The organism is Cupriavidus sp. 09_S30 (assembly GCF_056930435.1).
In genome coordinates this window covers 2778710-2890054 of sequence record NZ_JBXOWI010000002.1, presented here as the reverse complement: position 1 = coordinate 2890054, position 111345 = coordinate 2778710, and the positions used below count along the sequence as shown (strand labels likewise).

The 111345-nt window shown below is 62.3% G+C and carries 107 protein-coding genes and 5 pseudogenes; 64 read left to right on the top strand and 48 right to left on the bottom strand.

Annotated elements, in window-relative coordinates; translation table 11 throughout:
* Window positions 1-13: 13 nt before the first annotated feature.
* Window positions 14-1654: an AMP-binding protein gene (locus AC1Z3O_RS33185; RefSeq protein WP_483522122.1), complete on the bottom strand. Its 1641-nt coding sequence runs from the start codon at window positions 1652-1654 to the stop codon at window positions 14-16.
* 280 nt (window positions 1655-1934) lie between these two features.
* Between AC1Z3O_RS33185 and AC1Z3O_RS33180 the strand changes: the two genes are divergently transcribed.
* The 8 genes and pseudogenes from AC1Z3O_RS33180 (at window position 1935) to AC1Z3O_RS33145 (ending at window position 8921) form a co-directional block, all read left to right on the top strand.
* Window positions 1935-3095, top strand: a complete 1161-nt coding sequence (locus AC1Z3O_RS33180; protein WP_483521291.1) for an AraC family transcriptional regulator — start codon at window positions 1935-1937, stop codon at window positions 3093-3095.
* Window positions 3096-3126: 31 nt separating this feature from the next.
* Window positions 3127-3369 carry a hypothetical protein gene (locus AC1Z3O_RS33175; protein WP_483521290.1) on the top strand — a complete coding sequence of 81 codons (243 nt, stop codon included), beginning with the start codon at window positions 3127-3129 and terminating at the stop codon, window positions 3367-3369.
* Window positions 3347-4658: pseudogene (locus AC1Z3O_RS33170) on the top strand (MFS transporter). The gene AC1Z3O_RS33175 and the pseudogene AC1Z3O_RS33170 overlap by 23 nt, the downstream one beginning before the upstream one ends.
* Before the next feature lie 203 nt (window positions 4659-4861).
* Window positions 4862-5932, top strand: coding sequence for a mechanosensitive ion channel family protein (locus tag AC1Z3O_RS33165; RefSeq protein WP_483521288.1), 1071 nt, complete (start codon window positions 4862-4864; stop codon window positions 5930-5932).
* A gap of 124 nt (window positions 5933-6056) precedes the next feature.
* Window positions 6057-6977: a lysozyme inhibitor LprI family protein gene (locus tag AC1Z3O_RS33160; protein WP_483521287.1), complete on the top strand. Its 921-nt coding sequence runs from the start codon at window positions 6057-6059 to the stop codon at window positions 6975-6977.
* Between the two features lie 168 nt (window positions 6978-7145).
* Window positions 7146-7514 (top strand): antibiotic biosynthesis monooxygenase family protein, encoded by a 369-nt coding sequence (locus tag AC1Z3O_RS33155; RefSeq protein ID WP_483521285.1) that lies wholly within the window; start codon window positions 7146-7148, stop codon window positions 7512-7514.
* A 169-nt stretch (window positions 7515-7683) separates the two neighbouring features.
* Entirely contained in the window at window positions 7684-8544 is an 861-nt protein-coding gene (locus AC1Z3O_RS33150; RefSeq protein WP_483521283.1) for an alpha/beta hydrolase, read from the top strand.
* Window positions 8544-8921: a RidA family protein gene (locus AC1Z3O_RS33145; RefSeq protein ID WP_483521282.1), complete on the top strand. Its 378-nt coding sequence runs from the start codon at window positions 8544-8546 to the stop codon at window positions 8919-8921. The genes AC1Z3O_RS33150 and AC1Z3O_RS33145 overlap by 1 nt, the downstream gene beginning before the upstream one ends.
* Before the next feature lie 33 nt (window positions 8922-8954).
* Here the strand turns inward: AC1Z3O_RS33145 and AC1Z3O_RS33140 are convergent, their stop codons facing one another.
* On the bottom strand, window positions 8955-9647 hold the full coding sequence (locus tag AC1Z3O_RS33140) for an FCD domain-containing protein (protein WP_483521281.1): 693 nt from the start codon (window positions 9645-9647) through the stop codon (window positions 8955-8957).
* 266 nt (window positions 9648-9913) lie between these two features.
* Between AC1Z3O_RS33140 and AC1Z3O_RS33135 the strand changes: the two genes are divergently transcribed.
* The 9 genes and pseudogenes from AC1Z3O_RS33135 (at window position 9914) to AC1Z3O_RS33095 (ending at window position 18222) form a co-directional block, all read left to right on the top strand.
* A complete protein-coding gene (locus tag AC1Z3O_RS33135; protein WP_483521279.1) occupies window positions 9914-10894 on the top strand; it encodes a Bug family tripartite tricarboxylate transporter substrate binding protein in 981 nt (326 codons plus the stop codon).
* A gap of 144 nt (window positions 10895-11038) precedes the next feature.
* Window positions 11039-12091, top strand: a complete 1053-nt coding sequence (locus tag AC1Z3O_RS33130) for a porin (RefSeq protein WP_483521277.1) — start codon at window positions 11039-11041, stop codon at window positions 12089-12091.
* A 75-nt stretch (window positions 12092-12166) separates the two neighbouring features.
* Window positions 12167-12919, top strand: a complete 753-nt coding sequence (locus AC1Z3O_RS33125; RefSeq protein WP_483521275.1) for an SDR family NAD(P)-dependent oxidoreductase — start codon at window positions 12167-12169, stop codon at window positions 12917-12919.
* A 33-nt stretch (window positions 12920-12952) separates the two neighbouring features.
* Complete coding sequence (locus AC1Z3O_RS33120) at window positions 12953-13933, top strand: Bug family tripartite tricarboxylate transporter substrate binding protein (protein ID WP_483521273.1); 981 nt, start codon at window positions 12953-12955, stop codon at window positions 13931-13933.
* A gap of 80 nt (window positions 13934-14013) precedes the next feature.
* Complete coding sequence (locus tag AC1Z3O_RS33115; RefSeq protein ID WP_483521272.1) at window positions 14014-15420, top strand: FAD-binding oxidoreductase; 1407 nt, start codon at window positions 14014-14016, stop codon at window positions 15418-15420.
* Window positions 15421-15733: 313 nt separating this feature from the next.
* Window positions 15734-16714, top strand: coding sequence for an alginate lyase family protein (locus AC1Z3O_RS33110; RefSeq protein WP_483521270.1), 981 nt, complete (start codon window positions 15734-15736; stop codon window positions 16712-16714).
* Between the two features lie 83 nt (window positions 16715-16797).
* Window positions 16798-17235 (top strand): annotated as a pseudogene (locus tag AC1Z3O_RS33105) (MarR family winged helix-turn-helix transcriptional regulator).
* 39 nt (window positions 17236-17274) lie between these two features.
* Window positions 17275-17493, top strand: coding sequence for a hypothetical protein (locus tag AC1Z3O_RS33100; protein ID WP_483521269.1), 219 nt, complete (start codon window positions 17275-17277; stop codon window positions 17491-17493).
* Window positions 17494-17763: 270 nt separating this feature from the next.
* Entirely contained in the window at window positions 17764-18222 is a 459-nt protein-coding gene (locus AC1Z3O_RS33095) for a CHRD domain-containing protein (protein WP_483521267.1), read from the top strand.
* Between the two features lie 12 nt (window positions 18223-18234).
* Here AC1Z3O_RS33095 and AC1Z3O_RS33090 read toward each other — a convergent pair whose 3' ends face one another.
* On the bottom strand, window positions 18235-18927 hold the full coding sequence (locus tag AC1Z3O_RS33090; protein ID WP_483521265.1) for a cytochrome b/b6 domain-containing protein: 693 nt from the start codon (window positions 18925-18927) through the stop codon (window positions 18235-18237).
* A gap of 221 nt (window positions 18928-19148) precedes the next feature.
* Window positions 19149-19613: an ester cyclase gene (locus AC1Z3O_RS33085; protein WP_483521264.1), complete on the bottom strand. Its 465-nt coding sequence runs from the start codon at window positions 19611-19613 to the stop codon at window positions 19149-19151.
* 317 nt (window positions 19614-19930) lie between these two features.
* Here AC1Z3O_RS33085 and AC1Z3O_RS33080 point away from each other — a divergent pair, with 317 nt between their 5' ends.
* On the top strand, window positions 19931-21061 hold the full coding sequence (locus tag AC1Z3O_RS33080) for an asparaginase (RefSeq protein WP_483521262.1): 1131 nt from the start codon (window positions 19931-19933) through the stop codon (window positions 21059-21061).
* A gap of 135 nt (window positions 21062-21196) precedes the next feature.
* Here AC1Z3O_RS33080 and AC1Z3O_RS33075 read toward each other — a convergent pair whose 3' ends face one another.
* From AC1Z3O_RS33075 to AC1Z3O_RS33060, 4 genes are read right to left on the bottom strand one after another with little or no spacing between them, the layout of a single operon-like run.
* The gene (locus tag AC1Z3O_RS33075) at window positions 21197-22189 is read right to left on the bottom strand and encodes a Bug family tripartite tricarboxylate transporter substrate binding protein (RefSeq protein WP_483521260.1); all 993 of its coding nucleotides are present in this window, start codon (window positions 22187-22189) and stop codon (window positions 21197-21199) included.
* Window positions 22190-22228: 39 nt separating this feature from the next.
* On the bottom strand, window positions 22229-24691 hold the full coding sequence (locus AC1Z3O_RS33070) for a CaiB/BaiF CoA transferase family protein (RefSeq protein ID WP_483521258.1): 2463 nt from the start codon (window positions 24689-24691) through the stop codon (window positions 22229-22231).
* A gap of 21 nt (window positions 24692-24712) precedes the next feature.
* A complete protein-coding gene (locus AC1Z3O_RS33065; RefSeq protein ID WP_483521256.1) occupies window positions 24713-28030 on the bottom strand; it encodes an acetyl-CoA carboxylase family protein in 3318 nt (1105 codons plus the stop codon).
* 56 nt (window positions 28031-28086) lie between these two features.
* Window positions 28087-29625 (bottom strand): acyl-CoA carboxylase subunit beta, encoded by a 1539-nt coding sequence (locus AC1Z3O_RS33060; RefSeq protein ID WP_483521254.1) that lies wholly within the window; start codon window positions 29623-29625, stop codon window positions 28087-28089.
* 175 nt (window positions 29626-29800) lie between these two features.
* On the opposite strand from AC1Z3O_RS33060, the gene AC1Z3O_RS33055 reads away from it, so the two are divergent.
* Both AC1Z3O_RS33055 and AC1Z3O_RS33050 read left to right on the top strand, forming a co-directional pair.
* Window positions 29801-31525: a sigma-54 interaction domain-containing protein gene (locus tag AC1Z3O_RS33055; protein ID WP_483521252.1), complete on the top strand. Its 1725-nt coding sequence runs from the start codon at window positions 29801-29803 to the stop codon at window positions 31523-31525.
* 447 nt (window positions 31526-31972) lie between these two features.
* Complete coding sequence (locus AC1Z3O_RS33050; protein ID WP_483521250.1) at window positions 31973-32401, top strand: hypothetical protein; 429 nt, start codon at window positions 31973-31975, stop codon at window positions 32399-32401.
* Between the two features lie 781 nt (window positions 32402-33182).
* Here the strand turns inward: AC1Z3O_RS33050 and AC1Z3O_RS33045 are convergent.
* Both AC1Z3O_RS33045 and AC1Z3O_RS33040 read right to left on the bottom strand, forming a co-directional pair.
* Window positions 33183-33410 carry a hypothetical protein gene (locus tag AC1Z3O_RS33045; protein ID WP_483521248.1) on the bottom strand — a complete coding sequence of 76 codons (228 nt, stop codon included), beginning with the start codon at window positions 33408-33410 and terminating at the stop codon, window positions 33183-33185.
* On the bottom strand, window positions 33407-33877 hold the full coding sequence (locus AC1Z3O_RS33040; protein WP_483521247.1) for an HAD family hydrolase: 471 nt from the start codon (window positions 33875-33877) through the stop codon (window positions 33407-33409). The genes AC1Z3O_RS33045 and AC1Z3O_RS33040 overlap by 4 nt, the downstream gene beginning before the upstream one ends.
* A 208-nt stretch (window positions 33878-34085) precedes the next feature.
* Here AC1Z3O_RS33040 and AC1Z3O_RS33035 point away from each other — a divergent pair, with 208 nt between their 5' ends.
* Entirely contained in the window at window positions 34086-35531 is a 1446-nt protein-coding gene (locus AC1Z3O_RS33035) for an IS1182 family transposase (RefSeq protein WP_483514932.1), read from the top strand.
* 493 nt (window positions 35532-36024) lie between these two features.
* Here the strand turns inward: AC1Z3O_RS33035 and AC1Z3O_RS33030 are convergent, their stop codons facing one another.
* The gene (locus tag AC1Z3O_RS33030) at window positions 36025-36927 is read right to left on the bottom strand and encodes a LysR family transcriptional regulator (protein ID WP_483521245.1); all 903 of its coding nucleotides are present in this window, start codon (window positions 36925-36927) and stop codon (window positions 36025-36027) included.
* A gap of 136 nt (window positions 36928-37063) precedes the next feature.
* On the opposite strand from AC1Z3O_RS33030, the gene AC1Z3O_RS33025 reads away from it, so the two are divergent.
* The 12 genes from AC1Z3O_RS33025 to cysS all read left to right on the top strand — a co-directional run bounded on the left by AC1Z3O_RS33025 (window position 37064) and on the right by cysS (window position 50090).
* Window positions 37064-37507: a DoxX family protein gene (locus tag AC1Z3O_RS33025; protein WP_483521244.1), complete on the top strand. Its 444-nt coding sequence runs from the start codon at window positions 37064-37066 to the stop codon at window positions 37505-37507.
* 47 nt (window positions 37508-37554) lie between these two features.
* On the top strand, window positions 37555-38925 hold the full coding sequence (locus AC1Z3O_RS33020; protein ID WP_483521242.1) for an MFS transporter: 1371 nt from the start codon (window positions 37555-37557) through the stop codon (window positions 38923-38925).
* Window positions 38926-39563: 638 nt separating this feature from the next.
* Window positions 39564-40823, top strand: a complete 1260-nt coding sequence (locus tag AC1Z3O_RS33015; RefSeq protein WP_483521241.1) for an ABC transporter substrate-binding protein — start codon at window positions 39564-39566, stop codon at window positions 40821-40823.
* Between the two features lie 51 nt (window positions 40824-40874).
* Entirely contained in the window at window positions 40875-41744 is an 870-nt protein-coding gene (locus AC1Z3O_RS33010; RefSeq protein WP_483521239.1) for a branched-chain amino acid ABC transporter permease, read from the top strand.
* On the top strand, window positions 41741-42700 hold the full coding sequence (locus AC1Z3O_RS33005; RefSeq protein ID WP_483521238.1) for a branched-chain amino acid ABC transporter permease: 960 nt from the start codon (window positions 41741-41743) through the stop codon (window positions 42698-42700). Before AC1Z3O_RS33010 ends, AC1Z3O_RS33005 begins: the two co-directional genes overlap by 4 nt.
* On the top strand, window positions 42697-43446 hold the full coding sequence (locus tag AC1Z3O_RS33000) for an ABC transporter ATP-binding protein (protein WP_483521237.1): 750 nt from the start codon (window positions 42697-42699) through the stop codon (window positions 43444-43446). The genes AC1Z3O_RS33005 and AC1Z3O_RS33000 overlap by 4 nt, the downstream gene beginning before the upstream one ends.
* Window positions 43443-44153 (top strand): ABC transporter ATP-binding protein, encoded by a 711-nt coding sequence (locus AC1Z3O_RS32995; RefSeq protein ID WP_483521235.1) that lies wholly within the window; start codon window positions 43443-43445, stop codon window positions 44151-44153. Before AC1Z3O_RS33000 ends, AC1Z3O_RS32995 begins: the two co-directional genes overlap by 4 nt.
* 726 nt (window positions 44154-44879) lie before the next feature.
* Window positions 44880-45308: a hypothetical protein gene (locus AC1Z3O_RS32990; protein WP_483521234.1), complete on the top strand. Its 429-nt coding sequence runs from the start codon at window positions 44880-44882 to the stop codon at window positions 45306-45308.
* Window positions 45309-45811: 503 nt separating this feature from the next.
* A complete protein-coding gene (locus AC1Z3O_RS32985) occupies window positions 45812-46246 on the top strand; it encodes a hypothetical protein (RefSeq protein ID WP_483521232.1) in 435 nt (144 codons plus the stop codon).
* Between the two features lie 301 nt (window positions 46247-46547).
* Window positions 46548-47735 (top strand): radical SAM protein, encoded by a 1188-nt coding sequence (locus AC1Z3O_RS32980; RefSeq protein WP_483521230.1) that lies wholly within the window; start codon window positions 46548-46550, stop codon window positions 47733-47735.
* Between the two features lie 144 nt (window positions 47736-47879).
* Window positions 47880-48344: a YaiI/YqxD family protein gene (locus AC1Z3O_RS32975; protein ID WP_483521228.1), complete on the top strand. Its 465-nt coding sequence runs from the start codon at window positions 47880-47882 to the stop codon at window positions 48342-48344.
* Window positions 48345-48683: 339 nt separating this feature from the next.
* Window positions 48684-50090, top strand: a complete 1407-nt coding sequence (gene cysS / locus AC1Z3O_RS32970; RefSeq protein WP_483521226.1) for a cysteine--tRNA ligase — start codon at window positions 48684-48686, stop codon at window positions 50088-50090.
* Between the two features lie 147 nt (window positions 50091-50237).
* On the opposite strand, the gene AC1Z3O_RS32965 is transcribed toward cysS, so the two are convergent.
* Window positions 50238-51080: an SDR family NAD(P)-dependent oxidoreductase gene (locus AC1Z3O_RS32965; RefSeq protein WP_483521224.1), complete on the bottom strand. Its 843-nt coding sequence runs from the start codon at window positions 51078-51080 to the stop codon at window positions 50238-50240.
* A 99-nt stretch (window positions 51081-51179) separates the two neighbouring features.
* Here AC1Z3O_RS32965 and AC1Z3O_RS32960 point away from each other — a divergent pair, with 99 nt between their 5' ends.
* The 4 genes from AC1Z3O_RS32960 to AC1Z3O_RS32945 all read left to right on the top strand — a co-directional run bounded on the left by AC1Z3O_RS32960 (window position 51180) and on the right by AC1Z3O_RS32945 (window position 53094).
* Window positions 51180-51554, top strand: a complete 375-nt coding sequence (locus AC1Z3O_RS32960; protein WP_483521222.1) for a heavy metal-responsive transcriptional regulator — start codon at window positions 51180-51182, stop codon at window positions 51552-51554.
* Window positions 51555-51748: 194 nt separating this feature from the next.
* The gene (locus AC1Z3O_RS32955) at window positions 51749-52321 is read left to right on the top strand and encodes a type 1 glutamine amidotransferase family protein (RefSeq protein WP_483521220.1); all 573 of its coding nucleotides are present in this window, start codon (window positions 51749-51751) and stop codon (window positions 52319-52321) included.
* 187 nt (window positions 52322-52508) lie between these two features.
* Window positions 52509-52685, top strand: coding sequence for a hypothetical protein (locus AC1Z3O_RS32950; RefSeq protein ID WP_483521218.1), 177 nt, complete (start codon window positions 52509-52511; stop codon window positions 52683-52685).
* Between the two features lie 34 nt (window positions 52686-52719).
* Window positions 52720-53094, top strand: coding sequence for a DUF1484 family protein (locus AC1Z3O_RS32945; protein WP_483521216.1), 375 nt, complete (start codon window positions 52720-52722; stop codon window positions 53092-53094).
* A 76-nt stretch (window positions 53095-53170) separates the two neighbouring features.
* Here AC1Z3O_RS32945 and AC1Z3O_RS32940 read toward each other — a convergent pair whose 3' ends face one another.
* The 4 genes from AC1Z3O_RS32940 to AC1Z3O_RS32925 form a co-directional block, all read right to left on the bottom strand.
* Window positions 53171-53572, bottom strand: a complete 402-nt coding sequence (locus tag AC1Z3O_RS32940) for a cupin domain-containing protein (protein WP_483521214.1) — start codon at window positions 53570-53572, stop codon at window positions 53171-53173.
* Between the two features lie 273 nt (window positions 53573-53845).
* Entirely contained in the window at window positions 53846-54277 is a 432-nt protein-coding gene (locus tag AC1Z3O_RS32935) for an NUDIX hydrolase (protein ID WP_483521212.1), read from the bottom strand.
* A gap of 29 nt (window positions 54278-54306) precedes the next feature.
* On the bottom strand, window positions 54307-54717 hold the full coding sequence (locus AC1Z3O_RS32930; protein WP_483521210.1) for a RidA family protein: 411 nt from the start codon (window positions 54715-54717) through the stop codon (window positions 54307-54309).
* Complete coding sequence (locus AC1Z3O_RS32925; RefSeq protein ID WP_483521208.1) at window positions 54714-54977, bottom strand: hypothetical protein; 264 nt, start codon at window positions 54975-54977, stop codon at window positions 54714-54716. Before AC1Z3O_RS32925 ends, AC1Z3O_RS32930 begins: the two co-directional genes overlap by 4 nt.
* A 118-nt stretch (window positions 54978-55095) precedes the next feature.
* Between AC1Z3O_RS32925 and AC1Z3O_RS32920 the strand changes: the two genes are divergently transcribed.
* A complete protein-coding gene (locus AC1Z3O_RS32920; protein WP_483521207.1) occupies window positions 55096-55626 on the top strand; it encodes an NADPH-dependent FMN reductase in 531 nt (176 codons plus the stop codon).
* Between the two features lie 89 nt (window positions 55627-55715).
* Here the strand turns inward: AC1Z3O_RS32920 and AC1Z3O_RS32915 are convergent, their stop codons facing one another.
* From AC1Z3O_RS32915 to AC1Z3O_RS32905, 3 genes are all read right to left on the bottom strand, one after another.
* Window positions 55716-57128, bottom strand: coding sequence for an amino acid permease (locus AC1Z3O_RS32915; protein ID WP_483521205.1), 1413 nt, complete (start codon window positions 57126-57128; stop codon window positions 55716-55718).
* Window positions 57129-57148: 20 nt separating this feature from the next.
* Window positions 57149-57478 carry a hypothetical protein gene (locus tag AC1Z3O_RS32910; RefSeq protein ID WP_483521203.1) on the bottom strand — a complete coding sequence of 110 codons (330 nt, stop codon included), beginning with the start codon at window positions 57476-57478 and terminating at the stop codon, window positions 57149-57151.
* A gap of 62 nt (window positions 57479-57540) precedes the next feature.
* Entirely contained in the window at window positions 57541-58866 is a 1326-nt protein-coding gene (locus AC1Z3O_RS32905; protein WP_483521201.1) for an NAD(P)/FAD-dependent oxidoreductase, read from the bottom strand.
* A gap of 285 nt (window positions 58867-59151) precedes the next feature.
* Here AC1Z3O_RS32905 and AC1Z3O_RS32900 point away from each other — a divergent pair, with 285 nt between their 5' ends.
* Window positions 59152-59853 carry a TetR/AcrR family transcriptional regulator gene (locus AC1Z3O_RS32900; RefSeq protein ID WP_483521199.1) on the top strand — a complete coding sequence of 234 codons (702 nt, stop codon included), beginning with the start codon at window positions 59152-59154 and terminating at the stop codon, window positions 59851-59853.
* Window positions 59854-59915: 62 nt separating this feature from the next.
* Here the strand turns inward: AC1Z3O_RS32900 and AC1Z3O_RS32895 are convergent, their stop codons facing one another.
* A complete protein-coding gene (locus AC1Z3O_RS32895; protein ID WP_483521197.1) occupies window positions 59916-60398 on the bottom strand; it encodes a DUF4440 domain-containing protein in 483 nt (160 codons plus the stop codon).
* 312 nt (window positions 60399-60710) lie between these two features.
* Window positions 60711-61343: a helix-turn-helix transcriptional regulator gene (locus tag AC1Z3O_RS32890; RefSeq protein ID WP_483521196.1), complete on the bottom strand. Its 633-nt coding sequence runs from the start codon at window positions 61341-61343 to the stop codon at window positions 60711-60713.
* Window positions 61344-61410: 67 nt separating this feature from the next.
* Between AC1Z3O_RS32890 and AC1Z3O_RS32885 the strand changes: the two are divergent.
* The 5 genes and pseudogenes from AC1Z3O_RS32885 to AC1Z3O_RS32865 all read left to right on the top strand — a co-directional run.
* Window positions 61411-61545, top strand: a pseudogene (locus AC1Z3O_RS32885) (cation:dicarboxylate symporter family transporter); the annotation flags it as partial.
* 127 nt (window positions 61546-61672) lie between these two features.
* The gene (locus tag AC1Z3O_RS32880; protein ID WP_483522120.1) at window positions 61673-62644 is read left to right on the top strand and encodes an ornithine cyclodeaminase family protein; all 972 of its coding nucleotides are present in this window, start codon (window positions 61673-61675) and stop codon (window positions 62642-62644) included.
* 26 nt (window positions 62645-62670) lie between these two features.
* Window positions 62671-63639 (top strand): threo-3-hydroxy-L-aspartate ammonia-lyase, encoded by a 969-nt coding sequence (locus AC1Z3O_RS32875; RefSeq protein ID WP_483521194.1) that lies wholly within the window; start codon window positions 62671-62673, stop codon window positions 63637-63639.
* Window positions 63640-63719: 80 nt separating this feature from the next.
* Window positions 63720-64196, top strand: coding sequence for a YbaK/prolyl-tRNA synthetase associated domain-containing protein (locus tag AC1Z3O_RS32870; protein ID WP_483521192.1), 477 nt, complete (start codon window positions 63720-63722; stop codon window positions 64194-64196).
* Entirely contained in the window at window positions 64187-64891 is a 705-nt protein-coding gene (locus AC1Z3O_RS32865) for an HAD family hydrolase (protein ID WP_483521190.1), read from the top strand. Before AC1Z3O_RS32870 ends, AC1Z3O_RS32865 begins: the two co-directional genes overlap by 10 nt.
* A gap of 549 nt (window positions 64892-65440) precedes the next feature.
* Here AC1Z3O_RS32865 and AC1Z3O_RS32860 read toward each other — a convergent pair.
* Window positions 65441-66670: a hypothetical protein gene (locus tag AC1Z3O_RS32860; RefSeq protein ID WP_483521188.1), complete on the bottom strand. Its 1230-nt coding sequence runs from the start codon at window positions 66668-66670 to the stop codon at window positions 65441-65443.
* Between the two features lie 363 nt (window positions 66671-67033).
* Window positions 67034-67588 (bottom strand): annotated as a pseudogene (locus tag AC1Z3O_RS32855) (tyrosine-type recombinase/integrase); the annotation flags it as partial.
* Between AC1Z3O_RS32855 and AC1Z3O_RS32850 the strand changes: the two are divergent.
* Window positions 67585-67920, top strand: a complete 336-nt coding sequence (locus AC1Z3O_RS32850; RefSeq protein ID WP_483521186.1) for a winged helix-turn-helix transcriptional regulator — start codon at window positions 67585-67587, stop codon at window positions 67918-67920. The pseudogene AC1Z3O_RS32855 and the gene AC1Z3O_RS32850 overlap by 4 nt on opposite strands.
* A 101-nt stretch (window positions 67921-68021) precedes the next feature.
* Here AC1Z3O_RS32850 and AC1Z3O_RS32845 read toward each other — a convergent pair whose 3' ends face one another.
* Complete coding sequence (locus AC1Z3O_RS32845) at window positions 68022-68399, bottom strand: winged helix-turn-helix transcriptional regulator (RefSeq protein WP_483521184.1); 378 nt, start codon at window positions 68397-68399, stop codon at window positions 68022-68024.
* Between the two features lie 70 nt (window positions 68400-68469).
* Here AC1Z3O_RS32845 and AC1Z3O_RS32840 point away from each other — a divergent pair, with 70 nt between their 5' ends.
* Window positions 68470-69321 carry an NmrA/HSCARG family protein gene (locus AC1Z3O_RS32840; protein WP_483521183.1) on the top strand — a complete coding sequence of 284 codons (852 nt, stop codon included), beginning with the start codon at window positions 68470-68472 and terminating at the stop codon, window positions 69319-69321.
* Between the two features lie 455 nt (window positions 69322-69776).
* On the opposite strand, the gene AC1Z3O_RS32835 is transcribed toward AC1Z3O_RS32840, so the two are convergent.
* Both AC1Z3O_RS32835 and AC1Z3O_RS32830 read right to left on the bottom strand, forming a co-directional pair.
* A complete protein-coding gene (locus AC1Z3O_RS32835; protein ID WP_483521181.1) occupies window positions 69777-70247 on the bottom strand; it encodes a hypothetical protein in 471 nt (156 codons plus the stop codon).
* Window positions 70248-70961: 714 nt separating this feature from the next.
* Window positions 70962-71104 (bottom strand): annotated as a pseudogene (locus AC1Z3O_RS32830) (transposase); the annotation flags it as partial.
* On the opposite strand from AC1Z3O_RS32830, the gene AC1Z3O_RS32825 reads away from it, so the two are divergent.
* Together AC1Z3O_RS32825 and AC1Z3O_RS32820 are read left to right on the top strand one after the other, a co-directional pair.
* Entirely contained in the window at window positions 71088-71249 is a 162-nt protein-coding gene (locus AC1Z3O_RS32825) for a hypothetical protein (RefSeq protein ID WP_483522160.1), read from the top strand. The pseudogene AC1Z3O_RS32830 and the gene AC1Z3O_RS32825 overlap by 17 nt on opposite strands.
* Window positions 71246-71914, top strand: coding sequence for an MlaC/ttg2D family ABC transporter substrate-binding protein (locus AC1Z3O_RS32820; RefSeq protein ID WP_483521179.1), 669 nt, complete (start codon window positions 71246-71248; stop codon window positions 71912-71914). Before AC1Z3O_RS32825 ends, AC1Z3O_RS32820 begins: the two co-directional genes overlap by 4 nt.
* 472 nt (window positions 71915-72386) lie before the next feature.
* On the opposite strand, the gene AC1Z3O_RS32815 is transcribed toward AC1Z3O_RS32820, so the two are convergent.
* A complete protein-coding gene (locus AC1Z3O_RS32815; protein WP_483521178.1) occupies window positions 72387-74663 on the bottom strand; it encodes a nitric-oxide reductase large subunit in 2277 nt (758 codons plus the stop codon).
* Window positions 74664-74741: 78 nt separating this feature from the next.
* The gene (gene ytfE / locus AC1Z3O_RS32810; protein ID WP_483521176.1) at window positions 74742-75407 is read right to left on the bottom strand and encodes an iron-sulfur cluster repair protein YtfE; all 666 of its coding nucleotides are present in this window, start codon (window positions 75405-75407) and stop codon (window positions 74742-74744) included.
* 149 nt (window positions 75408-75556) lie between these two features.
* Between ytfE and norR the strand changes: the two genes are divergently transcribed.
* Window positions 75557-77104 carry a nitric oxide reductase transcriptional regulator NorR gene (gene norR / locus AC1Z3O_RS32805; RefSeq protein ID WP_483521175.1) on the top strand — a complete coding sequence of 516 codons (1548 nt, stop codon included), beginning with the start codon at window positions 75557-75559 and terminating at the stop codon, window positions 77102-77104.
* Between the two features lie 26 nt (window positions 77105-77130).
* Here norR and AC1Z3O_RS32800 read toward each other — a convergent pair whose 3' ends face one another.
* Both AC1Z3O_RS32800 and AC1Z3O_RS32795 read right to left on the bottom strand, forming a co-directional pair.
* Window positions 77131-77556, bottom strand: a complete 426-nt coding sequence (locus AC1Z3O_RS32800; protein ID WP_483521173.1) for a glycine zipper family protein — start codon at window positions 77554-77556, stop codon at window positions 77131-77133.
* A 37-nt stretch (window positions 77557-77593) separates the two neighbouring features.
* On the bottom strand, window positions 77594-78094 hold the full coding sequence (locus AC1Z3O_RS32795) for a hypothetical protein (RefSeq protein ID WP_483521171.1): 501 nt from the start codon (window positions 78092-78094) through the stop codon (window positions 77594-77596).
* Between the two features lie 529 nt (window positions 78095-78623).
* On the opposite strand from AC1Z3O_RS32795, the gene AC1Z3O_RS32790 reads away from it, so the two are divergent.
* Complete coding sequence (locus AC1Z3O_RS32790) at window positions 78624-79109, top strand: 2,4'-dihydroxyacetophenone dioxygenase family protein (RefSeq protein WP_483521169.1); 486 nt, start codon at window positions 78624-78626, stop codon at window positions 79107-79109.
* Between the two features lie 62 nt (window positions 79110-79171).
* Here AC1Z3O_RS32790 and AC1Z3O_RS32785 read toward each other — a convergent pair whose 3' ends face one another.
* Window positions 79172-79909: a glucose 1-dehydrogenase gene (locus AC1Z3O_RS32785; RefSeq protein WP_483521167.1), complete on the bottom strand. Its 738-nt coding sequence runs from the start codon at window positions 79907-79909 to the stop codon at window positions 79172-79174.
* 137 nt (window positions 79910-80046) lie between these two features.
* A complete protein-coding gene (locus AC1Z3O_RS32780; RefSeq protein WP_483521165.1) occupies window positions 80047-80541 on the bottom strand; it encodes a 2,4'-dihydroxyacetophenone dioxygenase family protein in 495 nt (164 codons plus the stop codon).
* A 255-nt stretch (window positions 80542-80796) separates the two neighbouring features.
* On the opposite strand from AC1Z3O_RS32780, the gene AC1Z3O_RS32775 reads away from it, so the two are divergent.
* Together AC1Z3O_RS32775 and AC1Z3O_RS32770 are read left to right on the top strand one after the other, a co-directional pair.
* Complete coding sequence (locus AC1Z3O_RS32775; RefSeq protein WP_483521163.1) at window positions 80797-81741, top strand: helix-turn-helix transcriptional regulator; 945 nt, start codon at window positions 80797-80799, stop codon at window positions 81739-81741.
* Window positions 81742-81810: 69 nt separating this feature from the next.
* Entirely contained in the window at window positions 81811-82314 is a 504-nt protein-coding gene (locus AC1Z3O_RS32770) for a MarR family winged helix-turn-helix transcriptional regulator (RefSeq protein ID WP_483521161.1), read from the top strand.
* A 63-nt stretch (window positions 82315-82377) separates the two neighbouring features.
* Here the strand turns inward: AC1Z3O_RS32770 and AC1Z3O_RS32765 are convergent, their stop codons facing one another.
* Window positions 82378-84621 (bottom strand): xanthine dehydrogenase family protein molybdopterin-binding subunit, encoded by a 2244-nt coding sequence (locus AC1Z3O_RS32765; RefSeq protein WP_483521159.1) that lies wholly within the window; start codon window positions 84619-84621, stop codon window positions 82378-82380.
* 122 nt (window positions 84622-84743) lie between these two features.
* Between AC1Z3O_RS32765 and AC1Z3O_RS32760 the strand changes: the two genes are divergently transcribed.
* The gene (locus AC1Z3O_RS32760; RefSeq protein ID WP_483521157.1) at window positions 84744-85460 is read left to right on the top strand and encodes a TetR family transcriptional regulator; all 717 of its coding nucleotides are present in this window, start codon (window positions 84744-84746) and stop codon (window positions 85458-85460) included.
* A gap of 18 nt (window positions 85461-85478) precedes the next feature.
* Here the strand turns inward: AC1Z3O_RS32760 and AC1Z3O_RS32755 are convergent, their stop codons facing one another.
* From AC1Z3O_RS32755 to AC1Z3O_RS32740, 4 genes are read right to left on the bottom strand one after another with little or no spacing between them, the layout of a single operon-like run.
* Complete coding sequence (locus AC1Z3O_RS32755) at window positions 85479-86117, bottom strand: N-carbamoylsarcosine amidohydrolase (protein ID WP_483521156.1); 639 nt, start codon at window positions 86115-86117, stop codon at window positions 85479-85481.
* On the bottom strand, window positions 86110-87177 hold the full coding sequence (locus tag AC1Z3O_RS32750) for a 2,5-dihydroxypyridine 5,6-dioxygenase NicX family protein (protein WP_483521154.1): 1068 nt from the start codon (window positions 87175-87177) through the stop codon (window positions 86110-86112). Before AC1Z3O_RS32750 ends, AC1Z3O_RS32755 begins: the two co-directional genes overlap by 8 nt.
* Before the next feature lie 23 nt (window positions 87178-87200).
* Complete coding sequence (locus tag AC1Z3O_RS32745) at window positions 87201-88028, bottom strand: alpha/beta fold hydrolase (protein ID WP_483521152.1); 828 nt, start codon at window positions 88026-88028, stop codon at window positions 87201-87203.
* An 11-nt stretch (window positions 88029-88039) separates the two neighbouring features.
* Window positions 88040-88792, bottom strand: a complete 753-nt coding sequence (locus AC1Z3O_RS32740) for a maleate cis-trans isomerase family protein (protein WP_483521150.1) — start codon at window positions 88790-88792, stop codon at window positions 88040-88042.
* A 331-nt stretch (window positions 88793-89123) separates the two neighbouring features.
* On the opposite strand from AC1Z3O_RS32740, the gene AC1Z3O_RS32735 reads away from it, so the two are divergent.
* The 5 genes from AC1Z3O_RS32735 (at window position 89124) to AC1Z3O_RS32715 (ending at window position 95523) form a co-directional block, all read left to right on the top strand.
* Window positions 89124-90284, top strand: a complete 1161-nt coding sequence (locus AC1Z3O_RS32735; protein ID WP_483521149.1) for an FAD-dependent monooxygenase — start codon at window positions 89124-89126, stop codon at window positions 90282-90284.
* A 106-nt stretch (window positions 90285-90390) separates the two neighbouring features.
* Complete coding sequence (locus AC1Z3O_RS32730) at window positions 90391-90918, top strand: (2Fe-2S)-binding protein (RefSeq protein ID WP_483521147.1); 528 nt, start codon at window positions 90391-90393, stop codon at window positions 90916-90918.
* A complete protein-coding gene (locus AC1Z3O_RS32725) occupies window positions 90915-93779 on the top strand; it encodes a c-type cytochrome (protein ID WP_483521146.1) in 2865 nt (954 codons plus the stop codon). Before AC1Z3O_RS32730 ends, AC1Z3O_RS32725 begins: the two co-directional genes overlap by 4 nt.
* 164 nt (window positions 93780-93943) lie before the next feature.
* Window positions 93944-94117 (top strand): hypothetical protein, encoded by a 174-nt coding sequence (locus tag AC1Z3O_RS32720; protein ID WP_483521144.1) that lies wholly within the window; start codon window positions 93944-93946, stop codon window positions 94115-94117.
* 11 nt (window positions 94118-94128) lie between these two features.
* Window positions 94129-95523, top strand: a complete 1395-nt coding sequence (locus AC1Z3O_RS32715) for an MFS transporter (protein WP_483521142.1) — start codon at window positions 94129-94131, stop codon at window positions 95521-95523.
* 102 nt (window positions 95524-95625) lie between these two features.
* Here AC1Z3O_RS32715 and AC1Z3O_RS32710 read toward each other — a convergent pair whose 3' ends face one another.
* Complete coding sequence (locus AC1Z3O_RS32710; protein WP_483521140.1) at window positions 95626-96654, bottom strand: hypothetical protein; 1029 nt, start codon at window positions 96652-96654, stop codon at window positions 95626-95628.
* A 473-nt stretch (window positions 96655-97127) separates the two neighbouring features.
* Between AC1Z3O_RS32710 and AC1Z3O_RS32705 the strand changes: the two genes are divergently transcribed.
* Window positions 97128-98012, top strand: coding sequence for an ADP-polyphosphate phosphotransferase (locus AC1Z3O_RS32705; RefSeq protein WP_483521138.1), 885 nt, complete (start codon window positions 97128-97130; stop codon window positions 98010-98012).
* 58 nt (window positions 98013-98070) lie between these two features.
* Here the strand turns inward: AC1Z3O_RS32705 and AC1Z3O_RS32700 are convergent, their stop codons facing one another.
* On the bottom strand, window positions 98071-98523 hold the full coding sequence (locus AC1Z3O_RS32700; RefSeq protein WP_483521136.1) for an Lrp/AsnC family transcriptional regulator: 453 nt from the start codon (window positions 98521-98523) through the stop codon (window positions 98071-98073).
* Between the two features lie 108 nt (window positions 98524-98631).
* Here AC1Z3O_RS32700 and AC1Z3O_RS32695 point away from each other — a divergent pair, with 108 nt between their 5' ends.
* Window positions 98632-99264 (top strand): LysE family translocator, encoded by a 633-nt coding sequence (locus tag AC1Z3O_RS32695; RefSeq protein WP_483522118.1) that lies wholly within the window; start codon window positions 98632-98634, stop codon window positions 99262-99264.
* Between the two features lie 186 nt (window positions 99265-99450).
* Here the strand turns inward: AC1Z3O_RS32695 and AC1Z3O_RS32690 are convergent, their stop codons facing one another.
* The gene (locus tag AC1Z3O_RS32690; RefSeq protein WP_483521134.1) at window positions 99451-99798 is read right to left on the bottom strand and encodes a cupredoxin domain-containing protein; all 348 of its coding nucleotides are present in this window, start codon (window positions 99796-99798) and stop codon (window positions 99451-99453) included.
* A 36-nt stretch (window positions 99799-99834) separates the two neighbouring features.
* Window positions 99835-100779, bottom strand: coding sequence for a metallophosphoesterase family protein (locus AC1Z3O_RS32685; RefSeq protein ID WP_483521132.1), 945 nt, complete (start codon window positions 100777-100779; stop codon window positions 99835-99837).
* 529 nt (window positions 100780-101308) lie between these two features.
* On the opposite strand from AC1Z3O_RS32685, the gene AC1Z3O_RS32680 reads away from it, so the two are divergent.
* On the top strand, window positions 101309-101536 hold the full coding sequence (locus AC1Z3O_RS32680; protein WP_483521130.1) for a hypothetical protein: 228 nt from the start codon (window positions 101309-101311) through the stop codon (window positions 101534-101536).
* A gap of 112 nt (window positions 101537-101648) precedes the next feature.
* On the top strand, window positions 101649-103346 hold the full coding sequence (locus tag AC1Z3O_RS32675; protein ID WP_483521128.1) for an adenylate/guanylate cyclase domain-containing protein: 1698 nt from the start codon (window positions 101649-101651) through the stop codon (window positions 103344-103346).
* 80 nt (window positions 103347-103426) lie between these two features.
* Here AC1Z3O_RS32675 and AC1Z3O_RS32670 read toward each other — a convergent pair whose 3' ends face one another.
* From AC1Z3O_RS32670 to AC1Z3O_RS32660, 3 genes are all read right to left on the bottom strand, one after another.
* Window positions 103427-104095: an HAD family hydrolase gene (locus AC1Z3O_RS32670; RefSeq protein WP_483521127.1), complete on the bottom strand. Its 669-nt coding sequence runs from the start codon at window positions 104093-104095 to the stop codon at window positions 103427-103429.
* 138 nt (window positions 104096-104233) lie between these two features.
* A complete protein-coding gene (locus tag AC1Z3O_RS32665) occupies window positions 104234-104749 on the bottom strand; it encodes a hypothetical protein (RefSeq protein WP_483521125.1) in 516 nt (171 codons plus the stop codon).
* Between the two features lie 361 nt (window positions 104750-105110).
* Window positions 105111-105491, bottom strand: coding sequence for a tautomerase family protein (locus AC1Z3O_RS32660; RefSeq protein WP_483521123.1), 381 nt, complete (start codon window positions 105489-105491; stop codon window positions 105111-105113).
* Window positions 105492-105574: 83 nt separating this feature from the next.
* On the opposite strand from AC1Z3O_RS32660, the gene AC1Z3O_RS32655 reads away from it, so the two are divergent.
* The gene (locus tag AC1Z3O_RS32655) at window positions 105575-106432 is read left to right on the top strand and encodes a LysR family transcriptional regulator (RefSeq protein WP_483521121.1); all 858 of its coding nucleotides are present in this window, start codon (window positions 105575-105577) and stop codon (window positions 106430-106432) included.
* Between the two features lie 68 nt (window positions 106433-106500).
* On the opposite strand, the gene AC1Z3O_RS32650 is transcribed toward AC1Z3O_RS32655, so the two are convergent.
* Together AC1Z3O_RS32650 and AC1Z3O_RS32645 are read right to left on the bottom strand one after the other, a co-directional pair.
* On the bottom strand, window positions 106501-106926 hold the full coding sequence (locus tag AC1Z3O_RS32650) for a phasin family protein (protein WP_483521119.1): 426 nt from the start codon (window positions 106924-106926) through the stop codon (window positions 106501-106503).
* Between the two features lie 371 nt (window positions 106927-107297).
* Complete coding sequence (locus AC1Z3O_RS32645) at window positions 107298-108209, bottom strand: LysR family transcriptional regulator (protein ID WP_483521118.1); 912 nt, start codon at window positions 108207-108209, stop codon at window positions 107298-107300.
* A 159-nt stretch (window positions 108210-108368) separates the two neighbouring features.
* Between AC1Z3O_RS32645 and AC1Z3O_RS32640 the strand changes: the two genes are divergently transcribed.
* Window positions 108369-109802 (top strand): aldehyde dehydrogenase family protein, encoded by a 1434-nt coding sequence (locus AC1Z3O_RS32640; protein WP_483521117.1) that lies wholly within the window; start codon window positions 108369-108371, stop codon window positions 109800-109802.
* Window positions 109803-109824: 22 nt separating this feature from the next.
* Here AC1Z3O_RS32640 and AC1Z3O_RS32635 read toward each other — a convergent pair whose 3' ends face one another.
* Together AC1Z3O_RS32635 and AC1Z3O_RS32630 are read right to left on the bottom strand one after the other, a co-directional pair.
* Complete coding sequence (locus tag AC1Z3O_RS32635) at window positions 109825-110466, bottom strand: HD domain-containing protein (RefSeq protein WP_483521116.1); 642 nt, start codon at window positions 110464-110466, stop codon at window positions 109825-109827.
* Window positions 110467-110666: 200 nt separating this feature from the next.
* Window positions 110667-111275 carry a GntR family transcriptional regulator gene (locus AC1Z3O_RS32630; protein WP_483522117.1) on the bottom strand — a complete coding sequence of 203 codons (609 nt, stop codon included), beginning with the start codon at window positions 111273-111275 and terminating at the stop codon, window positions 110667-110669.
* Between the last annotated feature and the right edge of the window lie 70 nt (window positions 111276-111345).

Sequence of the window (111345 nt, the reverse complement as noted above, 5' to 3'; positions counted from 1 at the left end):
CGCGTAGCCGGCATCAGCCGCCGTTGCCGAGTTCCCGCCGGAGGATCTTGCCCACGGCCGATTTCGGCAGCTTGTCGACGAAGTGGATCATTTTCGGCGCCTTGTAGGCCGCGAGGTTCGCGCGACAATGCGCGATCAGTGCCTCCTCGCTTACCTCGGCGCCGGCCGCCTTGACGGCAAACAGCCGCACCGCCTCGCCCGTCTTCTCGTCCGGCACGCCTGCGCACGCGCATTCCGCAATGCCCGGGAACGCGGCCGCCACCGCCTCCACCTCGTTCGGGTAGACATTGAAACCCGACACGATGATCATGTCCTTCTTGCGATCGACGATCTTCAGGAAGCCCTTGTCGTCGAAGACGCCGACGTCGCCGGTGCGGAAATAGCCGTCCGCCGTGAACGCCTTGGCGTTCGCTTCCGGCTGTTCCCAATAGCCGCGCATCACCTGCGGCCCTTTCACGCAGATCTCGCCGGGCTCGCCGATGCCGACCTCGCGGTCGTTCTCGTCAAGCAAGCTGACATCGGTAGACGGCACGGGCAGGCCGGCGCTACCCGTGAATTCATTGATGAACTGCGGGTTGAACGAAACCACGGGCGAGGTTTCCGAGAGGCCGTAGCCTTCCCGGATGAAGCTGCCCGTCACCGCCTTCCACCGTGCCGAGACCACGTCGAACACCGCCGCGCCGCCGCCGGCGGACAGCTTAAGGCGCGACCAGTCCACCTCTTTCAGGCGCGGGTGGCTGGCCAGTCCGGCATACAGTGTGTTGACGCCGACGAACACCGTCGGCCGCGCCGCCTTCAGCACGTCGATGAAGGCGTCGATCTCGCGCGGGTTGGGGACGAGCCAGTTTTCCGCGCCGATCGCGAAATACGAGAGGAAATTCACCGTCAGCGCGAAGATGTGATACAGCGGGATCGCCGTGACGACGACCTCCTCGCCCGGCCGCTGCACGTCCGGCATGAAGCTGCGGAACTGCTCGATGTTCGCGATGAGGTTGCGGTGCGACAGCGCGGCGCCCTTCGACAGTCCTGTCGTGCCGCCGGTATATTGCAGCAGCAGCAGATCGCTGCCGCACAGGGTGACCGGTTCAAGGGCGAGCCGCTGCCCTTCGGCAAGCGCGGCCGCCAGCGTGACCGCATCGAGCCGGGACACATGGTCCCTGACATCGGCGGGTGCCACAGCGGCGCCGCTGATGTCGCCGGGGCCAACGGAAATCACGCTGCGGATACGCGTTCGTCCAATGACGTCCACCAGCGTGTCCATGCACCCGCCATCGACCACGATCGCCTCGACGCCCGAGTCGTTGAGCTGATGATGGAGCTCCCGTGTGGTGTAGTGTGGATTGACGTTGACCTGGATGCCGCCGATTTTCGTGACGGCAAGGAAGACGACCGGGAAGGCCAGCACATTGGGCAACATCACGGCCACGCGATCCCCCTTCCGAATCCCCACCACCTGCTGCAGGTAGGCGGCCAATGCGGACGAGAGGCGGTCGATGTCCGCATAGCTCAGCGTCCGCCCGGCCTCCCGGAACGCAGGCTTGTCGGCGAACCGCTGCATCACCTCGTTCAGCAGTGCATTGATGGAAGGGTAGCGATCGGCGTCGATCTCGGCGGGAATGTCGCCATATGACGCGATCCAGTGTCTCTTGATCATGTAGGTATCCTTGGACTGCCGGCGCGAAGGCTCCGCTCGTATCGCCAGCACCGCTGCCGGATCGCGCCAGCGGCGACTATCGCGCGCCGGCCGCGCTTTGCCTATGATCGAAACGGACAGGCAAGCTGTCCGCGAAAGCCGCGGCGCCAGACAGTCCGGCCGGCGTGACGTGCTCGCTCTCAGGGCGAATCCGCTGGCAGGCAGGCACGTTCGGGTGCAGAATCGCGTGCCCGGAACGCCTATCGAACCGGATTCCGGACGCTGAACCCAGGACTCAGTCATGCCGCACCATGCGCTTTCGAAACCAATGGAGACGCGCCTCCCCCGTGACCGGCTGCCCGACGTCGCGCAACTCGCCACGCTTTGCGAGAAACGCTTCTCGCCGTCCAAGCTCGCAGTCCTGATCGCAGTTGCATCAGAACTGGGGCTGGACACCCGCGCGGTGCTGGCCGAGACGAGCCTCGATCCCGAATCCGTTGCCGACCCCTTCACGCTCACGTCGCCTCAGCAGTTTTTGACGGCGGCGCGCAACGCGCTCCGTCAATACGCTTCTTCAGACCTGGGGGTGCGGGTCGGTCGTCTGCTGCATGCTTCGAGTTACGCCATGTACGGCTACGCGATGCTCTGTTCAGAATCGATGGCCCGTGGCTTCGACTCTGCGGTCAAGTATCACCAGTTCGCGAACGGCATGCTGGAGATCCGCTGGGAAGAGCAAGGCGACACGGCATCCTGGCACTTTCCCGATCGGGAAGCGGTTCTGCTGCCCGAGCTCGACGCCCGGCTATATCACTTCCTGATCGACATGCAGTTTGCCTTGCACGCCACGATCATCAAGGACGTCATGGGCACCTGGTGCGTGCCGGCGCGCGCGCAGTTCACGCAGCCGGAACCGGCACATGCGGCACTGCTCTCCGAGGTCATCGAATGCCCGCTCGCCTTCGACCAGCCGCACAATGTACTCAGCTACCCCGGGGCATGGCTGCCGCGCGCGCCGCGGCTCGCCAACCCGATCACCGCGGCGCAGGTGTCGCAGCACTGCGCGCGCCTGCTCGACGATCTCCGCAGTCAGTCGGATATCACGCGGCGCGTCTACCAGGAACTCACGCGTACGCCGGGCCGGTTTCCGGAAATCGACGAGATCGCCGAGGGCCTGTGCATGACCGCGCGCACGTTGCGCCGCAAGCTCGAGGCCGCCGGAACGTCATACAGCGAGCTGCTGGCGAGCGTGCGCAAGGCGCTAGCGATCGACTATCTCAGCACGACCACGCTGAGCGTCGAGGACATCGCGCTGGCGCTGGATTTCAGCGATGCGGTGAGTTTCCGGCATGCGTTCAAGCGCTGGACGGGAACCACTCCAAGCGAGGTTCGGGGCACGCGAGGGGATGAGTCGGGGGTGCGGGGCGCGAAGCCCGCGAGGAAGAAGGCGGTACGCGCCGCATAGGCGCGGGCTGAGGAACCGATGGCGGGCGCTCATGACGTTGCAGGTCGCCCCGGACGGATCGCTGCCGGAGGAAACCCGCCATAGCAACACGACAAACATCGCACTTCACCTACACTTTCCCAGCACCGACGCAGTATTCTTTTATCGATGCCCGATGGAGCGCTTGAGGCCGGTAAATGTGGCTCTGCGAGCAGTTCTGGTCGGCAACCCGGATCAGATCGATATCCCAGATTTGCTGTTGAGCTACGAAAATGCCGGCCGCTTCTGGTCGTAATGGCTTCGAGGGCAGTGACCGAACCATGTTGTATTTCGGTTGCATGACCCTGTTCATCGCTCTGGCATCTCCGGGCGGCTTGCTGGTCGATATACAGACGTCGTACATACTCAAAAACCAGCTTCACGCGACGGCAACGCAGATCTCGATATTCCGCCTGGTGACGGGCATACCTGTTTACCTGGCGTTCGCGTTTGGCCTCGCGCGCGACCATTGGAATCCACTGGGGTTGCGGGATCGCGGCTTCTTCCTGATTTTCGCTCCGGTGACCGCGGTGGCATTCATCTGGATGGCATCTTCGGGTTTCTCATATGAGAGACTGATCGTCGGGGTGATGCTGGCGATGCTGTCGTCCCGCTTTGTCGCCGCAGCCTATCAGGGTTTGATCGCACTGGTGGGCCAGGAGAAGCTCATGTCCGGGCGCCTGAGCGCGCTGTTGAACGTGATCGGCTCCGTGCCGGTCGTAGCGGGAGCGTTCGCTTCGGGGTACATCTCCGATCATCTTGCAGCGAAAGCGGCCCTCTTCCTGGTGGCGATGTTCAATATATTGACTGCCGTGTTGGGGCTCTGGAAGCCCACTCCCGTCTTCGGTCATATCTACGAGAAGCCGCACGCCAGGCGCACCGATTTCGTTGGGAATGTCAGGCGGCTGATCAGGCATAAGGCCGTTTATCCAGCAGTTCTCATCTGCTTTCTGTGGAACTTTGCGCCGGGGGCGGCCACTCCACTGCAGTTCTATCTGGCCAACAGAGCTGCATGCATCGGATTCCGTTTACTCGTACTACAACGGGATCTTTGCTGCTGCGTTCGTCCCGACATTTTTGCTCTATGGCTTTCTGTGCAAGAAAGTACCGCTGAACAAGCTGCTGTGGTGGGGGACGATCGTCGCGGTGCCGCAGATGATTCCGCTGGCATTCATTCACTCAGCCAATCTCGCGCTTGTATTGGCGGCACCGATAGGGCTGATGGGCGGTGTCGCCACCGCAGCCTACTTCGATCTTGCGATGCGGTCCTGTCCGCCAGGCCTGCAAGGCACCTTGATGATGCTGGTGGATGGCGTGTTCGCGCTCTCGGCGCGTGCCGGCGATCTATTGGGCTCATGGATCTACAACAGCAGCGCAACGCTCGGATTCACCTACTGCGTGATAGCGACCACCGCGGTGTACGCGATGATCCTGCCCTTGATCTCGCTGGCGCCGAAAGAACTGATCGCCACCAAGGATGGCGAACGGAACCCGGAGGTCGAGGCCGAGGTGCTGAGCGAGATCCGGGAAACTGAGCCTACATAGACTCCCGCGACCAGGGCGGAATCAGCGCATACGCGGGAGCACGCTGGAGCACGCGTAGCTCGACGCCCGGCGCCAGCGGCGTCATGTGTCCACATACGCAGAACCAAATGGTTGCCCCGCCTGGCATCACAATGGCGAAACTTCTGTTCTTTTGTCCTGTCGTTACTCAGTAGTCACACCGCAAACCATGACGAAGGACGCCGATGAACCTAGCGCCTCTCCTCGCCCATCCCTGGTTCGGTACGTGGACGGCGGCCCTGATCGCTGTCGTCGTTGCACTGCTGGTGCACCGTGTCAGTGGTGTGCTGCTGTTGCGCATTACCCGCTCCGCCACCGTGCCGCACGCCATCCTCAAGAAGGCGCGCGCGCCCTCGAAGGCAGTCCTGCTGCTGCTGGCCTTGCAGACAGTCTGGCAGGCCGCGCCGGACGGACTGCGCTGGATAGACGAGGTACGGCATTTCAACGGTCTGCTGATGATTGGCGCCAGCACCTGGCTTGCGGCACGCATGATCGCCGGCTGTGCCCAAGGCGTGCTGGACCGGCACCCCGTGGATGTCGTGGACAACATGAATGCCCGGCGCATCCACACCCAGACACATGTGCTGGCGCGCATCGCCATGACGCTGGTGGTCGTGATCGGCGCGGCCATGCTGCTGCTGACCTTTCCCGGTGCCCGGCAAGTCGGTGCCAGCCTGCTGGCCTCGGCAGGCGTGGTCGGCCTGGTGGCCGGCATTGCCGCCAAGCCGGTATTCAGCAATATGATCGCCGGGCTGCAACTCGCGCTGACGCAGCCGATCCGGCTCGATGACGTACTGATCATCGAAGGCGAGTGGGGACGCGTGGAAGAAATCACGGGGACCTACGTCGTCCTGCGCATATGGGACGAGCGCCGTCTCATCATCCCCCTGCAGTACTTCATCGAGAAGCCGTTCCAGAACTGGACCCGCAACAACGCCAAACTGATGGGCTCGGTGTTCTTCCACGTCGACTACGGCATGCCACTGGCGCCGCTGCGCGCGGAGCTGGAACGCATCGTGCGTGCCGCGCCGCAGTGGGATCAGCGCTTCTTCAACCTGGTGGTGACCGATGCCACGGAGCGGACCATGCAGATACGCGTGCTGTGTACCGCGGCGTCTTCGGGGCTCGCGTGGGATCTGCGCTGTGCGGTGCGGGAAGGCCTGATCGAGTTCATGCAGCGGGAGTATCCGCAGTTCTTGCCGCGGGTGAGGGTGGAGGGAGATGCCGGGCGGAGCACGCCGGCGTCTGCGTCGTGAGCGCTTCTTTCCTTCTTCGAGTCAATTGAGCGGCGTGGCGAGGGCAGCTTCGGCGAGGGCATAGGCCACCCCACCGTTCCCAACATATTTGAGGCTATGCTCCACACATTGCGAGGAGAAGTGTATGCGCAGCACGAAGCACCCGAAAGCCGAGGACGCGAAGGCGCAAAGCTTGCTCCACCGCTTGCTGTGTGGGCTTTGTTTCACTGTGCTCATGTTTCCCGCTGTGGCGCCAGGGATGGACTTCAAGATCTACTACCAGCCACAACTCAAGCTGAAGATGGTTATCGGCGAGGGAAAGATCGAGGAAGGCGATGCAAAGAAGTTCCTGGCGCTTGCGAAAACGGCTGGCCGTGATGATGAAGGACTCGTTACCCTTGTCCTGAATAGTCCGGGAGGAAATGTCGAGGCCGCTTTCCGGCTTGTCGATGCGATGGATAAAGTACGCGTCTACACAACCGTGCCGGATAACGCCAGATGCGCGTCCGCTTGCGCATCAATCCTGTTCGCTTCAGGGGAACGCCGAAGTGTTGTTGGTACCGGTCAGCTCGGCTTTCACAGTTGCTACCGCCGCGACGGGAAAACCTACGCCGCAGACTCGCTGTGCAACGAGATAATCGCAGCAAACGCCTTGCAAAGAGGGGTCAGCCACGCAGGCATCAATCGTTTCGTCAAGCAATATGGTGCAAAAGACATGGCATGGGTCGGGCGCGACGTCGCTTGCACGTCATTGCAAGGGCTCTGCAAGCCGGGGCTGCTGGAGACTCAAAGCCAGACGAGGGATGCGTTGATGCGCAGCTTTGATTGCAGCAAGCTCATATCCGTTCAAGCGCAGCTTATTTGCGGGGATGCGGAACTTGCCCGTGTCGATAAGACATTGGCAGTCGTCTATGATCAAAAGCTAAAGACGGCGGCTAACAAGAAGCGGTTGCGAGAGGATCAACGCGCATGGCTGCGCAATTCTCGCAATGCTTGTGCCGAGAAGGCCTGTCTACTACGCAGCTATCAACTGCGCATCGATGAACTAAAGCGGATGTCGTCGTAATGGCTTGTCGATTGACGTCAGCGATGCTCAATCGTCAGAGCATGAGCGTCACCTGGCGCCGCAGCCTGCCCGGGGCGCGCCGCGCACCAACCAGTGACCAGCCTTCGATCACCGGCGATCAATCCGGCATGTCAGGCTGTCACGCCCATTCAAGCAACGGAGCTGACCATGCTGCAACTGAAGCCCCTTGACCCTTCCTTTCCCATCGAACGCCAACTGGCCGCTGATGCCGCCCCCGTCGTCCTGGTGAACGTCTTCACGCTGGATCCGGCCGATGAACTGGCTTTCCTCAAGGCCTGGCAGGACGATGCGGCATTCATGAAGCGGCAACCCGGTTTCATCTCGACGCAGCTTCATCGAGCGATCGGTGAGAATCCGACCTACTTGAACTACGCCGTCTGGGAGTCGAACGCGCACTTTCGCGCGGCCTTCGGCCAGCCGGAGTTCAGGGCAAGCCTCGCCGCCTACCCCTCATCGGCCGTCGCGTCGCCGCATCTTTTCCAGAAGGTCGCCGTACCCGGAATCTGCGTCGACTAGCGGCACGGATCCTCCCCTCCGGCGCTCATCAACGGGTTCCCGATGAGCCTCTCCTTGCGGTTGCGTGCGGGCTTTGCCTGAATTTATAAATAATTGTGTTGAGTGTAAGATGATGCGTTGTGTATATTTTCCTTCTAACCAGCAACCACCAACATAGGGAGACCCAGCGTTGAACGCTCCTTTTGACCCAGTTGAGCTTTCCCGGCAGCCTCCATTGCCGTTCGAGGCGGCCATTCGCTACGAAGAGACCGTGCTGGACTGGGCACGGACGGTGCCCGAAGACTATATTGCCGCGCGCAACCTCTCTTATGGCGCCGACCCTCACCAGCGCTATGACGTGTTTGCCAAGGCTGGCATGGCAGACGCGCCAGTCTTGGTGTTCTGGCACGGTGGTGGCTGGACGAATGGGTATAAGGAGTATGTTTCCTGCCTTGCGCCGGCGGTGGTGGAGCGGGGCTTCATGCTGATTGCCCCGGGATATCGGCTGGCACCTGCCGACCGGCTTCCGGCCGCCTATGACGACGCCCTTTCCTTGTTGACCCACCTGCGCGAGACGGTTTCACAGTGGGGGGGCAATCCGGATCGCCTTTACCTGAGCGGCCACTCAGCCGGAGGAGGCATTGCGGCCATGGCAGCCATGCGTGCGCCCGCCTGCCTGCAGCGTGCCATACGTGCATGCCTGCCGATCAGCGGCATCATGGACCTGCATCATCCGAATCCCATGCCGCAAAGCCTTGAGGAGAGGGTGTACACGCAACTCCTGCCGGCCCCCGAGTTGGATGCGGTCATGAGTCCATTGAGCTGGGCAGCAGCCAATACGGTTCCGATGGTGCTCAGCTATGGTGAGCTCGACAGCGAACGCGTTATCCGCTCGAATCGGCGCCTCTTCGAACTGCTCAAGGCCAAGGGTTTGACCGTGCGAAGCGATGAGAGAAAAGGCGAGGACCACTTTCTGACGCATACCGCGATGGTGGATGGGTCGCATCCCTGGTACGAGCTCTTGACCGATATCGCAAAGGAGACCATCTGATGATCCGCGTCGTGAATACCGGCTTGCCCAGTCTGGCGCAGCCGTTCTCATGGGCGACCAGTGCCGCTGGTCTCCTCTTTACGGCGCATGGTCCCGTCCGCTCTGACGGGACCATCGAGACTGGGGATATCGTCGATCAGGCGCGGCTCACCTTCGAGAACCTGGCGAACGCGGTGCGTGCGGCCGGAACGGATCTGGCGAGCGTCGCGCAGGTGCTGGTCACCTTGATCGACGTCGACGATGTGCCGCGCGTGGATGCCGTCTATCGCGAGTTCTTTTCGCCCCCCTATCCGAACCGCTCCACGGTTATCGCCAAGGCGCTGGTGGTTCCCGGCATGCGCATAGAGATCGTGGCATACGCCGCGCTCGCCGCTTGAACTCGGGCTGCCGGCCCTCCTGCTGGCGCTCGCTCAGTCGGTGAATCGCTGCGCGAGCGCGCGGCCAGTCTGCATCAGGTGCTCGCTGAGCAAGGCTGTCGCCGCTTCCGTATTGCGGTCCAGCACCGCATCCATCAGCGCCTTGTGCTCGGCCATGATGTCCCTCTCGAGCTGTTCGGCCGAGATCGGATAAGCAAGCCGGATACGACGGTAGCGTTCGGAATGATCGACCAGTTGTTCGTCAATGCGGAGAAGCCAGCGCGACGTCGCGCCGGCAGTCAACGCGAAATGAAAGCGGCGATGCGCAGATTCCCAGGTCTCGATGGCATCGGCATCCGCTGCCCCCGAAGGTAGTTTTGCCTTGGCGAGCCGATAGTAAGCCGCATGAATGTTGGCACCCCACTCGTCATCGCCGTTCGCGATCGCGTCAGCGAGCAGTGTCGACTCGATGGTGATGCGCGCGCTCATGAGATCGAGCAGGTCCTTCTTCGACAGCCGCGAGACGCTGAATCCTCGCTGTCCCTCGTTGCTGACCAGATCCTCCCCGCATAACAACATCAGCGCCTCGCGGATGGGGCTCAAGCCGAGTCCATACCGCTCCTGCAACGTCTGCAGGCGCAACTTGGCTCCAGGCGCCAAGGCACCGGAAATGATGTCGCCGCGAAGCAGGGTGTAGGCCTTCTCGGAAATCGTTTGCGCCGGCGCTCGCCGCACCGGTTCTTGCATTGTCGGGTTCATAGGATTCGGAATCGGGAGACACCCTGCCCGCAGCGTTCTTCGAAATTTGGGCGCTGGTTCGAAATTCTACAGGCAGTGCCCAGCATCACATCGTTGCGAGTCGCTGCTGCTCATCTCGTACTCATCTCCTAGGGTAAACCTCGTTCTTATTCCGACAGCATGAATTTATAATTTTTTCTGTTCTGATATGAGACGTTGATCCATATATAAAACAAGACGCGGCCATGACGAGACTGCGCACCACTGGAGACTGCATGACATCCCATCGTCGTAAATTTCTCGCCACCCTGGCATTGGCGGCCACGGCACCGGGCTGGGCGATTGGCGCGCCGGCCTATCCATCGAAGCCGATCACGCTGGTCGTGGCCTATCCTGCGGGCGGTGACACGGACGTGCTGGCACGGCTATTCGCTGAAAAGCTGACCGCGCGTGTCGGGCAGCCAGTAGTCGTTGAGAACCGCAGCGGAGCGGCAGGCAGCATCGGCAGCGCCTACGTCGCCAAATCCGCGCCGGACGGCTATACCCTGCTTGTTGCGCCCAATACGCTGGCCATCGCGCCGCTCGTCCTCAAGCCCGGGACCGGAGCCAGCTACGATCCCACCAAGGATTTCAGTCCTATCGTCGAACTGGGCAAGCAATCACTGTTCGTCATCGCGAACAAGCAATCCGGCCTGACCAAGATGTCCGATCTGGTCGCTCAGGCGAAGGCCGGCCGACTCGAAAGCTATGCCAGTCCGGGCAACGGTTCGCCTATGCACATCCTGGGTGAACTGTTCAACAGGGCTGCCGCTGTGAAGATCACCCAGGTCCCCTACCGGGGAAGTGCGCCCGCCATCGTCGATCTCCTGGGCGGGCAAGTCCCGATCATGTATTCGACCCTCGGTCCGGTATCGCAGTATTTCGCCTCCGGCAAACTTGCCCCGCTGGCAGTAGCGGATCGAACTCGCTCGCCATTCGCACCCAACGTACCGACGCTGCAAGAACTCGGCTACCGGGATGTGGAAGTCGGCGCATGGCAGGCAGTGCTGGGCCCCAAGGGCATGTCCGCCGAAATCGTAGGGATGCTGAACAAGCACCTCAACGAGATTCTGAAAATGCCTGAGGTGGTGGCGCGCATGGCGACGATCGCCACGACACCGGTCGGCGGCAATCCGGATTCGCTGCACAGGCTGATCGACGCGGACTACGCCAGGTATGGCGCGCTAGTCAAAGAGTTCCGCATTCAGGCGGACTGACTCCCTCCCTCAGTTTCTGACACCTGGCCGCCCGGATCCCACGGATTCCGGGAGGTACCGCCATGCCCGAAAACTGAATTTATTTTTTCTTTGTCTTCTTATTTATTAATCGTGGCGAGCCATCGCACGAGGTAAAGAACCAACATGAAACGCGCAGTTGCAGTTCTCCTTGCCAGCGGTAGCGCCGGCATGGCGTGGGGCCAAGCCTCGAACATCACCCTGTATGGGGTGGCCGACGTCGGTATTGTCCATGAAAGCGGTGCCGCGGCAGGGGCGGTCACCAAAGTGACCAGCGGCATGATGTCCGGATCGCGTTTCGGCATGCGCGGACGCGAGGAACTCGGCGGCGGCGCTGCGGCGTTTTTCACCCTCGAGGGCGGCGTGATGATGGACACCGGGGCGTCCGGACAAGGCGGCTTGCTGTTCGGTCGCCAGGCATACCTGGGCCTGGATAGCAGGATCGGGCGCCTCACACTGGGCCGCCAATACACCACGCTGGCGCTGGCCCAGGCGGAATACGATCCCTTCGTCACCGGCCTGGCCGGCACGTCGGCCAACCTGATTTCCGCGGGCGGGCGCGGCGGCTCGAACCGGATGGATAACGGAATCAAATACAACTTGCCGACCGCCCTGGGCGGGCTGGAGGGCGAGCTGTCCTACGCGCTGGGCGAAGTCGCGGGGCGTGCCGCAGCCAATGCCCAGTATGGCGCCGCGCTGGGGTATGCGAGCGAGCGCTTCTCGGGCCGGATTGCCTACGCTGACGCCCACGACGCCAACGGCCCGGGCAAGAATGCACGCGAAGTTTTCCTGGGCGCCAAGTACGACTTCGGTCCATTCGTGGGCTACGCCAACTTCGTGATCAACAGGGGGGCGATCGTACCCGGCACACCGAACTACAAGTCAGAAGACTACCTGCTCGGTGCGCAGATCCCCGTTGGCGCCGCCGGCCGCATCAGTGTTTCGTACATCTACAAGAACGACCGCACCGCCGACAACAACGACGCACAGCAATTCGGCATCGGATACGTGCACAGGCTGTCAAAGCGCACCAGCCTGTACACGTCCTACGCGCATATCTGGAATCGCGCACCGAACACAGCCGCTACCGGCTTCTACCGTGTCTGGAACGCCAACGATGTCGGCAATCCAGGGGCGGGCAATTCCGCGTTCAGCGTCGGCATGAATCACATCTTCTGAGTTGCGGCAGAACCTTCCCCATGACGAACCCACTGCGACGGCTGTCGCAGATGCCCTTTGAGAGAGGAGAAAACGATGAATTCATTCAATCTAAAAGACTCGTCCCACGAAGTCGCATTCGTAACCGGCGGTGCTTCTGGCATCGGACGGGCCACGGTTGAGCGCCTCGCGCGAGATGGTTTCCGCGTTGCCGTCATCGATCGCAACGCGAACGCCGTGAGTGACACCGTATCGACGCTGCAGGCTGCGCAACTGGATGTGGTGGGCTATCCCTCGGATGTCACCGATCGCCATGGAATCGCGCATGCGATGGACGCCGAGGGTCGCGTCGATGTCGTCGTTTGCGCTGCCGGCATCTACAAGCCGTGTACCTTCGATGAGGTAACGGACGAGGACTTCCGCCGTACGCTGGAGGTCAACCTGATCGGCGTGTTCATTCCCGCCCAGGAAGGCGCGAGAAGGATGCGAGAGGGTGGGCGGATCGTCACCGTATCCTCCCGTGGTGCGCTCGGCGGGCTCGGTTTTCCCGACTACGTCGCTTCGAAAGCCGGTGTCATCGGACTGACGCGCGCCATGGCCATGGAATTGCGCCAGAAAAAGATCGCAGTCAACTCGATCGCGCCGGGATTCACGGATACCCCGATGACCCGCTCGATGCCGCCCGAACAATACGCCGCAGCCGCCGCGCTGGAACCGAGCGGTGCCCCGGGTTCTCCGGCAGACATCGCAAACGCGATCGCCTTCTTTGCCTCGCCCGGCACCCGTTTCATCACCGGGCAGACCCTCTTTGTCGATGGCGGCAAATCCCTTGGTGGCCTCGGCATCTGATTGCAGCCTATTCCATTCCTGGTGAGTATTGCGATGAAGACGCACTTCTCTTTGGCAAGACGGATTGTCTGTGCATCCCTGGCGATGCTGGCGCTGCAGTCCGGCGCGGCGATTGCCCAGAGCGGCAAGCCCATTCGGCTCATTGTCGGGTTCTCGGCGGGCGGCGGCACCGACGTCGTCGCACGGGTCCTGGCGGACAAGTTGAAAGACGAGCTGGGCGCCCCGGTGATCGTGGAGAACCGGCCCGGCGCCGGTGGCCAGGTGGCAGCGCAGGCGCTGAAGTCGGCGCCTGCCGACGGCACCGCCTTTTTCTTTACCAACGACCATACCATCTCGATTCTCCCGCTGGTGATGGCGAACCCCGGCTTCGCCCCCTCCCGCGACTTCACGCCGGTGGCCGGTGTCGCAACCATCGTTTCCGCGCTCGCCCTCGGACCGGAATCCTCGGCGAAGTCGTTCGCGGAATACCTGACCTGGATTCGTGGCCAGGGTGGCAAGGGAAGCGTCGGCATCCCCGCCCCCGCATCCGTGCCGGAGTTCATGGTCAAAGCCATCGCCGATCACTACAAGCTCGATCTCGTGGGCGCGCCGTATCGCGGCGCAGCACCCATGCTGAGCGATGTCATGGGCAGGCAGATCGCCGCAGGAATTGCCTCGATCAACGACTTCGTCGAGGCGCAGAAGGCCGGCAAGATCCGCATGGTCGCCATCTCGGGCAAGACGCGGCACCCGATGTATCCCGCCGTGCCGACTTTCTCCGAGATCGGCGTCCCCGGCTTCGAGCACTCTCCCTTCTACGCGTTGTATGCGCCGATTGCCACGCCGAAGCCGGTCGTGGAACGAGTTTCCACCGCATTGAAAAAGGTGCTGTCTGATGCTGCCGTAAAGGAGCGCCTGACGTCGCTCGGCCTGTCCGTCGAATACGCGTCGCCGCGCGATATGGAAGCACGCGAACGCGAGTACTCGAAAGCGTGGGCCGCAGTGATCAAGGCCAGCGGCTACCAGCCCCAATAAGGGAACCTGGCGGGAGCCGGCCCAGCAGCCATGCTTCAGGCGACCTGGCCGGCTCGCGCAGCAATCGATCAGGAAACTTCATGTCGACACGAACCGTTTCGGAACTCAAAAGCGCGCTCACGTCCGTACTGGACGCTTCCGGCTTCCTGGCACCAGAGGAATGCGGTGAGCGCTACCTGACCAACTGGGCTGGCGCCGTTGCGGCCCCGGTGCCCGTGCTGCGGCCTGCCACCCCGGAAGCCGTGGCAGCCGTGGTTCGCGTACTGCACGGCCTCGGCCAGCCCGTCGCCATCCAGGGTGGAATGACGGGGCTGGTAAGTGGCGCTTTGCCGCGTCCAGGAGAGCTCGTACTAAGCCTGGAGCGGTTAAGCCAGATCGAGTCCATCGACAGGATCGGTTCGACCATGACTGTCCAGGCTGGTGTTGCACTCGAGACCGCGCAAACGGCGGCACTGGAAAATGACCTGTACTTTCCGGTCGACATCGGCAGCCGGGGTTCGTGTCAACTGGGCGGCCTGATTGCCACCAATGCGGGCGGCAATAACGTGCTCCGCTATGGAATGACGCGGAACTCTGTATTGGGACTCGAAGTGGTGTTGCCGGATGGGCGAGTGCTGTCACACCTTTCGCCGCTTCGCAAAGACAACACCGGCTACGATCTCAAGCAGCTCTTCATCGGCAGCGAGGGCACGCTCGGCATCGTCACCCGTGCCGTGATTTCGCTCGAACCCGCGCTGCCGAACCGCTACACGGCATTGGTGTCGGCGGCCGACTTCGCCCAGGTCATCGAACTGTTCCATGCCTGCCGCAAGCACCTCGGCGCGAACCTGACGAGCTTCGAAGTCATGTGGCGGGACTACTATGACATCGTGGTCGACAAGCTGCGCGTATCGCGGCCCATCTTTGATGCGCCCGGAAAGGTGATCGTCCTGGTCGAGATGATGACGGCCGATGCGACAGAGCATGCGGAAGTGCGCTTTACCGAGGTGCTTTGCAACTTCCTGGAGCAGCATGACGGCAGCAATGCCACGATTGCGCAGTCGCTGGCAGAAGCACAGGACTATTGGCGCTTGCGAGACGCCTCCGGCGAGGCGGCACGCGAGTTCACGCCCTATGCGGGCTTCGACGTCAGCCTGCCCATTGCTGCGATGGAGAGGTGGGTGGAGGAAACCTGGGCCGCCTTAAGGCGGCTTGGCGTGACCCGCACCCAGTTCTATGGCCATCTGGGAGACGGCAACCTGCATCTCGTGGTCCCGGTTACCGTGGGCGAGCGCGACCTTAGAGCGCAGATCGAGGCGCTGGTCTATCAATCCATCGGACGGATCGGCGGCTCCATCTCCGCGGAACACGGCATCGGCATGGAGAAGAAGAAGTCGCTGGGATACACCCGGTCTGACGTGGAAATCGACCTGATGCGGACCCTGAAGCAAGCGATAGACCCGCAAGGGCTGTTCAACCGTGACCGCATCTTTGACATGCCTGCCTGAGTTCTTGGCGTTCACGTTCGTCTTTGAAGGTTCGCCCCACATCTGTCAACCACGGGAACGATCGTTCGTTGCTGTGGAACGCAAAGAGAAAGCGTGAGCAGATTGAACGCGCCAGATGGATGTGATACGGGAGCAACTTTCGTCCTTCTGCGCTCAGTCGTCGTGTAACGCCGTGAATGGAAGGTTCAATCGTATGTTGAGATGCCGTGCCAACGCCTGCTTCGCATCGGTATTGCTTGTCGTTGCCCTGTCCGCTTGTTCGGCTGTGACGCAAAAGGCAGCCGTGCATGCTCCGATTCCCGGGCAGGCGGGGATGCAGAACACGCGCCAGACGTGGCCGTCGGATGAACGGGTCGCCCAGCTTCGTGCCGCTCCGGCGCTCTGGGCGGAACTGCGGACGTCATGCGAGAAGAACCAGAACCATCTTCCGCAACCGGTCGCTGATTTCGCGCCGCCGCCACACTATGTCGATCCAAAAGGAGAGGCCCGGATGGCCGGCCCGCTTGAAGCGGACGGCAAGATTGCCTATCAGGAGGCGCTTTGCTATGTCCTGAGCGGAGATCCCCGCTATGCACGGGCAGCCGAGGGGATTCTCGACGCCTGGGCGACGAGCGTGCGCCAGATCGCCCCGGGTCAAGGGGCGGCTGACTTCAATTTCTTCTTTCCGCGGTACGCCCTTGCGGCTGCGATGCTGCGTCGGGACAAGGGGTGGGACGATACCGCCTTCAAGGCATTCCTGCGCCAGCAGGTGCTGCCGCTTTCGGTAGCGGGCCGGTCCAACAATTTCGGCAACTGGGGTGTGTTCCTCGAAGCCAGCAGTGCCCTCTATCTGAATGACCACGCGCAGCTGCAACGCGCGGCGAACCGATGGAGCGCGCTCATGATGTCGCAGGTCGCGCCGGATGGATCGCTGCCGGAGGAAACGTGCCGCAGCGACACGACAAACTACTGCGGTGGCCCGGACAAGGGCATCAGAGGGATCGCCTATACGCACTACACCTTGCTTCCGACCACGCTCGCTGCGGAGATCCTCCGCAATGCGGGCATCGACGTCTATGCCGAAGCAAGCGGCCGCAAACTGGCCGCAGCCTATGCACGGGCAGCCGCATGGACCTTGCATCCCGAAACGTTCCCCTACTACGCGAGCAATGACGGCCGTTTGCAGGGCGTGCGGACAGCAGCGTATTTCCAGGTGTTGCAGCATAGGGTGCCATGCCAGGACGGCGCGGAAGTGCTCAGCCAAGGGCATCTCACGATGGATGGCTACGAACTTAGCCTGCTGTACGGGATGTGACCTGCCTGTGCCGGTGGCCGGATAGGCAGGCCGCACGCCTTCGCCGCCGGCACCTGGGCGACCGCTTCTGCTGTGTCATATCCATGAAACAACCCGATCTGTGGTTTGCGCTCATGCGATCGCATCGGGCGCTGATACGCGAGATTGATCGGCGTCTTTCGGACGCGGGTCTTCCGGCGTACGCGTGGTACGACGTGCTGTGAGGTATCGAAAGCGGAACGGACGGCAGCCACCGGATGCATGAGCTGGCCGACGTGCTTGCGATCGAGCGCTACAACCTTACGCGCCTGGTAGATCGACTCGAGCGAGAGGAGCTGGTAACGCGCACGCGTTCGACGGAGGACGGCCGTGCGGCGTTCGTGACGGTCACGCGACAGGGCAGGGCGCTGCGCAAGAAGATGTGGGCAGTCTATGAGACTGCCGTCAACGAGCTGTTTCTTGCTCAGTTCAGGCAGGAAGACATTGAGCGCTTCTCACGCGCATTGGACGCGGCAGCGGCGAAGGCGGGTCGGCCAAGATAGCCACCTCTTTTCCACGTTCTCTTATCGGGATCACGCATCATGCGGCTCATCCATGTTCGTGGGCGGAGTCAAGATACAGGTGCGGGTATCAGCAATCCCGGGTTCAAACACCAGGCTGATTACATCGAATTCTGGTTGAAGTTCATTGGTGTGGAGAACGTTAAGAGCCTTGTAGTGGAGCACACCTGGGATGCCAAGGCACAGGAAACCATCGAACGAGGGAAAGCTCGAGCGATTGCGATGGCCGTGGATTTCTAATCCTGGGGAGCGCCAGCGTAGGCGAGCGGAGCCTCCTGCATCGACACGAGTGGCAGGTTTCTCGGAGCGGCGACTGATCGCTCAGCAGCCAACTACTGCGCTGGATTTGATAGTTGGCACGGCCTATCCTTTTTGGGATTAGCGTTGGCAGCAGGGTAGCTGACGAATCTCCCAGGAGTTGGAATCGTCGGCAGCGGGCACTCTCGCCGCCATGAAACGACAGCAGATGGCCTCTGCTCAGCCCGTGCAATACCAGACAGGAGATATCAAATGCCTGCTTCGCTTTTGCGGAGAGCTCTCCTAGGGCTCTCCGGCCTCGCCTTGGCGGGGTCGATGACGTTGGCGCAAGCGGCGCCAGTCTCATTCACCGTGCCACTCACCGGGGCGCAGGAGGTGCCTCCTGTCGAGACCAAGGGAAGTGGCTCCGCCGACCTCACATTCGACCCCAGCACTCGGGTCGTCACCTGGACAATCACGCTCATCGGTCTGCCCAGTGAGCCGACCATGGCGCATATCCATGGGCCTGCCACAGCCGGGAAGAACGCTGGGGCGAAGGTCTGGCTTTCCGGGAAAGGCGCTGCGGTCACCAGCCCCCTGAAGGGCCAGGCCACGCTGTCCCCGGCCGACGCGCAGGAGTTCCTTTCCGGTGAGATGTACATCAACGTGCACACCAAAGACCATCCGGCTGGCGAGATCCGCGGCCAGGTACTGCCACCGAAGGGTCCTTGACCGTGTTTCGGCTCAGAGATACGCGGTGAGAAGCGCCGCTGCGGCGGCGCCAATGCCCAGTAGAAGCAGCGCCAGCATGGCTGGCGCCAGTCGCGGCGTGGCGATGTGCGTCGGCAATCTCTTGAGGCCAGTCAGCATGGGAAGCAGCAGGTTCTGACCCTTGGCCACCGCGTATAGCGCAATGGCCAGCACGTGCAACGCCACCGCTGCCAGCAGCACGTTCCACAGGATTGCGTGGAGCGCCGTGATTGCGTTGGCAATCGATGCGGGAACCCATTCGGTGAGCGGCCCTTTGTCCGCGATATCGTTGTTGATGTAGATGCCGCTCAGCGTCTCACCCAGCATCAAAGCAAGCAGTAGCAGCACCATCCAGCCTCCCGCCGGATTGTGGCCGACTTGCAGGTCGGCTTCGCGGCGGAACATGTGTCGCAGATGGCGACATGCGGCGGCGGGCGAAGCCAGAAAGCGCTGGAACCGTGCGGTTTCGCTGCCGAAGCAGCCCCAGAGCAAGCGGAAAAGCACCAGCGCGAACAGCGTCTCGCCGATCCGCGCATGCCAGTCCATCCAGTTCAGCCTCCAGGTCACATAGGCTGCCACTACTAGCAGCACCGCCAGCCAGTGGAACAGCCGTACTGGCAAGTCCCAAACTAGCACGGGGCGGGGATCTGGTTGCCCTGGTGGGTTGACCGGTCCTTCAGGTTTCATATGTCGGGCCTCCCGCAAGTGAGTCGGTCCGAGGTAATGGTCGCGTGCTGACTAAAAGTCACGGCCATGGCGGGCGATGTAATGTGCCGCTGGCGCCGTGCCACCTTCAGTTTCAAGAGTGGTTTCTGTCAAGTCAGCTTGCCTTGTGCCCGCTTCCGCAGCGCAAGGCTTGATCGTGAGGCGGCTCAGTCGTGCGCTGGGGCGTGCGGAGGACCACCTGCTCAGCCGTCACGGCGCCCAGCGGCCTTTGCGGCAGCGGCTAGAACGTCCCCAGTTCGAAGGCCAACTTGCCGGCAGAGTCCTGCGATATCGAATAGGAGTTTCTCGCCTTGCATTTTTCCCTCGACAAACGGCACGACGTTATGGAATGCGCAGGTGAAACTCCGGCCGGTTGGTGCAAGGCCGAGCCACGCGCCACTGAGCGTCCCATGAACGGTGCCCCAAGTCACGAACACGTTGTCCGCATAGGCGAACCCCTCCGAGGATGGAGAGAGATCGGGAAACGCTAGAAATAGCGCTTCGTACGATTTACGAACTGCTATTCGGCCTTCCGCGCGCACGCCAAGAGCTACGTTCTCCAGAAAGCAGTGGTCGGCAAACGTGGCGACGACTGCGTCCAGATCCCTGGCCTCTTCAACCCTCCGGTGCTCCTCGTACGCGCGCTTCATCTGGATTGGCGTCATCATTCAAGAACCCTCCGCGAGAACCCGTGTCGCTGTGGCGAGCACGAACGGCCAACGCTCGACATAGGGCTCCGTTAGGCCGCAAAGATACTCTGCATTCTAGAAAGAGATCGACGGCATAGCAGGTGAGTTTTCGGGTTGGCAGCGAAACCACCGACATAAACGCCCAGATGGGTCAATCGCCGCTCGCACCTTCGGCGCGAGGTTTCGCGGGGGTGACGCCGAAGTTACCAAGCTTCTGTCCGGTAGATCGCCAATAATGATTTCTGCAGGACGATCTATCTAGAAAGTCCACGATCACCCGCAGGAGGAATTTGACAATGCAAAGCACATCTCATGTTGAGGCGCGGCGCCAGAAGAGTGGATTGCATGGTCTTCTCGCCACTGTCGTCATGGTGGCCGCGACGGCGCTGTACGGCCCACAGGTTCGCGCAGCCGATGCTGACCAGAGTCGTTCCACCACTTTGCCGCGCGTGGCAGTGCTCGCGACCGGCGGTACGATCGCAGGCCAAGCCGCTACACGCGCGGCAAACGCCTATACCGCGGGTGCGGTCAGCGCCCAGCAACTGGTGCAAGCGGTTCCGGGTATTGAAAAGCTTGCGCGACTGTCAACCGAGCAGATCGCATCGATTGGTTCACAGGACATGAACGACAAAGTGTGGTTGACGCTCGCACGACGCATTCAGGAAATCTTCGATCGCAACGAGGCTGACGCCGTCGTGATCACTCACGGCACCGACACACTCGAAGAAACGGCGTTCTTCCTCGACAACGTGCTGCACACGGACAAGCCGGTTGTTCTGGTCGGCTCGATGCGTCCTTCCACCGCGACGAGCGCTGATGGTCCGAGCAACCTGTATGAAGCCGTCGAAGTCGCAGCCCATCCGCGCGCCCGCGGACGCGGCGTGATGGTCGTGCTCAACGACACGATCCAGGCGGCGCGCTGGACCACGAAGACCAATACGACGAGTGTGCAGACCTTCAAATCGCCGGATGCCGGTCCGATTGGCTACGTCGATCCGGCGAGCGTGCGCTTCATCACGCCCGCCTTCGCGCAGAGCGGCCGCAAGTATGCGCTGCCGCCGGGGGACCAACTGCCAAGGGTCGAGATTGTCTACTCACATAGCAATATGGACGCCGCGCAGATCGATCACGCGATCGCGGACAAGGCGAAGGGCATCGTGCTTGCGGGCGTTGGCGATGGCAATACATCGAAAGTCGCGCTCGACGCGCTGGAGCGCGCGGCGCGCCAGGGCATCGTGGTCGTGCGTTCTACACGCGTCGGTTCAGGCTTTGTCAATCGCAACGTCGAGGTGAACGACGACCGTTCCGGATTTGTCGTCTCGCTCGACCTGAATCCGCAGAAGGCACGTGTGCTCACCCAACTGCTGATCTCAAATGGCATTACCTCGCCTGCGCAGGTCCAGCAGGCGTTCGTGGCGACGTACTGATGATCTGGATTGCCTCAAACGTTGCCTCTCCGGTCATCTCCGCGACATCGGCTGGCGTGGCCACGCCATAGTGACAGTCAGCCACGCATGACTTCCTTTGCATCGTCAACCGGCTGTCGCGACTGATGGCCCCGATCAGTCCAGCGTAATGCCTTCGCGCTGGATTACCGCCGTCCAGTCTGCCTCTTCTTTCTCAATGCGTTTGGCAAAGTTCTCCGGGTCCACCATGACCACGTCGCCCTGCTGGCTCAGCGCACCCTTGGCCTTGGCGTCGTCAAGCGCGCCGCGCGTGATGGTGTGGAGCTTCTGAATGATCTGCGGCGGCGTGCCGGCCGGTGCCAGCATGCCGATCCAGAAGGTCGCGTTGAACGGGGCGAACCCGGCTTCCTCCACCGTAGGCACGTCGGGCAACTGCGTCATGCGCCTGGTGGAGCTGACGGCGAGCGGCTTCAGCTTGCCCGCCTTGATGTGCGGCAGCGCGGTCCACGGATCGAACGCGGTGTCGAGTTCGCCGCTGATCACGGCCAACTCGGCTTGCGCCGCCGATTTGTACGGCACATGGGTCGTATTGATCTTGGCGCGGTTGTTCAGCATGGCAAAGCTCAGATGCGCTATGTTGCCAGGGCCTGCGGAACCATAGCTGATCTTGCCGGGATGTTGCGATGCAAAGCGCACGAGATCGGTGACCGATCCGACCGAGTTCTTCTGCGACCATTCCGGGTTGGTCACCAGGATAAACGGCGCTTCGAGCACCAGTGTCACGGGAGCGAAGTCCCTCGGCTTGTAGTTGCCCTTCTTGTAGATATGTGGATTGATCGTGATGCTGCTGGAATTCGTGACCAGCAGCGTATAGCCATCAGGCGCCGACTTTGCCACCTCGCCCACGCCGATCAGTCCGTTAGCGCCAGCCTTGTTTTCCACCACCACGGGCTGGCCCAGCGCTTTCGTCAGTCTCTCCGACACCACGCGCGCCACGGTGTCGGTGAAGGAGCCCGCCGGGAACGGTACGATCATGCGGATCGGCTTGTTCGGCCAGTTGGCTGATTGCGCCGCGGCCGGAGCCGACATCGCGCCCGTAGCGAGTACCAGTGTGGCGATTGCCAATCCGAGTTTGCGTGCCTTGATCATCTTGTCTCCGTTGTCTGTCTTCAACAGTTTTGTTCGCGCTTAGACGTCTTTCGTACGCCTGGGCTTTGCAGTCCGACCAGTAATTCCCTGCCGCTCAAGGTTGGCCAAATGTTCCGGACCGAGTCCGAGCAGGCGCGCCAACACTTCGTCCGTGTGTTCGCCCAGGGTAGGCGCCGCGTTGCGGATGGGCATCGGATCCCTTCCCGTGCGGAACCATGCGGTACTGGCCGTGTACGTGCCAACGTGGTCACGCTCGACCACTCGCCAGAATCCGCGTGCATGCAGGTGCGCATCCTCCAGTACCTGCCACATGGGCCGCACCACGCCCGCGGCGATCCGCGCCATCTGAAGGTCATGCATCGCGGCTTCGGCATCGCGCTCCGCACACCATTGGCGGATGGCCTCGTCGATCCTGTCCTGCCGTGTACGACGCCCCGCTGCATGAGCGAGTTGCGGATCGTTCGCGAGATCCGAGCGCCCGATCGTTGCGCACAGCGCGGGCCACTGCGCGTCGGTAACCGTGAGCACAACCCATGCATCGTCGCCGGCGCAGCGGTAGCAGCCGTGCGGCGCGTGCATTGGATTGCGATTGCCCTGGCGGGGTGCCACACGGCCGCAGACCGACTGCTCGATGATGAACGGTGCAGCCATCGGCAGCATCGCTTCCACCTGCGACAGGTTGATATGCCTGCCCTTGCCCGTGGCCTGCTGCGCGAAGAGCGCCACCAGCATCGCGGCCCCGGCGTTCAGCCCACCGACCGGATCACCATAGGCGTATGACGTCATGGCCGGAGGACCATCGGGGTGTCCGGTGTAGAGCGGCAAGCCACTGGCCTGCTCGAGCGTTCCACCATAGGCGCGCGTATTGCTCCATGCATTGCCGAGCCCGAATGCCGGCATCGACAGCATGACCAGCCGCTCGTTCCTTGCGCGCAGCGCCTCGTAGTCGAGGCCCAGTTTCGGCAGGACCTCGGCGGAGTAGTTCTCGATCACCGCGTCCGCATGCTCCACCAGGTCGAGCAACAGCGCCTTGCCTTCTGGCCGCGTCAGGTCAAGCGTGATGCCGGACTTGTTGCGGTTCATCAGGAGGAAGTTCGAGTTCTTCTCGTAGAGTCGGTCGCGATAGAACTCTTCGGTGAAATGCGCGCCGCGCCACCAGTCCGGATAGCCGGTGCTTTCCACCTTGATGATCTCCGCGCCGAAATCCGCCAATGTTCTCGATGCAAGCGGCCCCGCCCATCCCATCGTCAGATCGATCACGCGTACGCCTTGCAGCGGCAACTGCTCGTTCGCGGCGCGCTTGAGCTGGCGACGGGGACGGTGGTTCAGACCGGCAGCCCGATACGCCGGATTGTGGGCGCCCAGTGCGGGTGCCACGCCTCCCGGCAATGGACCGGCCTCATCGAGCTGCAACGGTACGACGGGGCCTTCGAAACGCACGCCACCCGCTTCGACCGGCACGAACGCCCCGCGCTGCCGATGCACGTCCTGCCGCAGCAGCGCCTCCATGGTTGGCACGATGACGGCGGGATGCTTCTTCTCGCAAAGTAGCTCGAACCACTGCTGCGCCGTCCGCCTGCGAAACGCGGGGATCAGCATGTCGTCGATCTCGTCGGCACGAGCCATGCGTTCGGGGCCGTTCACATAGCGCGGGTCATTGCCTAGTTCGGGGCGCCCGATCGCTTCGCACAATGCCTGCCACTGGGGCAGGGTGTGCGTAAAGATGCCGATCCACCCTTCCGCCGTTTCGAAGATGCCTGCCGGATGCGTGCCGCAGAACCGGTTGACGCCAAGACGCCGACCCGGGTGCCGCTTGTCCGGCACCATGCCTGCTTCCATCTCGACGACACTCAACACGCATTCGTGCAGGCTCAGCACGTAGCGACGACTGCCCTGCTGACTGCCGATCAAGGCGGCAACCGCCGCGGAGAATGCCGTCAACCCTGCCGCAATCGCGGTTTGCACGTCGTGCGGCATATGCGGTGGACCGTCTACCGGTCCGCTGCCATGCACCGCCCCGGCAAGTCCACGCACCACGGCTTCAGCACCGGCGTAGTCGGCATACGGGCCGTGCTCGCCAAACCAGGTCAGCGCGACCTCGATCGGTGCATGGGCGCCACCGCTCCCCGCGAGCCACACCGGGCGCGCAAGCACGCCAGGGCCTTCGGTCAGCGGGCGCGCGTCGAGCACCACGTCGCAGGTTTGCGCAAGCCGGGTCAGCCACGCCTCATCGTCGGCATTGCCCGATGCCACCGTGACGCTGCGCTTGTTCGTATTCAGCCATGCAAACAGCGCACTCTCCGGCCGCACCGTGTTCCCTGCGGCAACCAGCGGCGGCATCTGTCGCCAGGCGTCGCCTGCCGCATCCTCGACCTTGATGACCTCGGCGCCGAAATCGGCAAACAGCTTTCCCGCGTAGGCCAGCGTGGGCCCGGTGCCGATCTCCAGTACACGCAATCCACCCAGCGCCAACTGCGCTGGATCAGGACGATTCTCGATCATGAAATCCTCCCGCTCAGGCGTTCACCAGGCATCGACAAAGCCGCGGCGCGCACGGCGGCCCCGTACTTCCGCAGATGCCATGCCCTGCGCAATCCATTTGCGTGTTTCGGCAGGATCGATCACGGCGTCGATCTCCACGGCCGCCGCCGTGTTGATCGCATGGCCACGCTCATAGGACTGCGCGACAAGCCTGTCGAACGCTGCCTTGCGTTCGGGGCCATCTGGCACGGCTTCGAGTTCCTTCTTGAAGCCGAGACGAACCGCGCCTTCGAGGCCCATCGGCCCGAACTCGCCGGTCGGCCAGGAGATCGTGAAGTTCGCCGAACGGAAGCCGCCGCCCGCCATGGCCATCGCGCCCAGGCCATAGCCCTTGCGCAGCGTGACGGCCAGCAGCGCCACGCGTAGCTTGGCTGCCGTCAGGAACATCCGCGAGACGTGGCGCACCTGCGCGCGCGCCTCGACATCCGGGCCGACCATGAACCCCGGGGTGTCGATCAGCGAGACGATCGGCAGGCCATGCGCATCGCAGAGCTGCATGAAGCGCGATGCCTTGTCGGCGGCGTCCGCATCGATCGCGCCACCAAGGTGATACGGGTTGTTGGCGATAATGCCCACCGGCTGCCCTTCCACGCGGGCCAGTGCCGTGTGAATGCCCGCGCCGAAGCCGCCGCGCAGCATCAGTACGCTGCCGATGTCGGCGATCCCCTCGATCGCCTTGCGCGTGTCGTACACGCGCAGCCGGTTCTCCGGCACCACGTGGCGCAGGTCGAGCGGGTCCGGTGCACTCCATTGCGCGACACGCCCCTGGAACATGGACAGATAGTGCCTGGCCGCGCGCGTGGCTTCGGCCTCGTTCTCGACCAGGATGTCGACCACGCCGTTGGCGTACTGCACCGATGCCGGCCCGACATCCTCGGGACGGAAGATGCCAAGCCCGCCGCCTTCGATCATCGCCGGCCCTGCCATGCCGATGTTCGCCGATTTGTCGGCGATGATGACGTCGCAGCAGCCAAGAAACGCGGCGTTACCGGCAAAGCAGCGTCCGGACACGACACCAACCACGGGGACCTCGCCACTCAACTCCGCAAATGCGGCGAATGATGGCTGGTAGAGGCCGGACACCGACGGAAAGTCGACATCTCCGGGGCGCCCGCCACCGCCTTCCGCGAACAGTACCAGCGGCAACTCGTCGCGCAGCGCCACCTCGACGATGCGGTCGGTCTTGATATGGTTGCGCTTGCCTTGCGTACCGGCCAGCACGGTAGCGTCGTAGGCCATTACGGCACTGCGCGCATGCTCCTTGCCAACCAGTTCGCCGTTGACATTGCCGATGCCCGTAATCAGGCCATCGGCCGGCGTGTTCGCGATCAGGTCTTCACGAGTGCGGCGCGATGCCTGCGCGGCCAGCGCCAGCCCGCCATATTCGACGAAGGTATCGGCATCGCACAGATCGGCGATATTCTCGCGGGCCGTGCGCTGGCCGCGCGAACGGCGCCGTGCCACGGCGTCGGGGCGGGCTTCGTCATGGAGGAAGGCATGGCGGTCCAGCACACGCTGTAGGTCCGCACGGATGGCATGCGGGTCATGGGCCTGCGCGGCATCCACTGACACGCCTTCGGCTTCCGCCTGCTCCAGCACGATCAGGATCTGGTGCTCGGATGCCTGGGCATTTTTTTCAATGCGCAGGTCGACCACGCGGCCCGCCGCTTCCGCAACGATCGCGTGCTCCATCTTCATCGCATCGAGCACGGCCACGGTCTGGCCCGGCTTGATGAGGTCATTCAGTTGTACCGAGATCTCAACGACACGTCCGGTCAGCGGCGCGCGAATTGCCACCAGGCCTTCATCGACCTGCTCTTCCGGTTCGAGCATGCGCGGTGCGTGCGCAGTGGACGGCCGTGCGGTGCCACCGAGCAGCGCTTGCTGGGCTCGCCCCGCCTCGGCGATGGCTTCCGCTGACGCGGCCAGCTCCGGCAGGATTGCTTCGAAATGCCGCGTATGCACATCCTGCGAGAGGAAGTCGTCGCGCTCCACGAGCGCGCGCAGCAGGTTCAAATTGGTCGGCACGCCGACAATGCGGAACTCTGCAAGGCTGCGTTGCAGCCGCCGCACTACGGCATCGAACTTTGGCGCTGCGCTGCTGACGATCAGCTTCGCTAGCAAGGTATCGAAGTTCGGCGACGGCGCATAGCCTGCGTAGGCGTGCGAATCGACGCGAACGTCTGGGCCCGAGGGCGAATCGAAGCGTTCCAGTGTTCCGTGCGCCGGGCGTGCGAGACCGGTGGCATCGGTCATTTCGGCGTTCACACGCACCTGGATCGAGAAGCCGCGCGGTTTGGGTGGCGCAGCGTGATCGATGCCGAGATCGCCGAGCGTGCGCCCAGTGGCCAGGCCGATCTGCAACGCGACAAGGTCGACACCGGTGACCTGCTCGGTGATCGTGTGCTCGACCTGCAAACGCGGATTGGCCTCGATAAAGACGAAACCGCTCTGTTTCCCGGCCTCGGCTTCCTCAACCAGGAACTCGAACGTACCAAGGCTGCGATAGCCAACACGCCGCGCCAGCCTGAGCGCGGCCTTGATGATTTCCTCGCGCATCTGGGGCTTGAGCACCGGGCTCGGCGCGATCTCCACCAGCTTCTGGAAGCGGCGCTGCAAGGTGCAATCGCGTTCGCCAAGCGCCACGACGTGCGACCCGTCCCCCGCGATCTGCACTTCGATATGGCGTGCCCGAACCACGAGGCGTTCGGCATACAGCGCATCGATGCCAAATGCGGAACTCGCCTCGGAGCGGCAGCGTGCGTAGGCTTCTGCAAGCTCTTCACGACGACGCACCACGCGCATGCCGCGGCCGCCGCCGCCACCGACGGCCTTGATGACCACGCCCGCACCGCCTTGCGCATCGAAGAACGCGGTGATGTCTTCCAGCGATGCGCCACCTCGCGTTGCCGGCATGACCGGCACATCGCTCTGCGCGGCAAGTTCCAGCGCGCGACCCTTGTCTCCGAACAGTGCAAGATGCTCGACGGACGGACCGACAAACAGGATGCCCGCATCGTGACACGCTTGCGCAAAATCGGCGCGCTCACTCAGGAATCCATAGCCCGGATGAATCGCATCGCTGCCGGATGCCTTGGCCGCCGCGATGATGCCTGCGATGTCGATATAGGCGGCTGGCCCTGTGCCGTCGAGGGCGACGGCTTCGTCCGCAAGAATCCGGTGCAACGCGCTGGCGTCATCCTGCGAGTAGACCGCAACGGTTTCGATCTCCAGATCGCGTGCGGCCCGCAGGACGCGCAACGCAATCTCCCCCCGATTGGCAATCAGCAACTTGTTCAAAGCTGTCTCCTTGTTCGATTTCTGGATGATTGAATTCGGTATGGCGGCCGGGCCGTTCAGGGCCGGATGCCGAACTTGCTGACACCGGTTTCGCGCAACGGCGCCGCAAGGTTGGCGAACTCGCATAGCAGCGTGCGGGTATCGCGCGGATCGATGATGTCTTCGATAACGAAGGCCTCGGCACTGCGGAACGGCGAAGTCAGACTGCGTACGCGCTGTTCGATCTCGGCACGCTTCTGCACGGGATCGTCGGCGCCCTCGATCTCCGCCTTGTAGGCGACATCGAGCCCGCCTTCTATCGGCAAGGCCCCCCAGTTAGCCGATGGCCAGGCATAACGGAAATTGAATCGGCCCATGTGCTGATGACCGGCCGCCGCGACGCCGTAGGCACGCCGCACGATGAGCGAGCACCATGGCACCGTGGCCTGATAGACGGCTGCCAGGGCGCGGACCCCGTAGCGCATGATGCCGGCCTGCTCGGCTTCAATGCCCACCTGAAAGCCGGTGGTATCCACAAGATTGACCACAGGCAGATGAAAGGTCTGGGCCAGATCGACGAAGCGCGTGAACTTCTCGGCCGCCGCGCCATCCCAGTTGCCGCCCTCGAAGGTCGGATCGCTGGCAATCACGGCCACGGGCCAGCCGTCCAGCCGTGCCAGACCGGTAACGATGGCGCGGCCCCATTGCATGCCGACTTCGAAGAAGGAATCGGTATCGACAAGCGCTTCGAGGATCGGGCGGATCTGATAGTCGGCACGACCATCGCGCGGTATTGCGGACAGCAGCCATTCGTCGCGGCGCGACGGATCGTCATTGCTTGTCACGCGCGGCGGCAGCTCATGGACGGAGCTCGGCAGATAGGACAGGAAGCGACGCGCGCGCGCGAAGGCGTCCTGCTCGGTGGCGACCTCGTCATCGACCACGCCATTGCGTGTGTGGATCTGGCTGCCGCCTAGCTGGTTCTTGCCGACGTTCTGGCTGTCACGCGGCAGGCCTTCGCTGAATAGCTGCGAGGTCTCCCTGACCATCAACGAATAGTGGCTCGCAACCACGCGCGCCGCGCCCATGCCCACGACCGAACCGAGCGCGAGCGAGACGACCGGCACCGTCGACATGTTCTCGACCACGTGTTGCCAGACCCTCATGGTCGGTATCAGCGTGTGACCCTTGATTTCGATATTGCGCACCGAGCCACCGCCGCCAGTGCCGTCCACGAGCCGCATCATCGGGAGGCGCAGTTCATGCGCCATCTTCTCGGCGTGAATCAGCTTCTCACCCGCGGCACCTTCGTTGGCACCGCCACGCACCGTGAAATCGTCACCCACCACTACCACTGGCCGCCCGCCGATTTGCGCGCGCCCCACAACGAGGTTCGACGGAACCAGGTCGACCAGCCGGCCGTTGCTGTCATAGCGACCGCTGCCGGTGAGGCCTCCGACCTCGCGAAACGAGCCGGGGTCGGCCAAGGCATCGACTCGCTCGCGCACCGTCAGCTTGCCGGCCGCCTTGTGGCGCTCGACCTTCTCCTCCCCACCCATCCTGGCCGCAAGCCGCCGACGCCAGGCCAGTTCATCGATTTCAGGCTGCCAGCTCACGGCTTGTCTCCGACCGATATTGTGTGTGCATGTCGAAAACACTTCGCACAACTCATGCCAGCGCCAAGCCGCGCGATCTGCCATTGATTTGATTGAGGAATCCTCAGTGCATGGCTATGATGTCCTCAGAAACGACACGAAACTGTCCGCAGCGCGGACATTTCAGGAGACACAAGTGTCCTCAGAGACAACACAGCCAGACGGCGACCGAACAGTGCTTGGCGTGCTGGTACGCACACGACATGGCGGCCGAGTGGCAGCGATAGGCGTTTGTGCAGACGCCGCCGTTGCGGACGCCGCCGAATCCGCGTGTGAACGCGCCACGATGGCTGGCAATGGCCGCAAGCTCTTTCCGGTGGAGGTGAAAAAGGGAGGGCAACGCTATATCGGATTGGCCCTGCAGGATGACGAACATCAGTTGATCCTCGTACACGGCGCCCGCGCGCAGGCCGTACTGTTCGATTTCCTCGGCACAGTGCCTTTCGCTGGCGCAATCCTCGACTACTTCCTGAACGACCCCTACCAGGCCATCACCGTGGTCGACCGGGATGGCCGCATGCGTTTCATCAGCCCGGTCCACGAGAAATTCCTCGGACTCGAACCTGGCGCGGGCACCGGCCTGCCCGCTGCGGACGTTATTCCGAACTCCCGGCTGCCGCAGGTGGTGGCGAGCGGCAAGGCAGAGATCGGACAGTTGCAGCAGCTCAATAACGGCGCCACACGCGTGGTCAATCGCATTCCGATCCGCCAGGACGGCGCAGTGGTGGGCGCCATCGGTCAGGTCATGGTCAAGGGACCGGAAGAGCTGGTCCGTATGCACAAGGAACTGTCGGCATTGCGTTCGGAGGTCGAACGGTATCAGCGCGAATTCGATGGCCTGCGTGAAAGCCAATCCACGCTCGGCCTGATCGGCGAAAGCGCACCGATGCAGCGGCTGCGCCGTGAAATCCAGACGGTGGCACGCCTCGATGTGCCGGTCCTGATCCTGGGTGAGAGCGGGACTGGCAAGGAACTGGTAGCGCGCGCGATTCATGTGGCAGGCCATGAGCCGATGAGTGAACGGCCCCTGGTGAGCCTCAACCTCGCCGCCCTGCCGTCGACGCTGATCGAATCGGAACTGTTTGGACACGCGCCGGGTGCCTTCACGGGAAGCCGACGCCAGGGGCAGGCTGGCAAGCTCGAACTGGCCACCGGCGGCACGGTGTTTCTCGACGAAGTGGCCGACATTCCGATGGAAATGCAGGTCAAGCTGCTGCGCGTGCTGGAAGACCATATGGTCGAACGGCTCGGCAGCGGACGAGCCAAGCGCGTGGATTTCCGCCTGGTATCGGCCACCAATCGCGAAATTTCCGAGCTGATCGATGCGGGACGCTTCCGTCTGGACCTGTATTACCGGCTCAGCGGCGTGGTGCTGCGCATCCCGGCACTGCGGCAGCGTCGCGAGGATATCCCGGCATTGCTGCAACACTTCGTCGATGCGTTCTGCTCACGCAACGGCATGCCTGCGCCGAAGATCGAGCATGACGTGGCGCGCCATCTTGCCGGGCAGCCTTGGCCCGGCAATGTGCGGCAGTTGCGTCAACGCGTTGAGGAAGCGCTGGTGTTCTGTGACGGACGAACATTGCGCGTGGCGGATTTTGCGCGCGGCGAAGCGGCGCGAGGGCTTGCAAGTTCGGCAATCGTCGGTGACGTGCGCGCGCCAGAGAGCGTTGGCTTGTCGCCGCCGGCACCTGCTGCGCTATCCCCGGAAGCCCGCGCTGCGAGCGGACTGAGCGACCTTGCCTATGCGGCAGTACTGGAAGCGATCGCTCGCCACGGCGGCAACAAGAAGCGCGCGGCAGAGCAATTGCGAATCTCGCGCTCGCATTTGTACAAGATTCTGGAACGTGGGGCGGGGTAGGGAGGATGCCGGCAGCCAGGCCCAGGCCAGTTCGAGGAAGAAAAATTACGCCGCCAAGAAGTGGCGCAATATACCTGTTGATGACCCGACATCTGTGTCGGCAGAAACCTGGCAGCTCCCGGCCATGAAGGGTCACTCGTTTTCTCCTTATTTCGGCCGATCAAGTGGCGGCTCCGCTTAGTAATCGGCCGATCTGTTCGCGTCGATGAGCATCAATTATCGGCCGGAGCAGACCATGCCAATAGGCCCCATGCTGTCTTCAGAAACTGACTGCATTCAAATGATCGCGTCGGCTGCCGGCCTTCAAGAAGCCAGTCACCTGTGCCTGAAGAGGCGCAGCAGCGCCACAGGGAATGGGCATTTGAGGTGTTCCTGGGGATGCGCAAGGATTTCCCACGAGTAATATGGCCAGGATATCGGAGCAAAAAGCCACGGAAGGAGGTCTGTATGTCCACGAGCAATACACCGTCGGTCAACAACGCCACGCGGCTCGTCGCGGCATTCACGTTTTGCATTGCCAGCACGCTTCTCACAGGCATCGCGCATGCACAGAGCTTGAAGGAGCAGGCTGACCGCCGTTTCAACCAAGCACGAAGGAGCGTAAAAATGGTCGAATCAAGAAACGGACTTTGGAGGCGGAAGGGTGCAATGCTGGCCGCAGCCGGACTCCTGGCGCTATCGGGCGCTGCCCTGGCCACCAACCAGTCGCAACAGCGCCAACAAGGCAGGAACGCAAACCAGGCTGCCAAACAGGAAGCGCGAGCGGGCAAGGTCGACTGCCGAGCTGCAAACCAGAAGAGCAACTCCCAATGCCGGCAAGAAAAGCGCGACACGAAGCAGGAAGGCCGCCAGCAAAAGCGGGACATCAAGTACTAGCGCTGGTTGCGTGAGTATCAAGCTACAGCGTGGTCGTGGGACCATGCAGAACGTGCCGACGGGTGCTTCGCGCGCCCCGGCAGCGCCGCGCCGCATGACCGATGCACCAGCCCCGCCAATAGACCGTGTGGCCGTTCTGCCCTTGAAAGCCGCCGCTGAGCCTGCGCTGCGTCGAAGGGCAGCTCAGGGTCGAGAAGAGACAACTGGGGGCTCATTTCACGATATCTCCACGGTCATACAGGGCCGGTCCACGTCGATTGGCCTTCGCGCACTGCCATTCTCGCCACGGCTAGCCCATGGGTCCGAGAAGGCATTTATGTAGAAGAGCTTCACGCACCTTTCCCGCGCTCGTGTGGCGGCAAGGCGCCGCAGGGTTTGACGGCGCCAGCGTAATCTTCATTCGGTCACTGGATTGTCCATGTCGCCCGGCTTGATCTCCCTCACCGTTCGACCGGTTGCGATGCTGGTTAGGAGCCAGTTTCCAGTGGAAAGGGGCGTCGCCCTTGTACCTGGGAACAAGCGCTCAATCTTGTTACGGCTACTTTCCATTCGCCTTCGCTCCGCCTCCTCGGCTACCTCCATAAGCCAAAGCAGCAGCATCCCTACCCGCGATAGGCAGACCACCAAGCAGACGAACATGGCGACACCGACCATCCACCAAGGCAAGTGCACCCCAAACCAGGTCGCGCCATCCGGTGCCCAAAACCACGAGTACCCAAGGAAGTTCCCGAAGACGAACAGCAAGCGGCTGCGCGTCAGGCAGGCTCTTCGGTCCGCGTACTCAGAGACGACCTTCCTTAAGCAGCATCTCTGCCTGCAGGATGATCTCCTCGACGAACCATCCATCCTCGGCCGCTTTGGCGAGCCGCTCAACTGATAAGGTGTCCTGCAGTGCGCGGTTGTCACTGCGCGTGACGCGCACGGTAGCGCCGGACTTGTGAACTGCAGTCCGGGAGATGGGCTCGATCGTCCAATTGGACAGCCACACGGGCGGCTCGTTGCCGGTCATTGCTCGATCAGTGGTGGGATTTCTGTGAGGCATCGGATGGACGCGACGCCTAGTTGCGGTGCACCATCGCGGACAAGATGCAGTGCCTGCATGCCAGCGAGTCTCGGGCCATCATAGTCGGCGGCGAACGTGTCGCCCACCATGAGGGTCTCGGACGGCGCGGTGCCAAGTGCGGCCGTGACCCACTGGTAAAAGGCAGGATCCGGTTTCAGGTGGCCAGCCTCAAACGACCAGCCATAAGCGTCCAGATCAAAAGGCAGCAAGCGCAAGAGCGGGCCGGCGTATCCGGTGGCGCAGGCAGCGGCCGCTAAGTCAACACGTGTGGCCATCGCGAGGCGGCGGCCGGCGCTGCGGTCCGAGTAGCTCGCCAGAATCTTGGCGATCGGGTGGCGCTTGTCGGTGATATCGCTGAGCATGCCAAAGTCGTCGAAGACGACGGCGCGGATGGGTCGGATGACCGGTGGCATGGTTGGGTGCAGGTTGAGCCGGGTTTCTCCCTAGCGAGAGAATAATCCCACTTGTAGTGGGCGAGCTACCACCTGGGCTACCGTCCAATGTAGCAGGAGTGTCATTGCGACGCTCGGACCCATCGATGGCGGCCGCTTCCGGCCGAGGTTGTGTGAAAACACTAGTGCATCGCCTAGACTGAAGCAACTTGTCAGCGCGGGACGGCCCATGAAGCGATTCATCGAAGGCGAAGATCGACAGCAGGTAACTCTGCTACCAGAGTGTCTTGATGACTATATCGGTGAAGACAATCCTGTTCGCGTCATCGATGCCTTTGTTGATGAGCTTGATCTGCATAGGCTTGGCTTTAAAGGCGCCGCTCCTGCGGCCACCGGTCGACCGGCGTATCACCCGTCGGTCTTGCTGAAGATTTATATCTATGGCTACCTCAATCGCATCCAGTCGAGCCGCCGCCTGGAGCGCGAGACTCAGCGCAACGTCGAATTGATGTGGTTGACCGGACGGCTTGCACCGGATTTCAAAACCATTGCGGACTTCCGTCACGACAACGGCGTGGGGATTCGGAACGTTTGCCGGCGCTTCGTCGCACTGTGCCGGGACTTGAAGCTGTTCTCTCAGGCAACCGTGGCGATCGATAGCAGCAAGTTCAAAGCAGTCAACAGTCGGGACCGCAATTTCACGTCGGGCAAGATCGACAAGCGCCAGCAGCAAATTGAGCAGAGCATCCAGCGCTATCTCGACGCCCTGGAGACCGCCGACCGAACCCAGCCGGCTGAAGTCGAAGCAAAGACGACGAGGCTGCAGGAAAAGATCAAGAAACTGCGCCAGCAGATGCGGGAGTTGGATCGCATCAAGGAAGAGTTGAAGAGTGAGCCCGATGAGCAGCTATCACTCACGGATCCTGACGCGCGCTCGATGATCTCACAAGCCAAGGGAACGGGGGTTGTAGGGTACAACGTTCAGGCGGCCGTTGATGCCAAGCACCACCTGATTGTGGAGCATGAGGTCACAAACATCGGCAGCGACCGTGCGCAACTAAGCAAGATAGCCAACGCTGCGCGTGAAGCGATGGGCCGGAAGAGACTGCAGGCCTTTGCTGATCGTGGGTACTTCAATGGACCGGAGATCAAAGCATGTGAAGACGCCGGCGTCACGCCCTTCGTGCCGAAGCCGATGACGTCGAACGCGAAGGCTGACGGACGGTTTAGCAAAGCAGACTTTATCTACGTGGCAAGGGATGACGAATACCAATGCCCGGCAGGCGAGAGAGCGATCCATAGGTTCACCACGGTCGAGCACAACCTAAAGCTGCATGTGTACTGGAGCAGCGCCTGCCCCAGGTGCCCAATGCGCGATCAATGCACGATCACGGACTACCGGCGCATTCGCCGATGGGAGCATGAGGTGGTGCTTGAGCGGATGCAGCAGCGGCTCGACCGCAGGCCCGATGCCATGACACTGCGAAGACGCACCATTGAGCACGTGTTTGGCACGCTTAAACACTGGATGGGCTCGACGCACTTCCTGACGAAGAAGCTAGAGCATGTGAGCACTGAAATGAGCCTGCACGTGCTTGCATACAATCTCAAGCGGGTAATTAGGGTGCTCGGGATCGCCAGAATGATGAAGGTGGTGAAGCTAGCGGGGGCGTAAGCCTTTTTGGCGATGTTTTAACGCTCGCGTGGGGTGCCTCAAAGCCAATTAGGAAGGCATTGCCGCCATTCGGTGTCGCATCGGCACTGAATTGACCGAAGAAGTGGAAAGCCCAGCGCGACCTACATATATGGACGCGCGCACGGCGGCCCACTGAGCGTTTCCACACGGCCTCGGCCATTTACAGACGTCGACGCCGTATCTCACCACGAACTTTCGAAGGACGGCTGGGCTCCTATAAGGGACGTTCACGCACTGTCGGTCGATTGTCACCTGCCCCAGCCACTGAGCTAATGGTTGACCCTCGCATGGTGAAAAGTGGCACGACCTGTTAGTCCTTAACGACAAGTGTTGAAACGCCAAACGGGCCGAGTCTTCGAGACTGGGCCCACATTTTTTATGTAAGCGGTGATTTATTTGGACACGTGCCTGTAGTAGCGGAACCTACAGTCGCTCATATGCGGTTTGGATGAGGCTGGGAGCGGCCCGAAGATCAAAGTCTTTCCAGCAAGAAATCAATGAATGTACGTACTTTGGCCGGCACATACCTGTGGCTTGGGTAAACCGCCGAAACCATTTGAGTCCGGGGAGCGTATGTGCCCAGCAGCTCGACCAGACGCCCGCTAGCCAAATCCTCCTGTACCGTGAAGTCGAGCAGTTGCGCAATGCCCGCGCCGCTGGTAACTGCGGCCAAGGTGCCCAAGGGATGGTCAAGAGCAAGAGCCGGACGAATCGCGACCTCGCATAGTTGGTCACCCTCGGTCCGAAACACCCACGGCAAGCAGCGCCCGGTGTCCGGCAACAGCATGCCAATACATTGATGTCGGACCAGATCGCTTGGCTGTCGGGGATGCCCGTACTTGCTTAGATAGGACGGCGTTGCCACCACGACCCGTCCCGTCTGATCCAGCGGACGGGCGACCAAGCGGGAATCGGCCACTGTACCGATGCGCACCGCCATGTCGAAGTCTTGCCGGACGAAGTCGACCATCGCATTGCTAAGCGATACCTCCACGCTGACCCGCTCGCCATAGCGCGCCATGTATTCCGAAATCAATGGAATCACGCGCCTAATGCCATAGCTGTAGGGAAGGCTCACGCGCAACACGCCGCGCGGAATCTGTTCAAGCGTTAATGCCGTTTCAGTCTCGTTGATGCGGTCGAGCGCCTGTTGGCACGAATCGTAGTAGAGCTGGCCTTCGTCGGTCAGGCGCACGGCCCGCGTCGTGCGAGCGAATAGTCTGAGTCCCAGCCGGGTCTCCAGCCGTTGTACGGCCTTGCTGACAGCCGACGGCGTTGTCCCCAGTGAGACGGCCGCAGCAGTGAAGCTCTGGGTCCTGGCCGCCACACAGAACATTTCCACGGCATCCAGACGGCTATTGTTCGATCCCTTCATGCTTATGCCCCTAGCACACGAGGCACGGATTAGTGCCTGGATGGCACAAATAAAGTGCCGATCGATGATATCGGATCGTAAGCGAGTTGACTACTATCCGAGCCATGGCATTGCTTTGATGGAAATGAGGACTCAAATGCGCTTGGATTCGACTTCACCGGCTTTGGATCGCCTGACGAAAAGCCGTACAGGCATCCGTTTCGGATACGCCTTGGTGGGACTGCTGTTCCTAGTCTCTGGTGTCTTAAAAACCACCCACTTCGCCGGCCTGGTCGCCAAATTGGCGGCTATGGGACTGCCCATGGCACCGCTATTGAGCGTGCTGGTGACCTGTGTAGAGGTGGGCTGTGGCGGCGCACTGATCCTGGGCTGGAAGACCCGCTGGGCCGCGGCAGTGCTGGCCATGTTTGTCGTCCCCGCCACGTTCCTGTTCCACGCCTTCTGGGCTGCCGACGCCTCAAGCTACAGCAACCAACTCAACCACTTTCTCAAGAACGTCGGTTTGTTCGGTGCGCTGCTTGCCATGGCCTGGACGCCGTCATCGGGGGTAGCGGGTGCTGATGGCCGCGCCACCCAATAACCCAGGCTCGAGAAAGACTAGAAAGGACGCCAATAGGAGAAAGATCAATGAGCACTCCAGTCGCCCCCACCAACCCCATCAACGTCGACGTCGATGACCTGCTTGGAAAAGCCCATAACCCCGCGTTCCAGTTTCTTCTGCTCGCCTTGTGCGGGATGTGCCTGATCATTGACGGCTTCGATGCCCAGGCCATGGGATACGTTGCCCCGAGCCTGCTCGCCGAGTGGAGTGTTCCCAAGACGGCGCTCGGGCCCGTGTTCAGCGCGAGCCTGGTCGGGATGCTGGTTGGCGCCCTGTGCCTGTCCATCCTGGCCGACCGCATCGGTCGGCGCCCGGTGCTGATTGGCGCCACCCTGTTTTTTGCAATTGCCATGCTGGTCACGCCGCTAACCGGCAGCATTCTGTCGCTGATGGTTGCGCGCTTCGTCACCGGTCTTGGCTTGGGCTGCATCATGCCGAACGCGATGGCACTTGTCGGCGAGTATTCTGCTCCGGACCACCGGGTCAAGCGAATGATGCTTGTCTCGTGCGGCTTCACGGTCGGTGCCGCCATCGGTGGCTTCATCAGCGCGGCGCTGATTCCCGCCTTCGGCTGGCGCTCTGTTTTCTGGGTCGGCGGGGCGGCGCCGCTGCTGCTTGCGCTCTGGATGCTTGCGGCCTTGCCGGAATCCCTGCAGTTCCTGGCACTGAAAGACCGTCAACGACAGGCCCGGCGCTGGCTGGCGAAGTGTGCCCCCAGCCAGCAGATCCACCCCTCAGCGCGCCTCGTCGTGCAAGAGAAGCCTGCTTCCGGCGCTCCAGTGGTCGATCTGTTTCGCTCCGGGCGTGCGCCTGTCACGCTAATCCTGTGGGCCATCAGCTTCCTCAACCTGATTGACCTTTACTTCCTCTCGAACTGGCTACCCACCGTGATGCACGATGCGGGCTACACGCCCGCCACCGCAGTCATTGTCGGAACGATGCTTCAGACCGGCGGCGTTATCGGCACGCTCATGCTGGGCAGGTTCATCGAGCAGTTCGGCTTCATCCGGGTCCTGTCTGTTTGTTTTGCGGTGGCTGCCGTGTCCGTTGGCCTTATCGGTACGGTGGCGCACGCGTTGCCATGGTTGCTGCTGGCCGTGTTCGTGGGCGGATTCTGCCTCGTCGGGGGGCAACCTGCGGTCAACGCCCTAGCCGGCCACTACTACCCCACCGCCTTGCGCTCGACGGGCATCGGCTGGAGTCTCGGTGTCGGCCGCATCGGCTCGGTCCTCGGGCCGCTCATCGGCGGACAGTTGATCGCACTGCAGTGGAGCAACGGCGCGCTCTTTCAGGTCGCAGCCTTACCGGTCATCGGATCTGCCTTGCTTGTGATTCTGTTGGCAGGCCGTGGACGCAAGCGCTCGGTGACAGCGGTCGGTGTGCGGTCCGGTGGCTAGGCAGCACCGTTCGGGATCTCGTAGCCGCAACAAAACTATGTATACCTGGGGCTGGGCAAGCGACCCTGCCTCAGCGGATGACTGTTGGACTTTGAGAACTGCCGTTGACCGGGCGCCGCTTCAAACGACTGTAAGGGGTCGAGCAGCGACAGAGATGCCTCCGTGAGCCGATGTCCGAACTAGCTCGAGAGCCATCATCCACGGTCGGGTAGTCCGAATGGCGGCACAGGGTCGGGAAGAGACGACCGGACCGGGTAACGGTGGGCCGAGGTGGCTCGCCGAGCCAATTGTGCGGGTCTGCGCCATCGGCCGAACTTCGGTCATTTCTGCCATTGCGGCTTGCATGACCGGATGGCAGAAACTGGCCAAGGCCGAAACCGAGGTGAAGGACAACGACAGCTTTGCGCCCCCGAGAGCGCATCGTTGGCGCCCAATACATCACGTGAAAACAACCCGCCCACCTCAGTCGGCCATGGATCTGCCGCGGAAATCAGCGGCTGATCGTCGGCCGTTGCCTGCGCATGGCGGCTCCTTGTGCATCTCAGTTAACACACCTAAAGTTGTCTTCTAGGAGACATTCCCGCTTAGGCCCAGTTTCAGGCGATTCGTCGACTCGACAAGGCAGGTAGGGGGCTACCATGACGAAACCGAACGGCATTCACTTCGATCGTCGCACCGTACTCAAGGGGGCCGCAGCGGCGGCGGCCTTGCAGTTCGCGCCGCCCTTCCTCATCAAGGCGCGCGGCGAATCCCCGTTGCGAATCGGCATGGTCGACCCCTTGACCGGCGTCTATGCTGCAGTCGCACAGAATGAGGTCACTGGCGCCAGACTGGCCGTCCAGCAGATCAACGCCAAGGGGGGCATCCTCGGGCGCCCCATCGAGTTGCTGGTGGAGGACTCTGCAAACGACGTGGGCACCGGTGTGCAAAAGGCGCGCAAGCTGATCGAACGCGACCAGGTGAGCTTTCTCATTGGCGATGTGAACTCCGGCATCGCGCAGGCTATCGCGCAAGTCAGTAACGAGAAGAAGGTGCTGCACATCGTCTCCGGCGGCCACACCGACACGATCACGGGCAGCGATTGCAAGTGGAACGTCTATCGCGTCTGCAACACCACGAGCATGGAAGCCAATGCGGTAGCCAATCTCCTGTTCAGCAAGTACGGCAAGCGGTGGCACTTCATTACGCCCGACTATGCTTTCGGCCACACCCTGCAGAAGGCCGCGGCGGCCGACTTGCAGAAGCTCGGCGGCACCATGACCGGCAATGAACTGACACCGCTCGGCACCACCGATTTCTCCGCCTATCTGATCAAGGCGCGCGCCGCCAATCCGGACGTGCTGCTGGTGCTGCCGCAGGGCTCCGACATGGTCAACTGCCTGAAGCAGATTGCACAATTCGGCATCGGCAAGCAGATCCATATCGCCGGGCTGCAGCAAGAACTCGAATCGCTCGAGGCGATGCCACCCGAGGCGCGCGTCGGCATCTGGATGTTCGAGTGGTACTGGAAGCAACCCGGTGTACCCGGCGTTGAAAAGTTCGTCGCCGATATCCGCAAGGTGAACGGCGGCAAGGTTCCCACAGCGCGCCACTGGTTCGGCTACACGTCGGTCCATACCCTCGCCGCCGTTGCCAACCGGGAAAAGAGTCTCGACGCGAGAAGGCTCGCCGAGGCTCTCGGGGGATTCGAACTCGCGGACGACGTCAAGTTGCAGCCCAACAAGTGCTACTACCGCAAGGGAGATCACCAGCTCATGACGTCGTCCTTCGTGGGCGAGGCGCTGTCGAAGCCGGCTGGCGATCCCGAAGACCTGTTCCGCGTCGATCATGTCGTTGCGGGCGACAAGACCGCGCCTCCCGAAAGCGCGACCGGCTGCACGGTGAAGTGGCCGGCCTGAATTGGCGAACAGGGCCTGTGCCCGCCGTGCGTCAAGACGTGAGTCGTGGCGATGACCCAACTCCTCCTCTTCAACATCACAAACGGGCTGATCATTGGCGCGTTCTACGTGCTGATGGCGCTCGGGCTTTCGCTCATTCTTAATCTGAGCAACGTAATCAACTTCGCCCATGGCGGCTTCCTCGTCATCGGCGGCTACATTGCCTACTCGATCACGCCCTATGTCGGCTTCTGGGGGGCGTTGCTGATTGCGCCGCCACTCACCGCCGTCATCGGACTGGCCCTTGAGCGAACGCTCATTCGGCGTGTATACGGGCGCGATCCGCTCTACAGCCTGCTACTCACTTTCGGTCTGGCCTTCATCTTCGAGGACGGCACCCGTTTCATCTGGGGCGCCCAGGGCAAGCCGGTCACCATTCCGGTCGCGCTGGCGCAGCCGCTGAGCGATACGTTCTTCTTCATCACCGGCTACCGGCTTTTCATGGTGGGCACCGTGGCCGTCACGGTGGCACTGCTCTTTCTGCTGCTGCGTTTTACCCGCCTCGGCATCCGTATCCGCGCCGGTACGCTGGATCTCGAAACCGTCGCGGCACTCGGCATCAACGTGGGCGGGCTGCGGTCGCTGAATTTCGCCGTCGGCATCTTCCTGGCGGGCCTTAGCGGCGTGCTCGCTGCAGGCCAGCTCGGGCTGGAGCCCACCATGGGAACAGGGCTGCTGATGCCGAGCTTCATCGCCATCATTGTCGGCGGCGTCGGCAGCCTGCCCGGCACGCTGCTCGGCGGCTTGCTGATCGGCGTGGCTTCTGGCATCACCGCGGTGATTCTTCCGGCGGCCAGCGAAGCTGTCATTTACGCCCTGATGGCGGTGGTGCTGCTGCTGCGGCCGCGCGGCCTGCTTGGCGAGGAAGGGATGCTGACATGAGCGAACACATGTCGCCGGGCCGGCTGGCGGGGCCGGCGGCGATCTGGGTCGCACTGCTGCTCGCCCCATACTGGATGCCGCTGCTCGGCGGATATACCGCGCTCGGCACGCGTGTCCTGGTGCTCGGACTGGCTGCCATGTCGGTGAACTTCCTGCTCGGGTTCACGGGGGTGTTGTCCTTCGGGCATGCGGCCTATTTCGGACTTGGCGCCTACGGCGCCGGCCTTGCACTGAAATTTCTGGCGCCGAGCACGCCACTGGCGCTGGTGTGCGGCACGCTGTTGGGCGGAATCACCGGTGCGCTGCTCGGCGCCCTCAGCGTACGGCGGCGCGGGGTCTATTTCGCCATGGTCACCATCGCCTTCGGCCAAGTCTTCTATTACATCGCCTTTCAGTGGAGTTCGCTCACCGGCGGCGACGACGGGCTGCGCGGTTTTTCGCGCATGCCCCTCGATCTCGGCGTCGTCACGATCGATATTCTGTCGAACGCGAACGCGTTCTACTACTTCGTGCTGGCATGTCTCGCGCTGGCGACCGGCATCATGGCCTTGATCCTGCACGCCCCGTTCGGCCGCACGATGATTGCTATTCGCGAGAATGAACGGCGCGCCCGCTTTCTCGGCATTCCCGTCAACCGCCATATCTGGATTGCCTTCACGCTGTCGTGCTTCTTCATGGGGTTCGCCGGCGCGCTCTACGCCCTCCTGAACAATTTCGCCGATCCGCGCGGGTTGCACTATAGCCAGTCGGGGGATTTCGTGATGATGGCGGTCCTGGGCGGCATGCGCAGCTTCTGGGGGCCATTGCTTGGCGCCGTGGTGTTCGTCGTGCTGCAAGATTACCTGTCGAGCATCACCATCAACTGGATGTCGTTCGTCGGCATGATGTTCGTCGCGATCGTGATTTTTTTCCCTCGCGGCCTGCTTGGCTTCATCCGGCAAAGGAGGGGTTCGTGAGCGTGCTCGAGGTCAGGCATGTCAGCAAACACTTTGGCAGCCTGGCGGCGGTCCAGGATGTTTCCCTGGCCGTGGAGCCGGGCGAGTTGCGCGCCATCATTGGACCCAACGGTGCCGGCAAGACGACCTTCTTCAATCTCATTAGCGGCTTCTACCGGCCGACCTCCGGAAACATCATCTTTGAAGGACGTGACGTTACGTCACTCCCCGCGCACCAACGGGTGGTAGCCGGCATTGCCCGGACGTTCCAGATCACCGAGATATTTCCGGATCTGACGCTGTTCGAAAACGTGCGCGTCAGCGCGGAGGTGACGGAAGGCTTCCGCTTGCGTCCGTGGATCAACCGCGTGGAAAAGGTGAGGGTTCGCCAGTGCGTGGAAGAGGCGCTAGATCTTACGGGGCTGCGCGGCAAATCCGAGCGGCTGGTCGGCGAGCTATCCCATGGCGACCAGCGCGCCGCCGAGATTGCGATCGCGCTTGCACTGCGGCCGCGCATCCTGTTGCTCGACGAGCCCACTGCCGGCATGGGCGACCAGGAAACCGACGAGACCATGCAGCTCATCCGGCGCCTGCATCGTGAGAAGAACTTCACGATCGTGCTGATCGAGCATGACATGCGCGTGGTGTTCGACCTCGCCGATCGCATCACAGTGCTCGACCAGGGGCGCTTGCTCGCGGATGGCGCGCCCGACCAGATCGCCTCCAACGAGGCTGTGCAGGCTGCCTATCTGGGGAGCGCCGAATGAGCGCCGCGCTAATCGCCGAAGGACTTCACACCTACTATGGCAAGAGCCATATCCTGCAAGGTGTCAGCCTGGAGGCTGCGGAAGGCCGGATCACGGTCTTGCTCGGCCGCAATGGGGCCGGCAAAACCACCACGTTACGCACCCTGATGGGCTTGACGCCTGCACGTCAGGGGCGCGTGACAATTTTTGGCGCCGAGACCACGCGCTGGCCGACTTACCGGATCGCTGCCAGCGGCGTCGGCTATGTACCTGAAGGGCGGAGAATCTTTGCCAATCTGACGGTCGAGGAGAACCTGAAGGTCCCGCAGGAGCGCAGTGGGCCGTGGACGATCGCACGGGTCTACAACCTGTTTCCACGCCTCGCCGAGCGCAAGCTGAGTCGGGGGCGCCTGCTTTCCGGCGGCGAGCAGGAGATGCTATCGCTGGGCCGCGCGCTGCTGCTCAATCCGCGGCTGCTCATCCTCGATGAACCCTCGCAAGGGCTGGCCCCACGGGTCGTCCAGGAGGTGTTTCGTGTGGTGTCCCAGATGCGCGATGCGGGAATTACTGTCCTGCTGGTGGAGCAGAACGCGCGCATGAGCCTGGAAATTGCCGATCACGCCTACGTGCTGGACGACGGTGGCATCGTCTATTCCGGCAACGCGCGCGAGCTCGCTGCCGATCAGGGTCGTGTCCGGGCGCTGACCGGCGCCAGCGCGGCAGAGTGAACGTGCCGCCCGCGGGCCACGGACACATTGCTTAGCGCGGGCACCGCATTCACTGGCGTCAGCTACTCCGAGGAAGATGGCGACAAACACTGGAAGGTGGCATTGCCGGACGACTATGCAACGAAGCGAGAGCTTCTGCAACGAACGCAGCTATTGAAGGCCGGTGCCAGGCTCGCGCAGTTTCTGCGAGCAATCTGGCCGTGAATGGCGCATTTCAGTCGACTTCGAAGTGTGTGATGGGCTGATAGGCATCGTGGAAGCGGAGACTTCGGACGCCGGTAGCCGATTGGCGTGCTTGGCGCATGCAGCGACAGGCAAGCTTCGGCCATCGTGTTCATCACAATCTATTACGGCGGAATGGCCGGTTCCCGGGCCAATTCGGTCGTCCGTCCCCCAAGGCTCGAAGGGCTGAGAAGGGTTGCGGATTCAACCGGTCGGCTCCTCTCAACTTGGTCTTCATGACGTTTGGACTTGAGCAGCCGGTTGCTTCCCTACGGCTGGCCTTGCACAACGGCCTGAATCCGACACCTACAAGCTACCCAGCCTCAGCCGGAGCCAGGAGAGGTAGATCTTCTGCTGTCAGGGACTTTTGCCCTTTACTCCTTGCCGGTTAGCTGGCGAACACTGTATATTTATACAGTTGTCGTCGCATCCCGAAAAAGCTGGCTCCTGAAGTCAAGCCTGTGCGGCGCCTGCGCTTTCTCTCCCCCACCTCGAAAGGCAATCATGTTCGTGGACCGCACCGAAATCATCAACGCCGCCAAGGCACTGCGCGCCAGCCAGGAAGAGTCCAGGTACAGCAAGCTCGTCGCGCTCGCGAACAAGCAACTCAAGGCAATGCAAACGGCAATCCAGAGGGGCAAGGAAGAATTCGAGACCAGACTGGTACTCGACATCAACGAAGACAATCCGCAAGCAGCGCTGGAACCGCGCGCGCAACGGCTAGCCGACGACCTCAGAACGCAGGGCTACACCGCAACGGTGACCACGTTTGCCGAGGTCAGCACCGACCGCAAGAACTGGACGCCGAATATCACGGTAGTCATCGGTCTGGGCGACATGGTTTCCGGAGACGACAACGCGATAGCGGAAAGCACGGTGACCGACGAGACGGAAGTCGCGCTGGCTGGCGAAGCTGCCAGTGAAATGGCCTGACAGCAGGCGGGCAATCCGAGATAAGGACCGGCATCACGGGGCTTCGCACACGGTCGCGTGCGTGATGGCTTTGCCGACAAGGGAAATCCGCACGCGATCTACCAGTGGCACCCGATGAAGGAAACCGTGGCGTATAAGGACGCAATAGCCTGCGTCTTGATCGAACGAGGATTGTCACCACGCATGGCGGATCTCACTGGGAGGATCATGCTCGCGCCGTGAGCGTGTGCGGCTATCCCTGCTGGCTTCATCGAGGTCGGCGACCGGCCAACTTCTACCATTCGCCGGCGCGCGGCTGCAGATGCTCAGGCAGCCGTTCCTCAGTAGGTAGCGGACGTTCACCCGCCAATCACTCTCGTCGAGCCATTGGTCGTTGGCGCTTGTGTTCATCACCCCCGTGGCTAGACTGAAAAGTACGGAAGGAGGCTGCTTGTGCGGCAGTCGGCCCTCGCGCATCAGCAGATGGCCGACGGGCGCGCAAGTTGCACCGACCAGAAGGTGGCGTGAAACGCTTCATTGCGAGGCTCGGAAAGAGCATGACTTCAAAGCAGGCGCGAGGCATCGTGGCAGGCGCGGCTATGCTCGCGTCCTCCATTTTTTTTGCGTTGGCGTATGCCCAACCCGTTGTCACGGGGCCGCTCAGCATCAGCGGGTCGCTCCTCGTGCTCGGGCCGGTGACCGTCGATGGCTCGCTGACCGTGGCCGGTGACATCTACGCCCGCGGTCCGATCACGGCGGCCTGGATTGAACGGATTCCCCGCGGCGATCCCGCCGTACGTAGGCGCTGGGGAGGAAACACGATTCGTGGCCCGCTTACTGTGCACGGCGATCTGATCGTGCACGGCGATCTGGAAGCGCATGGCCCGATCACCGTCGACGGCCCCGCCGGTGCAGTTGGGCACGTGGACGCCGACGGCCCGATTACTGAGCGCCGTTGAATGCGCGTCGGGCGGGATGCGTCGGGCGAGACGTCTGAAGGTCTGTGGCATTCCGCAGGTTGCCGCTTGTGCAGCAACCTGCCGTCCTGGCGCCTGCGGTCGAAATTTGTTGTCTACCCCATGCAGCATTAATGGCGCGCGCATGGGTCCGGTGATCGCCAAAGCGCTCGAATCGGCGCCCACGGCTTACATGTTTGGACTATAAATCCTGATAGCGTGCTCCGAATTGGGGGGGCGGGAAAAGGTCGGCGCGGATTCGAGTCGTCTGCGCTGTCGTGTGGACTGTCGGCGGGAGCAAGGGATGCCGGAGAAGCAAGTCTTCTGGATGCAGGAAGCGACGACCGGGAAACGCAAAGGGCAAGCCAGCGCCACAAAAAAGCGGGAGTTGCCGCAGAACATGCTCCCGGCCATCTGTGATGTATCGGTAACCAATCTCTGCAACGCCGCCTGCGATTTCTGCGGATTCGCTCGCGACAAGAACCTGGCCGGCCCTCGTCGCTATCTTGATCCCGACGACTTTGCGCGTGCGATGCCGATCCTGCGCAGGCGCCGGATTCGCTACATGACGCTGCAGGGGGGCGAGCCTCTGGTTCACCCAGAGATCGCATCGCTCGTTGCCTCGGCCACGAAAGCCGGCATCCAGTGCGGCCTGATCACGAACGGCTGGTTCCTTCCTCGCCACATCAAGCAACTGGCGGCGGCCGGCCTCAAGCGTCTCATGATATCCATTGATAGCGCGGACATGAGCGAGCACGAGCACAATCGCGGCCTGCCCGGTCTGGAGGCTCGCATCCGCGAGGGCATCGCGCAGGCGCACGCCTTCGGTATCCCAGTCGGTGCGACGGTTACGGTCAGTCGTCTGGTCCGTTACTCGTCGCTTCCTGAAACGCTCAACCGGCTTGGCTTCGATGCCGTCACGTTTTCGTACCCAAGGCACGAGGCGTTCGGTTCCACATCGCTCGTTTACGACGAAAAATCAACGCTCGTCGACCTCAGCCCTGACGAAATACTCGAAGCGTTGAGCGCAATCGCGCGCCTCAAAAAGCGCTTTCGTGTGATGGACCCGAGCGCCGCGCTGGCAGAGGTCGAGCGGTTCGTGCGCGGCGAACAGCAACTGATTCCATGTATCGCGGGCAGCAAGTATTTCTATATCGACTGGAACCTCGATGTCTGGCGTTGCGAGGTGTGGTCTGAGCCGATGGGCTCCGTCTTCGACCTCGACCGCCTGCCCGATGAACGGGAGCCCTGCAATGACTGCATCGTGGGGTGCTACCGGCACGCCAGCGTGCTGATGCACGGGGCCCTCGCCGTGACCGACTCGGTGAACGCGCTCGGCAGGGGCGAACTTCGAGATGCTGTCGGTTTGTTGTTCCAGCGCAGCGTTGCGTATTCGCTGTGGGCGCTTGCAAGTGAAGAATTACCTCGAGCAGCGCTTACGTCGTTGGCAGGACGGATCGGCCGACGCCGTTCGTCACCGCAAACTGAATAAGTTCGATCTGCCGCAACTGAAGTACCTCGCGGAAGGATATCTGCCGGGACCGGGCCGGTAGGACGTGACGACTCATAGCAGCAAGGTCGAATTGCGTGCAGGCAGTAATATGAGCGTTTTCTCCCCTCCATTGGAAATATCGCGATGCAAGTACTGGTTGACGCAGACGCCTGCCCGGTTGTCGTCAAGGAAATGTTGTATCGGGCCGCGCAGCGTGTCGAAGTGTGCGTCACGCTGGTAGCGAACAAGTATTTGCGCACGCCGCCTTCCCGCTTTATCAAGGCACTGCAAGTGCCGGCGGGTTTCGACGCCGCCGATGACCGTATCGTCGAACTGGTCAGCAGCGGTGACCTCGTGATCACGGCGGACATACCCCTTGCCGCCGCTGCCCTCGGCAAAGGCGCTAACGTGCTCGACCCGCGAGGAATCTGGTTTAGCCATGAGAATATCCAGGAGCGCCTGACCATGCGTGAGGTGATGGACCAGCTCCGTGCCTCAGGCATCGATACCGGCGGTCCAGCACCTTACACCTCACAGGATGGCAAGGCCTTCGCTGGCCAATTGGACCGATTCCTGGCGCGTCACACGCCGCCGAGTACGCTCGGCTGAGGCGTGCTGGCCACAGCAACGCTAAGTGGACTGGCGCTGATGTGATGGCGTCGCTCGATCCAGTCGCTTGCCGGGCCATAAACAGACTTCCGGAAATGCCAACTGAAAGCGGCCATTCACCGGTATTGACCTGCGCAGCCGGCACAAGCTAGGATGTTCGTATGCTGACTCGCACCCAATTCCTCTCTTCGCTGGTCCGTGCATGTTGTCAAAACATGCCAGGGGGAAGCTGCGTCTAGCGATCTAGCTACACGTTGAATCAATCGCCTTCTGGCCGCCCGTTGCAAAACCGGCGGCCTTTTTGTTTTTGGCCCGACACTTTCGGGACGGAGAAACTCGATGCCGCTTGCGCTTTATGACACCTGGTCGCGTACCGTGCGCCCGTTCACGCCAATCCACGCCGGCCAGGTCGGCTTGTATTGCTGCGGTCCTACCGTCTACGACCACGCGCATATCGGTAATCTGAGAACCTACATATTCGAGGACGTCCTGCGCCGCGCACTGATGCGCAGCGGATATGAGGTCCGGCACGTCGTCAATATCACCGACGTCGGTCATCTGACTTCTGACGCGGACGACGGCGAAGACAAAATGGAAAAAGGCAGCCGGCGAACCGGAGAATCGGCGTGGGCCATCGCCCGGCGCTACACCGAGGCCTTCGTCTCGGACTGGCGTGCTCTCCACTTGCTCGAGCCGACAGTATGGTGCCGTGCGACCGATCATATCGCCGAACAGATCGCATTCATTGGCGAGTTGGAACGAGCCGGTTACGTGTATCGGACCGGTGACGGGCTGTACTTCGATACAAGCAGGCAGGACGACTATGGCTTCCTGGCCCGGCTCGACCGCGCCGGCCTGCAGGCGGGCAAGCGCATCGCAGTGGGCGACAAGAAGAACATCACGGACTTTGCGTTATGGAAGTTCAGCCCGGCTGGTGTCACGCGACAGATGGAATGGGATAGCCCATGGGGGCGTGGATTCCCTGGCTGGCATATCGAGTGCTCGGCCATGTCGGCGAAGTACCTCGGGATCTGGTTCGATATCCACTGTGGCGGCGAAGACCATGTCGCCGTGCATCACAGCAACGAGATTGCGCAGACCCAGGCGGCCCACGGCACCCGCCTTGCGAACTTCTGGATGCACGGACACTTTCTGACACTCGATGCCAACACGAAGATGTCAAAGTCGAGTGGCGATTTCGTTCGTCTGCAAACCTTGCAAAGCCGAAACATCGATCCGGTCGCGTACCGCTACCTGTGCCTGACCGCCCATTACCGGAGCAACCTGAATTTTAGCTGGGCGTCTCTCAATGCAGCGCAGATAGCCTTGAACCGGCTCCGGCATCTCTATTCCGGCTGGCCCGACGGAGGCCGCGTCGATCCGGATTTCGCGGCGCGATTCGATGCCCAAGTGAACGACGACCTGAATCTGCCAAGGGCCCTCGCCGTGCTTTGGGAACTGGTCAAGAGTAACCTGTCACCCGCGACCTTGAAGGCGACCGTGGACAGCTTTGATACTGTGCTGGGTCTTGGGTTGCGTGATTGGCAGCCAGTTGTGGCCGACATTCCGGAAAGCATCCGCGTGTTGCTCGGTGAGCGCGAGCAGGCCAGAGCGGAAAGGGACTGGGCAAAAGCCGATGACATACGGGAGAGGTTAAGCGCAAGAGGCTGGAGAGTCGAAGACAGAAAAGAAGGACAACGCCTGATCGGAATCACTACGGACCCGGCAGATATTCGAGAAGAGTGAGCAATGCATTGGTGTCAAACTGAGTGTCCCCTCTGCATAAGCTCGACTGACCGTTCAGGGTTGTTCGGCCAGAGGCGGTCGCTGGACCGATGGCCCCAGATTGCCGACAATCGATGCACGGAACCGTAGGATCAGGAGTTAGTCAACTCATTGAACGCAACCCTTCGCCTTGATATCTGTTGCCGCGATACCCTGGACTTCTCTCGGCCGAAGGATTTTTTCAACCAGCCGAGCCGACATCTGTCGGCTCAACAGTCTCTGCAAGTTCGCAAGCAGTCGATTTCGCGCCCCCACAACCCGATAGCTCCGATTGCGATCGAGCGCCCACAAGGCATCCTGCACCACGTTCGCGACTGGCATTGGCATGCCAACCGCAGCCTCCTTCGCGCCAACAACGTCGAAAAAAGCCGTTTGCGTCGCGCCAGGACACAGTGCGACGACGCGGACGCCGCGATGCCGGTTCTCGGCCCAAACCGCCTCTGAAAATGAAAGAAGAAACGCCTTCGTCGCGCCATAGACCGCCATATAGGGATCTGGCTGGAACGCCGCGGTTGATGCAACGTTGATGACCGCGCCATCGGATCGCGCCTGCATCCCCGGCAGCAGAAGGTGAGTCAGCTCCATCGCGGCCATGCAGTTCACCAGAACTTCATCGCGTTGGCGCGCCAACGGAATCGTTTCAAAGTGCCCGTATGCGGCAAAGCCTGCATTGTTGATCAGTACGTCGACGAAGGTGCCGGTCGCCTTCAGGTGACGATCGACGGTCTGTACGGCATCGCTTGAGCTCAGGTCGACCGTCAGGAAATCGGCGTCGCACGCATAGTCGCGTTGCAGTTCTGCTGCCAGATCGCGCAGCCTGTCGTGAGAGCGTGCGACCAGCACGAGATTCGCCCCCCGTTTGGCCAATGCATAGGCAAACGCGCGCCCGATACCCGACGATGCACCCGTGACGAGTGCTGTTTTTCCGTGAAAATCGAAAGGTTTGCTCATAGCCTGCTGATGGAGTGGAAGGTGAGTTGCACTCTAAACCGTTGACTATAGGCAACGGTCAAGCGTAAATGACGATCCACGACATTGATTGGAGGCAGCATGCTCATCGGCGAGCTGTGCAAGCGGGCGGGCGTGTCGCGCGACACCGTCCGTTACTACGAACGTATGGGTCTACTGGACAAAGCGCCGCAACCTCACGCGACGAACACTTACAAGCGCTATTCCCAACTTTCCTTGCAGCGGATACGGCTGATCGTCCATGCGAAGGCGTTGGGCTTCACGCTGGCGGAAATTGGCGACGTTATCCACGTGTGGGATAGTCCGACGTTCGGCATTGCGCAAAAGACCGCGTGCCTGCAAGCAAAGCTCGCCGAACTCGACGCAAAGAGTCTCGCGCTGACCACGCTGCGCGCAGGGTTGCTGAATGCGCTGGCCAAGGTCGGTGGCGATTGTGTCGACGGGGAAGTCGCGTGAGGGGTCGCGGCTGTGCAAGCGCTCCACGTCGCCAGAAAATCACTCTCAAAAAGCGGCGTGAAGTTAAGGATATCTTTCCGCAGTAGTTAAACACTCCTGACAGGAACTGTCAGTGGCGTCTAATATGCTATGGGTTCGTGCGGGGGAGGACAACTCCTCAGGCATTTATCTACGCCATCGAAAAGGACGCTCCAATGACACGTGCCATTACTATTCTCACCGAGAATTTTTCGGATTGGGAAACCGCCCTGATCAATTCGGCCGGTCGTTCCTATTTCGGTTTCGATACGCGCTTCGCCGCCCCCAATGGAACCCCGGTCACCTCCTCCGGAGGTATGATCGTCACCCCGCACTTGGCGATTGAAGCCATCCAGCTGGATGAGCTGGATCTGCTAATCGTATGTGGAGGTACCATCTGGCAGACTGATCAAGCCCCAAGTATCACGACGCTAGTTGCCTCTGCCCATGAAAGAAACATCATCGTAGCTGGCATTTGCGACGGTACCCGTGTGCTGGCGCAATCGGGCGTGCTCGATAACGTTCGCCATACGTCCAATTCGGCAGAAAACCTGTCGGGAATAAACTATGGTGGAGCCGCTTACTATCTGGACGTACCCTATGCAGTTGCCGATCAGCGCGTGATCACAGCTCCCGGAACTGCCCCAGTCAGCTTCATGGCCGAAATATTGTGTACCCTAGGCATAAACGACGCAAACCTCAACGCCTACGTGGTGATGCACGCCGCAGAGCACAGCAAGTCAGCCTAGACATCTTTTCATCATGTTCATTTGAATGTTTGAATAAGAGTGTCAAGCCGTCCTTATTGTGGCTCGGAGTTTGTTCCGGTAACCGATGATGACGCGGCAGCAATCGTCTGATCAGATTCGCCCGATTGACACCACACCATCCCTCCCAGAGACTCCCCCAAGTCACCGCAAACAACGGTGACCGGGCGTGGAAACCCGAGATATCCAGACAGACTGCTACACTCGTAGCGATTTTGTGTCCGACGCGTTCGCGCGCGCCAAGATTTTCTACGGCGGGCCGGACGGGGCAGCCTTCGGGCTGGCCGATATCCTGGATCTCGGTTTCCACCCCCGTCGCGGGCCCGCCACCCTCACGTGGAAATGAGCGGCGGGTCTTTGATCTGATCCAGGAGGCCGCTATGACCAACAGCACGGCTCACTTCGAGCCAGATTTTCGTTCACACCCGCCGGCGCACCAATTCGCCATCTCCCGCCAATCCCCCCTGATCGCCGACCTGATCGAGCTGACCTACCCCGCTAACGCCGATGACAGGGGCAGTCTCCGGGCACAGGAACTCGCCTACCAACTCGGCACGCTCAGCACCACCATCCGTGACGTCACCCAGCAAGGCTGTGTAGAGCTATGGCGAGTCAGCGCCGGGCTGGCCGCAGTGCTGCGCCTGCTGGAGGCCGACGAGGAAGCCGACATGGACACGGTCGGCATCCATTGCCTGCTGGCTCCACTGAAGGAGCAGCTTGATCAGGCAGTCAGCCGGGTACAGGAAATGATCTGATCCGCAAGGCGTGAGGGCCGCCGGGAGATGGCGGCCCTCACGGGATCGCGGCTGCACAGCGAGAAGGCCCAGGCAATCAAATCCAGACGTCATTCTCTGCCGTCCGCTCCCCGCGTACCTCTCCCGTATTCAACACGCCACGCGGCTCGATCAGCAGCAGCTTGACCTCCGCCGCCGCATACGGCTTGTGCTCCACGCCTTTCGGCACCACCGCCATGTCTCCCGCGCGCAGCAGCAGGTGGCAATCGCGCAGGTCGATCCGCAGTTCGCCCTCGAGCACGATGAAGGTCTCATCGGTGTCGGCATGCTGGTGCCAGATGAAGTCGCCTTCGATCTTCACTACCTTGAACTGGTAGTCGTTCATCTCGGCGATCACGCGAGGTTGCCAGTGCTCGTCGATGCGGCGGGCCTTATCCAGCAGGTTGATGGTGGTGCCTTGGCCGCGTGTGGCAGGGGCTTGGGTGGGTGCTTGGGACATGGGCTTCTCCTTCAATGTTGATGGATGAAGCAGAGGCTACGCTGGGGTGTGGTGCCTGGTCTTGAACGATTTTGCGTGGAGCATGGCGGCTACCTTGTCTACGCGGGCAGCCGTACAGTGCTGGCGGCTGCGATAGTCAATGGTAGCGCGCTGGCAGGCGTTGGGTGTTTGGGAAAGATTGGATGATGGCCTTATGCGGTTGTCTGGCGAGGTCGACCAAGATGGGCCGCTGCAAGAGACCATGAAGCCGCATGTGAACGGTTCTTCTCCGACCTACGTGGCGAGGTGCGGCGCAAACTCCATAAGCCGCATCCCAATAGCCGACAGCGCATCCCTGAACAGCCAATGCCACCGATCCGACGGCGCCTGGCCCAAGGGATGCCAGAAGAACTGGAAGTCATGGCCGCCATCGTCCATCGTGTGATGCACCCATGTATCCGGCAGCGAACGGCTTGCCTCGCAGATGTGCAGTGACCAGATCTGGCCTTGATAGCCGGATTGCCAGAGCCCCAAGTCGACCGTAGCCACGCCATCGACGCCGGACTCTTCCCGCAGTTCGCGGACGGCGGCATCCGCCGGCTGCTCTCCGGCCTCGATCGTGCCCTTGATGATCTGCAAGCCAGCCAGGGGATGCTCGAATGCCAGGATTTCGAGGCAGTTCTGCGCGGTTCTCAGTACGACGGGACAGGCTTTGGTCGGCTTCATGGTGGATCCTCTTTTGGCGGTAGGGGCGCTTACTTCGCGGCCGCGACAGCCTTGATCTCGATGAGCAGGTTCGGCCGCGCGAGCGAGGCGACGCCCAGGATGGTCCAGGCCGGGAAGTCGCGCGTGATGTAGCGTTCCTTGATCTCACGGAACGCGGTCAGTTGCTCGTCGATGCGCACGTGGTAGGACACCAGTTCGACCAGATCCTCGAAGCCAAGGCCCTCGTGCGCCAGAATCGCGCCAAGCCGCTTGAATGCCAGGTCGATCTGCTCCTCTGCGCTGTCCGGCACGGTCCCGTCCGGGCGGATGCCGACCTGGCCGGCGATAAAGACCAGTCCGCCAGCCTTGACGGCGGGTGAGTACTGGAACAGGTCGAAGACCTTGTTGCTGCCGAACGTCGGATCGTTCTCGGGGAGGCGCAGCCGTTGGATATTGCTCATGTGTGTTCCTCGCTGGAAGAAGGAGGGTCTGATTGCCCGATGATGAGTTTCAAAGGATAGACGATGGCGCGCACCGGTACGCCGCGCTTGTTCACCTGCATCAGCGACTTGGGCGCATTGCCTTCGGCGGCCGTGCCGTAGAGGAGGCGCGCTGGTAAATCGCAGCGCGTTGGCAGGCGGCCATGGCTGGGGCTGTAGTAGGTGGCTGGCCTCCAGCAGGCGTCTGGCGAGATCGCCCAAGCGTCGCTAAAACCGGCCATGCAAAGGCGCGTCGCGTTTCTCTCGACATCGCTGTTATGCCCGTAGAATTGCAGCTGGCCCCTCGAAGGGAAGACGGGCCCGGGATGCCTGGGCCGCTTGGTATAGGATCTATTTGGTATGAAGGTCGTGGCGATTTCTGGAAGTGCGCGCGGGGAGTCCACCAACACCGCCTTGTTGATGGCAATGAAGGACATGGCTCCAGACGGCGTTGAATTGTCAGTTTTTCATCGCCTCGACGTTTTGCCTGTTTTCTCGCCAGACTCGGAGGGGGAGAAGACACCGCTAGAAGTGGTCAAGTTCTTGGAACTCGTATCCGCGGCTGACGGCATCATCATCTCAAGCCCAGAGTATGTCCGCGCGATTCCAGGCGGCCTCAAGAACGCAATCGACTGGATGGTCTCCCGATTTGAGGTTGTCGGAAAGCCCATCGCCTTGGCGCACGCGTCTCACCGTGGCGACGATATGTTGGCCTCGCTGAGGCTTGTGCTCTCGACAGTTAGCGATCGATTCCTGGAGCATGTGTTTCTGCGAATTCCTCTTATCGGAAAATCGCAAAGAGAAATTGCGACGTTGCTGCGTCTACCCCAGTATGAGGTGCAGATCACGGATTTCTTATCTAATTTCGCGGCGGCGGTTCATTCGAGATAGGCATCACAGCGTCGAGCTTGATGATGTCTAACGCACCCGACTTAGCAGACATTGGCCTCATCGGATGCGAAGAGGGGCGCATCACCTGATCAATCAATCCGCCCGATAGCTCCCACCACCGGCCCGCCACTCACCAGCGGCACCAGCCGATACACCCCATACACCACTAACACCCAAACCGGTATCGCCAGCGCCGATCCTCGAATGGCCGGCGTCAGCAACATCACGCCCACCACCAACGCCATCGCGGCCAGGCATAGATAGTTGGACAACGGTGTGAGCGGCGCGCGAAAGCGCGGCTGCGTATTCCCGGCATCAGCCGCCCGGCGAAAACGCAAATGCGCCACGATGATAGTCACCCAGGTAATGACGAGCGCAGCCACGATCAGCGACATCAGCAGCTCGATCACACCAGTCGGTGCCACATAGTTCAGCACCACACACAGCGCCGTAAAAATGCCGGGATAGACGATGGCGCGCACTGGCACACCGCGCTTGTTCACCTGCATCAGTGACTTGGGCGCATTGCCTTCGGCGGCCATGCCGTAGAGCAGGCGGCTGGAGCTGTAGACCATGCTGTTGTAGACCGACAGCGTGGCGGTGAGGATGACGAAGTTCAGCACGTTGGCGGCCAGGTGTTCGCCCAGGCCGGCGAAGACGAGCACGAAGGGGCTGCTGCTGTAGGTGTCGCCGCTTGCGCGTAGTTGGGCGACGAGGTGGTTCCAGCGTGTGAGCGAGAGCAGCACGGCCATGGAGCCGATGTAGAAGACCAGCACGCGATAGATGAGCTGGTTGATGGCCTTGGGGATGACTCTGCGCGGCTGGTCGGTCTCGGCGGCGGCGAAGCCGAGCATTTCCACGCCGCCGAAGGCGAACATGATGAAGGCGAAGGACATCACCAGGCCCGAGATGCCGTGGGGGAAGAAGCCGCCGTGCGTCCAGAGGTTGCTCACGGTCTGGCCGGGGTGGTCGGTGCCAGCCAGCAGCCAGGCGCCGGCGGCGATCATGGCGAGCACGGCGGCGATCTTGATCAGGGCGAACCAGAACTCGAACTCGCCGTAGGCCTTGACGTTGATGAAGTTGACGGCGTTGATCAGCACGAAGCAGACGGCGGCGGTGACCCAGGTGGGGATGTCCGGCCACCAGAACTGGACGAACTTGCCGACGGCCGTCAGCTCCAGCATGCCGACCAGTACGTAGAGCGCGACGCAGTTCCAGCCGGACAGGAAGCCGGCGAAGCGGCCGATGTAGCGGTTGGCGAAGTAGCTGAAGGAGCCGGCGTTGGGTTCTTCGACCAGCATTTCGCCCAGGAAGCGCATGATCAGGAAGATGATCAGGCCGCCGATGGCGTAGCCCAGCAGGACGGCGGGGCCGGCCAGTTCGATGATGCCGGCGGAGCCGAGGAACAATCCGGTGCCGATGGTGCCGCCCAGGGCGATGAGCTGGATATGGCGGTTCTTGAGCTTGCGCTCGAGCTGCGGGGAGAGGGAGGCGCTTTGCATGATCTGGTGCTTTACATGGCTCAGTTGGTGACGAAGAAGAGCTTGGCCTTGCTGCCGAAGTACTTCACCGTGGCGCCCTTGCGCAGTTCGATCACGTCGCCGGGCCTGCCTTCGACGCGCGTGCCGTCGCTGGCTTCGACGCCGAAGCTGCCTTCCAGCACCAGGATCACTTCGTCGTAGGTCAGCGTCTTGGGCTCGCACAGCGCCTCGTCCCAGTGGCCGAAGCCGCAGGGCAGGGCGGCGCCTTGGTCGTCGCGGATGGCCCAGGCGATCTCGGCCACGCCGTTGGCGGCGCCGCCGCGGTCCTTGGTTTCGATGGCGCTGCCGGGAATCAGTCGGATGGATGGCATTGCGATGTCTCCTCGCGTGTGTGGTGGATAAAGGAATGGGTTTGTCGAATGGCGGGCCGGCCTTATCGCTCCGCCCGTCCCCGCCAGATGTCCCAGCCGAGCGTGAGCGCGATGCCTAGGTCGCGCAGCGGGCGCGGCGGGATATAGCTGGCCTTGCCCTGGACCAGGAAGTCGTCGATCAAGGGGTTGCGCTCGCCCAGCGCCAGGTCGGCGATCAGCGTGCCGGCGGCGGTGTGGCGCACCACGCCGGAGCCGTTGCAGCAGGACGCCGCATAGACGTGGTTGCCTACCTGGCCGAAGGCGGGCGCATGGTTGTGCGAGATGGCCAGCCAGCCCATCCAGAAGTGCTCCAGCTCGAGATCCGCCAGTTGCGGAAAGCGCTGCCGCAGCAGTTGCAGGTGCATTGCCCTGGCGCCGGTACGGCGCGTCTCGGTGGTGCGCAGCGTCGGGGAGTGTTCGAAGCCCTGGCGGATCATCAGGCGCTGGTCGCTGGTGAGCCGCAGCGTGGAGCCGGCCACGCCGTGCGCCGGCGTGATGCCCCAGGCGGTGTCGGTGCCCAGCAGCTTCCGTTGCGCGGCGTTCAGCGGCTTGGTCAGGCTGGCGAACAGCAGCATCGGCACCTGCCGTTCCTTGAGGATGCCGAACGATTGCGAGAAGGCGTTGACCGCGACGATCAGCTTGCCGAAGCGGATCCGGCCTTGTTCCGTGCGGATGTAGCGGGCGGGCCCGTCGAACTGCACCTCGATGACGGGCGAGCGTTCGAACAGCTGCACCTGCGGGGGCAGGCTGTCGGCCAGCCCGCGCACCAGGGCTGCAGGATTCATCAGGTAGGTGCCCGGCGTGTAGACGGCCGCGTCGTAGTAGCGGGTGCCCAGGCGCTGCTCGATGTCGGCGCGCGCCAGCCATTCGTAGGGCTCGCCCCAGGCATCGAGTTGGGCGGCGTAGGTCTTCAGCGCCGTGGCCGAGACCTGCGGGGTGACGGCGGCGTGGTAGCGCCCGTCCGGCCGCCAGTCGCAGGCGATGCGGTGCTCGGCGATCAGCCGGTTCAATTCCCCGACGGCGAAGCGGTTGACGCGGATGGCGTCGCGCCCTTGCGCAATCGAGGCGGCCGAGGTGCCGGGCGCGTGGGGCAGGTCGATGGCGAAGCCGGAGTTGCGGCCGGAGGCGTTCTCGCCCACCGTGCCCGCCTCGACCACGGCGATCGAGGCGGCGGGCTGCAGGGTGGCCAGCCGGCGGGCGGCGGCCAGGCCCGCGTAGCCGGCGCCGATGATGACCCAATCGGCATCCCATTGCCCGGCCAGTGCCGGCTTGGGTTCCCGCGTGGGCAGCAAGGCACTCCAGCCATTGGTGCGGTCATCGTTGGGAAGGCGGTCTATGCGGTGCGACATGTGGCGTCCAGGCCCTGCAACGGGCTTGCGTTGGTCATCGGTTCCCTTAAATATAACAACAATAAAATATTATTGTATATTGATTGTACCGATGGACAGCGCGGGGCCAATTGGAGTAATTGGAGTAACGGCAGGGGTGGCCCGGAACCGGGCGACGCCGCGCGGACTGGCTTGCGGCGGGGAGGGCGCGAGGCGGCAACGCCTCTTCGCGCACGGCGGGCTTGGCTTGGCGCCGTGCCGGGTCAGGCCCGGCAAGCGCCGCTCAGCGGAGCCGCGATCCTACGGATGGCGCAGGGCAATCGAAGGCATCTATCATCACAGTTTGCAGTCTACGAAGGCAAGGATATGAGCACGTCGGCCACGCAGCGGCGAGGGCGCACACCCCAGAACGAAAGAGTTGAGGCAACGCAGCGCAAGATCATTGAGTCAGCCCTGCACCTGCTGCGCGAGGAGGGGTTCAAGGCCGCCACACTCCAGGCCATCGCGCGCGGCGCGGAGGTGTCGCTCGGCGCCTTGCAGCACCACTTCCAGAATCGCGATGCCTTGCTGGAGCGGTTGGTCGAGGAAGTGATGGAGCCGCTCGGTGACCAGGGCAGCGTTTGGCCGGACCCTGCACAGCCCTTGCGCGAGCGTGCCGAGGCCTTCGTCAATCGGGCCTGGCACCACATCTTCGGGGCCCGGCACTATCTGACGGCCTGGAGCCTGTTCTTCGGCGCCAAGTCCACGCCCACGTTGTTCGAGCGCATCGACGCCAAGCGCGCCAGCGAGGACCAAGCCTTTTTTGCCAAGCTGCTCGAAGTGTTTCCCGAGCTGAAAGCACACCATCCGCATCCGAAGGGCTTTGCGGCAATGGTCTTCGCCACGCTGCGCGGCGCGGGGGTGTTCGAGCTGTTCGAGGTGGAGGCGGCCGAGCGGGACGGGGAACTGGCGGCGCTGGTCGAGACCATTGTCCGCGCGTGCAGTCCTGCTGCGGTGGGACCGGACTGACGCGTGCAGCAGCGGCGCGTGTCAGGCCTGCCTTGCATCCGAAACTGGGGCCTACGCCTGCCTTACTTCTTCTCCGGCATGAGCGACGAGTGATGGCTCGTAATTAGCCATTGCGCACCATCCCAGCGATAGGTGTAGGTAAAGCGGGCTTTAGTGACGGCTCCCGTTTTTGCGAAGGTGAATGTGTAGAGCCCGGAATCAACTGCAGAGTTGCATCCCAGTTCAATGCTGCGGAAGTCAATCTTCCCGGACGGACGGTCTTGCAGGAAGTGATGGAAATAGTCCTCTTTCTCTGCGACTGTCAGGCGAGGCTTGTTGGATAGCGTCGGCAGAAGAATGGACCGTTCTGCATAGTTGGCCACCACCTTGTGTGGATCGCCTGTCAGCAGTGACTGATTCCATCGATCAAACAACGCCGCAATCTCCGGCTCTGACGTGGCCTTACAGGTTTCCGTGCGCGCCGCAGGCGCATTGCTTGGTGCGCCTTGGTTCATGGCACATCCCGAGAGCACGAAGGCCAAGACAGCAATGCGGTATAGCTTCATGGCAGAGGTCCAAAGGTAAGGGATTGAGAGCCGAGCCAAAGTTTATCGCTGGAGTATGGTACATCCTGCAAGCGTTAGCCAACTCCGCGCCCCCTCCACCTCGTCCCGGATCATGTCGGACTCCGGCGTTTCGATTCCAAGAACGCGCCGGTCATCATGGCCGGTGAATTAAAAATGGTTCATCGCCGATTTGCGGGGTGACTGAGATTCTTTGAAGGGTCGCAGAACGACCCATAGCGGAAGTCAGCCCAGGCGTGGCCAAGGTTTTATGGCTGGTAGTCGATGAAGTGAGGCCGCGCTCGCGGCCTCACTTCACTTTGCGTCGTTGTAGACGGTTGCCCGCGAGACGCCCAGATGCTGGGCGACCGTCTCCATGGAGCGCCGCAAGTCCAGATAGCCCTCTTCCCGGAGTGCAAGCATCAGCGCCTTGCGCTGGTCTGTGCGAAGCGCCTGAGGAGTCGTCGCGAGACCCACAGCAAACCGGTCGATCCGCTCCCGGATGGAGTCAGCCGTAGACGGGTCGAGCGATTCCTTCATGACATCGCTCTTGGGCAGCGAGAACTGCTCTAAGAGTGTCGTGATATTCCGGAACAGCGTAACGTCCACATTCAGGCAAAGGGACGCGAAATAGTGACCATCGGAATCCTTGATACCGATGGAAGTGCTCTTGGCCTGCCGACCGTCCGCGAAGCGGTTGGCATAGTTGGCGATGACTTGCGGATAGTTGTCGTCCGAAATTCGGGCCAGGCCCAATTCGGTCGCCGGGTCACCAACTTGTCTCCCCGACAGGTTGTTGTGAATGGCAAGAATCGCTTGCTTCGGCGAGCGCAGGTCGTGCAGCACGACCTCCGTAAATGGTGCCAACGTCTCTCCAAGGCCCGCGGCAATCTGCTTGACCTGCTCGAGTATGGCCTGTTGTTCTGCCGTAAGTTTCCCTTTACTCATGTTGGACGTTTTGTCTAGCTTTGATCGTATTGTAAGGGCACTTGGTGCGTCCAGTGTGAACCCGTGGAGTATCGGCACGCAAATCACGATGCTGCTCATCCTCATGGTCAGCAGCAAGGGCATGGCTGCCGTCCCGCGTGGGGCGCTTGTGGTGGTCGCGGCCGTCCTGCCGATGTTCAACCTTCCTGAGGCAGGATTGTTAGCCACCCGTCTCACGCTGCTGAAATATTGACAGTATGTCTAATATTAGACATACTTTTCTAGTGGATGCCCGCCCAGCATCACCAATGGCGGGCCTTCTCCAGTTCCAGATTTCACTGTTCCATCCCATGCCTACAGACGCCCAACTCCTTCTGCTCGACCGGGACACAGTCGAGCCTGCTCTCCAAGGCGACTCGGTTCTCGCTGCCGTGCGCGAAGCTTTCACGCTGCACAGTCAGCGAGCGGGAAGAGTATTCCCGGTTGTCCGTGAAAAGCTCCACACCGGTGGGGTGTTCGGCATCAAATCCGGCGATGTAGCAGACCAGGACCTTCTGGGTTTCAAGGCTGCCGGCTTTTGGCCCAGTAACCGCGCGCTTGGCGGAGAGCCTCACCAGGCGACCGTCGCACTGTTCGACCCGCACACCGGACGGCCGCTCTGCATCATGGACGGAAACGGCATTACGACCGCACGAACGGGAGCGGCTGGCGGCATAGGCCTACAGACCCTTGCGCGGCAGGAGAGCACTCGAATCTGCATCTTCGGCACTGGCGTCCAGGCTAAGGTGCAACTGCGATACGCGTTGAGGATGCTGCCGCAACGCTGCACCGTGCAATACGTCAGCCTCACGGGCCAACCCGAGCTTGAGTTTGAAGAGTCGTTCCGTGAAGTTTGTAGCATCGGCGTGGCACGGGACCGCAATGACGCCGTTTCCAATAGTGACGTGGTCATTACAGCGACACCGGGTGGAGCCGCGTTATTCGACGCAGATGCGGTGCGCCCAGGCACCCATCTCACCTGCGTCGGTGCAGACACGGCCGGCAAGCGCGAACTACCTGACGGCGTACTCCAGCGAGCACGCGTGGTTGTCGACGACTATGAGCAAGCACGCACGATTGGTGAATGTCAGTGGGCGTCCGACGTGGCAATCATTGAAATTGGCGACATCCTGAGCAACAAGGTACGGTTTGAGCGCGCCAAAGGCGACATCACCGTATTCGACATGACAGGCCTCGCGCTACAAGACCTGACGGTTGCGCGTTTCCTGTACCAGCAGGCTGTGGAAAAGGGCACCGGAACCCGCGTTGCATGGCCTTGGTAGATCAACACCTGATTAGCGGAATACACATGAATACTTTCGTTCTCCCAACCTACGCAGACGTTGAAGACGCTGCGGCGCGCGTCGCCGGCGTTGCGAATCGCACTCCTGTTCAGACCTCACGCACGCTTAACGAACTCATCGGCGCCGAGGTATTTCTCAAGTGCGAGAACTTCCAGAGAACGGGTGCTTTCAAGTTTCGAGGCGCCTTTAATGCACTGTCGAAGTTTTCGCCAGTGCAACGCCGGGCCGGCGTAGTGGCATTTTCTTCAGGTAACCATGCCCAGGGGATTGCGCTGTCGGCAAAGCTTCTCGCGATGCCAGCAACCATCGTGATGCCGCACGATGCGCCAGCCGCCAAGGTGGCCGCGACCAAAGGTTACGGCGCCAATGTTGTCTACTATGACCGGTACACGGAGGACCGTGAAGCCATTGGTCGTCGTCTAGCGCAGGAGCACGGGCTGACATTGATTCCATCCTACGACCACCCCGACGTGCTGGCGGGACAAGGTACGGCAGCTAAGGAGCTCTTTGAAGAAGTCGGCCAACTGGATTATCTGTTTGTTCCGCTCGGCGGAGGCGGACTGCTTTCTGGAACGGCGCTGTCAACACGAGCGCTGTCGCCACAATGTGTTTTGTACGGCGTTGAACCCGAGGCTGGCAATGATGGCCAGCAGTCGCTGCGCAGCGGCTCCATTGTCCATATCGAAACGCCAAAGACCATTGCGGACGGCGCCCAGACGCAGCATTTGGGAAACTACACGTTCGGCATCATTCAACGCGACGTGAACGATATCCTGACCGCTTCTGATGACGAACTCGTCAGCGCGATGAAGTTCTTTGCCACACGCATGAAGATGGTCGTCGAGTCGACAGGTTGCCTCGGTCTGGCCGCGGCGCTGAACAGAAAGGACGAGCTTAAAGGCAAGCGCGTCGGCGTTCTGATCAGCGGCGGTAACATTGACCTCGAGCGATTCTGTTCGCTTGTCGCTGTCTGATGTTTCTTGGCCAGTCTCCATGGGCAGACGGGCCCCGTTGTTTCTTGCGGCCGATGCGGAACCACGGCTTGCTGAATGTCATGTCTACTCTCTACGAAAACCTAGTCTCCTTGCTTGACCGAGAAGGCGCAAATTTTCGAGTCATCGAGCACCCGTCGGAAGGACGCTCCGACCTTGTCGCGGCAGTTCGCGGAACGGAACCAGGGCAAGGCGCGAAGGCCATGCTCTGCAAGAGCAAGGACGATGATCAGCACCTGATTCTCGCCATCCTGCCGGGAGACAGGAAGCTGGACTTCAAGAAGGTCGCAACGGCCGCCGGCATCAAGAAGGCAACGCTGGCTTCCGCGGGGGAAGCGGAGCGGGAAACCGGTTGCGTCATCGGGGCAATCCCTCCCTTCACATTCTCCTCCCGGATTGACTTGATCGTAGACCCGGGCCTCACCGCTACCTTCAGCGAAATCGCGTTCAACGCCGGTCGACTCGACAGGTCGATCGTGCTCGACTCCGCGGACTATCTGCGGATTGTGCAGCCGACATTGCAGCCGCTATGCGCCTGAGGAAAGTCTCCGCCATCTCGTTCGACCTGGACGACACGCTGTGGCCCTTTCAGCCGGCGGTAGAGCGCGCGGAAGCGGCGCTCCACGCGTGGCTGACTACACACGCGCCGAAGACGGCGGGCATCCTGCCAACGCCACAAGCACTCAAAGGGCTTCGTGATGCTTACGAACTTGCCCGCCCTGACCTGGCAGGCAACTTCCAGGCACTACGCATCGGCTCGATCCGACACGCGCTTGACCTCTCAGGCGACGATGTGACCCTGGCGGACGCCGCCTACGATGTGTTCTTCAGTGCTCGGCAAGAAGTGGAATTTTTCGAGGACGTCTGGCCGGCGCTCACCTGGCTGAGCACCCGCTTCCCTCTGGTGGCGGTAACGAACGGTAACGCTGACCTCCGGCGCACCGGAGGAAGCGAGTTCTTCCGCGACACGTTGAGCGCGCGGGCACTCGGTATTGCGAAGCCAGAGGCCGGCATCTTCCTCGCCGCTGCCAAAGCTGCCGACGTCCCTCCGAATGAGTTGCTTCACGTGGGCGATGACCTACATCTCGACGTTCTGGGAGCCCTGAATGCGGGCCTGCAGGCGCGCTGGTTGCTGCGGCAGGGTAACCATGCCCTGGCCGACGAAGACGCCAAGCACGCTCACCTCGCGGTCCGGGACTTGTCGGAAGTTTGCCGAGCGCTTGGTGGCCCCTAAGCGGTCCGCCCTCTCGAGGCGGAGGGCCCTTTATCCGAAAGCTACCATTCATTCTTCTAGTAGCTTTGACCGCTTATGGCCGGTCTCGGACGGCGGTTCGTCGCGATACCGGCGCGGCCTTCACCTGATCGGCGGGCTGATCGCTGGTCGCAATCGATGGCCAACAAAAAAGCACCTTTACAGGTGCTCGGCGCGTTCAGCCCTTGATGCGTCCGAACCGGGTCAGCGTTCCTGATCCGGTTCGGGCTTGCAGGTTGTCGACCTGCCACGATCACATTCCATCTAGGACACATGATCGCCTTGCTGACCTACCTTCGCTTTGCCACTGCGTGTCTCAGTCAGCACTTAAATTATAGGGCAGCCGATGGTTGGGTCAACCCGAACCTGGCTTTTCCGCCGTGCGACCAGGCGCAAGTCAGATATAGGCTGGCGCATGTGACCGGTTGCTCACTGGCTCTTGCCGACCCGAAGCGGACCCTTGGGTCTAGCAAAAGCAGACACCCGTAGGCGCTAAGAAAGGATGTTAGTAGGCCGCGTCGGATGCCTCCTTCATCTGGCTGTTGTAAGCCGACCGACCCACGTGCAATTCGGCCCGACGTTGCCATAGGGACGCGTTCCGCTCAGCACCATAGTTGCCCCGTCGCGCACCATCAGAAACACTGCTGCCGGGTGCTCCGCTTGGCAAGCAGGTAGAGGAACGTTCATTTCCTGATAGCCACCCGATGTTTTGTCCAATTGGTACAGGTGAATCTGACCGTCAAGAGCGCATGCGACCATCGCATCCCCGTTCGGAAGCGCTGCTAGCGTAGGTCGACAACTCTTCCATTTCGGGGTTTTCCCCGTTGCCACGAGCGCGGTGTCGGGCAACGCCGCACTCCAAAGAAGTCTGCCATCCAGCGCCACTCGCGCGATTGCGACGGATTTCTCAGTGGATGGATTGCTCGTGCTTGTTGCGATATAGACAGCATCTCTGGTAACAGCGACCGAAGGAAAGGCAGTCACGATATCGGAGCTAAATGTTCCGACTCGCGTCCTGGACAGTTCTTTGCCTGATCCGTCTAGTATCCACGCCGTCAGATAGTTCAAGTCTTCTTTGTTTGCACCGGGGTTGGTCGCCTCGAAACCGACGACGACGAGCCGACCTTCGGGCAGCGATGCGACTACGTTGTCATGGTTCCAACCACTCTTTCCGAGGTGACGCTCCCACACCAGCCGACCATCCGCAGCGATCCTTGCCAGCCAGCCATTCGATAAGTCATGTCCCAAGACTGTCACGTCTCCGGTCGGCATCGCCGCGATGCTCTCTATATCCTTCTGACCATCGTTACCGTAGGTTCGCTCCCATAGGGGATTCCCGCCGCGGTCGAGCTTCGCGAGATATGCATCGCTGTGCGGCGCGCTTGCGATATCCAAATGGCTATTGCTTGCACCACCGACCCACACAACCTCGTCGGGTCCTAATGCCAGTGCATCGATGACTCGCTGTCTTGGCGCTTCCTCGTGTACTAGTAGGCCCATCAGCCAACTCGACTTTGGCGGCGGGCGCACGCGTTCGAGCTTAAGGCCAACAACAGCGTTAGGTCCGCTTCGCTCAGCGTCGATAAGCAAGACTTGAGAGCGTCCTTGCCGGGTTATCTGCGTGGCAAGGAACACAACACGCCCGTCGGGCAGCATTGCGCCTTCAGATAAAACGAGTCCAGTGTCCGTCTCGATAGTAGACGTCGTTCCGACGGGAGGCGGTTTTTCGCCGGTGATTGGTGTTGACCAGATTACTTCCAATGAAGGCGCTCGCGGGGCCGCCACGGACGCCGGCGCAAAGGCAGCAGCGCAGGTTACGCATCCTCCAACGATGGCGCCGAACATTCTTATGATTTTGATGTGCACGGCTTCGCCTCACGCATGGGGTTAATACGGACCCATGGCGGCGCTGCAAGCGGCCTGGATCCTCAAAGCTATTACTTTAGCCATAGATCTCCGATCGTCCGTGTCCTATCCCTCACATCTGAGACGATTAGCGGCTGGTCATACAGCGCCTGCACTGAGAGACGGGGCGATTTCCCGGGGGTGAACGTCGGCTATGAGGAGTCGTTCGCGACTGAGCGGTCATGGCCGGCAAGCGCCTCCCGCCGGCCAAGCCTCTGGTTACACTTCGGTTTGCTCCGCCATTTCGAGTGCGTCATCCACTTCGATGCCAAGGTAGCGCACTGTGCTCTCAAGCTCGGTATGCCCAAGGAGCAGTTGAACGGCCCGCAGATTCTTCGTGCGGCGGTAGATCAGTGATGCCTTGGTGCGTCGGATGGAATGAGTTCCATAGACTGAGTCGTCCAAGCCAATGGAGGCGACCCAGCGATGGACGATCCGCGCGTACTGTCTAGTCGAAAGGTGCGGTGATGCGTGCAAGCAGCTCGGAAAGAGATAGTCGTACAGTTTGAGTCCACGGGCGTGAATCCAACATTGGACGCTCTCGCGAGTCTGTTCGGTGGTCTCAAACTGTACTGGACGCTGAGTTTTCTGCTGCATCACCGTTGCGCGGGTACCAACCTGGTTACCTACGCAGATGTCCTGCACGCGCAGGCGGGTTAGGTCGCACGCACGCAGCTTGCTGTCAACTGCAAGGTTGAACATCGCCAGTTCGCGAACGTTCGACGTGAGCTGAAGCCGGGTTCGAATCGCCCATATCTCGTTCAGCTTCAGTGGCCCGCGTAGGTGAGAAATGGAGCATTCTCATCATCATGTTTTTAGCCGGTGGCCCTCGTCGATTTACCGAAATCAAGCGTGCTATCAATGGCATATCACAGCGAATGCTGACGCTTTGCTTGCGTGGACTGGAACGCGACGGCCTCATCAAAAGAACGGTTCATGCGGTGATGCCGCCACATGAACTGACACCGCTTGGGCGTTCGCTCACAGAGCCGGTAATCGCATTGGGGAACTGGGCCAACAATCATATTCCAGATATTGATGCCGCCAGAGAAGCATTCGACGCACAAGAGAACATCCAGCGTAATTCACCGATGCCATCGAAGTAGGCGTGCGACGGCAGATTCTCCCTATCCATGCCCGATTCATCGAAGGTGGTCATGTGCAGTTATTTAATAAATGACACCACCTTTAATTGCCGCGCCTGCATTTAGTTTCCGGTATTGCGCGGCAGGCGCGCCCATTCTGTCAATGCCAGGAAAATGGGTTTAAGAGCGCGGGCATGATCCGTTAGTGCATATTCCACCCTTGGCGGAATTTCCGCGTAGGAAGTCCGGTTGACCAGTCCATCCGCTTCCAGCGCACGGAGTTGCGCCGTGAGCATGTGCTGGGTGATTCCCGGTAGCGCCTTGCGTATCTGGCCGAAGCGTAGCGGGCCTTCCAGCAACACCCACAGTATTTCGACCTTCCATTTGCCGATGATCGTACCGATGGCTTGGCGGAACTCGTCCAGTTCTGCTTCCGTCGGCGGACAGTGCTGCACTCCGGGGGGATTGGTATGGGTATTCATACTGGTCTTCTTTTTCATCCTACTTGTTCAATTTCATAAAGCAGTCGATATTCATACTATCAAAACAGTCGGTTTGCATACTATGAACTTGAGAACAATCGTCGTCCTGGGAGCCACAGGACAACAAGGCGGTGCGGTAGCTCGCTCGCTTATCACCGATGGCCGCTGGAAGGTTCGCGCTCTATCCCGCAATCCCGATTCCGATACGGCACGCCGACTGGTTGCCAGTGGCATCGAAGTCGTTGCCGCAGACATGGACAACCCCGCTTCGTTGCAAGCAGCCTTCGCCGATGTGCATGGCGTGTTTTCCGTGCAGGGAACCGACCAGGGCGGCGAAGTCGAGATCCGGCGCGGCATCGCCGTGGCTGATGCCGCACGGGCTGCCGAAGTGGCGCACTTCATCTATTCGTCCGTGGGTGGAACCGAGCGTCGTTCGGGTGTGCCGCATTTCGATAGCAAGTGGCGTGTCGAGGAACACATACGCCATCTTGACCTGCCCGCCAGCATCGTTCGCCCGGTCTTCTTCTTGGATAACTTCGTGAAGCCATCCTTGCGCATGGTATTGCTGGCGCTGTTGCGCAGCTATGTCCCTACGGGGAAGCCGCTGCAAATGATTGCCACAGCCGACATAGGCAAGTGGGTCGCGCACGCTTTCGCGCACCCCGAAGCCTTCATTGGCAAGGCCGAGGAAATCGCCGGTGATGCGCTGACCCGCGCGCAGATCGTCACGGCCTTCAAGCGCCACGGTTGGTCGGCTGGACTTCCGTTCCCCGTTCCCAGGCTGCTGCGGCCACTCCCCTATGACGTTCGCAGGATGTTTGAGTGGTTCGGCGAAGCCGGCTACACGGCCGACATTTCTGCACTGAGGGCACGGCAGCCTGGCCTGCTGACTTTCGATGCCTGGCTCGCTGCGCAGGCTGGCGTGCGATCGACGTCATGACGCCCCCGTGGCCTGGAAGCGGGCCGCAGGCAGATTCACCACACCCATCTCGAAAAGGACAGACCACGCACAAGAACGTATATACCCCGGAAAACGCTGCGCTGGCCCGTCAGCCTTCCTTTGTTCCATGGAACTTGGCGACTCGGGTGGAGAGGGACGGTTTCCATGATGGTCTCCTTTCAGGTGAAGGGGAAACCGAGTCTGCGCCTTCGTCCCGCCAAGAGGCGTGGAGTGCTCAGTGAACATTGTCCGATGCGCCCGCGCTCATGGATCATGAACTGTCGTGTTTGATGCGCATCGCTCAAAGGGGGCAACTCTGCGTTGTCAGGATTGGAGCGGCATGAACTTGTCCCGATCTTGTGTCGCGCCCGCCGGGTGCTCAGGACATGCAGCGGCTAGCGCCGACCCGTGCCACCGGGGGTAGCCCAGGGCGCTGACGCCGCCTGCACGCGGTGTCACGCCCCGCTGACGCGCTGACAATGTTCGCGAAACCAGCGCTCCAGCCCCTGCTGCGCGCCGGCCCAGGTCGGCACCTCGCCGACTGCGCCGGGCGTCAGCCCGAGGCTTTCCCACGCCGAGTGCAAGAGTTGATCGACAGGCTTCCAGGAACGCCCCCCCAGATTCTGCGGCTCCAGGACAACGTCGTGCGCCTCGATCCACGCGTAAAGAGCTCGCCGGTCTTGCTCCGAGGGCAACTCGGCCGACTGCAGCGCCCGTGGCGAGGGCCTGCCGATCGCGGCCGCTTCCAGCCACGCGGCCAAGGCACCACCCAGCGGCTGCTCGGCCAGTATGGCTGACAACGCGACGCCCCGGCGCAGGTCCGCGAGCAGGTAAAGGCAGGCGCGCGGCGGCGTCTGCCCGCGAAAGAGCGTGCAGTGGAGGGCCCAAGTACGGGCGGAGGGCAAAGGGGACGTCTGCGGGGACATGGGCGATAACTGGAGAGCCGCTTCCTTTCGCAAGCAAAGCTCGCGCCGGCCGCGATGTCAAGCGCTGGCCACTCTGGCGTCTGCTCGCGGGGGCGCATGCTTTGCATCGAGTGCCTGTTGCCCCGGCGCTTCCCCACGCGCACCACCGGGGGAAACTGCATGATAGCCAGTCCGTGCGTCGCTAGCCGGCGCACGCCTCTTCGGGCCGACACTGCCAAGACGCTCGTGCCGGAGACTTTCCATGCGTCGCCCGCTCCGCATGGGCTCGGTTGCCGAGCCCATGCAATGGGATACCTCGCGCATCTGGGTGCGATGCGGAACTCCATTCCGCCACTTCGAAGATCCTCTCTGGCAAGCTGATCAAGTGCAATGATTCAATGCCCGTGGACGCCATTGCCCGCGGAGCGGTTTAGCTCAAAGCCTTTCTTGCCTAGCGAAGACGGGAAGCGCACCGCCCCCTCGCAGATCATTACGCCGTCTCCGCTGCGCAAAAAATCCTCAGCCTCATCCCTGTTGCTGGAAGTAATACTGCGGCGCGCGCGATTGGGAGTTGGGGTGGCGAGGGGGGGGGCCTCCTGTGCGTGCCCGGCACGCGTGTTGCGAGAGCGAGCGCCGGTCGGCTCTTCCCGACCCGGAACGGACCTCGGCCCGCCGCTAGCCAATCGTCTTTTCCCAACCCTCAACGGACGTTGGGTTAAGCACCACTGAGTCGGCCGCTTTCTTCATGCGGACCTTCAGTGAAGTGCCGGATCTACCGTCCTTGGCCACCACGTGAAATAGGTCATAGACTACCTCGGCCGCGGGCAATGCAGGCGCACCTCCAGGTCGTGAGCCGTATTCATGTCCATGACTAAGGCGGGACGCAATCAACTGAAAGAGGCTTTCGGCGCCGTGGATGCAGAACTGCAGGCGCACTACGCGAAGCCGCTGGTCGAGGCCGCGAGCCATGCCGTCACGCATCGCGGGCGGCTGGGACAATCTCGAATGCGAGGTCTGCAATGATGCATATTTGCCGAAGCACCGTCGTCCGTTGTGCACTCGTCATCTCGATGGCCGTCGTGGCCGGGATCGGATTGATATGTGCACCCGAGGACGCGCACTCCACGCAGATCAACGATCAGACCGACCCGCAGACCCTCATTGAAAGCGCGACCCAGCAAATACTGGATGAAGTGCGAAACCAGGCGGTCAAGCCTGGCGATGTGCCCCACATCATGGATATCGTGAACCGCGACATCCTCCCGTACACCGACATTCACCGCACAACGCAGTTTGCGATGGGCCGCCACTGGCGCACCGCGACGCCCGACCAACAGGACCAGGTGGTCGAGCAGTTCAAACAACTACTGATACACACGTATTCGGGAGCGCTCGCGCTGCTCAAGCCCGGCCAGAAATTCCAGTATCCGCCGTCGCGCATAGCGCCGACAGAAAGCGATGCAGTGGTGCGTACGATCGCGGAAGGCGACAACGGTCCCGTGGAAATCGACTATCGGCTGTATAGATCGCCGCATGGCTGGCGCGTGTATGACCTGAACGTGCTCGGCGCGTGGCTGATTCCGACCTATCGGCAGCAATTCAACGAAAAGATCCAGCAAAGCGGTGTCGATGGGCTCATCCGGTTTCTCACCGACCGCAACAAGCAGCTTGCCTCCGGCAAACCGTGATGCATCGCCGGGCGGAACGCCTAGGGCCTGGCCGTGAGTGTTGCCGTGTAAATCCTTGCCGGCTTCAGGTCCGCTAAAAGCCACTAAGCACCACTTGGACCCAATCCGGGAATCATCCCTCACGCCATCTGGCTGATCGTCTTGAGATTGCGCAATTCGGGGGACCAGAGAGACGGGGCGTGGCATCGAGGTCTCAACTTGAGACGTACGTGGATCCGGTACGGAGCAGCAGCTCTCGGATCGATGGTGTCTCGGCGCAGCTACGCTTTTCTTCAATACCTGCTGTTTGGATGGCTCCGTCATTCATTGGCTGAGGCTCAGATGACTGAGATTGGCCGAACTCTGCCGTCGGACTACGAGCTCTCCCCCGGAAATCGGCGATGAACTCTAAAAATCCCCTGCCTTTCGGCAGGGGATCGATTGCACACCGGGGTTCTCCCTCCCATCGAAAGACGGGGAGAGGCTACAACTATCAGTTCAACGCTGGCTGTACGGCCCCCTCAGCCACCGCGGTCTTCCCGGCAAAGAGTGCCAGCACCACTTGCCATACCAGCGTCAGCGCGCCCACCAGGAACACAACGTCGCCGAAGGTGCGCGTCCAGCGCAAGGTCTGCAGGAGCGGCTGCTGCATGAACGCCTCGCTGCGCGAATACCACGTCCCATACTCGACACTGGCCAGGAACTGGATGATGCCAACCGGCAACAGGCTGGTCCCGATCATCAGCGCGAGCCCGGCGTTCATGCCCCAGAAGGCAACCTTCATCCACGACTCATTCAGCGTATGGCCCGGGCGGATGTAGCGCAGCACCAGCAGCGTGAAGCCCAGCGCGAGGAAGCCATACACCCCGAACAGCGCGGCATGCGCGTGCACCGCCGTCGTGTTCTGGCCCTGCACGTAGTACAGCGAAATCGGCGGATTGATCATGAAGCCGAACACCCCCGCACCGAGCATGTTCCAGAACGCCACCGCCACAAAGAACATCAACGGCCATTTGACGGCAGCCATCCACGGTGCGCGGTCCTTCAGGCGCCAGTTTTCCCAGGCTTCGTGGCCGAGCACGATCAGCGGCACCACTTCCAGCGCACTGAATGTCGCGCCGATGGCCATCACGGGCGTGGTCGCGCCGGAGAAGTACAGATGGTGGAAGGTTCCCGGCACGCCGCCAAGCATGAAGAGCGAGGCAGAGGCGAGGCTTGCGGTGGTTGCCATCCGGCGCGACACCAGACCCAGCGTGCAGAAGATAAAGGCCAGCGCCGTGGTGGCGAACACTTCGAAGAAGCCCTCCACCCACAGGTGGACCACCCACCAGCGCCAGTACTCCATCACCGTCAGGCTGGTGCGCTCGCCATAGAACAGGCCCGCACCGTAGAAGAGGCCAATGGCGCCGACCGATGCGGTCAGCAGCGCCAGCAGGTTCCGATCGGTCCCGCGCTTGAGCAGCGGCGGCACCACGCCACGCAGCATCAGCACCAGCCAGATCAGGATGCCGGTGAACTTGCCGATCTGCCACAGGCGGCCGAGGTCGACATACTCATAGCCCTGATGGCCGAGCCAGAAGTTCAGCTCCGGCGGCAGCTTCTGCGCAATGGCGAGGTAGTTGCCGGTGAAGGAGCCCACCACCACGACGATCAGCGCCCAGAACAGCACGTCTACGCCAAGCTTCTGATACTTCGGGTCCTTGCCGCCGTTGATCAGCGGCGCGAGGAACAGCCCCGCCGCCAGGAAGCCCGTGGCAATCCAGAACAGTGCGCTCTGAATATGCCAGGTACGCGTGAGCGAGTACGGGAACCACTGCGAAAGATCGATCCCGTAGAACTTCTGGCCTTCGACCGTGTAGTGCGCGGTGAAGCCGCCCAGCAGCACCTGGAAGCCGAACAGCGCCACCACGACGAACAGGTACTTGCCCAGTGCGCGTTGCGAGGGCGTGAGGGCAACGCTCGTCAGTGGATCGCGCGCAGGCGCGGCTGGCAGCGGCTCGTCTTCCCCGCGCAGGAACGACCACGCCCACACCAGGAAGCCCACACCAGCGAGCAGCACCACCACACTGACCACCGACCACACCACGTTCTCGCTGGTCGGCTGGTTGCCGATCAGGGGCTCGTGCGGCCAGTTGTTGGTGTAGGTGGCCGTGGCGCCGGGACGCTCGGTGGCCGCCGCCCATGCGGTCCAGAAAAAGAAGTGGGTGAGCTGCTCGCGACGCTGCGCGCTCGGCAGCGTGTTCTCCTTCATGGCGAAGCTCTCGCGGGTCTTGTGCAGGGCGGGCGAGTCGGAGAAGAGCTGGTCGTAGTACTTCGCGGCCTCGGCCATCGCCTGCGCGCGGCGCGGCGAAACCGTGAGGACGCCATTGGCGTCGGTGCGGTTGCCGCGATATTCCATGCGCAGTTCCTCGCGCAACCCGGCCTGCTGTGCCGGCGTGAGCTGCGCATAGGGCTTGCCGTAATCCTTCTGCGCACCCAGGTCGAGCCAGGCGGTCAGCTCGCGGTGCAGCCAGTCGGCTGTCCAGTCCGGTGCCTGGTAGGCGCCGTGACCCCAGATGGAGCCCAGTTGCATGCCGCCCACCGATTGCCAGGCCGTCTGGCCGTCGAGGATGTCGTCGCCGCTAAAGAGCGTCTTGCCTTCGGTAGTGACCACCTGCTTGGGCGTCGGCGGCGCCTGCCGGTAGATCTCGACGCCGAAGTAGCCCAGCAGGGAAAACGTGACCGCCAGCACGGCGATCAGCAGGAACCATAGTCGCTTGTATTGGCCCATGATCGATTTCTTGTGGTGTGGTGTTCGCCTTCGCTGCGGAGATGACCCGCAGCGTGTAGCGGTTGCGCTCAGGCAAGCTCAGGCAACTGCGGCGTTCTCGAACAGAATGTTGTTTTCCAAGTGGATGTGTTCCATCAGGTCCTCGCGCAGCGCACGCAGGCCAAGGTAGAGCGCGCGCCAGGTATTGCAGGCCGCCTGCGGCAAGGTGATGTTGTTGGTCAGCTCGGCGATGCGCTGCAGCGATTCACCGTGGCTGTCGTGCTCCATGCGCATGACCTGGATCGGTCCGCCGACCATGGTGCCCATGCCGCGCTTGAGCATCGGGAACAACACCTGCTCTTCCTTCTGCATATGGCTTTCGAGTTCCTGGCGCATGGCGGTGAGGTGGTCCGCGAGACCCACTGGGCAATCTGGCCGCTCACCGTGGACGGTCTCCACGCGCCTGGCCAGTCGGATCAGCTCAGGAAGCTGTTCGCGGTGGCGTTCGTGAAAGCGCACAAGGATGTGATCGATCAGTTCGGTCGGGGTCGCCGTGCCCCAGTCGCGGTCACCTGGCTCGCGCTCGGCCTTCAGTGCCGACAGGCGCGCAACAATGGCATCGGCAGCCAGGCCTTTTTGCTGGGCGGCCTCGCGCAAGGTGATCTTGCCGCCGCAGCAGAAATCGAGATCCAACTCGTGGAAGATCTGCGTGGCGCCAGGGATCTGACGGGCTAGCTGGCCGAGGGATTGGTCTTGCGAGGTCATGGCGTGACTCCAAAGGTGATAAGGCCATCACTATTAGCGAGTCGCGTGCCAGCTTCTTGATCTATATAAATCAATGAGATAGCGCGAGCATGGTACGATTGACCATCGGTTATTGACGGTCATATTTACCTTGAACGGTACAAATCACCATGATGGATGCGCTTCTCCTCGCCGATCTCGTTGCCGATCTCCCGCAGGCGGTGCGCCTGCAGCGGCTTGTCAGCTCGCTGCGCGCGCACTTCCGCAGCGGCGCTGTGGCGCTGCTACGGCTGGAAGAGGATCACCTGCGGCCTGTCGCCGTCGACGGGCTGGTCCGCGATACGCTCGGCCGCCGCTTTGCTGTGGCGCTGCATCCGAGGCTGGCGGCGATCCTGTCGCGCCGGGGGGTGACCTGCTTTCACCACGACAGTGCGCTGCCCGATCCCTACGACGGGCTGATCAAAACCCACGTCGGCGAGCCGCTGCCGGTACACGACTGCATGGGCACGAGCCTGCAGGTCGAAGGCGAGCCGTGGGGCGTGCTGACGCTCGATGCGCTCGACATCGGCACCTTCGACGAGGCGGCGCAGGCCGAGCTGCAACGCCTGACCGTACTGGTCGAGGCCGCCATCCGCACCACTCGCCTCGAGGCTGAACTGCGCGCACTGCGCTTGACGCGCAGCGACGTTCCCGTCGCTGGCGCAGCTGTGGACGAGGGCGACATCATTGGGCAGGACCCGTCCATTGCCCAACTGCTGCATGAGCTGGAAGTGGTGGCGGACTCGGAACTGCCAGTGCTGCTGCTGGGCGAGACCGGCGTGGGCAAGGAACTGTTCGCGCACCGGCTCCATGCGATGTCGCGGCGGCGCAAGCATGCACTGGTGCACGTGAATTGCGCAGCACTGCCCGAGACACTGGCCGAGAGCGAACTGTTCGGCCACGTGCGCGGCGCCTTCTCCGGTGCCACTACCGACCGGCCGGGCCGCGTCGAGGCCGCCGATGGCGGGACGCTGTTCCTTGACGAAGTCGGCGAATTGCCGCTGCCGATCCAGGCCAAGCTGCTGCGGACCTTGCAGAACGGTGAGATCCAGCGTCTCGGCTCCGACCGGCCACGCCGCGTGAACGTCCGTGTGATCGCCGCCACCAACCGCAACCTGCGCGAGCACGTGCGTGACGGCGCGTTTCGCGCGGACCTATACCATCGGCTGTCCGTCTACCCGATCCCCATCCCGCCGCTGCGCGAACGCGGCAATGACGTGCTGTTGCTGGCCGGCCGCTTCCTCGAGCTGAACCGGGCGCGCCTCGGCCTGCGCAGCCTGCGCCTGTCACCGGCCGCCCAGCAGGCACTTCGGCGCTACCACTGGCCAGGCAATGTGCGGGAGCTCGAACATGTGATCAGCCGCGCCGCGCTGAAGGCGGTGAGCCGGGGCGCCGACCGCAAGGACATCGTCACGCTGGAACCCGAAGTGCTGGACCTCGACGGCGTCGAACTGTCGCCGCCAGCCAGCGAAAGCCTGGCACCCGATGACGCCGCATCCGGACCAGCGGCATCGGTCCCCGCAGGGCTGACCCTGCGAGAGGCGGTCGACCACGCTCAGCGCGAGTACATTGCCCAGGCGCTGGCTGCGCACGATGGCAACTGGGCCGCCGCGGCGCGAGCGCTGGGACTGGATGCGAGCAATCTGCACAAGCTGGCGAAGCGGCTGGGGCAGAAGTAGACGCCACCCCGGCATGCGCAGAACATTCAGGGGGCGTGTCCTTGCGGAGCCGGCGGCGGGACGGTCGGCTTGTAGTTGGCAGGCGGAGTCGCGGGCGGCGCCGAAACCATCGGGCCATAGGCCGGGACCCGGTGCCCGTTGGCGTACATGCACTGGATGTAGGCGGTGTCGTATTGGTACTGTGGGCCGTATTCAGAGTCGCTTGAATAGCTGGCACCGGCCGCCGGATTGCTCCCCGCCGCTGTACCGGCGGCTGGATGCGAACTCACGCCGCCGACCTGGGCCAGCGCAAACTGGCGGCAGTTGTGGTCGTCATTGTTAAACTGGTCGAACGTCTTGTTAGTGCCCGGGAGCACCATCACACTGGGGCTCGACGGCATTGACGTACAGGCGCCCACAACGAGCGCGGCCGCCAACAGCGCCAACGGGAGGGGAATGGCATGCGGCTTCATCAGTTCCTCGGCAAGTTCCTCGGCAAGTTCCCCAGCGTTACGGAGAAGGCTGGGCCGGCACCGTTTGCCAGCCGCCCGGGCAGTCCTTGATATACGGGTAATAGCCGCTAGGCTGGTCGCAGCGGTACCACCACCCGTTCGCTGAGGCACCGTCCGCCACATCACCTCGCTCGACGTACTGCACTGGCTGCGCGTAGTAAGCGGAGTAGCCATATGGGTATGGCCAGCCGTAATAAGGATACCCCCACCAGCCCGGCCAGCCCCACCAGCCGCCGCCTACCACGAAGGCTACGTGCCCATGCCCATGGTGAAAGCCGTCGTGGTGAAAACCGTCGTGGTGGAAGCCATCGTGACCGTGAAAGCCGCCGTCGTGAAAGCCGCCGCCGTGAAAACCGCCGCCTTGCATGCCACCACCACCGCCGTGCATGCCGCCGCCACCACCACTGCCGCGACCAGCGGCCAACGCCGGGCCGCCGGCGGCCATCGCCGCCCCTGCCACTAAGGCCAGGGCAATCCTGCAAAGCCTGCGCCCGTTCATGATGTGTTCCCCGCCTGCTGCCTGCCGGCCGGGTCACTCGGGAGCCGGCCGGATCGTTCCCCTGTATCGCTTTGTTTGTTTGGACGTCCCGTGCACGTATCTCCGCATGCACCAAATTGACGTACCCGGCGCCGGCCATGGAGCCCCGGAAAAGGCGGCGCCACTGCCTTTGGCGGCAAAGTACCGGGCGCGCTTGGTCTCGCGGGCTCTGGAGGGCTCCGCTCCAATCTTGTAAACGGCTGGCAGGTCGGACTTATTCCACCAACCAGTCCCCAGGGGAATACCCCGTTCCAGCCGACGAGCGGGTGCCCGCGTTCAGCGTGGCTCTGTGCGGCTCTGAGCGGAGAAGGTCTGGCTGCGAAACGCGGCGGAACGCCTTCCGCTTTCGATATTGCGGCGCTTTTCAGTTCTCGCGATCTTGTCGCCGACCACCGTCGGATGATCGACCGGAATCCCTATGATGGTGACGGACCGCTTGCGTACACCGGTCCTCGCTTCCCTCACACACACCAGCATAGGAGACAACACGATGAGCACACTGCTGGGCGATGCCGCTGTCCAACACGACAATGCCGCCGCACGCGCCAAGATCACCTTGCCTTACCCGAGATTCCAGAGGCTCGGCCCCATTCCCTGGAAGCCGTGGGTGATGGATGGCGTCGCCTACAAGCTGCTGAGCGTGAACAGCCGGAACGGCGGCTTCACCTGCCTTCTCAAAGTGCTGCCTGGCGTGGAAGCGCCGATCCACCATCACCTCGGCGCCATCGAAGTGCTGGTGATGGAGGGAGACATCTGCTACGACGCCAGTGACATCGGTGGTCCTGGCGATTACATCTTCGAGCCCGCCGGCGATATTCACCAGCCGCGCACAGAGAATGGTTGCGTGCTCTTCTGTGTGTTCGACGGCCCGATCGCCGGTCTTGCCGGGGACGGCAGCATCGCCGGCATCGTCGACTACAAGCTGATGCTGGAAATGGCCGAGCGCGACGGGGTTGCCGCGCACGTGCACCGATAAAGCCGCGTCCGCGGCGGACCGCCGGGCAGATCGTGCCGGCGGCCGCCGCTTCGCTGCCCAGCCTAGGCGGCAGTCAAACCGCCGTCGGCCACCAGGGCGTGGCCATGTACGAGCGAAGCGCGCGGCGACATCAGCCACGCCACGGCCTCGCCGATTTCCTCGGGCGTGCCGAAACGCCCGATGGGCTGCAGCGTGCCCCAGGTCTTCTCTGTTTCCGGCTGGGCCGCGATCACCGCGTCGACCATCGGTGTGCGAACCACGCCAGGACAAACGGCATTGACCCGGATCCCGCGGCTGCCGTACTCCAAGGCGGCCGTCTTGGTCAGGCCGAGCACCGCGTGCTTGGTGGCGCAATAGACTGACAAACCGGGTTTGCCAACCAAGCCGCCCACCGATGCCGTATTGACGATGGCGCCATCCCCGTTGGGAAGCATGATCTCGATCTGGCGTTTCATGCCATACCACACCGCCTTGAGATTGACGGCCAGCAATGCATCGAACTGCGCCTCCTCGTGCTCAGAGAGTGGCACGCCCGGACCGGGGATGCCCGCGTTGTTGAAGGCGCCGTCGAGGCGGCCATAGTGCCGCAGAGCGAGATCGAGCATGGCGTCGATCTGCTCTAGTCGCGTCACGTCCACGCGCATGGCGATGGCCTCTCCGCCGGCTTGCGCGATGTGGTGCGCGGTGTCATCCGCGGCCGCTTCGTCGATGTCACTGACCACCACGCGCGCGCCCTCCCGGGCCATCGTGCGCGCAGCCGCCGCGCCGATTCCCGATCCGGCGCCGGTCACCACCACCACCCGTGATTGCAATGTCCCTGCCATGTTTTCCCTCCCTTGGGCACGGTTGCCGTCTGCCTCCCGCAAAAGAGGCCCGTCGGGCAGCGGTGCTGCCCGGTCGGCTGAGCAAGTTGAGCAAGTTGAGCGAGCGATTGCGCTCAGCGCCCGGACGTCACGCGAATGACGTGGTCGGCCGTGCCGCTGGCCTCGGCAAGGGCCAGCATCGTCCGGCAATCCACCACGGCGTTGACCTGCCCCTGCTCGTCGCAACCGCCCAATGGGCCATGGCTGACAGCGAACATGATGCAGCCTTGCGGCGACACGGGCTCATGCACGGCGCCGCCGGCTTCGTAGGTATAGCAGCCGGCCTGGCCAGGATCGTTGGCGTCGTAGTAGAAGCCCCCCTCCAGCAGGTAGGCCTCTGCCGACCCCAGGTGCGCATGCACGGGCGCCTTGGTGCCGGGGTCGACCTTGAGCAGCATCGTGAACCCGCCATTCAATTCGTTCACCGCCAGCAGCTTGAAATGGGTGCCCTCCATGACCCAGGGCGTCCAGGGGATCGCGTTGGCGTCGATGAAGTCCCGGCCAAGGCGGGCGGTCAGGTTGGCGGAGTGGGCGGAGCTTGCCTCCGGCAGGGTGGTCGAGTGGGTCAAAGCGATGTCTCCTGAATTGGGATAGTTCTGGCCATTCGGTATTGAATGGCGCGCGAATGGTGCGCAACCAATCTATCAGTCAGGTGACGGGGAAAGCCGCGGTGCGGAAAATCTGCGCGATATCGGAACAAGTCGCGCTCCTTGCACAAGAAATGCCATGCACGGCACCTTTTCAGGTACCCGGCTGGCCGCACCCGGGAAATTATCGCGATATCAGGAAAATGCCCTATTTTTTCGAAACTGCGACTACCTAGAATGGCACGAAAACAAGAAATAGAGAGAGGAGACCCCGCCATGGATGGAAGCAGAACCACGCTGGAAATCGTTGCCCAGGAAACCGGTCGGCAGCCGGAATGCCTGCTGATGAGCCATAGCGGCACGATCTTCGGCGCCCGTTGGAACCATGCCCCGTGCGAGGCCAAGCTGTACGGCAATTCGGACCATGTATTGGTCTACCACCTCTCTGGCAACACAGACATCGAGCGCCGCCGGCATGGCCTGGTCACGGGGTTCCGCTCGCGCATCGGTGCGCTTACTTTCATGCCGCGAGCATCCGATACCGAATGGCGCGTCGGCGGCCATACCCAGGTCCTGCATCTCTATCTGCCCCACTCGGTATTCGAGGATTTTTCCCGCGACTCCCTGGAACAGGAGGCATGCCCCGAGATCGACCCTTTCTTCGCCGTCACGGATCCCTGGCTCGATGGCTTCTTCAAAATGCTATCGAGCGAGTCCCCCACCAACGCGACCGATGGGATGCGCACGGACTGCCTGGTGCTCGACCAGATCCAGGTTCTGCTGGTACGGCATCTTGTTCACCGCTATGGTCGGGGTTGCTCGGAGGCAGGGGGGCGCAGAGGCGAGCGCGGCGCCACGCTGCGACAGAGCGTCATGCGCAAGCTCGCCGAGGTGTTCTCCGATCGGCTGCATGAAGACATTCGCCTACAGGATCTCGCGCAGGTTGCCTGCATGTCGAAGGACCATTTTCTCCGTGTCTTCCGCGATTCGTTCGGCCAGACGCCCTACCACTACATCACGGCCTTGCGCTTCGAACGGGCGCGTACCCTGCTGCGTGCCGAACCCGATACACCTGTGCTGGACATCGCCCGGCGATGTGGCTTCAAGAACCTGAGCCACTTCTCGGCATCCTTTCGGCGCCATGTGGGATTGAGTCCGAGTCGCTTCCGTGACCTGCGCTGACCGGTGTGGGTGGTGGAGTGGCTCCCGCCGGTATACTTCCCGGTATTCGCAGATTTGGGATAGCCTTTTGTGACCACACGCCAGAGCCACGACCCGCGCCGGAAAGACAACTACGATTTCACGGAACAGGTCGGACACCTGCTGCGCCGCGCCTATCAGCGGCATATGGCCATCTTCCAGCAAACGATTCCCGACTCGCAACTGACTGCGGGACAGTTCGTGGTCCTGTGCGCGATTCAGGAACACGGGTCGTGCTCGCTTAGCGAGATCGCGCGGGCTACCGCCATCGACCAGGCGACGGTGCGAGGCATTATCGAGCGCTTGAAATCGCGTGAGCTGATCATGGTGTCCCATGACGAGCGCGACCGCCGCAAGGTCGTGGTGCTGCTCTCTCCCACCGGCCAGGCATTGATCGACGAAGTGGTGCCGTTCGCGCAGGACATCAGCGAGCGCACCATGGGCGGTCTCAATCCGGCCGAGCGGGTTGCGCTGCTCTATCTGCTGCGCAAGATGAGCGACCTCGACGACAGCGCTCTCGAACCCGCGCCCGATACGGACAGCCCGGCTGCCTGATGGGAGAGGGCGGGGGAGAAGGGCAGAGAAGGGCTGTGCGGCTTAATACAAGACAGATCGCAATCAGAACCTCAGCGCCTTCTCCCTTAACCCTTCTTCCGCCTTGCGGGGAAAGGAAGCCAGACAAGCCTGCCTTACCACCTCCGGCGTGAAGGGTGCCTGCGTAAAGCGCACCCCTGTGGCATCGAACAGCGCATTCGCAATCGCCGGTGCGCCGGGCAACGATGCCGACTCCCCGGCACCGAGCGGACTCTCATCCTGCCTCGGCATCAACAGCACTTCAATTGCCGGCAGATCCGGAAAAGCAATAATCGGATAGCTGCCCCACTCCCGGCTTGCCACGCCCTGAGAGTCGAACCGTACCTGCTCGCGCAACACGCGGCTCAGGCTCTGCACCACGTTGCCGTGGATCTGATGGCGAACGCCGTCGGGGTTCACCATCATGCCGGTGTCCTGCCCCACGTGCACTCTTGTCACACGCACATTGCCGCTGACGGGATCGACTTCAACGTCGACAATCCACGCCGCCCACGCTGCGCCGAAGCCGGGAAACTTGCTGTGGATATAACGCGCATAGGCGACCCCGCGCCCGCGCAACAAGCCATCGGCACCGGGCTCGCCGCGCGAGCCGCGCATACCTTCCCGCCATCCGGCGGCTTGCGCCAATGCCACAAGCAGTTCGCTGGCACGCGTGTCGGGCAGGTGCCGCAAGCGGAAGGCCAAGGGATCCGCGTCGCAGCGATGCGCCAGTTCGTCGATAAAGGACTCGTGCGCAAACGTATTCGGCAAGGCCGAAACACCGCGCAGCCATGAGGCACGCGCGATGGCCGGTGTATCGTCGCAAGCGATATCCAGCGAGGCGTAGTCATACGCCGGCACCGCCGTGCGATCCCCCATTTCCAGCATGCGCGGGGCCGACGAGACGCGACCGGTCAGCAGCAGGGCCAGCACGGGCGCGTCGTTCGATGGATAGCGCGTGACAAACTGATAGCCGGTCAGCTTGCCTGCGGCATCGGCGCCGCCGCGCACATCGATGAGCTGCGCCGCGCCTTTTGGCTCCCACAGATGCTCCTGCTCACGGGTGAGCTGCACGCGAACCGGACGACCCACCGCGCGCGACAGCAGCACCGCATCGGCACAAACGTCATCGGCGCAGTTGCGGCCATAGCAGCCGGCCGCCTCCATGCGCACGATCTCGATCGCACCTTCGTCAAGTCCGCTCAGCCGCGCCATATCGATGCGCAGCACGTGCGGATTCTGCGTGCCAGACCATAGGGTCAGGCGGCCATCCTGCCAGTCCGCCACCGCGCACGATGGCCCGATCGATCCATGCATCTGATAGGGCCAGACATAGGTTCGCTCAAGGCAATGCGCGCCTTGCGCCAACGCCGCCGGCGTATCACCCTTCTGCAACAGCTCGCGCCGCCGGGCAGGCGCCGCGCGCAATGCGGCTTCCGGCGCGTTAAGGTCCGGTAGCGGCGGCACAGGCTTCCACCTGACCTTGAGCCGCCGCGCTGCCTCGATCGCCTGTTCCTCGCGCTCGGCCACCACGCCCACGAAGTCGCCTTCGACAAACACGCGCACTACGCCGCGCACCGACGCGATCGATGCTTCATCCACATCGATCAGGCTCGTGCCGACAAAATCCCCACTGTCGCGGCCAGCATAGGGGGGACGTATCACACGTCCGTGCAGCATGCCCGGTACGCGCACATCGTGGACGAAGGTCAGCTCTCCGGTCGCCTTGGCCGGGATATCGACGCGCGGCGCGCTGCGGCCAACCACGCGATACTGGTCGACAGGCTTGGTCTTGACGTCATCGGCCAGTGTGAGCTCGATGTGTTCGCCACTTAGAAGCGCAGCCACATCGACGGCGCCTCCGGCCGTCCGCGCCGCCTGGGCCATTAGCCACGCCCGCGCCTGGGCCGCCGCGCGGCGCAGCGGCAGGGCCGAGATCTGGATCGAGGCGCTGGCGATGGTCGGCCCCTGGTTGGGCGTGGCCTCGGTATGGCCGAGCACCATCGTCACGGCGTCCGTCTCGACTTCGAGCTCCTCGGCAACGATCTGCGCCAGCGAAGTGCGAATGCCGGTGCCAAGGTCAACGTGGCCGTTGAAGGCAAGGATCTGGCCCGATGCGCGGATCGCGATGAAGATGTCGGGCAAATCGGAAACAAAATCCGAAGCGGCGCCTGGCTGGCCCGGTGACGGGCGTGGCGCGGCCGCCGCGGGGCGCGTGACAAGCAGCACGCCACGTTCCTGGAACAACGCTTCACGCAATGCGCGCGGTGTCCGCGGTATCTGTTGCATCGATCGTCCTTCGTTGCCGCGCCTTCCGTAGCGCACGGCTATACTGGCAAGCGCGCTGGCGTACAGGTTCGCCAGCGCCCGGTTGGAACCCTTGCAGACTAACGGCCCGCATGCCAAAAGACATGAAACCTGCGCGCGCCCGGCCGGGCAGCCGCGCCCGACAGGCCCAGGACACGCGTGCCAAGATTCTCAAGGCTGCCATCAAGGTCTTCGCACAGCGAGGCTACGACGGCGGAAGAGTCGAGAGCATCTCGACGCTGGCCAAGACCTATGACCGGATGATCTACTACTACTTCGGCAGCAAGGAAAAGCTGTTTATCGAAGTGCTGGAGACCATCTACCTGCAGCTCAACGAGGCCGAGCAGAAGCTCGAACTCGACCCGGATGACCCGGTTCGTGCGCTGACGCAGCTCGTTGACTTCGTCTGGCGATACTACCTTGAGCATCCCGAGTTCGTCGCCATCCTCAACAGCGAAAACCTGAACCGCGCGCGGCATGCCAGAAAGTCGGAGCGGCTCAACGAGATCTCGGGCTACGCCCTGTCGGTGCTTGACGGCATCCTCGCACGCGGCATGGCCGCAGGAATCTTCCAGCCCGGGCTGACCGCGCGCGACGTGTACCTGATCATCGCTTCGCTCGGCTACTTCTACAACTCGAACCACCATACCCTGAGCGCATTTCTCGGCGAGCCCATCATGAGCGCGCCGGCCGTCGCGCACTGGCGCGACGTGATCCAGCGCACCGTCCTCAACGCCGTCTGCCACGGCGCGGAGATTCCTGCCGTCGAGACGACGCAGGCACCGCGCAGACCGCGTGGCCGCCCGCGCCGCGTGGCTTAGGCCGCCATAAGGCCACCATCAGGCCGCCACGGCCTCCGCCGCGCCGATGGCCGTCAGCGCGGCATCGCGCGGCATCACCGTCGCGTACTTCTGCTCCATGTCGAACAGGTTCGCTTCATGCGGACCGATTGCGCGATCGCCCACGCAGTCGGACAGCACAAGCGGTCGGAAGCCGTATGACATCGCATCGACCACGCTCGCGCGCACACAGCCGCTGGTCACGCAACCGGCCACCAGCAGCGTCTGCACACCACGCTGCGCCAGCCACGCTGCCAGCGAGGTGCCGAAGAAGGCCGATGGCACGGTCTTGCGCACCACCAGCTCGCCGGGCGCCGGCGCCAGTTGCGGCACGATCTGGCTTGCCGCGCCGTCTTCCTTCAGCGTCAGCATGCCGGGCACCTTGAGCGTGAAGATGTTATGGTCGGCACCGTCGTCGGCGAACACGATGCGGCTGTGCGCCACCGGCCAGCCCATCCTGCGCGCGGCGGCCAGCAGCGGCTGCGTGCTGGCGATCGCCTCGGGAATATTCCCGCCGCCGAACACGGCGGGGTCGGCAAAGCCGTTGACGAAATCGATGATCAGCAGGCCGTAAGGCGCCTTCAGTTCCATCGCCGTGCCGAAACCCTGGCGACGGTAGGTCTGCACTTCGTCATGCATGAGCAAGCTCCTGACTGGGATGGGCCGCGCCGTCCAGTACCTTGCCGGCGGCCACCACGGGCTCGCCATCGAGGCTGACGGTGCAGCGGCGCAATGGAATATCGATATGGCAGGCCGTGGTGCGGCTGCCGCCCGCCTCGTTGTTCGGACCAAACGAGCAAAGGAAGTTGCCCTCGTAGGCGCGGGCGTCCATGCCGATGGTCGCCTCGCGGTCGTACATCGCCAGCGTGGACCAGCGCGCGCGCGGCTGCAGGCCCCAGCCGATGTGCGACATTGCGTAGGACTCGGGGTCGTTGAACGACGCCATATAGTCCGCCAGCAGTTCCGCGTCGAGCCCGCCCTCGATGTTCGTCACGTAGCCGTTCTTCACCGTCACGTGGATCGGCTCCTGCACGTACGACTTCATCGGCAGCAGGATGTCGCCGCGATCGAGCACCAGGCGGCCGTTGGTGCCGCCCTCGTTGGGCCACGTCAGCACGAAGCCGCTGGGCCAGTGATCCCAGCGGCCGGGCTCGTCGACGAAGCCATACTCGCTGATGGCCGGGAACTCGCCGAGCGCGCAGTGCAGATCGGTGCCGGCTTCCGACGTGATGTGCATCGTGCCCGCGCCCGACAGCCGTTCGGTTGCGGCCTTGACGCGGGTGCGATCAGCCTCCGTGGGCACCAGCCGCGCCAGCACTTCCGGCGGCTCCACGGCCAGCAGGATCTTGGTGCCGCCCGACAGGATGTCGTGCTGCTCCGGCGAGAACAGCAGCGTCATCAGGTCGAGCACCAGATCGCTGGCCTTCAGCGCGGCAATCGCCGCACGGTTGCCGGTCAGGGGCGTGGTGCCGAGATAGGCCAGCGCATCGCGGCTGAGCGCCTTCTCGCCGTTGACCGGCGGCAGGTCGAGCCGGTTGACGATGGCGCCCATCGACGCGGCAGCCACCAGCGCCGTGCGCAGCGTTTGCGGATGCGTGTCGGCGCCGGTCAACACGGTCACGGTCTGGCCCGGTTGAAGCTTCGACAGCGTAAGGACCTGCTTCCACGCGCAGGTCAGGTCATAGTCACTGACAGCCATGCTTGGCTCCTTGCCGGTTGCGCTCAGCCCGCGAGCGATGCACCAAGAAAATCACCGAACGCCTGGTAGAAGCCGGCCTCGTTGTCCCAGGGGATCATGTGGCCGGCATCGGGCACGCGAACTTCGAGCAGGCCCGGGCACAGTCCGCGCAGTTCCTCTACGTCGGCCGGCAGCACCACATCGCCGCGTGCCGCGGTGATCAGCAGCGCGGGTACCTTCACATGTGGGAGGTCACCGTGAATGTCGTCGGTTTGGAAGCCCTCGAAGCTGGCCAGCACGGCGCGTTCGTCGCAGGTATGCAGCCATTCGGCGCGCAGCCGGAGTTGCTCGTCGGTCCAGGTAGGGCAGAAGCGGCGCATGCCTTCGGCATCGATGCCCTGCACGGCCAGGCGGATCGAATCGACATACCACGGCAACTGCGCCGGATAGGCGCGGCGGCCCGGCCCGGAGACGGGTGGATCGACCAACACCAGCCGTGTCAGCCCGGCAGGCTTCGACCGTGCCGCTCGGATGCCGATGCGTGCGCCCATCGAATGTCCGACGATCTGATAGCGGGACAGGCCCAGCGCCTTGGCAAACGCGATCACGTCGGCAGCCTGCGCATCGAGGCTGTAGTCGAGCGCTTCGCCGGCGGAGGACAGGCCACGGCCGCGGACGTCCAGCACGTAGGTATCGAAGCGCGTGCCGAAACGCTCGCCGACGAATCCCCAGGTGATGGCCGGGTTGGTGATGCCCGGCACGATGATGACTGCATCGCGCTCGCCGCGGCCGCCGTCGACGCCACCGTAGCGCAGGTAGTGCTGGCGGATGCCGTTGGCCAGGACATTGCCGCCGTAGAGGAAGGTGCTCATGCCGCGCTCCTTCAGTAGGCGCCCGACAGCAGCGTGCCGCCGCCCGGCACCACCGCTTCGAGGTCCAGTTCTTTGAGCAAGGCGTAGGTCGTGGCGATGGCCGCCGTGACCACCGGCTTGCCGGTCATGGCCTCGACCTTCTCCACGACCGGCAGCGACGGCATCTGCACGCAGGCCGACAGCACCACGGCATCCACGTCCTTTGTGTTCATCTCCGCGACGATGCCGGGCAGGCGCGACGGGTCGTGCCGGCCGACTTCGAGGTTGTCGGGAATCTCCAGCGCGCGCCATTCCACCACTTCGAAGCCTTCATGCTGGATGTAGTCGACGACCAGTTCGGTCAGCGGCTTCATATAGGGCGCTACCAGCGCGATCCGCTTCGCGCCGAGCACCTTCAGCGCATTGACCAGCGCGCCGGCGCTGGTCACCACCGGCGCCGCGCCGCCGTTTTCCTCAGTGCGGGACTTCAGGCGTGTTTCGGACGTGCGGTGGTAGCCGCGCCCCATCGACATGATCGCCACGAGGCAGGCATAGCCAAGTACATCGACACGGGCATCGCTGAGTTCCAGCGCGCAGCGGTCCGACTCGGCATCCATTGCGGCCAGTTCCTCCTTCTTGACCGTCTTCATGCGCATACGGCTCGAGTGGAAGGTGAAGCGCTCGGGGCGCACAAGCTGGCGGGCGGCCAGCATGGCCGGAATCTCGGTCTCCATGGTGGTGTTGGAACTCGGCACGATCTGCCCGATCCGGAAAACTTTCTGCACGTGTGACTCCATTGCTTGTGTCTTTGTCTACCCACCCGCCCTTGCCGTGCGGGACGCATGGCGCACGCTTCGGCGCCTTCCGCGAAATTATAGTGTACACACCTTAGTTTTACAACAACGATTCTTGCCTGGCTGGATGCACTCATTCAGTGAATTCCGAACAAATGATTCCCTTGAAATGCGCATTTATTTGCCGTTTTTGTGCATCACATTAAATGTGAAGTGAGCGCGTAAGGGTTTTCCATGAGCGCATGAAAAGTTGGCTTTACTTGAAATTTTATGGTGTGTACACTCGATTTCAGCGTTACAGACCAACTCCAGGAGAAACGTCGTGCAAGACAAGACTCGGATCGCGGTGATCGGTGCAGGCCTGGGCGGAACGGCAGCGGCCGCCCTGCTCCAGCGCGCGGGATTCAACGTGAAGCTCTATGAGCAGGCGCCCGCCTTCTCGCGCCTTGGCGCAGGCATCCACGTGGGGCCGAACGTCATGAAGATCCTGCGCCGCATCGGCATCGAGGATGCGATGAACAGCATGGGATGCCATCCCGACTACTGGTACAGCCGGGACTGGAAGACCGGAGAGGTCGTCGCGCAGATTCCGCTGGGCGACTACGCGCTGTCGCACTACGGCGCAAGCTACCTGACGGTGCATCGTGGCGACTTCCATGAGCTCATGACCGAGGCGGTCGAACCCGGCCGGCTGGCGTTCAACAAGAAGCTGGAAAGCGTGCAGGACCTTGGCGACGTGGTGAAGCTGACGTTCACCGACGGCACGGTCGAGGAAGCGGACATCGTGATCGGCGCGGACGGCGTCAATTCGCGCATCCGCGAGCATCTTCTCGGCGCCGAGCCGCCGAAGTACACGGGCTATGTTGCCCACCGCGCGGTGTTCCCGGTGTCGCGCGTCAAGGGGTTCACCCATGACCGTTGCACCAAGTGGTGGTCCGACGATCGCCACATGATGGTGTACTACGACACCAGCAAGCTCGACGAGATCTATTACGTGACCGGCGTGCCCGAGCCCGAGTGGGACGTGAGCAAGAGCTGGGTGCCGAGCAGCATCGAGGAAATGCGCGCGGCCTTCGACGGCTGGCATCAGGGCGTGCAGTCGTTGATCGAAGGCACGGTCGAGGTCACCAAATGGCCGCTGCTGGAACGCGATCCACTGCCGCTGTGGAGCCGTGGCCGTCTCGTGCTGCTGGGCGATGCCTGCCACCCGATGAAGCCGCACATGGCCCAGGGCGCCGCGATGGCGATCGAGGATGCCGCCATGCTGACGCGCTGCTTCGCCGAGGCCGGCCTGCAGGACCACGCCTATACGTTCGCGCTGTACGAGGCCAACCGTGCCGAGCGCGCCAGCAAGGTGCAGAAGGTATCGCACGACAACACCTGGCTTCGCACCAACGAGAACCCCGACTGGTGCTTCGGCTACGATGTGTACTCGGTAGCGCTGCGCGAGCCGGCCGCACGGCAGGTCGCCGCGGCGGCCTGATTAGCGGCCTGAAAATCGCCCCAGGCCACCGGCATCGCGCAGATCCCATCAGGGACATGCGGCGCCGGTGGCCCGCCCAACCAATCCAACGCCCCCGACACACCTGATGGCCACGCCCCGCCCGATCGTGTTGCGCGTGAACCGGACATCGCATGAAATCTGCGTGGAGCCGGACACGCCGTTGCTGTACATCCTGCGCAATGACCTGGCCTGCAATGGGCCCAAGTACGGTTGCGGACTTGGCCAGTGCGGGGCATGTACGGTGTTGATCGATGGCGTGGCGGCCAGGTCGTGCGTCGTCCCGGCCGCCGCTGCCGTCGGCCGGGCCGTGACGACGCTGGAAGGACTGGGCACACGCACCGCGCCCGACCCGGTGCAGCAAGGCTTCATCGAGGAACAGGCCGCCCAGTGCGGCTATTGCCTCAACGGCATGATCATGAGCACGAAGGCGCTGCTGGCGGTGAATCCCGACCCCACCGAGGCCGAGATCCGCGAGGCGCTGCGTTTCAACCTCTGCCGCTGTGGCACGCATGTGGAGATTGTGCGCGCCGTGCAGCGTGCCGCCGACCTGCAACGGGAGCAAGTGGAACAGCGGGAGGCCATCGCCGAGGCCAGATGCGAGGCGATTCGATGAACGCACGGATGCGCGAACCCGTGCTGGCCGCGGCACCCCCCACGCCCTTGCACGGCCATCCGGTACGGCCTGCCGGCCGCGCGAGCCGGCTGTTGCGCTTTGATGGGGACGCGGCGCGCCGCTGCGACGGCGTGGCCGCTGTCGTGGTGCGCGACAACTTCCTGGCCGTGGTGGCCGCTACGCCGGAACAGGCGCGGCATGCCGGTGCGGCAATGCAAGCCGAATGGGAGGCCGTCACGCCCGTCGATGCGCTCGACGCAAACCGCGTGCAGCCGGTGGCGGCACATGGCGACGCCGCGCAGGTACTGGCCGATCATCCGCAGCGTGTCGAGGCCACCTATCGCTGGCCGCTGGCCAGCCCGCGCCAAGATGCCGCCGGCACGGCCACTGCCGACTGGCGCCACGGCAAACTGCATGTCTGGCTGGCCTGCGCACAGCCCGGCGCGCTGCGCCTGGAACTGGCGGCGCTGCTCGGCATCGCGGCCGATTCCGTTCTGATCATCTGCGACCCAGATCCCCCCGCGCACCACGACGCCTTCTGCGCGCGCCAGGCTGGCGCCGATGCCGCGCTGATGGCGCACGCGACCGGCCGGGCCGTCCGGACGACGTTTCGCGCCGCCGACTTCGGCGCCCATGTCCCGAAGCTGACGCTCGCGGTCAGTGCGGCGCAGACACCAGAATCGGCATATACGATCGCCGCCGCGGCAAGCTCCGCGGCAAGCCTGCCGCTGGCATTGGCGCAAATCCATAGCGCATCTCCGTTCGCTGAAGCCTCTGGCGCCGATCCCAGCCTCATCCCGCCCTACGCACCCGACCACCTGGACGTCCGCGCAACGCTGCCGCTCGATGTGCCCGCGGATGTCGCGGCACGGGGCCACGTCTTCGCGCATGAGTCCCACCTGGACGCGCTTGCCGCAAGGACCGGCGCCGACCCGGTGGACCTGCGCCTGCAATGGCTCGACGACGACAAGGGCAGCCGGCTGATCGGCCGCGTCGCCGAGCAGTCGGGCTGGAGCGGTCCGCTCAGAGGCCATGCGTCCGGTGATCAGGGCGTGCGGCGCGGCCGCGGCTTTGCCTATTCCAGCGTCGTCGATGTCGAGAACGGACGCCTGGCGCGTACATGGTCCGCCTGGGTGGCCGACGTCGAGGTCGACAGCCGAACCGGCGACATCAGCGTCACGCGCGTCACCGTTGGCCATGAGCGCGAGGACGCCACGGTCAAGGACAATGCTCGCCCCGCGAACCTGCTTGACGACGTCGCCGCCGCAACGCGGCAGCTCACCGCCGCCGGCACGCTGCACGACGACTGGGGCGCTGGCGAGCCGGCCGAGGCATCGCATGCCTTGGCAAGGCACGATCCCACTCAAGCCATCGCGCCGCAGCCGAGAGTCGAGATTGTCGGCGCCCTGGCGGGCGGCACGGCTGCGATGCTGCCGGCCGCCGCCGCGGTGGCCAACGCGATCCATGACGCCACCGGCGTGCGCCTGCACGAGCCGCCCTTCAGCGCGGGACAGATTCGCCAGGCGCTGGAGGACCAGCGTTCCGCACGCGCCACGCCGCGCAAGCGCCGCTGGCTGCTGGCCGCACTGGCACCGCTGACGGCACTGGCCGGGATGTGCGCCACGGTCATGCCGTGGCGTGTGCCGATTGCGCCAAGTACACCGCTCGGGCCGGGCTTCTACTCGGCGGCCACGATCGAACGGGGCCGGCTGGTGGCCGCGGCGGGCGACTGCGCCGTCTGCCATACCGCGCCTGATGGTGCGCGCAATGCGGGCGGACTGGCGCTGGAGACGCCGTTCGGCACGGTCTACAGCACCAATATCACCCCCGATGCCGAGACGGGCATCGGCAACTGGTCGTACGCGGCCTTCGAGCGCGCGATGCGCGAAGGCATCCACCGCGACGGCCGCCGTCTCTATCCCGCATTCCCGTACACGGCCTTCGCCAAGGTTACCGATGCCGATATGCAGGCGCTCTATGCCTACCTGATGTCGGCAGAACCGGTTGCCTCGAAGCCGCCTGAGACGCGGCTGGCCTTCCCCTTCAATGTCAGGCCGCTGCTGGCTGGATGGAACGCGCTGTTCCATCGCAATGAACCGTATGTGCCGGACGCTACGCGCTCCGCGCAATGGAATCGCGGCGCCTATCTGGCCGAAGGGCTGGGCCATTGCAGCGCCTGCCATTCGCCGCGCAATGCGCTCGGCGCCGAGAAGGGCGGCAAGGCCTATCTGACGGGTGGCGAAGCCGAAGGGTGGGAGGCCCCGGCCCTGACCGCGCTGTCGAAGGCGCCGGTGCCGTGGACCGAAGACGATCTGTTCCAGTACCTGCGCATCGGCTACGCGGCACGCCACGGCGCGGCGGCAGGCCCGATGGCTCCGGTCGTCGAAAGCCTGCGCGAGCTTCCCGAAAGCGATGTGCGGGCGATTGCCCACTATGTGGCGTCGTTCACGGGAACGCCCGATACGCAAGCCTCCGCTGTGCAGGTGGCGGAGATCGAGGCGCGCAGCGCCGCAGCGGCGCTGCGCCTCTCCGGCAGCATGGACCGCCTGTACCAGAGCGCCTGCGCCGTGTGCCACCAGGGCAACGCGGGTGTGCCGCAGTTCGGTGTCAAGCCATCGCTGGCGCTCAACAGCAACCTTTACAGTGCGCGTCCGGACAACGTGATCCAGTCCGTGCTGCACGGCGTCGCGGCGCCGCCGCATGCCGGTATCGGCTACATGCCCGGCTTTGCGGAAAGCCTCGACGACGCCCAGGTGACGCAGCTCGTGCACTACCTGCGAGCGCGCTTCGCACCCGGCGAGCCCGCATGGCAAGACGTGGAGCACAGCGTGGCGCGCATTCGCAAGCAGCCGGCGCACTGAGACAGCAGCAACCAGGCAGCAACCTGGCAGTAGACGAGCAACACAAAGAATCGATGTCAATCGATCGCGATACGGCTGGCGCGAACATTGCATTCGCAGACGTGCATCCGCGACAGCCGGATCTCAGGCAGACAACCACGGCGGACACGCCAAAAGGAGAGACAATGCAATCCCCGTATCAAGACAGTGCGGCTGCCCTGCGCCCCGTGGCGGCCGCGACACCTGCAGCGTATCGCAAGGTCACGTGGAAGCTGTTTCCCAGCACGGAACTGCAGCACGGCCGGACGCGCGCAGCCGTCGTTCGCGACCTTTCGTTCGTGCCGGTCGAGACCTTGTGAGGAGAAGCCCCATGTCCATCACCCCACCCATCGCAGTCGTTGGCGCTCATCCGGTCCTCGGCGAGCGTTCCGATCCGATCTCCCGCAACGCCTCGCCTGCGCAAGTGTCTCTTGAAAGCGGCATCCGAGCAGCGGGTGTCGGGAAGTTCCAATACCGCCTCTTCGTCATCTTTGGCCTGGTGTGGCTGGCTGACGCCATGCAGGTGCTGTCCATTGGCTTCAGCGCGCCCTCGATCGCCAAGACATTCGGCATCACAGTGCCCCAGGCTCTGCAAACAGGCACATTCTTCTTCGTGGGCATGCTGATCGGTGCATTCGTCTTCGGGCGCCTGGCTGACCGCATCGGCCGGCGGCCAGTCCTGATGATGGCCGTGGTCATCGATGCGCTTTGCGGCGTAGCGTCCGCCTTCGCGCCGGAGTTGACCTGGCTGCTTGCACTGCGCTTCCTGACCGGGATCGGCGTTGGGGGCACGCTGCCTGTCGACTACACCATGATGGCGGAATTCCTGCCCAGTGATCGTCGCGGCCGCTGGCTGGTCCTGCTGGAGTCCTTCTGGGCTGTCGGGACCATCTGCCTTGCACTCCTTGCGCTGGCAGCACTGTCTTATGGGGATCAGGCTTGGCGGGTCATCTTCCTCGTTACGGGGATTCCCGCGCTGATTGGCGTCGTCCTGCGTTTCTATATTCCGGAGTCGCCGATGTTCCTGAACCGAAGCGGGAAGTCGGACGAGGCGCGCAAAGTGCTCGCGCGCGTGGCGAAAGTGAACGGCAGGAATGTGGAAATCCCGGCCCTGCAATCTGAAGTCGTCGAGCCGAAGTCTGTCTTTGCGCTGTTTTCCGGAAGCTTCCGCCGTCGCAGCATTGCCTTGCTGGCTGCATGGGCGCTGATCTCGATCGCATACTATGGCGTGTTCGTATACCTGCCGATCAAGCTCAGCGCAGAAGGCTTCGCCTTCATGCGAGGGCAAGTGTTCCTGGTCGTCCTGGCTATCGTTCAGCTTCCCGGATTCGCATTGTCGGCTTATGGCGTTGAGCGCTGGGGCCGCAAGCCCACGCTGATTGGATTCCTCCTGCTCAGCGCAGCCGGCTGCATGCTTTATAGCTTCGGAACTTCCCCCACTGTCGTGGTCGGCTCGACACTGCTCATGAGCTTCTCGCTGCTTGGCACATGGGGCGCACTGTACGCCTTCACCCCCGAGGTCTATCCGACGGACCTGAGGGCGACCGGCATGGGCACGGCCGGCGCCGTGGCGCGTTTCGGTGGACTCTTTGCGCCCGCGATTATTGCGCCGGTGATGGCAACGCATTTCACCCTGGCTCTCGCGATGATTTCCACTATGCTGGTCCTCGGTGCGTTTGCCATTGGCGCCGTCAACGTGGAGTCGAAGGACCGTGCGCTAGACTGAGGCGATCGGGAAGGCGGCTCGCGTCACGGGATGCAAGCCGCCTGATTGCGAACGATGGTGTTTGCCAGATTCACTGGGCACAGGGTTTAAGCCAACTCTAGATCAAAAGCTGGCGGCCAGCCCCAATGAAGCACCCGACACGTTATTGCCGAAAACGTAGCGGACGACTGCACGGACGCGCGAGACAAAGACCTCATGGGCGCTCGTGTCCAGTTCCAGGCCGACCCCGAGCGAGGTCAGGCGACTGAAACCCAGCACGCCCGCCTCGCTGCCCAGGTATTGGGAATGAGAGAGCTCAAGTACGTAGCGGACCGGCCGGTCCAGAGCGACCAGGCCCGTTGGCGCGCGCCAGCGTGCATATAGATTGGCCGCCTGCGCTGATGCCGAGCCTTGCACAGCTGGGGAAGAGCCGCCAAAGCTTTGCAGGTAGATGTTCGTATAGCGCAGGCTCAGGTCGGCTTCGTAGCTGTCGTGGTAATGCTGCCAATCCAGCACCAAGGAACCGCCCACCCCCCATGCGTTCAGCGTGCCATGCTCGAGGAAGTCGATGACCCGCCCGGCAATTCCACCTATGTCAGATCTTGCACCGTTGAGATCACTGGATACGGAGCCCAGCGAGAAATTGAAGATGGGACGGAACACCAGTTCCCTGTCGGCGGTCAGTGGAAAATCCCAGCCGATGCCACCCGTGCCCGAGACCGTATTCCAACTGGTCGGCACCGAAAGCGACTCAGTGCCATTCGTGGCGAAGAACTGGGGATCGTAGTAGCTGTAGGCGATCGAGCCTTCCAGGTAGAGCGGAAACGACTCACTGACGGTGAAGCCGCCGGTCAGTTGCGACAACACGACTCCTGGGTTGCCGGATTGCGCATTGCTGATGGACAGTGAGCTTGAGGTCAGGTCCGGCACAGCGGAATACGCCATGATGGAAAGGACGCCGTTGGCGCGTCGTTGCACATCGGCGCCGACAATGTTGAAGGCCGGCACGGCGGCCGATTGCTGCGGCGTCTGGGCCTGCGCCGGGGGCTGCGCGAGGATGGGCATCGCAATGAGCGCCGCGATCGGGAGAAAAAGTTTCCACCGCGCGTACGGCGGACAATCGCGACCCGGGCCATCAATACGCCACGACATGCTCCCTCCTGTTCTCGTCGTGGATGGATTCGCCGCAGTGCCTTGAAATCTGAGACTAAGGAATCCGACCCACGCTTCGCCGAGGGTCATCGGGAAGCCTATTGGCGGAAGGTTACGCGTTCAGTTCGCCATACCAAATGCAATGACTGCAACACCGCGAAGTGCTCTGCTGTACATAATCGCCTCCGCTTCGAGTTGTTCATGACAAGGCTGCCGCAGGGCTACTGCAATTGCATTCCATCCGGGTGGATGGCTGCATCCTGAAATACTAGTAAATGCGCCGGCATCATCCAGCGTCTTCCAACTCGCCGGTCGTTCGCTTGGTCAGTCCTCCTCATCAGATCGCCGGCCTGTGCCCGGATCTCAAACCGCATTGTGTTGAGAAAGCCATTCGCCCAATGTCTGCTATGTCGTGGTCATCCCTTGTCGCCTATGCTGGCTGGCACAAGCCATGAATCATCAGGAGGTTCGTCATGAGGATCGACACGAATAAATTCAGGGTGCGCGCGGGTCACGCCGTGCCACTCGCGCACAGGCCCACGCGCGTCGATCCTGTCTATGAATCGAAAGATCGGTATCGCAAAATACTCGCTGAACACGTCGAGCGGCTTAGCGAACAGCAGAACCGTCTATACGCTGACAACCGCTTTGCCGTGCTGTTCATCTTTCAGGCGATGGATGCGGCTGGCAAGGATGGCGCGATCAAGCATGTCATGTCAGGCGTCAACCCACAGGGATGCCAGGTTTACAGCTTCAAGCATCCGAGCGCGGCAGAGCTTCAACATGACTTCTTGTGGCGTACCGCGCGCGACTTGCCGGAGCGGGGAAAGATCGGAATATTCAATCGTTCCTATTACGAGGAAGTACTGATCCTGCGCGTGCATCCGGAACTCTTGCAGGCAGAGGGCCTATCGGGCGCGGCAGGTTCAGGGGAGGCGCTCTGGGATGGTCGATACCGTTCGATTGTTGAATTCGAGAATCATCTCAGTCGTAATGACACGCGCATCGTTAAGTTCTTTCTTCATCTTTCAAAGGAAGAGCAGCGCAAGCGATTTCTCGATCGTATCGACGATCCGGCCAAGAACTGGAAGCTCAGTGCCGCGGATATCGAGGAACGGAACTTCTGGCCTCAGTACATGGACGCTTATGAACGATGCCTTCATGCCACCAGCACGGAGCTTGCGCCATGGTATGTCGTGCCGGCAGACGACAAGGACAACGCTCGGCTAATCGTGTCGCAGATCGTCCTCGACACGCTCGAAGACCTGAAGGTTCGTTACCCGGAAGCAGACGCGGAGAAGCGCAAAGCTCTGCTGGCGATACGTGCACGGCTCGAAAAGGAGGATGGATCAGTTTGAGGGATGTAATCACAACCTGGAACCGTTCGTGAACGCCAAGGTGATCATGGCCATTCGTTTACAGAGGGAGCGGCCGATTCTCAAAGATGCTCTTCATTACAAGGGTGGACTTCAACCGCAGCACGCTGGGCAGCGACGATAGGTGCCGGTCGTAGAGCGCCTGGAACGCTTTCAGATCCCGCGTGACAACGTACAGCATGTAATCGGGGTCACCGAACAGGCGCTCTGCGCGGATGACCTCCGGCACGTCCAGCAATGCGCTTTCAAATGACTGGACACTGTCACTGCTCCCCTCGCGCAGCGTCACAAAAACAATCGCCGAAAAGTTCAGGCCGACTGCGGCGGGGTCGATATTGGCTCGATAGTTGTTAATCACCCCCGCTTGCTCCAACGCCCGAACCCTTCGATGGCAGGGCGAGAGGCTAAGCCCGATGCGCTCGCCAAGTTCCGTGACGGAAAGTCGTCCGTCCTTCTGTAGTTCAGCAAGAATCTTGCGGTCAATGGCATCCATGCGCAAGATACTACCTCGTGGTGGTGCTCGTAGGCAAGAAATAGGGAGCACCTTCCAGTGACGACGCCGTAACATTCCGCTCCGAGCAATGGTGCTCATTAGTAAGGAATCGCGGCTTTGGCGCTCAATATGTTGACGGCCTTTTGGCTTGTCTCTATTTCGTTAGTAATGGTTCCGGGCGCAGACTGGGCATATGCAATATCGGCAGGGATGCGCGAGAAGGCGATTGCGCCAGCAATCGGGGGCATCCTGCTCGGCTATCTGATGCTGACCGCGGTGGTCGCGGCGGGCGTTGGGGCTCTCGTCGCGAGTGTCCCGGCAATCCTTACCGTGCTGACTGTCCTTGGGGCGGGCTATCTGCTTTGGCTTGGCGTCAACGTACTTGCCCATCCTTCCGCGCCGACGATCGGTGATGAGCAGGCATCGAGCACCATGGGATGGCTTGTTCGCGGTTTTACGGTTAGCGGCGTGAACCCCAAGGCGCTGATGCTGTTCCTGGCTTTGCTGCCGCAATTCACCAGTCGCAGCGGTGCATGGTCGATCTCCGCGCAGATTGGGGTGTTGGGCCTCGTGCAGATCGTCAACTGTGCCTTGGTCTATTCGATTGTCGGCCTGGGGTCGAAGATCGTCTTGCGCACCCGACCGAAGGTAGCTCGCTCGATCAGCCAGTTTTCCGGGGTGGCTATGATCGCCATCGCTTTAATCCTGTTGATCGAGCAGTTTCTTGCATTCATGCGATAAGCGGAGAATTTGGGTCGGTGCGATTGTGCGCGACCCGTCCGGTCCATATGCCGGCTGGCCCTGTCCGAGGCCGGCAAGCCGTACGCCGCGAGGTCGGCTTGCCCCGGGCGGCATCTGCAGCCGGCTCTGGCTTGCCGCGCGCCACTTCGTTGCCACCGGCAATCGCGCCGAAGAAATCGTGCGCATCTACTGGACGGTGATTGTCGCCTTCATATTCGGGTGTATGCCGCAGAAGATTCTGTAGACACCCGGTTTATCGAACCTGAACTTGTAGATGTCGTTCTGATCGAGCGCGCTGGAGCGGAACAGGCCGGCGTCGTTGACAACCGTGTGCGGTTCGCTATCGAGGTTTTTCCAGGTCACGGTGGAGCCGGCCTTGATCGTGAGTGACATCGGCGAGAACGTGAAATTCTTCACAACGACGACATTGGCCTCTTGCGCATGCGCGATGGAGAACTCGAAAGCCGATGCCGCCATCAGTATCCCGACCCCGAGGGGGACGGCGAAGGCGCGGCGAAGGATAGTCGTTAGCATGATTTGGCTCCTGATCGGTGAGCGGTGCCTGGCAATTCAGGCGAGCGTGGTATCGGCGAGTATCGCGGCGAGCGGGTGGCGCATGATCTTGATGCTGGTCACGCCAAGCATCCTGGGAAGCTGATCGCTCGGTACTGTCAGGGGCATGGGCCCAGGTCCATTGCCTGCCACAGGTTGCGGATAGGCCGTCGAGCGCGCCGTATGAAAGGTGATATTGCCTTCCACCTTCGACACGATCTGGTGGATATGGCCGTTCAGGACAGTGACCGAACCGAAGCGCTGCAGATAGCTCATTGCCTCGCCGGCATCGCCGGTGCCCCAACCCCACGGTTGGTAGATCGTCCACATTGGCATGTGCGCGAAGACGACGATCGGCGTGCTGGACGAGCGGCCCGTCAGATCGGCTTTCAGCCAGGCGAGTTGGTCGTCGCCCAAGCTCCCCAAGCCGTTCGGCTTGAAATGCATCACGTTGACCAGGCCGATAAAGTGGACGCCACTGTGGTCGAAGCTGTAGTAGCCCTTGTTGCCGGAGGCTTGACCGAAACGGCTGAAGTATTCCGTCCCAGACCCATCGGTCACATCATGCTCGCCGGGCACGGTATGCAACTCGGAGATGCTTAGCCCTGACATCAATTGCGCCGCGCGGTCGAACTCCTCCGCCTTGGAAAGATGTGTAATGTCACCTGTGTGAATCGTCAGCGCCGGCTTGATCGGCATGGCGTTGACGAAGTCAATGGTCTGCTTGAGCGTGCCTGCGACGTCGGGATTGGCTTCCTTGTTGAAGCCAATATGTGTGTCGCTGATCTGCAGGAAAAGAGGGACCCCTGCGGCAACCGACGGACCTTTTGCCGAAGCGGCAAGGGCCAATTCCACCGGCGCGAGCACACCGCCGGCCAGGACAAACACAGTGCCCGCACCACCGAAAGCGAGGCACTTCAATGCGCCGCGGCGCGACGGATCGGATGGGAGATCTGACGACATATTGCCCTCACGAGTCAGGTTCGAGAGGTAGATCGCCAGACCATCCGACGGGCCTCCCGTTTGGGTTCAAGAGCAAGACTGCCGGGCCATCCGTTCTGTTCCACCGTAAGCGCAGCGCTGCGGCGGCTAGGGCGCAGGATGCGCACGCAGGTTCTATTAGCGAAATCGTCGCCGGAAATGGATCCCGTGCTGCTTCGGCACGGTAAGTGCCGCGCGCGCCTGTTGACGGCGGCGCCGGCCTTTTGAAAGGCGACTGTGCGCATGGGGGCAGCGTACCTTTGGCAGGCAGAACAGCCCTCCGGGCGGACCCTCAGGATGATGAGCGCACAGTGGCTTAACGCTGGGCCCCGCTGCATCTATGCCCCGGGAGCGGGAATAGAGACTGGTGTCTGCGCAGTTCTACAAGTGCACGACGGACCAGTTCCCGGGAAGGATCGATATCCCGGAAACCGGCACGCGATGCGTGCCCAAGCGTGGCCTTCACGGCCATGCGCTTTGGCAGCCATTCCTACTGCATTTGGAGATCATCATGAAAATCCTGATTTCGGCCGCTGTCGCTGCATTGGCATCGTTCGCAGCCCTGGCCCATGCGTCCAACGTCCCCACCGATGCCGTAACCTCAGACAGTAAAACCCATATCAATGGGCCGCGCGATCCCTACACCGATGGCGCGAAAATAGGAAAGTATGATGTCTATTCAGACGGCGCAAATGTCACGGATCGGCGCGATCCTTTCACCGATGGCGCGCACAGCTAAGCCGCTGCCAGAGCCGCAGGCGCCAGCCGACGCGCGCATGGCAGAAGGTGATGCCGCAGCGTAGGCACGCGGCAGGCAACAGCCGGCTCATCGAGAGCATGGAGAGTAGAGCATGTCACTCTATCCCTACCTGCAAAGGTTGCGGCCAACGGGGGTGCGATCGGTCCGGCTGGCCACCGGACTGGTGCTGTTCACCTACGTAGCCACGCACCTCCTGAATCACTCGTTGGGGAATATCTCGCTCGTATGGCTGGAGCGTGTTCTGCTTGTGCAGAAGTTCATCTGGCAGGGATGGCTTGGAACGGTCGTGCTGTACAGCGCGCTGGCGACGCATTTCTTCCTGGGCCTGTGGGCTCTGTACGAACGGCGCTCGGTGCACTGGACTCCGGGCGAGATGGCGCAGCTCGTCCTCGGCTTGTGCATACCGCCGCTGCTAGCCAACCATGTTGTGAATACGCGTGTCGCCCTTGCCGAGTTCGGCCTGAACAAGGGGTACGCGCAGTTGCTGTACTCGTTCTGGATCGATTCACCGTTCTTCAGTCGAGTACAGCTTATGCTGTTGGTGGTCGCCTGGCTGCATGGGTGTTACGGCATCTGGTTCTGGTTGCGATTGAAACCGTGGTTCGGGGCGTGGCGCAGCGTGCTGCTGAGCGTCGCCGTGCTGCTCCCGGTGCTTGCGCTGCTAGGCTTCGTGCAGGGAGGACGGGAAGTGATCGCGCTCGCGCAGGATCCCGTCTGGCGCGCCGAGGCGACCCGGCCGGCGATCATCGGAACGGGATTGCAAAATCTCTGGCTCGCCGAGTTGCGCAACGACTTCTTGCTCTTCGATGGTGGTGCGCTGCTGCTGGTGCTCACCGCGCGGCTGGTGCGCACGGTGCGTGAGCGCCGGGCCGGGCGGTTCTGTGTTCTGTATCCGGACGGGCGAACGGCATACGCACCGCTTGGGTTTTCGGTGCTCGAGGCTAGCCGCATGGCCGGCGTTCCTCATGCCAGCAGTTGCGGTGGCCGCGCCCGATGCACGTTGTGCCGGGTGCGCGTGCTCAGCGACGCGCCACTGCCCGCGCCTGCCGAGGCGGAGCGGCGCGTTCTGGAGCGGCTGGGGGCTGATTCGCAGACAGTTCGCCTCGCCTGCCAGTTGCGGCCGACCCATGATCTCTCCGTGTGGCCATTGGTGCCGCCGGCAGCATCCGCGGCCTTCTTGCATCGGCGCCAGCGGGACGTCATGCCGCAAGAGCGATTCGCGGCGTTCATGTTCGTGGATATGCGGGATTCCACAAAGCTTGCGGCGGCACAACTGCCGTTCGACAGCCTATTCGTTGTCAGTCGCTTCCTGAGTGCGGTCAGCTCCGCGGTGGTCCAGGCGGGCGGCCTGCCCAACCAGTTCCTGGGGGATGCAGTGCTCGCGATCTTTGGCTTGAGCAGCGAGCCATCCACCGCTTGTCGTCAGGCGCTCAGAGCGGTGCCACTGGTGGCAGCCAATATTGACGAACTCAACGCCGCGCTTAAGCAGCAGGTGCAAACGCAAATCCGGTTTGGCATTGGATTGCATTGCGGCCGGGCGGTAATGGGTGAGATTGGTTTTCGCGAGCATGTCACGTTCACTGCGATAGGTGATCCGTTGAACGTGGCCTCGAGACTTGAGGAGTTAACAAAAGAGATCGCTTGTGAGGCGATCGTCTCGGAGCAGGTCTTCCAGCATGCCGGCGTTTCAGCCGCAGGCCTGCCGAACCTTGCCGCACGCCTGCGAGGGCGCGATAACCCGGTGCCCGTCCGTGTGCTGTCCACGGCGGCGCAGATGCCTCGGGTCTGACTACGCCCTCCACGCTGCGGCGGCCAGAACCCGCGAAGCCGCCTCGCAGAAATGGCGCGCCGCGGGGGCGTGCGGACGGCTCAGGCCGTTCTCACGCCAAACCACGCCGGTACATGTTCCACCGCCTCGTCCAGCCGCTCCAGCATGCGGAAACTCATTCCCGCAATTTCCGCTGTCGGCACCTTCAGGTCCGGCACGGTGATGACCCGCATCCCCGCGCGATCGGCGGCGCGCGCGCCGTTCTCGCTGTCCTCGAAGGCCAGGCATGCCACGGGCGGCATCTGCAGCCGGCTCGCGGCGAGCTGATAGACGGCCGGATCCGGCTTGCCGCGTGCCACTTCATTGCCGCCGGCAATCGCGCCGAAGAAATCGAGCACGCCGACTTCACCCAGGCGGAATTCGATCTCCTGCCGGCTCGACGACGACGCCACCGCGCAGGGAATGCCTGCCTCGGACAATGTGGTCAGCAGGGTGTGCACGCCCGGCTTGAGGGGAAACAGCGGCTCGTCCGTGGGCGCGTGCAAGCGCTGCCGCACGTGCGCCTGCGCCTCCCGGAAGATGGATTCGCTGCCGAGCATCGTCGTCAGCATGGCGAAGCACTCCGGTGCCGCCCGGCCGACGATCTCCAGGTAGCTTGCGTGCGGGATGTCGATGCCGAAGTCACGCGCGACCGACAGCCATGTTTCCATGATCGTGCGTTCGGAGTCGATCAACAGGCCGTCCATGTCGAAGATTGCTGCGGAGAACATTAGGCAAGGGTCAGAGCGTTTCGAGTACGTGGACTATAACGCAAGGGTTTGCCGCGGCGGTTGGGACGGTGGGGCCGAATGCCGTCGCGGCATCAATGCAGGTGCGGTGGTGGCAGGGCGGGCAGCGACGCTCACCAGCTAAGTCGCTGTATGCTCCACGAACAGCAACCTCAACCCTCCACTAGCCTTTAACGACAGTAGAACCTCGCCAGCGTCGGACGTTTCAAGAAGATTCCGGTCCGCAAGGAAAGTGGTTGCAGTGCTCAAGTCGCGCACAGCAAACGTCAATGACTGGATAACGTCTTGCGTGCCCGTGAGCAGCCGCAAGTTCACGTCCTCCGTCAATGCTATGGCGTCACCACCCGACTCGGATAGCTTTTGCCATTTTTCCGTGGCTGATACCACATTCCGTGCGGTGAGCGTTATCTCACTCAAGCCGAGCAAGCCAAGAGGCCCTCCGTCGCGTGCATTCATCTCCGCTCGCTCCTTGGTTCGGCGGCTGCGCGTTGCCTGGCCTCTTTCCCACGGGACGATTGGTGCGTCGCGGTCCCATTCGCAGAAGAAAACGCAACATGAATTGGTCGAAACGTCGAGGACTACTGAGTTGGTAAAGTTGGCGATCAGTTGTCCATGTGCGTCGTTGGACCGGAACACGCGCGGCTCCTTGCAACGGATTCCTTTGGAATCCAAGTGAGCCAGACTTATGGAAAGGTCATCGGGTGCGAGTGCGAATCCATGCACGAGTGGGAATGGGCAATCTGTTGGCAAATCCGAGTTACTGGCAGCCGCCCAGATTTCGAGGTTCGTGTTTCCGACGCCAATCCAACCGAAGGTCGCAAAGGAAGCGCGCTCGAGAGGCCACGTCACAGGGAGACCTAGCGGTCCGCTGAGCACCGCATACAAGCTCTCTGCATCGGCGACGCGAAGTACAACGTGATCAATGCCTTGGTAGGGTCGCTTCGTCATTGGATGGGTTTAGTTAGTGCGTCCCTCGCGTGACGACCGTAGCTTTGCCTCAAGCGTATTGCGCGAGGCCATGCCCGAGGGACCAATTCTCTTTCGCGACCTCTACAAGGCTCACGAACACGTCCTCTGGCCGGATACCGGGGCTTTCGCCGAGTAGCTCCGCGATCCGCCGGAACAGTGCCTTCTTCTGCTCGACGGTGCGAGTGTTGCTCGCGATGATCTGGATAAACACGAGGTCGTCGCTCCGAGCGACGTCAAGATAAGTCGCGCCGTAGCGGAAGTTCGCAGCTTCATGCTCAGTCATGGCCATGAACTGGTCGTCTTCAGGAACGTTGAACGTTTCGCGCAGCGCACGGTAAACGCCGTCGAAGATTGCCTGTCGATAGGCTTCCGTCTTTCCGGTGCGCAATGAGATATGAGCGAGTGGCATGGTGGGTCCTCCCCTTGTTGTCTCGCTTCATACTAACTATTCTTTTCGGATATGTATGTTTATTTCAATGATAAGCGTTTGAAATGACTGAGCGCCCCCTCGACCTGGATGCCGTCAAGGCCTTTGTCCGCATCGCCGAGCTTGGCAGCTTTACGCATGCTGCTGAAGCCATGCAAACGACGCAAGCCGCAGTCAGCTTGAAACTGAAGCGCCTAGAAGAAAGGCTCGGTTTCCGGCTCGTTGAGCGAACGCCACGATACGTGGAGCTTTCGGCGCGGGGCGCAGCCTTCCTTGAGCACGCCCGCGAACTCCTGGAGGTACATGATCGCGCGCTCTCTGCATTTGTCGGGGCCCGGCAGCGCCTCACGATTGGCATCAGTGATCATGTTGCGGGGCCGGAACTCCCCGCGTTGATCGCGCGTATGAACGCGCAAGACCCGGAGCTGTTGATCGAAATCCGAATCGGATCGTCGGGTGACCTGCTTCAGAGCTTTGACCGGCGGGAACTCGACACGGTGATCGTTCGCCTGCATGTCGGTCGGAGCGACGGGAAGGTTCTCGCCGAAGAGAAACTTGGCTGGTTCGCAGCGCCAGGCTGGCAGCATCGGGCAGACGAGCCACTGCCGCTTGCCACGCTCGCCGAGCCCTGTGGTGTGCGTGCGATGGCCGGGAAGCTTCTCGACGCGGCGGCAGTGCCGTGGAGAGAAGTCTTCGTTGGTGGCGGCGTGGCGGCGGTTTCTGCGGCCGTCATGGCCGGGCTCGGGGTTGCCGCATTGGCTCCGCGGATGCTGCCATTTGGTGCCGTTGAGGTAGGCCCCAAGCTCGGACTTCCCGACTTACCGCGGCTGCCGATTCTGCTTCACACAAGGGTCAAGGACGGTCGCCCCCGTGATGCGCTTGCCGCGCTTTCAGCTGCCTTCCGGAGCGTGGTGCGAGGCTAATGGCGAGATAGGCACGCAGCGGCGAGCCCGTGAGCCGAACAGAAGGCAAACAGGCTCATCCACTGCGCTTACTTGCTCGTTCCTTTCATCATGCTTTTTGCCTCTTCAATACTCTCCTCCGCGCGTTTGGTGATCACGGCCAGCGCCTCGGCTTGCGATTTCTGTGCCATTTCCGCCAGTTCGCGCATATTGTTCAACGCCGTCTGCAGGCCGTGCTGTACGAATTCGCCCTGTTTTGCCATGGCCTCGGCAGGATCTCCGCCGGCGGTCAGCTTCTGGGCTGCGGCCTGGATCTCCTGCATGCTCTTGCTCAAGATCTCGGTCTGCTTCTGTACGAGTGCCTGCATGCCTTCGTAGGCAATCTTGTTTGCCTCTGTGATCGCGTCGATATCCTTGCGTCGCGCTTCGATCACCGACGCCATGTCGACGCCAGGGAGCTTGTACTGTTCTAGCAACTTTGTGAAATCGGTGAACGGATTGGTCGATGTAGCCATGACGCAACTCCTCATTGGGGTAGGGGAAGCTGAAACCCGGGGCGCCGGATTCCGGCTGGTGTAGCCCGATCGCCGCGCGGTAGCCTAAGTGTAGCGCCTACCGCACGGAAACCTGGGGCTGCATCGGTACTCATGACGCTAGAAGCATTGCCACCTTTTTCGCTTCCGGATCAACGTGTCCTCCTTGCAGGCGGTTGCGCATCGTTGCACCACTGCACCACGGTCTTGCTCGTCCTCTCAGTAGGTACTGAGGCGACCATTCTGGTTTCGGCACCCATACTTCGGCGGGAAAATCTGGTCCGACTTAAGCCACGCTTCGTTGGTGAACGCTCGCTGCGGATAGCTACATCGGTACCAGCATTAGTCTCTGGCTATCCCGCCTGAACTCCTGCCAGGTGACCATCAGCCAGACGTAGCTCGCGGATCAGTTCGACCAGTGCGCGCAGCCGCGCGGGCACGAACCTGTGGCCCGAGTAGTAAAGCCTGAGGCCGCCAAACGGCTGGCACCAGGGAGCGAGCACGGGCACCAACGCGCCGGATTTCAGCTCTTCTTCGATAAACCATTCCGAGATGAAGCCGATGCCGAGCCCGAGCAGCACCGCCTGCTTGATGGCCAGCAGTTCGTTGAGGGCCATGCGCACGGGCAAATCCATCTGCAGCTTCTGGCCTTTGTGCTCCAGTTCCCAGTGATAGATGCCGCCGTGCGACATGCGCATGCCGATGCTCTGGTGCTTGAGCAGATCGCGCGGATGCCTTGGCGTGCCGTTGCGCTTCAGGTAGCCGGGCGTTGCCACGATGAGCATGCGAAGGTCGCGGGAGAGCGGCACGGCAATCATGTCCTGCGGCACGGATTCGGCAAGACGGATGCCCGCATCGAAGCCCTCGGCGACGATGTCGATCAGGCGCGACTCGCTCACGATGTCGATGCGTACCTGGGGGTGGCGCTGTGCGTACTGATGGAATAGCGGCGCCAGCAGCAAGGAGGCTACCCCCTGCGGGACGTTGATTCGCAGCGTGCCGCTGGGCGCGTCAGGTTCGGTGGCGATCTCTTCGTTGGCGCGTTGGATTTCCGCAAGTGCCGGCGCGATGCGCTCTACGTAGCGCTGGCCTGCATCGGTCAGGGCCACGCTGCGCGTCGAGCGGTTGAAAAGGCGCACCTTCAGCCGCGCCTCCAGGCCGGCGACGGCGCTGCTCACCGCCGTGGTCGACATGCCAAGCTCCAGCGCCGCTCCACGAAAACTGCTGCGGCGCGCAACGGCCAGAACCACTTCAAGCTCGGTCATTCCTGTGCGGTGCATAGATCGTCCTGATTTTCGGGATACAACATCTGCCATAAGACGGCTTATCAAAACAGTAGCGTATTCCTAGACTTCATTGCACGCAGCCGCAAGGCGAGGTCTTTCCTCTTCTTGTGCGCCATCGGTAACGCAAAAGGAGTCGACATGCAGCGCATTGAGCACATCTATATCAACGGCGAGTTCGTCACGCCGCACGGCCAGGAATGGTTTGATCTGTACAACCCGAGCACCGAAGAAGTCATAGGCCAGGTGCGCCTGGGCGACGAACTGGACGCGAAGCGCGCCATCGCTGCGGCCCAGGCAGCGTTTCCTGCCTGGTCACGCACCACGCGCGAGGAACGCATTGCGGCGCTCCGGCGCATGCACCGGGCCATCGCTGCGCGCGAGGAGGAACTGATGCAGGTCGTCGTGACCGAGTATGGCGCGCCGTTCGCGCGCTCGCGCTGGATGGCGGAGTATCCGGCCCAGACCATTGCACAGGCCATCAACGCGTTGGAGTCCTTCGCGTTCGAGGAGCGCGCTGGCGCCGCACGTGTCGTGATGACGCCCATTGGCGTCGCAGGCTTGATCACGCCCTGGAACAGCAATGCGGGATTCATCTGCAATAAGCTCGCAACGGCACTGGCAGCGGGATGCACGGCCGTCATCAAGCCCAGCGAGATGAGTGCTATGCAAACGCAGATCGTGGCCGAGGCGCTGCACGAGGCCGGTCTGCCCCCCGGCGTATTCAACATCGTCAATGGCCGTGGTGACGTGGTCGGCGAAGAGATCGTGCGCAATCCCGGTATCGCCAAGATCTCGTTCACCGGCTCATCCGCGGTGGGTCAGCATCTGGTGAGCGCTGGGGCCGCCACCATGAAGCGCGTCACGCTGGAGCTGGGCGGCAAATCTCCCACGGTGGTGCTCGACGACGCGGACTTTGCTGATGTCATGCCGCTAGTGCTCCAGGCGGGATTCCTCAACAGCGGGCAGGCCTGCATCGCAGGCACCCGCATACTGGTGCCGCGGCATCGGCTTGCGGAGTTCGAGGAGATCGCAAAGGAAGCGGTTCTGCACGTCAAATCCGGCGATCCGCGCCAAGCCGACACCGACATCGGCCCAATGGTGAGCGCCAAGCAATGGGAACGTGTGCAGAGCTACATCCGCATCGGCGTGGAAGAGGGCGCAGCGCTGCTGGCTGGTGGCGAAGGGCGGCCCGATGGATTGCACGCGGGCTGGTTCGTCAAGCCCACCATCTTCACCGACGCGAACAACCGGATGCGCGTTGCGCGCGAGGAAATCTTCGGGCCTGTACTCACCATCATTCCTTACCACGACGATGCCGAGGCCATTGCCATCGCCAATGACACGAACTACGGCCTGAGTGCGATCGTGCTTGGCAAGGACATCGAGCGCTGCGAACGCGTGGCCCGGCAGATCGATGCAGGCCGCGTGCTCGTCAACACGCTTGCCCACGAGCCGCGCGCACCGTTTGGTGGCTTCAAGCATTCAGGGCTTGGACGCGAGATGGGGAAATGGGGCATCAGCGCGTACCTGGAACCGAAGACCTTGATCATGGAGTCTGGGCAGGTTCAATGAGTATGGCCTGAACGGATGCGGATCAGATTTCCTCGCTGAACTGCTGCAGAAAATCAAGCATCCGTTCATGACGCTGCGCTGCGAGTCTAGCGCCGGCAGGCGTTTGGAAGTTTGATGCTAGTTTCAGCAATTTCGTGCGAAAGTGATCGAGTGCATATCGAGAATCGTCCAGTGTCCGGCTGAGCCCGTGCGGATCATGGCTCTCGTACAAAGCGCTTCCCATCCGACCGGCAACGTAAAAGCATCGAGCGATACCCAACATCCCAATTGCGTCGAGCCGGTCGGCATCTTGCAGGATTCTTGCCTCTAACGTTGCAGGGTTGATTCCGGCAGAAAAGCTGTGCGATTCGATCGCATGCGCGGCTTGTTCTGCCCGCGAGACTTGCCAGCCCAAACTCGTTAGCACGCGCCTTGCCTTCTCAGCGGAGAGCCGCGATGCCTGTGATCGAAGCGGCGAATTTTTCTCGACCGGCACGCAATCGTGTAACAGCGTCGAGGCGAGCAGGATTTCGGCATCCCCTCCTTCCTCAGCCCATATAGCGGACGCGTTCTTCCATACACGTCGAAGATGCGAAATGTCGTGAGACCCGTCGCTTGCGTGTTCCGTGGCAAACGGTAGCAGTGCATCAGCGAGTTGTTGATGCGGCGAAAATGGAGAGTCCATCGAATGTTGGCCTAAGTTTGATGGATGAGACGGTGAACGGAGAGCCTGCTGGCACTAGAACTCTAGCGGATCTCTGATCTCGGTTCCTTAGCCGAAATCCGCAGCCGAGACAAGGCCGGGACGACAGCGCCTATCCTCGCCATGAAGACGGCGCAGTCCGTGCTTCGGCCCATCCCCTCCAAGCCGGCGGGCGGCGCGTGCTATTGCCTGAGGCGCCCCTTGGCTGCGATCGCCGCGCCCTGTTCGGCTTCGATGGCTTCCCTCACATTCCGCACATGCGTCCCCCCGGCGGCATCCGCCTCTTCCGTATCCCCTGCTAGCACGGCGTCTGCGATCCGCCCGTAGTCCCGCAGCCGCAGCGCCTGCAGCGACCTCAGCCGATGCTGCGCGTAAACGATCGGCATCTGGATCGCCGGAAACAGCCGCCGCAGTTCCCGATTGCCGCTCATCTCCAGCAGGGTCCGATAGAAGCGCCGCCGCGCTGACGCAAAGCCGGCCGTGTCATGCGCGGCATCGGCCGTTTCGAGATCCTGGATGGCCTGCCGCAGCGCCGCGGCGAAATCCGGGTTTGTGCTGCCGCGTACGGCGCAACGGGCAAGGAGGCCGGTGATCCGTTCGGCAACGTCGAGCACGTCGAGGGTGTCCTGCGGGCTGAGCGACCGGATCGCGGCGCCGCGGTGGCGCAGCAACTCGACGATGCCTTCTGCCGCCAACCGCTGCAGCGCTTCGCGCACGGAGTTGCGGCCGACGCCGAACTGGGCGGCGAGGTCGGCTTCCACAAGGCGTTGGCCGGGGACGAAGCGCTGCATCTCCAGACCGTTGACGATGCCGTAGAAGACGGCATCGGAGGCGCTGCCGTCACCGCCGGAATCGAGGTCG

What these genes read in the sequence shown, in the direction of transcription:
- AC1Z3O_RS33185 (WP_483522122.1), bottom strand. Translation starts at nt 1,654, where the DNA reads ATGATCAAGAGACACTGGATCGCGTCATATGGCGACATTCCCGCCGAG.
- AC1Z3O_RS33180 (WP_483521291.1), top strand. Translation starts at nt 1,935, where the DNA reads ATGCCGCACCATGCGCTTTCGAAACCAATGGAGACGCGCCTCCCCCGT.
- AC1Z3O_RS33175 (WP_483521290.1), top strand. Translation starts at nt 3,127, where the DNA reads ATGACGTTGCAGGTCGCCCCGGACGGATCGCTGCCGGAGGAAACCCGC.
- AC1Z3O_RS33165 (WP_483521288.1), top strand. Translation starts at nt 4,862, where the DNA reads ATGAACCTAGCGCCTCTCCTCGCCCATCCCTGGTTCGGTACGTGGACG.
- AC1Z3O_RS33160 (WP_483521287.1), top strand. Translation starts at nt 6,057, where the DNA reads ATGCGCAGCACGAAGCACCCGAAAGCCGAGGACGCGAAGGCGCAAAGC.
- AC1Z3O_RS33155 (WP_483521285.1), top strand. Translation starts at nt 7,146, where the DNA reads ATGCTGCAACTGAAGCCCCTTGACCCTTCCTTTCCCATCGAACGCCAA.
- AC1Z3O_RS33145 (WP_483521282.1), top strand. Translation starts at nt 8,544, where the DNA reads ATGATCCGCGTCGTGAATACCGGCTTGCCCAGTCTGGCGCAGCCGTTC.
- AC1Z3O_RS33140 (WP_483521281.1), bottom strand. Translation starts at nt 9,647, where the DNA reads ATGCAAGAACCGGTGCGGCGAGCGCCGGCGCAAACGATTTCCGAGAAG.
- AC1Z3O_RS33135 (WP_483521279.1), top strand. Translation starts at nt 9,914, where the DNA reads ATGACATCCCATCGTCGTAAATTTCTCGCCACCCTGGCATTGGCGGCC.
- AC1Z3O_RS33130 (WP_483521277.1), top strand. Translation starts at nt 11,039, where the DNA reads ATGAAACGCGCAGTTGCAGTTCTCCTTGCCAGCGGTAGCGCCGGCATG.
- AC1Z3O_RS33125 (WP_483521275.1), top strand. Translation starts at nt 12,167, where the DNA reads ATGAATTCATTCAATCTAAAAGACTCGTCCCACGAAGTCGCATTCGTA.
- AC1Z3O_RS33120 (WP_483521273.1), top strand. Translation starts at nt 12,953, where the DNA reads ATGAAGACGCACTTCTCTTTGGCAAGACGGATTGTCTGTGCATCCCTG.
- AC1Z3O_RS33115 (WP_483521272.1), top strand. Translation starts at nt 14,014, where the DNA reads ATGTCGACACGAACCGTTTCGGAACTCAAAAGCGCGCTCACGTCCGTA.
- AC1Z3O_RS33110 (WP_483521270.1), top strand. Translation starts at nt 15,734, where the DNA reads ATGCAGAACACGCGCCAGACGTGGCCGTCGGATGAACGGGTCGCCCAG.
- AC1Z3O_RS33100 (WP_483521269.1), top strand. Translation starts at nt 17,275, where the DNA reads ATGCGGCTCATCCATGTTCGTGGGCGGAGTCAAGATACAGGTGCGGGT.
- AC1Z3O_RS33095 (WP_483521267.1), top strand. Translation starts at nt 17,764, where the DNA reads ATGCCTGCTTCGCTTTTGCGGAGAGCTCTCCTAGGGCTCTCCGGCCTC.
- AC1Z3O_RS33090 (WP_483521265.1), bottom strand. Translation starts at nt 18,927, where the DNA reads ATGAAACCTGAAGGACCGGTCAACCCACCAGGGCAACCAGATCCCCGC.
- AC1Z3O_RS33085 (WP_483521264.1), bottom strand. Translation starts at nt 19,613, where the DNA reads ATGATGACGCCAATCCAGATGAAGCGCGCGTACGAGGAGCACCGGAGG.
- AC1Z3O_RS33080 (WP_483521262.1), top strand. Translation starts at nt 19,931, where the DNA reads ATGCAAAGCACATCTCATGTTGAGGCGCGGCGCCAGAAGAGTGGATTG.
- AC1Z3O_RS33075 (WP_483521260.1), bottom strand. Translation starts at nt 22,189, where the DNA reads ATGATCAAGGCACGCAAACTCGGATTGGCAATCGCCACACTGGTACTC.
- AC1Z3O_RS33070 (WP_483521258.1), bottom strand. Translation starts at nt 24,691, where the DNA reads ATGATCGAGAATCGTCCTGATCCAGCGCAGTTGGCGCTGGGTGGATTG.
- AC1Z3O_RS33050 (WP_483521250.1), top strand. Translation starts at nt 31,973, where the DNA reads ATGTCCACGAGCAATACACCGTCGGTCAACAACGCCACGCGGCTCGTC.
- AC1Z3O_RS33045 (WP_483521248.1), bottom strand. Translation starts at nt 33,410, where the DNA reads ATGACCGGCAACGAGCCGCCCGTGTGGCTGTCCAATTGGACGATCGAG.
- AC1Z3O_RS33040 (WP_483521247.1), bottom strand. Translation starts at nt 33,877, where the DNA reads ATGCCACCGGTCATCCGACCCATCCGCGCCGTCGTCTTCGACGACTTT.
- AC1Z3O_RS33035 (WP_483514932.1), top strand. Translation starts at nt 34,086, where the DNA reads ATGAAGCGATTCATCGAAGGCGAAGATCGACAGCAGGTAACTCTGCTA.
- AC1Z3O_RS33030 (WP_483521245.1), bottom strand. Translation starts at nt 36,927, where the DNA reads ATGAAGGGATCGAACAATAGCCGTCTGGATGCCGTGGAAATGTTCTGT.
- AC1Z3O_RS33025 (WP_483521244.1), top strand. Translation starts at nt 37,064, where the DNA reads ATGCGCTTGGATTCGACTTCACCGGCTTTGGATCGCCTGACGAAAAGC.
- AC1Z3O_RS33020 (WP_483521242.1), top strand. Translation starts at nt 37,555, where the DNA reads ATGAGCACTCCAGTCGCCCCCACCAACCCCATCAACGTCGACGTCGAT.
- AC1Z3O_RS33015 (WP_483521241.1), top strand. Translation starts at nt 39,564, where the DNA reads ATGACGAAACCGAACGGCATTCACTTCGATCGTCGCACCGTACTCAAG.
- AC1Z3O_RS33010 (WP_483521239.1), top strand. Translation starts at nt 40,875, where the DNA reads ATGACCCAACTCCTCCTCTTCAACATCACAAACGGGCTGATCATTGGC.
- AC1Z3O_RS33005 (WP_483521238.1), top strand. Translation starts at nt 41,741, where the DNA reads ATGAGCGAACACATGTCGCCGGGCCGGCTGGCGGGGCCGGCGGCGATC.
- AC1Z3O_RS32995 (WP_483521235.1), top strand. Translation starts at nt 43,443, where the DNA reads ATGAGCGCCGCGCTAATCGCCGAAGGACTTCACACCTACTATGGCAAG.
- AC1Z3O_RS32990 (WP_483521234.1), top strand. Translation starts at nt 44,880, where the DNA reads ATGTTCGTGGACCGCACCGAAATCATCAACGCCGCCAAGGCACTGCGC.
- AC1Z3O_RS32980 (WP_483521230.1), top strand. Translation starts at nt 46,548, where the DNA reads ATGCCGGAGAAGCAAGTCTTCTGGATGCAGGAAGCGACGACCGGGAAA.
- AC1Z3O_RS32975 (WP_483521228.1), top strand. Translation starts at nt 47,880, where the DNA reads ATGCAAGTACTGGTTGACGCAGACGCCTGCCCGGTTGTCGTCAAGGAA.
- cysS (WP_483521226.1), top strand. Translation starts at nt 48,684, where the DNA reads ATGCCGCTTGCGCTTTATGACACCTGGTCGCGTACCGTGCGCCCGTTC.
- AC1Z3O_RS32965 (WP_483521224.1), bottom strand. Translation starts at nt 51,080, where the DNA reads ATGAGCAAACCTTTCGATTTTCACGGAAAAACAGCACTCGTCACGGGT.
- AC1Z3O_RS32960 (WP_483521222.1), top strand. Translation starts at nt 51,180, where the DNA reads ATGCTCATCGGCGAGCTGTGCAAGCGGGCGGGCGTGTCGCGCGACACC.
- AC1Z3O_RS32955 (WP_483521220.1), top strand. Translation starts at nt 51,749, where the DNA reads ATGACACGTGCCATTACTATTCTCACCGAGAATTTTTCGGATTGGGAA.
- AC1Z3O_RS32945 (WP_483521216.1), top strand. Translation starts at nt 52,720, where the DNA reads ATGACCAACAGCACGGCTCACTTCGAGCCAGATTTTCGTTCACACCCG.
- AC1Z3O_RS32940 (WP_483521214.1), bottom strand. Translation starts at nt 53,572, where the DNA reads ATGTCCCAAGCACCCACCCAAGCCCCTGCCACACGCGGCCAAGGCACC.
- AC1Z3O_RS32935 (WP_483521212.1), bottom strand. Translation starts at nt 54,277, where the DNA reads ATGAAGCCGACCAAAGCCTGTCCCGTCGTACTGAGAACCGCGCAGAAC.
- AC1Z3O_RS32930 (WP_483521210.1), bottom strand. Translation starts at nt 54,717, where the DNA reads ATGAGCAATATCCAACGGCTGCGCCTCCCCGAGAACGATCCGACGTTC.
- AC1Z3O_RS32925 (WP_483521208.1), bottom strand. Translation starts at nt 54,977, where the DNA reads ATGGCCGGTTTTAGCGACGCTTGGGCGATCTCGCCAGACGCCTGCTGG.
- AC1Z3O_RS32920 (WP_483521207.1), top strand. Translation starts at nt 55,096, where the DNA reads ATGAAGGTCGTGGCGATTTCTGGAAGTGCGCGCGGGGAGTCCACCAAC.
- AC1Z3O_RS32915 (WP_483521205.1), bottom strand. Translation starts at nt 57,128, where the DNA reads ATGCAAAGCGCCTCCCTCTCCCCGCAGCTCGAGCGCAAGCTCAAGAAC.
- AC1Z3O_RS32910 (WP_483521203.1), bottom strand. Translation starts at nt 57,478, where the DNA reads ATGCCATCCATCCGACTGATTCCCGGCAGCGCCATCGAAACCAAGGAC.
- AC1Z3O_RS32905 (WP_483521201.1), bottom strand. Translation starts at nt 58,866, where the DNA reads ATGTCGCACCGCATAGACCGCCTTCCCAACGATGACCGCACCAATGGC.
- AC1Z3O_RS32900 (WP_483521199.1), top strand. Translation starts at nt 59,152, where the DNA reads ATGGCGCAGGGCAATCGAAGGCATCTATCATCACAGTTTGCAGTCTAC.
- AC1Z3O_RS32895 (WP_483521197.1), bottom strand. Translation starts at nt 60,398, where the DNA reads ATGAAGCTATACCGCATTGCTGTCTTGGCCTTCGTGCTCTCGGGATGT.
- AC1Z3O_RS32890 (WP_483521196.1), bottom strand. Translation starts at nt 61,343, where the DNA reads ATGAGTAAAGGGAAACTTACGGCAGAACAACAGGCCATACTCGAGCAG.
- AC1Z3O_RS32880 (WP_483522120.1), top strand. Translation starts at nt 61,673, where the DNA reads ATGCCTACAGACGCCCAACTCCTTCTGCTCGACCGGGACACAGTCGAG.
- AC1Z3O_RS32875 (WP_483521194.1), top strand. Translation starts at nt 62,671, where the DNA reads ATGAATACTTTCGTTCTCCCAACCTACGCAGACGTTGAAGACGCTGCG.
- AC1Z3O_RS32870 (WP_483521192.1), top strand. Translation starts at nt 63,720, where the DNA reads ATGTCTACTCTCTACGAAAACCTAGTCTCCTTGCTTGACCGAGAAGGC.
- AC1Z3O_RS32865 (WP_483521190.1), top strand. Translation starts at nt 64,187, where the DNA reads ATGCGCCTGAGGAAAGTCTCCGCCATCTCGTTCGACCTGGACGACACG.
- AC1Z3O_RS32845 (WP_483521184.1), bottom strand. Translation starts at nt 68,399, where the DNA reads ATGAAAAAGAAGACCAGTATGAATACCCATACCAATCCCCCCGGAGTG.
- AC1Z3O_RS32835 (WP_483521181.1), bottom strand. Translation starts at nt 70,247, where the DNA reads ATGTCCCCGCAGACGTCCCCTTTGCCCTCCGCCCGTACTTGGGCCCTC.
- AC1Z3O_RS32825 (WP_483522160.1), top strand. Translation starts at nt 71,088, where the DNA reads ATGTCCATGACTAAGGCGGGACGCAATCAACTGAAAGAGGCTTTCGGC.
- AC1Z3O_RS32820 (WP_483521179.1), top strand. Translation starts at nt 71,246, where the DNA reads ATGATGCATATTTGCCGAAGCACCGTCGTCCGTTGTGCACTCGTCATC.
- AC1Z3O_RS32815 (WP_483521178.1), bottom strand. Translation starts at nt 74,663, where the DNA reads ATGGGCCAATACAAGCGACTATGGTTCCTGCTGATCGCCGTGCTGGCG.
- ytfE (WP_483521176.1), bottom strand. Translation starts at nt 75,407, where the DNA reads ATGACCTCGCAAGACCAATCCCTCGGCCAGCTAGCCCGTCAGATCCCT.
- norR (WP_483521175.1), top strand. Translation starts at nt 75,557, where the DNA reads ATGATGGATGCGCTTCTCCTCGCCGATCTCGTTGCCGATCTCCCGCAG.
- AC1Z3O_RS32800 (WP_483521173.1), bottom strand. Translation starts at nt 77,556, where the DNA reads ATGAAGCCGCATGCCATTCCCCTCCCGTTGGCGCTGTTGGCGGCCGCG.
- AC1Z3O_RS32795 (WP_483521171.1), bottom strand. Translation starts at nt 78,094, where the DNA reads ATGAACGGGCGCAGGCTTTGCAGGATTGCCCTGGCCTTAGTGGCAGGG.
- AC1Z3O_RS32790 (WP_483521169.1), top strand. Translation starts at nt 78,624, where the DNA reads ATGAGCACACTGCTGGGCGATGCCGCTGTCCAACACGACAATGCCGCC.
- AC1Z3O_RS32775 (WP_483521163.1), top strand. Translation starts at nt 80,797, where the DNA reads ATGGCACGAAAACAAGAAATAGAGAGAGGAGACCCCGCCATGGATGGA.
- AC1Z3O_RS32765 (WP_483521159.1), bottom strand. Translation starts at nt 84,621, where the DNA reads ATGCAACAGATACCGCGGACACCGCGCGCATTGCGTGAAGCGTTGTTC.
- AC1Z3O_RS32760 (WP_483521157.1), top strand. Translation starts at nt 84,744, where the DNA reads ATGAAACCTGCGCGCGCCCGGCCGGGCAGCCGCGCCCGACAGGCCCAG.
- AC1Z3O_RS32755 (WP_483521156.1), bottom strand. Translation starts at nt 86,117, where the DNA reads ATGCATGACGAAGTGCAGACCTACCGTCGCCAGGGTTTCGGCACGGCG.
- AC1Z3O_RS32750 (WP_483521154.1), bottom strand. Translation starts at nt 87,177, where the DNA reads ATGGCTGTCAGTGACTATGACCTGACCTGCGCGTGGAAGCAGGTCCTT.
- AC1Z3O_RS32745 (WP_483521152.1), bottom strand. Translation starts at nt 88,028, where the DNA reads ATGAGCACCTTCCTCTACGGCGGCAATGTCCTGGCCAACGGCATCCGC.
- AC1Z3O_RS32730 (WP_483521147.1), top strand. Translation starts at nt 90,391, where the DNA reads ATGGCCACGCCCCGCCCGATCGTGTTGCGCGTGAACCGGACATCGCAT.
- AC1Z3O_RS32725 (WP_483521146.1), top strand. Translation starts at nt 90,915, where the DNA reads ATGAACGCACGGATGCGCGAACCCGTGCTGGCCGCGGCACCCCCCACG.
- AC1Z3O_RS32720 (WP_483521144.1), top strand. Translation starts at nt 93,944, where the DNA reads ATGCAATCCCCGTATCAAGACAGTGCGGCTGCCCTGCGCCCCGTGGCG.
- AC1Z3O_RS32715 (WP_483521142.1), top strand. Translation starts at nt 94,129, where the DNA reads ATGTCCATCACCCCACCCATCGCAGTCGTTGGCGCTCATCCGGTCCTC.
- AC1Z3O_RS32710 (WP_483521140.1), bottom strand. Translation starts at nt 96,654, where the DNA reads ATGTCGTGGCGTATTGATGGCCCGGGTCGCGATTGTCCGCCGTACGCG.
- AC1Z3O_RS32705 (WP_483521138.1), top strand. Translation starts at nt 97,128, where the DNA reads ATGAGGATCGACACGAATAAATTCAGGGTGCGCGCGGGTCACGCCGTG.
- AC1Z3O_RS32700 (WP_483521136.1), bottom strand. Translation starts at nt 98,523, where the DNA reads ATGGATGCCATTGACCGCAAGATTCTTGCTGAACTACAGAAGGACGGA.
- AC1Z3O_RS32690 (WP_483521134.1), bottom strand. Translation starts at nt 99,798, where the DNA reads ATGCTAACGACTATCCTTCGCCGCGCCTTCGCCGTCCCCCTCGGGGTC.
- AC1Z3O_RS32685 (WP_483521132.1), bottom strand. Translation starts at nt 100,779, where the DNA reads ATGTCGTCAGATCTCCCATCCGATCCGTCGCGCCGCGGCGCATTGAAG.
- AC1Z3O_RS32680 (WP_483521130.1), top strand. Translation starts at nt 101,309, where the DNA reads ATGAAAATCCTGATTTCGGCCGCTGTCGCTGCATTGGCATCGTTCGCA.
- AC1Z3O_RS32675 (WP_483521128.1), top strand. Translation starts at nt 101,649, where the DNA reads ATGTCACTCTATCCCTACCTGCAAAGGTTGCGGCCAACGGGGGTGCGA.
- AC1Z3O_RS32670 (WP_483521127.1), bottom strand. Translation starts at nt 104,095, where the DNA reads ATGTTCTCCGCAGCAATCTTCGACATGGACGGCCTGTTGATCGACTCC.
- AC1Z3O_RS32660 (WP_483521123.1), bottom strand. Translation starts at nt 105,491, where the DNA reads ATGCCACTCGCTCATATCTCATTGCGCACCGGAAAGACGGAAGCCTAT.
- AC1Z3O_RS32655 (WP_483521121.1), top strand. Translation starts at nt 105,575, where the DNA reads ATGACTGAGCGCCCCCTCGACCTGGATGCCGTCAAGGCCTTTGTCCGC.
- AC1Z3O_RS32650 (WP_483521119.1), bottom strand. Translation starts at nt 106,926, where the DNA reads ATGGCTACATCGACCAATCCGTTCACCGATTTCACAAAGTTGCTAGAA.
- AC1Z3O_RS32645 (WP_483521118.1), bottom strand. Translation starts at nt 108,209, where the DNA reads ATGACCGAGCTTGAAGTGGTTCTGGCCGTTGCGCGCCGCAGCAGTTTT.
- AC1Z3O_RS32640 (WP_483521117.1), top strand. Translation starts at nt 108,369, where the DNA reads ATGCAGCGCATTGAGCACATCTATATCAACGGCGAGTTCGTCACGCCG.
- AC1Z3O_RS32635 (WP_483521116.1), bottom strand. Translation starts at nt 110,466, where the DNA reads ATGGACTCTCCATTTTCGCCGCATCAACAACTCGCTGATGCACTGCTA.
- AC1Z3O_RS32630 (WP_483522117.1), bottom strand. Translation starts at nt 111,275, where the DNA reads ATGCAGCGCTTCGTCCCCGGCCAACGCCTTGTGGAAGCCGACCTCGCC.